Genomic DNA, 112,497 nt, shown 5'->3' on the forward strand with positions numbered 1-112,497 from the left:
TCCGGTACACACCATTTCCGACATCGGCATGGATGATACTAACAGCGTATGGCTGTTTCAGGTGCTGCCGAGCCGAGTTCGGATGATCGGCTATTTCGAGCACACCGGCACGGGCATGGATGGAATGCTCGACGAGCTGGAGCGTCGCGCCAAAGAGAACGGTTACGTCTACGGCGTCCACAACATGCCGCACGATATCCGCGTGAGGGAGTGGACGCGCGGCGGCATGACCCGCATCGAGATCATGCTGCAGGAGGTCAAGGCGCGAAACCTCGGTACCGTTCGAAAGGTCGAGCGAGCCTATGTGCATGACCGCATCAACGGCACCCGGCGCATCCTGGCAAAGGTCGAGTTCGACCAGGCCGGATGCAGCCAAGGGATCAAATGCCTGCGGAACTACCGCAAAGAATGGGATGAAGACCTCGGCGTATTCCGCGACGAGCCGCTGCACAACTGGGCATCGCACGGGGCCGACGCCTTCGGCGGATTGGCAATCATCTTCACCGGTCTCGCAGCCGAACCGCTGAAACCCGAACCGAAGCCGCTGTCGACGTTCCAGACAATGACGTTCAACGATTTCGTCAACGCCACACCGACTTATAGCGAGCACGTTTGATGGATGTAGAAGCCACGACATTGCCGGCCGGTGACCAGTATGACCTGGTGAAGGTCGGCGGGCACTGGCAGCAGGAGATCGAGCGGGCGCAGCGCTATTTCAAATCCTGGGTGGATCGCTGCGCCAAGATCGAGAAGATTTACCTGCAGCAGGCGGATCAGCAGAGCGCAAAGCGCCGGTTCCCGATGCTTTGGGCCAATGTCTCGGTCCTGCAGCCGGCCGTCTATGCCAGGGTTCCGCAGCCCGTCGTCGAGCGCCGCTTCAAGGACTCGCAACCGGTGGCCCGCATGGGCTCGGAACTGGTGGAGCGTAACCTTGCTTTCACGGCTGACGACGCCGATCTGGATTCAGTTATGCGGTCGGTGCGCGATGACTTCCTGTTGTGCGCCCGCGGCACGGTATGGCTGCGCTATGAGGCGGATTTCGAACCGCTGGATATGGGTGTAGAGCCGTCCGATGCACCGGGAATGCCGGATGATGTCTCTCCCATGGAGCAGATTACCGACGAGCGAGTGTGCATCGACTACGTGCACTGGTCGGACTTCCTGCATTCGCCAGCTCGGCGGTGGAAGGATGTGACATGGGTGGCTCGTCGTGTCTCGATGACCGATGAGGAGTTCGACAAGCGGTTTCCCGATGGACGAGATTCGCTTGCCAAGGACGGCGCCGGCTCCAACCACGGCACGAACCAGACGGAACGGGCCCAGAACGAGGGCAAGATTTATGTCTGGGAGATCTGGTGCAAGAGCGAGAACTACACGGTCTGGATCGCCGATGGTTGCCCCGCCGCGCTGGAGGTATCGGAACCACCACTGAGGCTGAAGGGCTTCTGGCCTTGCCCGCGGCCGGCATTCGGCACGCTCTCGACCGGCTCGCTCATACCGGTGCCTGATTACGTCTACTACCAGGGCCAGTGCGACGAGATCGACATCCTCACCAAGCGCATCAACAAGCTGACCGATCAGCTGCGCCTGAAGATTTTCTATCCCTCAGGGGATGGCTCAGTATCGCCGGCAATCGAAAAGGCGATGCGGCCGGAGAACGACACGGTCATGGTTCCCATCCCGGAGTGGGCGGCATTCACGGACAAGGGCGGCTCAAAGGCCATCGTCACATTGCCGATCGACGATGTGCAGAAGGTCATCGTTGCCTGCATCGAGGCGCGCAAGCAGCTCATTGAGGATGTCTACCAGATCACCGGCATATCGGACATCGTGCGCGGCGATACTCAAGCCTCTGAGACGGCGACGGCGCAGCGCATCAAAAGCCAATGGGGATCCATCCGCATCAGGGACCGCCAGGCTGAGCTTGCCCGCTTCGCCCGTGACGTTGTGGCAATTGCCGGCGAGATCATCTGCGATCAGTTCCAGCCGGAAACTCTTATGCTCGTCTCGGGTATCCAGTTGCTGACGACGGCGCAGAAGCAGCAGATCCAACTGCAGATGCAGCAGGCTCAGATGGCCGCCCAGCAGGCCGCGATGCGCGCGCAGCAGATGGGCCAGCCGGCGCCTCCTCAACCACCGCAACCGCCTATTCCGCCTGAGTTGGCGCAGATGATGCAGCAGCCTTCGATCGATGACGTTATTCAGCTTCTTCGCAATGACAGCGTGCGCGGCTTTCGGATCGACATCGAGACGGATTCGACAATTGAACCGGACGAGGATGCAGAGAAGCAGCGCCGCATGGAGTTCGTGCAGATGGTTGGCGGCTTCATGCAGCAGGCCGGCGCCATTGCGCAACAGACGCCGATGCTTGTTCCTGTGATGGTCGAGACGTTGTTGTTTGCAGCGCGTGGCTTCCGTGCCGGCCGTCAGCTCGAAAACACACTTGAGCAGGTAGGGGCACAGCTTGCTCAGGCAGCGACGGCACCAAAACAGCCACCGGAACCAACACCGGAGCAGATGATCGATCTGAAAACGGCGCAGGTAAAGGCCGGGGCCGAGGAGCGGAAAGCCCAGCTCGGGGTCGCCCAGGCCGAAATCGAGCATCGTACAACAGTCGAGCAGGCACGCGGCGATATGGCGATGCAAGCCATGCAGCATTTCCAGGCCGCTCAGCAGCCGCCATCCGCGCCGCAACAGCCTTCCTACCAGTTAGCGAGGTTAGACCATGAGTAACGAAGCCGCCGCGAGCCAGCCAGTCGAAAGCGTTTATGCGGAAGCCCTCGGGCATCTCGGCGAAGTCGTCAAGCTGGCGCGAAGCCTGACCGATGATCAATTCAGCCGGTTGGTTCAGCATGCGAAAGCGCACTTGGAAGCGTCCGAGACGATAGAGCAGTTGATGCTTCTGAGCTGGCTTCGTTGCGAGTTGTCTCATCCATCGAGGAAGGCAGCATGAGGGAGCGCTATTGCCGCGTCTGTGGTGGCTGGCACCAACTCGACGCGTGGCCGCATAACTGCATGCCGGTGAAGAACTTGGCGCAGTCGGATCTGCCGGCGCCGCATTTCGTCAGCGACAGCATCGAAATCCAGTCGATGCATGACGGCAAGCACTACACCTCGAAGCAAAGCTGCGTTCCGCTTATCGGGCCGCGGGCGTGGTCGAGATTGGCAATGAGAAGCCGCAGCCGATCGAGAAGCCGAAGACGGATCGGAAAGCGATTCGCAACGAACTGCGGCGGGTTTACGCCGAATACAACGCCTGAACGGGCATCAATCCCCGAAATAGGAACCCTTTGACATGGAAGACATGATCAACGATGCCGGCAACGGCAGCGAAGACCTCGGCACGACTACCGATAAGCCGTTGAGCATCCGCGATAGCCTTAAGGCCGCGATCGACAGCACGGAAACAGCGCCGGCCAACGGCGCCGATCGCCAGCGTGACGAGCACGGCCGTTTTGCTCCGAAGGATCAGGACAAAACCGGTCAGCAGGCCGCGGCGGCCCCGAAGGCAGCCCAGGCGGACGCGGCCGCAAGCGCCACTCCTGCCGCTCAGCAGCCAGCCGCAACACAGGAGCAGCAGCCGACGGGCTCGTCGCACCGTGTTCCGCCCGGCTGGTCAGCGGAAGCAAAGGCGCATTTCGGTGCGCTGCCCGCGGAGGTCCAGGCCGCCATTTCGAAGCGCGAGCAGGAAGTCGATAACGGATTTCGTGTGCTTCAGGACTATAAGGGTCTCGAGGAATTCACCCCGATCGTACGCCAGGCCGGAACCACCCACGCCGAGGTGATGCGCAAGGCGATCGACTGGGAACGGGCCCTGCAGCAGGATCCGATCAACACCGTCATTCACGTCGCCAAAGTGGCCGGCGTTAATCTTCAGGCCCTTGTCGCCGGTCAACAGGACCAAATCCTGCAGCGCCGGCCGCAACAGCCTCAGCCACAGCCTACGCCTCAGCCCGTCAACGTCGAGGCAACGGTTGAACAGGTACTCCGGAAAAGGGACACGCAAACTCAAGTCGAAGCGTTCCTTTCCGATCCGGCAAATGTGCACGCCGAAGCCGTGCTTGACGACATGGTCGCCCTCATCAGCGCGGGGCGCGCATCGTCACTCAAGGACGCCTACGACGCCGCATGCTGGATGCGCCCCGATATTCGTCAGCAGCTGATCAGCCAGGCTGCGCCGGCGAACCAAGTTCAAGACCAGAATACCCAGAAGGCCGCAGCGGCAGATCAAGCCCGCCGCGCTTCGCGATCCATCTCTGGCTCCTCCGCGCCTGGGCCAACCCAAGGAGCGGCGGCCGCTCAACCAACCTCCATCCGTGACTCGCTACGCAGCGCTCTTCATGCTGCGCGCGGTCAGGTTTGATCAAAGGACATGATCAATGGTTTCACCCAACCTTTCTGAAATCGTAACGACTACCCTGCGCAATCGCAGCGGTGTCGTTGCTGACGATGTCACGAAGAACAACGGTCTTCTGACTCGTCTCAACAGCCGCGGCCGCAAGAAGCCCGTTTCCGGCGGCCGCACCATCGTCCAGGAACTTCAGTATCAGGAAAACAGCACGTTCAAGCGCTATTCCGGCTACGAAATCCTGAACGTGCAGCCGTCCGACGTCATCACCGCTGCCGAATACGACTATAAGCAGGCTGCGGTCGCCGTCTCCATGTCCGGTCTGGAGCAGCTCCAGAATTCCGGCGAAGACGCGGTCCTCGACCTGCTCGAGCAGCGCATCGAGAACGCCGAGACGACGTTGAAGAACAACATCGCGCTCGACTGCTATTCCGACGGCACGGCCGATGGCGGCAAGCAGATCGGCGGCCTTCAGTTGCTGATTTCGACGTCGCCGACTTCGGGCACTGTCGGCGGCATTAACCGTGCGACCTGGGGCTTTTGGCGGAACGCGAAGTTTTCAGCCTCGGCGGACGGCGGCGCCGCAGCATCCACAACGAACATCCAGTCCTACATGAACCGGCTTTACATGAGCTGCGTTCGCGGCCCGGATGCTCCGGATCTAATCATCGGCGACAACAACTACTTCCGCCTCTACTGGGAATCGCTGCAGGCAATTCAGCGCATCACCTCGGCGGACAAGGGCATGGCGGGCTTCCAGTCGCTGCAGTACATGGGCGCCGACGTGATCTTCGACGGTGGTTTCGGCGGTGGCGCACCGCTGAACCAGATGTTCTTCCTGAACACCAAATACCTGTTCTACCGCCCGCACCGCGACCGCGACATGGCGCCGATCGGCGATGAGCGCATGAACACCAACCAGGATGCCTTCGTCCAGCTCATGGGCTTCGCGGGCAACCTCACCATGAACAACGCCTTCCTGCAGGGCGTCCTGTTCGCCTGATCGTCACGAGGAGAAGCAAACATGTCGATCGCAACGTCCCAGACCGATCGCCTTGGCGCGAACCCGTTCGTCGTCGAAGGCCCGATCGTTGCCGGCTCCGGTATTCCGGGTCCGAATTTCTCCCTCGGCGCCACCGCCCTGGGCGCGAAGGAAGCGGAATGGGTCTATTGCAAGCTCGTCCTTGCATCGACCACCACGCTTCAGCCTGGCCAGTGGTTCCAGTGGGACCGCGACTATACCGCAACGCTTCTGACCACCGCAGCGGCCGTCGTCGGATATCGCTGCGGCGTCTTCGCCGGGGCAAGCCAGTCCCCGGCACAGTCGGGCGGTCCGGCACAGGCGATCAGCCTTGCTGCCGGTACCTATTACATCTGGCTGCAGCGCAATGGTCAGGCGCCGGCAATGGTGTCGACGGCAACGGCGGCTCTCGTTGTCGCTGAAACCACCGCGACCGCCGGTCTCGCGAATGCCCCTGCATCCGCCACCGCCACGACGAAGGCAATCGCCAACGTCAGCTTCCAGGCAGCCAACCAGACCTTCACAGCCACGACCGTCAACGGTTCGCCGGTTCTGTCGGCTCTGGGAAGCGTCAGCCCGGAAGGCGGCCCGTTCATCGGCGCTGCCATCTCCGGTACCGGCATTCCCGGTTCCACTACCATCAGCGGGATCACCTATGGCCCCTCGGGCACGATCCAGAGCATCACCATGTCCGCCAACGCGACCGCCAATGGCACCGCCATCACGGTCACGGCAACGGGCGTGCTCGAAGCAACGCTGATGCGGCCCTTCCTGTCGAAGGTGAACTAACCCTGACCAACGGCGGGCGCTTCGGCGCCCGTTTCCCCTTTCCCGCCATCAACAGCGAGCAATCACCATGACCGATAATAAGGGCGTCTACGCCTCTTTCAGCATTGAGCCCGTCGAGCAGCCTTTCCTCACCGAACAGGAAGGACGCCCGATTTTCAAGGACACCGAGTTCGTCACAATCTTCATCGCCGGGGACAAGCACACCGAAGTCCACCGCGTCGCGACCGATCACGACAAGGAGCGTTTCTCGGAAGCCTATAGACGCTTCAAGGAAGGCGCTGCTGCGCGCGAACAACTCGTCGGCACACCGCTTGCTCAGTGGCCTTACCTCAAGGTCAGCCAGGTCAAGGAGCTTGAGGGCATCAACGTCTACAGCGTCGAGCAGCTTGCGGCGCTCTCTGATACTGCCAAGCAGAAGATCGGCATGGGCGCAAACGAACTCGTTGCTGCTGCTCAAGCGTTTCTCGCAACAGCCAAGGACGCCAGCGCTGCATCTGCATTCGCCGCGGAGAACGAACGGCTCAAGAACGACGTGCAGCGCCTCCAGGCGCAGATCGACGAAATGGGCAAACGTTTCGATGCCATGGCGAAAGAGCAGGGCGGCTCCGGCCGTCGCAGTGCAGCCGCTTAAACGGGAGATCCGCGCATGTCGCTCTTGACCATAATCCAGAACGTCTGTGCGGAAATCAGCATTGATCCGCCGACCGCTGTCATGTCGTCGGCGGACCCCCAGATTGCGCAGCTTCGTATCCTGTCGTTTCGCGCTGGTCGCGAGCTCATGAGGGGGCATGACTGGTCGGCGCTTGTCGTGGTCAGGAACTTCACTGCCACCGGCGCCATTCCGGAACCATCGGAACCTCCTTTGGACTGGGATCGGTTTGCCGAAAATTCGAAGATCTGGAACACGTCGCGCCTTTGGCAGCTGAACGGCCCGGTTGAGCCGCAGACCTGGGAGCGGAACACCATCATCAATTCGAATCCGGTGCCGCAGATCTGGCGCATGCTGGGCGGCAGACTCGCAATCTATCCCAACGATGTAGGCGAAACTCTCCGATACGAATACGTGTCGAACGCATGGGTCGCCGTCAACGGCGGCACGTCCTACGCCGCTACCTGGGCCAATGACACTGACACGGCGCGGTTTCCTGAAGAGCTGCTCGAGCTTTCGACCATCTGGCGATGGAAGCGCGCCAAGGGCCTGGACTACGGGGAAGAGATGGCAAATTTCGAGAGAGCGAAGGAGTCGGCGATCGGCTCTGACCGCGCCGCTGCTCCGATGGACATCTCGCTGCCGAATAGAGGGCAGGTTCCCGACAACTATTGGCCCGGCATCATCACGGTACCGAATCCATGACAAGGCAGCCCATTCCAGCCAGCGCCGGCAAAACCCGCGTCTCTCCTAGCAAGGATTGGATTGCACCGATCGGCGGCTGGCGTACCGACGTCGAGATGGCAGACATGCCCAAGGACGCCGCGTTCCTGCTCGATAACTTCTTTCCGGAGGCGAACCGGGTTCGCGCCCGCTATGGATATCTTGCATTTGCCACAGGGCTCGGCGCCGACGTCAAAACCGTCATTCCGTATTCGGGGGTGAGCAATCGGCTCTTCGCTGCGGCGGGGGATAAAATATTCGATATCACGGCCGGCGGCGCTGTCGGCGCTGCCGTGGTGTCTGGTCAGTCGAGTGCGCATTGGTCGGCGCAGCTGTACACGAACCCGGCAGGGCAGGAATATCTGCGGCTCGTCAACGGCCTGGACACGCCGCTGCTCTTCAACGGCACGTCCTGGACCAACAATTACATCGTCGGGAGCGCAGCGCCGGTAACGCAAAACGTCGCGGTAAAGAACGTGCCCTATACGCTGAGCTTCTTCGGTACCGGATCGATCACGCTCTCGGGCGCCTTCGCCGGCGTCCTGAACGGGACCGGCGTCGGCAACAGAGTTACGCTGACCTTCACGCCAGCCGCCGGCACTCTGACCCTTACCGTGGCGGGCACTGTGACGAATGCCCAGCTTGAGACCGGCTCTGTAGCCACCCCGTATGTTTCATCGACGATGATCACCGGCATTTCAGACCCGTCATTGCTGATCGCGGTGACGGCCTACCGCTCGCGTCTGTGGTTCATCGAGAAGAGCTCGACGAACGTCTGGTATCTGGCAACCGACGCCGTCAGCGGCGCGGCGACGGTGCTGCCGGTCGGCGGGAATATGAAATACGGCGGCACGCTGGTGTCGATCAACGTCTGGACCATTCCCGTTTCCACCGGTCTGCAGCAATGCCTTGTCCTGATGTCGTCCGAGGGCGAGGTGATCGTCTACCAGGGATCAGATCCGTCCAGCTCAACGAATTGGGGACTGCTCGGTACCTTCAAACTTGGCCGGCCGCTCGGCACGGATCGGTGCATGCTGCCCGTTGGTGCCGATCTTGCGATCATGACCACGGATGGCATCGTTCCGATCACCAAGGCCGTTCAACTCGACCGCGGCGCAACGAGCCTTGGCGCCATCACCGCGAAGATCGGGCCGACGTGGCGCGAGACAGTGGGCGCGATCGGCACGACGTCGGAGGAATGGCAGCTATCAAGCTTCCCAAAGCGCCAGATGGCAATCGTGAACCTGCCTTCGTCGTTCGGGCCTTATCAGTACGTCATGAACACCGAAACCGGCGCCTGGTGCCGCTTTGTGGGAATAGCCTCGTCATGTTGGGCAACATGGCAGGACCGGCTGTTTTTTGGCTCGAGCGATGGGACGGTATATGAGGCAGAAGCCGGCGCCAGCGACAACGGAACAGCGATCGACGCTCTCATGGTTGGCGCCTGGAACCGCTTCGGCGATGGCTTGGCGACGAAGTTTTCCAAGCTGATCGGCGTGACTGCGCAGATCGGGGTTTCAACACTGATGTACGCCGGGATTTCGGTCGACTATCAGACGAAGATCCCGACCGCGCTTCTCTCATCCGTCGAGAACAGTGCTGCGGCAAGATGGGGAACCGCGGTCTGGGGCGTGTCGAAGTTCCCGGGAACAATCCTTGCGCGGAAATTCGCCTCTGCCGGCGCCTTTGGTGCAGCGCTCGCGCCGACCGTGCGCGCTCTTATCTCCGGGTCCTCCGCCTCGATCTCTGAAGCGGCCGTCGTCGGTGGCGAGGTGCTTTATGAAAAGGGCGCGCCGCTTTGATCGTCTCGGAGCCGCGGGCCGACATCGCGGCCTGGGTCGGGGCCAAGATTGGGGTTTCGTTCCATCCGCCCTATACCGCCTTGGCGCATGTCGACCGCGGCCGGATCATCGCCGGGTATGTCTTCAATGTCTGGACAGAACATGACGTCGAGGTGTCGCTTGCCGCCGACCGGTTGTCCGTCACGCTGATGCGGGCGGCCTTCCGCTATGTCGTCGGGCAGCTTGGATGCCGCCGTGCAACCTTCAGGACACGCGTAGACAACGCGCAGGCTCAGAAGGCGCTCGACAGGCTCGGCGCACGTCTGGAAGGCTGCCAGCGTGGCTATTTCGGCGACTGCGACGCGCTGCTCTATGGAATCTTGAAAGAGGACTTCCCCTATGGTTTCCACGCCTAAGGCGCCCAAGGCTCCCGATCCGACACAGACCGCGGCGGCGCAGACTGCGACGAACGTCGACACCGCGATTGCGAACGCTGGTCTCAGCCATACCAACCAGTACACGCCCGACGGCTCGCTGGAGTACAAGGTCACCGGCCATACGACGATGACCGACCAGAACGGGAAGACCTATCAGCTCCCGACCTATTCGGCCTACCAGACCTATTCGCCGCAGAACCAGGCAATCTACGACCAGACGCAGCAGACGCAGCTCGGCCTGGCGAAGCTCGCGAACTCGCAGACTGGCAAAATCTCCGGCATCCTCGACACGAACGTCGATCTCAGCTCTGGCAACGTGGACAAATACGTCAACGACCATTGGCAATCCGGCTTCAACAATCAGTGGGATCGCGATCAGGCGAGCTTGGAACAGAGCCTTGCCGACAAGGGCGTGACGATGGGATCGGCCGCCTATGATAATGCCATGCGCGATTTCTCCACGCGCAAGCAGGCGGCGTCCGATCAGTATCTCGGCGACATGTATTCGAATGCGCAGAATTCCATCCTGACCGAGCGCAACCAGCCGCTGAACGAGATTTCGGCTCTGATGTCCGGCTCGCAGGTCAATCAGCCGAATTACGTCAATACGCCGACGACACAGCTTCCGACCGTCGACCAAGCCGGCCTGATCAACGAAAACTATAACCAGCAGATGGGTGCCTATAATCAGCAAGCCGCCCGCTCGAATGCTGCCATGGGCGGTTTGTTCGGTCTCGGCTCGGCGCTGCTCGGCGGCTGGGCGATGTCCGATCGCCGGCTGAAGCGTGACATTCATCGGATCGGCCAAACAGCGTCCGGACTGCCGGTTTACGAATACGAATATCTCTGGGGCGGCGGCCGGCAAGTCGGCTTCATGGCCGATGAGGTCGAAGCAGTCGCTCCCGGCGCCGTCGCCGTTGGTCCTGGCGGCTTTAAGATGGTCAATTACGCGGGGGTTCTGTGATGGGCTTCATCTTCGGCGGTGATACAGGCCAGACGCAGGCGGAGGTCACAGACGCTCGCAAGCGCCTCGCTGCGGCTATGCTGCAGCAAGGCACGGGTACGAGCCCGATCCAGTCGCCATGGGAAGGCGCAGCGCGCATGGCGCAGGCGCTCATGGGCGGCCTCGCCGTCCGCAACCAGGCGAACCAGCAGCAGGCGGCAGATGCCCAGGTGATCGCAGCCATCACCGGTCAGCCGTACACGCCTCCTGAGCAGCCCAAGAGCTTTCTTTCATCGCTGTTTGGTGGTGGCGACAAGCCAGCCAATCCCGGCGCCAGTGGCTCGTCCATGCCGAAAGTGGACGCGGCGGGTAACATCCCCGCGGCACCCTTCAAGGCTGGCGGCAACCCTGAAGTGGCGGAATACATTCGCCAAGCATCGATCGCCAGGGGCATTGATCCGAACTATTCTCTTCGGGTCGCCGGTCATGAGGGCTTGAACGTCTTCGATCCTTCGCAGCCTGATCGCGGCGGGGACGAGGGCTCTTCATTTGGTCCCTTCCAACTTCACTATGCCGGTATGTCGAAATCGATGCCGAACGCAGGCCTCGGCGACGAGTTCACAAAGGCAACCGGTCTCCATGCCAGGGACCCGTCGACGTGGAAGCACCAGGTGGACTTCGCGCTCGATTGGGCGCGAAAACACGGATGGGGCCCTTGGATGGGAGCTAAGGCAGAGGGCATCACCGGTATGATGGGTATAGGCGCTATGCCGCCGCAGCAGGCAGCAAGCGCCGCACCTCCTGCGGCTGGGCAAACCAGTTCATCGATGCAGTCGGCGCCGGTAAATCCGCCGCCCGCGGCTGCAGGCGAAGTGGCAAGTCTGGATCCCTCAATTGGCATTCCCATGCCTGGGGCCGCTGGACAGATGCGCGCCTCCGATCCCGCCCAGGTCATGCCGCCGCAGGCCGGTCCTCAAGCAGCGTTGCCACCTATGCCAATCCGAGATGTGGGACCAACTCCTCCCGTCGCTGGCGTTCCGCAATCGCAGCAGCCCGCGCCGGTCCGCCTTGCCCAGGCGCTGGACAACGCCCCGCAGCAGCAGCCGAACCCGATGGCAAACCCGCGCGCACAAGCTTTGGTGCAGGCGATCATGAACCCGAACGCATCGCCGCAGGTGAAGGCGCTGGCGGCGCAGTCTCTGCAAGCTTTGACAAAACCGACGGAATACGGGTTCCAGGTGTTGCCCGACGGTACGGTGCTGCGCTCCGATCCTCGCAGCGGCACGCTCACGCCCGTTTATCGCTCGGAAATGTCGCAGGCCGATCAGGCGAAGCTTGATTTCGAGCGCGAGAAATTCCGCCAGGAGCAGCAAAATCGCGGCACGCTAACAGCAGCAGAACAAGCGAACATCGATCTCGAGCGGCAGAAGTCCGATTTCGAAAGGAACAAGCCGGTTGTCGTCCAGCCCGGCGAAACTCTCTTCAGCCCCGGCCAGGATCGCGTCGTCTATCAGGGCACCGGCTATAAGCCGGAAGACGTGTCGAACCTCCGCAAGGAGATCCAGAACCTCCCGACCTATAAGAGCTATCAGCAGGCGCTTCCTTCCTACTCGTCGATGATCGACACCGCGAAGACGGACTCGAAGGCATCCGACCTGAACCTGATCTACGGCCTCGGTAAGATCATGGACCCGAACTCGGTCGTTCGCGAAGGCGAAATGACGATGGTGCAGAACACCTCATCGTGGCCGGACTGGCTTAAAGGTGCATATGACAGCGTCACCGGCGGTTCTCGGCTTGAGCCCGACACAAGGAAGGCGATCCTCGGCGAAGCGCGCAGCCGCATGATGGCTTATCGTGGAGCGCTCGATAACGACATCTCGCAATATCGGGGCATCATCGGCCGGCGCGGTATGAACGAGGCGGATATCCTGCCAACTTTGGGAGATATTGCGGCGGTCCCGGACCTGGTCCAGCCCCCAGGAGCCGCGCCCACGGCAGAGATCGGTCCGGCTCCGGAAGGTGTTCCCGAAGATGTATGGGGCGCAATGACGCCAGCGGAGCGCAAGCTATGGCAGAAATGACACCGGAACAGCAGCGGGCACTGGCAATCGCGGCGGCGCGTCTGAGGCTTCAGAAGCAGCCGCAGGAGTCGTCGGGCGGAGATGCCATGGGGACGCTATCGACGACTTCGGCTGCCGCGCCTCCTCAGACCGGGGAAGAGCTGCGAGCCCGCATCTATGCTGATCTTGCCGCTAAGCGCGATGCCACGAAGCCGGTGCTTGACCGGAATCGACTGCGGGCCGATGACGCCCTTTCACAAGCAAGAACAGGCGTCGGCGGACTCATCGAGGGTATTCCGATCGTCGGGCCGATCCTCCGCGGTGGTGCTGAGCGGGCTGCAGCGGCGACGCTCGCGGCAGTCTCGGACGAGACCTATGATCAGGTCATGAATCGCATTAGCGAGGCGAACAGAGCCGAAAAAGAAGCGAACCCATACATCGACAAGGGGGCTCAGATTACTGGGGCCGTTGCCGGGACAATACCGGCGATCATGGCTGCGCCAGCTGCGTTCGGAGCAGGCGGCGGGAGCTTGCTCCTGCGGTCAGGTATCTCTGGGGTCACCGGTGCTGCGATCGGGGGAGCTGATGCAGGCGTTCGAAGCGGTGGTGACACTGACGAAATGTGGCGGGGAGCCAAATTGGGCGGCCTGTTTGGATTAGGCGGCCCGGTTGCCGGCAAGGTCATCGGGGCGGGGGCCAGGTCTCTTGTTGATGCTCTCCGCACGCGCGCAGCGGCGAGAGTGGCCGGTATGGATCCGCAGGCGTTCGGTTATTTCCGGCGCGCTGTCACGGATGACGGTCTTGACGCGTCGGCGCTGCCGCGCAGGCTGACGGAGATGGGGCCGGAGGCTATTCCGGCGGATCTAGGCCCTAACCTTCAGAAGCAGGCTGGCGCGCTTGCCGCGACGCCCGGTGAGGCACAGGCGACAATCCGAACTGCACTCGCAGATCGGCAGGCCGGCGCAAACGCGCGCATTGGTCAAACGATTGATGAGACGATGGGGCCGAACATCGTTCCCTCGGAAGTAAGAGCCGGAATTGAAGGCAATCAGAACTCGTTCAGCCCTCTTTATCGTGAAGTCTTTAGGGGTGCCCGCCCTTACGACATGAGTCCGATAGCAGACGCCATGGACGTTGATATCGGCCGCCTTCGCGGCCCAGCTCAGGCCCGGTTGCGGCAGGTTCGCGACATGCTGAACGTTGCGAATTCAAACGTCCTTTCCACAGATCCGGGTGTCATGTTTCAGACGCGTCAGGCAATCGATGGACTTCTAAAGACGGAAATTGATCCGAAGGCTATTGCGACGCTGATGGAAGCCCGCCAAATGCTCGACGATGGCCTTACCCGCGCCGTGCCACGCATCAAGGAACTTGACGCTGGATTTTCTGAGCTGGCCCGTCAGGACGAAGCTCTGACGCGCGGTCAGCAAGTCCTCGACAGCGGTCGCACAGCGCCGCGCCCCTCCGAGTTAGCCGCAGAGGTAGAGCAGGGAGTTCAGCCGCAGGGGATGCAGATCGGTCCGTCCGCGGTCCCGCTGCGTCTATCGCAAGGCGCCCGGGCCGAGATCGACCGCATCGTTGGCACGAACTCCAACGATATCGCGGCTATGAACAGGCTGATCAAAGGGGAGGGTGATTGGAACCGCGCGCGTCTCTCCACCCTATTTGGACCCGAGAAGGCCGATCGGTTGTTTAAGGTGCTCGAGAACGAGCGCATTTATGCCGACACGGCGAACACGGTCACGCGCAATAGCGAAACCGCAGCGCGCATCGCAGCTCAGAACGAGCTAGGTGGCGGCGCCGGCAATTTCGGTGTGAAGGAAGCCTTCAAGGCTGGGGGCTTCCTCGGGGCAGCTCGATCGGCGGCAATCGACAAGGCTGACGACATCGTGAAGGCCTTGGTGTCGAGCAACACCGGGAATGTCACCCGCGACAGTCTTGCACGGGCCCTCACAGGCGAACAGCGGGAAAAGCTGGTCGAGGGGCTGGTGAGAGCGCAGGGAATGGGAACGACGCCCGCGCTAGTCGATCCGGTCGTTAAAGCCCTGCTTTTGAATGCCGGAACCGCGCGGACGCGATGAGGGGTCAACCCAGCAAATAGCGAGATAGAGTAGGGCGGCAAAACAGATGCCCATCACAAATCCCGCATCGAACGACCCTCCAAGGAAGTTTCCAATGCCGTCCACTGCCCAGTTGATCCCATAGAGAATCGCGGTGGTAAGGGCGATGCAGGTGATTTGCAGAACTCGGATCATGCCACAACCAATACTACAGCCTCTTCGGCCTCGCAATTCGCGGGGCTGTTTCTTTTGGAGATGGTGAATGCCCAGAAATCCATCAACCGGCGTCTATTCCAAGCCTGCGGGCACCACGCCATCGGTCGGTCAGATCATCGACCCGGCGCCGTGGAACCAGTTGACGTCCGACCTCGGCAACGAGATCACCAACTCTCTGCCACGCGATGGCTCGGCGCCGATGGTCGCGCCGCTGAAACTTGCCAGCGGCACAGTTTCGGCGCCCGGAATTGGCTTCGCCGCGAATCCTCAGACCGGACTCTATCTGAAGGGCGGCGGCCTGCTGGGCTTCACACAGAACGGCGTCGACATCGCGTTCGGCCGCGCATCAGTCTATGCGGCCAAGTCGGGCGATTACACGGCTCTTGCGGTTGATGACAATGCCGTTCTGCGCTTTACCGCAGCCGCCACCCTATCGCTCTCGGCGGCCGCTACGCTTGGGGCAAACTGGCATCTAACGGTCATCGCCGACGGCGCCTATGTGATGATCGACCCGAACGGTTCTGAGACGATCGATGGGGCGACAACCCTTATCGTCCCAAACGGCTATAGCGTCGAAATCTATTGCACTGGGTCTGCCTTCGTCACCGGTAAGTCCGCGGCGATGGTCTTGAACACACAAGCCGGCAGCTTTATCGATGGGCTTCTCCTGTCGAATAACGCTTCCAACCCTACCACGCATATCGATTTCGCGGCCGGCTCGGTTCGATCGGGATCGTCCTTCGTCTCCAGCGCCAGCAGCTTCACCAAGCGCATCAACGGAACGTGGGCAGTGGGTAGCGGCAGCGGGGGGCTCGATGCCGGATCGGTAGCAGCCAGCTCCACCTATTTCGCTTATGCGCTGCGGAAGGATGCCGACGGCACGTTCGATGTCGTCTTCTCGACTTCGGCGACGATCGGCGGCGTCACCACGACCTTGCTGACGGGCTATAGCATCGTCAAATGCATCGGGGTGGGACTGACGGATGCGAGTTCGAACATCCGGCAGTTCATCATGTACCCTCGCGACTTCTATCAGTTTGTCACGCCCATAAGAGAGGCAACCAACGTTGCCATCTCGACGACATCGGCTCTGATGGCAATCACGGTACCAAACGGGGTTAAGGCCGAGGCGAGGCTCCGTCTTATGTTCTCCTCGAGCGCGACAACCAACTCCGCTCTGGTCCACGACCCCGCGAAGGGAACACTGATCGCCGGTGGCAACGACTCGGGCGGCAGCGTGGGCACGATCCAAGTCTCGGGCGGCTTTGCGGTCGGAGGGGGCGACGTCTGGACGAACACGACCAGGCAAGTCCGATACGTCTCAGGCGCGTCCGGCAGCATCTGGGTCTGGAATGACGGTTTCTATTTCCCATGCGGGAGGACTGCATAATGCCCTTTGTTTCACGATCCAATGGCGTCATCACCGGGCTTTACGAACAGCGGCAGGATGGGTTGGCAGAAGAGTTCCTGTCGGATGGCGATCCCGCCGTCATCGCCCATCGGGAGGCCCGCCCGGCGGTGTCGGCAGTGTCGGCGCGACAATTCCGGCTGATGCTTCGGCGCTCAGGCCTGCTCGATGCGGTCAAGGCGTGGGTGGCTCAGCAGGATGGCGAAACGCAAGACGCCTTTGAGTACAGCGGCACCTTCGTCAAGGACAGCCCGATGATGTTGGCGGGATTCGCGGCGATGGGTTTCACGGCGCAGCAGATCGACGGATTCTTTGCCGCGGCGGCGCAACTGTGACCTGGCCTATCCTCCGCTACCTTGCATACCTGCCGGCGAACCTCGCGTTCGTGCTGCTGTCTTATCTGCTGTCGCCCATTCTCGCGGCCCTGTCGCTCCTGACCGGCCCGCGGCTGCCTAGCGTGTTGCAGTGGTTCTCGACGCTCGACGCTGACCTGGACGGCGGGGTAGCGCAAGGCGTCAAAGGCTATCGCGCCGATCTCACAGGCTGGCTTCTCTGGTGGCAGCGGACGTGCTGGATCTGCCGAAATCCGGCCCACGGGTGGCAATCGCGTCTCTTGGGCATGCCGGCGGCCGGCACCATCATCATCAAGCAGCAGATCACCGAAGCCCCTAAAAATCAGTGGTATATCATGGAGACGGCCAAGGGCGTCCGGTTCTTCTGCTTCAAGCGTGATCAGCCACTCATGGGCAGCTTCTACCTCAAAATCTGGATCGGCTGGGTAAACAAGTCCTACGACGGCCGGAACCATCATTATGCATTCCAGATCGGCCTTAAGCGCCGGTCCTAACGATCACCCTCACAATTTGGAGCATGCCCAATGGCGCGACAAGTCAACGCCACGACCGAAGCTGCGCTCAAGCAGTGGGAGTCCTTCATCCCGTTCGTCTATGACGATGCCGATCCCAAGCCAAACCTGAAGAAGACGCGACTGCGGCAAGGGATGAAGATCCGCGGCACGGCGACGCAAGGCTACGGCCATACCGGGCCGGACGTCTATCCGGGTGCACCTGACATCACCGAAGACCAGGCGCTCGCGTGGCTTCGCAGTGACCTCGATCCGTGCGAGCGCGCCGTTGCAAAATTCGTGAAAGTCGATCTGACCGATAACCAGTTCGGCGCCCTCGTCATGTTCGCCTTCAATGCCGGGATCGGAGCCTTCAAGTCGTCGACGCTGCTGAAGAAATTGAACGCGGGCGATTATGCCGCCGTGCCTGGCGAGCTGGCGAAGTGGAACAAGACGACGATCGACGGCAAGAAGGTCGTCAGCAACGGCCTGGTGAACCGCAGAGCGGCAGAGGCGGGGCTCTGGGCCAAGGGTGGCTATATCCAGTCCAGCGGCACGACAGCGCTCCCGCAGCGCGCTCCCCTGATCAACGGGAAGGTTGTGAGCACGATCACCGCGGTTTCCTCCACCGGAGCGCTGCAGTTCGTTCCGCATGATGGCCCGTTGGCTTATGCGCTTGCCGGCGTGATCGTCCTCGCATGCGTCGTCGGTATTGGCCTGTATGTCTGGGATCGGGTGAAGAACTGATGGACTTCATCACCAGACTTATCCCCGACAGCCTCAAGCTCCCGGCCGTTCTCGCTCTCGGGCTCTTCCTCGGCGCCGCGGCTACTTTCTACCCGGTCAAATGGATCGGCGCACGCGAGGAGCGGCAGTCCCAGCAGGTCAAGGCGGCCAAGGAATCGCTCGACCGCATCAATACTCTGGAGAAGAACAATGCGACTTTCAGGAATCTTCCTGCTTTCGAGCGTTGCCGCGTGTTCATGCGCGATAGCGGGCTGCCAGCAGACGAATGCGGTCAACGGTAGCGGCTATCAGTTTACGCGCTTCTCCGATCCCAAAGCGGCTTTCCTGGCCTCGCAAGATCCGACCGCCGGGCCGTCCATCGCTTCCAACAATCAGCAATGCCGCCAAGACGCGGCCTGCCGGAAGTAGCGCGGCAATCCCAAACCAGAAAATCGAGGCAAGACACTATGACGAGCGCACAGGGCGACCGGCAGGCTGCTGTTCGCAGTTTCACCGGCACATCACTCAGCTACGAAGGCGACTGGTCGGCGCTCTTTGATATGGTGGGAATCCCGAATGTCGGCGGCTTCAATGGGCGCCTTCTCGCATGGATCAACTATGCGCTGGGGACAAGCTACACCGAACTGAACGGCGCTATGGCCGCATATGCCGCATCAGCTGGTGCTGCCAACTGGTCGAGCATGAACACGCTTCCAAGTGGAGCCGGACATCCGACATGGGTTCCTGATCCCAATCGCTACATGCCGGCGGCGACTGGCACACGCTGGCCCACAGGTAGCACAACGACGCCTTGGACCTATCAGACGGGGCTCAACTACCAGTGCTCCAAGCTGTTCTTTGGTTCACCGGACTATCCGACGAACGATTTTCTTATCCCATTTGTCGGCTTTGCGCTGACCGAAGGTGGGAACGCGCCGCAAGAAACGCAGTCACCCAACGCCGATATGCTGATTGATGAAGTGTTCTTCATCCATCCAGATGGCACGGAATACCCGATCTTGTTCAGCGGTGTTGCTGCCGCGACCGTCACCGCGGCGACCGGCATTGTTTACGGTCAAGTCACGCTGCCCTCGGCTCTGCCCGCCTGGTCGATCTTCGGCGTTCGCACCGTCTATCACGGCACGGTCGGGAATACCTTTGCCGCCGCCTATCGCTGCCAGCGCCACCGGGGAGAGAAATATTGGGGCGCGGCCGACCTGACGTCTATTCGCGCCCTGGCGACGGCCAATGGGCCTTCTACGGCGGCGCTCGATAGTGACGCGCTTTACAACACGGTCGGCAATGCCACCAACTCTCAACAGATGGCCTACGGCCCCTGCATGGTTCTCGCCAAGGGATGGGACGGCCGGCCGGTTCCTCTGGTCCTGGCCGACAGTTTGATCGAGCGGCAGGAGATTGCCGCGTCTGCGGACGCTCGGCGCAATTTGGGTATCGGCCGGCGCTGGCTAGATCAACGCGACCCAGCGCAGGGTAGCATTATGCCGCTGGTAATGGGCGTGCCTGGCTCGAAGTCTGCGCAAGAGCTGGCAACCAATGCGCTCAAGCGTTGGGACATGATCGACGCTATCGCCACAACGTTCAACGGTGGCAAACCGATATGGACATTTGTCCTTGATTGGTCAGGTCGAAACGACACTAACGCCACCGTAGCGTCGACCTGGGCGGCCGCCAAGACAGCTCTTCCCGGAACGCGCGTGCGCGGACGATATGGCGCCGGAACGCATATCGTCGGCGTGACCATGTGGCCTACCGTTGGCTCGGGTGACTCCGGGAGAACCGTCGCGGCGTATACCGTGACAGCACAGTGGAGCACGGTGTTGGCAGCGGCAAATGCGCTTGTGCTGGCGAGCGCGGCTTACAACAAGACCATAGACGTGTTCCCGGCGTTTATGTCGGACGTTGATCCGACTAAACCGCCCGCCGCTGAGACGTTCCCTTTGGGCAACATAACGGGGCACCCAGGCAACCAGGACGGCGTCACCACCTGGGACACCATGCGTGTTCCCTCAAGCATACCGCAGGGCGCGCGCGTCATGTTTGAATATCAGCCCGGATTATTTACAAGCCGGACGCTGGTCGAGAAAAAGACCGACTATGGCGACGGCACGGCTGATTTCAGGGTCGCCGAAGTCCTCGCTACCAACGTGCAGGATAATGCGTTGTTGATGGGGCACGCCTACACAGCGGCGGACTTCATCCACCCCGCGCTCTATCATGTCCTCAGGACCGTGAGCCGGATCCCGCAATCCGAGAAGCTGAAATTCTACCCATAGGCGCCCGAATAGATGACATCCAACGACGACATCCTGCGTGCTCTCGGGCGTGTGGAGGGAAGACTTACCGGCATAGAGGAGAGCGTGGCCCTTCTTCGGAAAGACTTCGGCGATGAGAAGGAACATGCTCACGAGAGCCGCGCCGTGATCCACCAGAGACTTGACGAGCAGCAGCAGCGCATCAGCCGGGTCGACACTACAATCGCCGTCAGCGGCGAAGTAGAGGCAATGCTACGGGATCAGATCAAGGGCCTGAAGGAAACCGTGGACGAGAACCACAAGGCCGTAAAGCCCACGTTAGACGAGTGGAAGCGGATGAAGCAGATCGGCTATGGCATTTCAGGGCTGATCGCCTTTGCCGGCCTAACTGTTGGCGGAACCGTGGCGTATATGAGCGACAGCGCTGTAGCGTGGCTGCGGCACTGGCTCAAGATTAACTAAGCCCTTATCCAGGCCTGCCTCTTTGAAATCGAAAGCGTCGGGCCGTGCGGAGCGTCGCTTGGGAGCGGACCGGTAAATTGACTCCGCACGACCCAACAGTGGATCGTAAGAGGAAGGCATTACGCGAACTGGAACTAACTGGCTTTCTCCCGCGATCCGGTGAGTTAACCTCATTGTCCCAATCTGGTTCCGGTACGATTCCGGAAAAAAAAGCCCCGCCGAAGCGGGGCAGTTGACAACACTGGATCGCACAGGAGGAACACCCGTGCTTTCCTGTTACTTCAACGAAAGAGGGACTGACTAGGTTCCCCTGCGACGTTGGGCATAGTTTAACTCAGCTTGGCAAGTGTTATTTGCTTCGCCAGGAAGGTTCTGACTGGAAGCGCAGCAACTTTGCTAAAACCTCCCTGGCGTCCTCTCGACAAGGATGAAGAAAATCTAGCTTGAATATTACCGAGAAAACGACGGACTAAAGTCGGGGCTGTCGGGGGCCGTCGTTTGTGGTGCGGTTCGAGCAGATGCCAGACAAAAAATCCCCGCATTCTCGCGGGGTGAGCACCATGGGGTTATTTTGTAGGCATTGCGCACTTAGGCGCTGCACAACAATGTTGCTCGAAATTCTCTTTAAGGACAATAAGTAGTACTTTATCATTTAGACTTATCGAGTAGCTGTAAGGCCATCTCCGACTTACGATTTCGATTTCCGCCAGCCGGCGGCCCAAGCTTCAAATTCGGAGCAGAACCACCGTTCTCCATATTGGGGACTGATCTTCGTCTGTGCGTAGTATTTCTGCCCCGGCACGTGGAAGATGCGCTCGCCCGTGTCGATGGAGATGTTGCCCTTGATCCTGCATGATAGGCCGGAGCCGCCAGAAGCGCTCCATGAGGCCAGCATGTCGCTCGCGGTCCAGCCGCCGGCCGCACCAAATGCGACCGCGCCGATCACCAAACCTGGCGCCCTGAATAACACCGATCTCCTATGCTGATAGCGATAACCCTGACGCATGCCCCCATCTCCGTCATTTCGCGCGAAGATGGTAACCGTGCTGGAGCACGGCGAATATCTATCCAAAAGGCTTATGCGGCGGTGCTGAAGGTCAATAAGAAGCGCATCACCCAGCTTAATGGACCACTGTGACAAGCGTGGGTTTCTGTTTCACGTTGCCCGCTTTGAAGTTGAGTAACGCATATAATCAGGCATAGTCAGGGCATGCTTGATCTCTCGTTCCCTTGGGCCATCGGTCCCATCCCCATAGCCTTAGCTGCCTGGGCATCTTATGGTCTTTACCGTGCAGTTGTTACTCGCGACGGGGTTACGTGGGCGTCAGTAGTTTCAATGCTTGGGCTGGTGCCATTCATGGCTGCACTCACCGTCTATTTAGTGAAGCCAGTTATCGACCAAACACTTGTGCTGATAATAGCCCAAACTCTCGCTACGGGAGTGTGCTTCTCGCTCGGAAAGCTGCTTTGGTCCGTTCAAAAAACGAAACCTGAACTGTCTCTCAGGCGTCCCGACGGGAACGTGTTTTGCGGTATGTGCATCTGTCTGAGCTTCCTGATTTTCATCGACGGACTTTTCTTTTTATTCCCCAACGCCTGGAAGTGTGAACCTTTCAGAGGAGTCATTGCTAATAAGTGTGTCGGGCAGGAATTGTTTATCGGAGTTCGTGACCTTCCAATCGCAGTTTATTTTTGGGTTCTCATGGGCATTCCCCCACTGGCTGGACTGAGTCTCGGAATCTGGGCGCTGCTTACCGGCGACCGAGGTGCGAAAGACAGTGCCGGCTGAGGTCCGTTGGGTTGGCGGTCGGCTGGCTTAGTCGCACCAATCGTTCCTCAGTTTTGGACTCCAACTGCGAGCGAATCCTTCCGTGAGCAGCTTCTTTCCGATCTCTTCCCCGTTGGTTCGATAGATGTTGACGAGCGGGCGGTGCGACGGCGTCTTGTCCACGGCGCCACTGAAGACGACCCTCAATCCCCTCTCAGCCAAAAGCTCCTTTAGCCTGCCCTTGGCGATCAGCGCCAGTTTCCGTTCCTTGATGCACTTGGCATGACTCCCGATCTCCGGCGTGTCGATGCCCGAGACGAACGGAACACCTTCCCCCAGCAGTCGCATATTCTGCCCGTCGCATTTCACGGTGTCGCCGTCGACTGCTGTCAGCGAGGCGCAGAGGATGAAACCTGCAATCAATTCGGTGTACCTTTCTCCGAGGCCTTGAGCTTTCGTCTCAGCGCCTGTTCCTGTTCATAAGTCTTATGGGGAAAGTGCTCCCAGCACCACCATCGGGTCGGGATTGCGGGTGAGGGGCTGTTACCGAACCCTCCCCATTCCTTGCAGCCGGTCTCTTCGCAATAATGCTCTATGATCACATTAGCGCCAGGTGCCGATGAATGCCCTTCGATACTCAAATCGTCCACTCCCTACTAATCCGGCACAAAGCTGCCGAACCGCAGTTTTCCGGCCTTAGCGCCGCACACCGAGCATTTTAGGCGTCTCTCGACCTCCTTGATCTGCGCATAATGAAGGCTCGCCGGCACCCTATCCATAGAGAATTCACGCCTATCGCCGCATGCTGTACATTCGGCCAAAATTGCGATGTGTTGCGGCGTCGTGTTGACGTAGCCCGGGTCCCAATTCGGCACCTCCAAAAATCTTACCATTTCGGCCCCCGTGCCATGGTTTCAGCCCTCGGCGCGCTCTTGGGCAGGTAGGCAATTGCCACGCGGCGGCTGCCGCAAACCGGGCAGCGCATGCGTTGCGAGAGCATAGCGAGCGGGAAATCGCGCCCTCTTGTCGCCACCAGGGTGACGAGATCCAGCTTATGCTTCCATTGACATTCACGCACGCTCTTCAGCCCCTCACGCTTCCCCCATGCGCATCTGGCGCTGACATCCCATCCTGCGTCCATTGCCTCGCCGATTGTTTCGGCCATGCGTCATCATCCCCTTTCGAGGTCCTTTCTGCCGCATTGTTGTTGAATGCCCCGCCCGAGCGCGTTCCTAATATGTTCTCATGATCGGGCGAGTCAATAATGAATTTGAAGACAACGAAAATAGCCCCGCCGAAGCGGGGCAATTGATCGAAAAAGGGGAAACGAGACCGCGCGTATCTGGGGCGATGTGAGAAGTTGGCTGCGTTGGTTCTCCCGCGCGGTCCCGACGTATTAACGGAAGAGAATGTGTAAGGTTCCTGTACGCTATCGGACAGGAGGTCTGCGATCAGCTTAGCAGCCGCACTAAGGCATCCTCATCCATTACCCCATGCTGGTATGACCTAATGATCATGCTGGCTAGGTCCTCGCGCTCGGCATTTGAGACGAGCGGTCTGGCTGAGATGATGCGGTCATATACCCTCTGACAGAGGGCCAGTTCAGCGTTGTTCAGCGCGCATCGTGACACGGGCTGCAACGGGGTCATCGTCGTTTACCTTCTCAAAATAGACGCGCTCAACCCCGAGCGTATCGCTAGTTTCTGCTCGCCACGATCCAAGTCAATAATCAATCTGGGCCAATTGCTTTTTAAGGCGTTGCTGATGAACTGCCGGCATGACAAAGCCGCCTCGCAAGCCTTCCCAGCCGCTGCTCGGTGCCGCTGACGCACCGCTCCGCAGTCGGCCGCGTAAGAAGCGTGACCCGGCACAGCATCAGCTCACTCTCGACCCGATGCCGGCGCGCATCGACCCTTGCCTCGCGTTGTTGAAGCCGCGGCCGCCGAAAGGCCGGCAATGGGCGTTCGAGGTGAAATGGGATGGCTACCGCCTGGCCGTTCATATCGAACCGAAGGGCGTCAGGATCCTGACCCGCGGCGGCCATGACTGGACCGACCGCTTCCCCGCCATCGTGGCCGAGGCGAAACGTCTTTCTGTCTCTACGGCAATATTGGATGGCGAGGCTGTTGTATTTGACGAGGCGGGCCGGTCTGACTTTGGCAAGCTTCAGCAATCGCTCGGCGGCCGCGGCGGAAAGCGGACATCATGGGAATCAGTCTGCATGGTCTTCGACATCCTCTATCTCGATGGTCATGACCTCACGGAAACCGAGTTCACCGCGCGGCGTCATCTCCTCGAGGGGATAGTCCCGGCCGGCGGGGAGGAAGCGGTCCGTTTATCCGAGGAGATCGAGGCGGATGGCGAAACGCTCCTGCGCATCGCTTGCGAGCATGGGCTCGAGGGCATCATCGCGAAGGATCGGAACAGCACCTATCGCAGCGGCCGCGGCGGCGAATGGCAGAAGATCAAATGCATCCAGAGCGACGGCTTCGCCATTGTTGGCTATCAGAGGTCCAGCTCGGCGTTCGGGAATATCGGCGCGCTGCTGCTTGCCGCGCGGAGGGACGGCCAACTGGTCTATGTCGGATCGGTCGGGACTGGCTTTAATGCAAGCGAGGCGCTGAAGCTTCGCGCTGCGATGGATAAGATGAAGGTGTCGGCGCCGGCGGTGAGATATTCCGGCGGGCGCAAGAACCTGATCTGGATCAAACCTACACTCGTCGCTGAAATCGAATATCGAGCCTGGACGCATGACGGGAAGTTGCGGCACCCGTCATATAAGGGGCTGCGGGAAGCGGCTGACGGGGTGACCGTTTACGAGATACCGGCTGAAGCCTGAGTGGCCCATCAGGGCCAGCATAATTCGAAAAGCATTCAGCTTAGACATTGAGAGCGCAGGTTATATTTGGTATATTGGAACCTTTTCTTCAATATGAGGAGGGTTAGACATGACATTTATGATTAAATGGCCTGTGCATCTTAATCCAGATGAGGAAACGATAAAGAAAATGCTCGAAGAGTCACTTCCGAGGATCATTGATTATCCTATCGACAAATACATCGGACTTGATCCGCCAAGGCAAAAGGAAGTAATGGATTCGGTTGTTGACAGCTTGCAAGAGCTTCAGTCTCAGATTCCCCAGAGTGCCGATGTTTTACAAGCAGCAGTTCAGGGTATTACTGATGCGCACATAGAGGGCAAGGAGACCGGAACGTATAGCCATGAGGGAGCAGCAATCGGCTGCCTCGTCGGAGCGGCCATAGGAGGAGCTTTTGGTGGTTTTGCTGGTGCCAGCTTCGGTTGCACTGGGGGGGGCCTGATAGGGCGTGCCATCGGCGAGCGGCGGAAATTCGCATTGCAATAGCTCCGCCCTATGGTGTGTTCTCAACACGGTATAGCTAGCCACTAGAGGGCGACGATTCCATCAACGTTGCCCTCTCGTCCAGCTCGTGCACCGGCAGATAGGTGTTCTTCTCCATCCACTCCCGGACGATATACCTGATAGCGTCCTCGCGCGTCAGCACCAGCTCGCTCGAGACATTCCGCAGGGCTTCTTCAGTATCGTCATCGAGCACGATCAACCCTGAATTCCGCAACTGCAGCGCGGCGCGGCGCAGGATGATCAGCAAATCCCGGGCGGAAATTTCGACTATGCGGTTGGCGGCGTCCTCGAGGAGGGCCGCGAAGTCTGGCATCGTAGTGGGCTTCCGCATGAGTCCTTCGGCATCTTTATTCTTTATTCGGCTGATATTTGTAGATCGCCGCAGATGCTTGAGCCGGAACTTCACCGCATCGCGGGTCGATGATAATGTTCGACTTTAAGCCGCTGAACGGTACTCAGTCACACCGGCCTTCGCCGCAAACACTGCGTCCGCGGACGAAGACAGGATTCGGCGAAGAGCAGCGTCAGTCCGGTCGTAATCGGCCAGTACTATCGCTGTTCTGGGGCGCTCGAACATCGCCGAAATGTCACCCATCTTCATATGCGCTGAAGCAACAGAAGAATGCGCGGGCGTAACAAACTCGAACACCGCATTGACCCTTTGATCTTCGATGATCGCAGCGCCAACATCCCAGTTCTTCGAAGTCCCCCGAACTGTCGCGTCGAACACAGCGAGCTTTCCAAACGCCTCAGTAATCCGATTAACGAACAGTTCCCGAGAAACTTTGACCTTGTGGCGATCAAGCGCTGTCAGAGTGCGGTCAACTGATACTGAGGATGCATTCGCAATGAGTGCGACAGCCGCCGGAAGCTGATGGCTTTTGGCCTTAAGAATAAAGAAAGAGCGTTGATCGTATTCAACGGAGAACCGCTTTGCAACATCACTGGCCACCCGCGAAAAGACGTGGCCGGCGCCGAACATGTCGGCGTTCAAACACGCCTGGCCGTCGTCGGACACAAAAAAATTTCCCTTGTCCTCATCAAGTCTGACGACAACACCAGAGCCATTCGGATATGTGACGGCCGTGGTGATGTAAGCTGTTCGGCCATCCACCACTGCATGCGAAAGCGACCGCGCAACTTCGTCCGCGATGACCTGCAGGTTTTCGTTCGTTAAACCAATTGAGGCGACCATGGCGGCGGCGGTACGTCCTTCATGCTGGGGCATTTCCAAACTTGCCCGCAAAAGTAAAGATACTCTGCAAATGTGGTAACATTCTGAGGTAAAGGAAGTGCTATCCCGATCTTCTTTTGGAAGAAGATATCCACGTCCAACCCCCTGTTCATGGGGTAAGGATGCCACCTATCATAATAGGTGGCAAGGCTATGTTCTTCGTTGTCGATCCTCGGGTTATGATGCGGTTTCAATGGTTTCCATTCTACGGGATTGAGTCGGACGGTTCGGTTGCCGGTAGCCGCCGACCGTATTTCGATCTGCCCGTAGACGTTGCTCTCCCAAACTGATGCTGGTGTGGTCAATCGGACGGAGGCGCCGCCGCCGAGCCTTCCATTCAAACGGACTGATGTCGTCCATTGAAGCGTGCCGCTGGGTCGGTGCAATATTTTCTCCCAATCAACAACCGAATCCAGTTCTTTGTCGGCAGCGTCGACCATGTCCAAATGGTCAAAAAAGCGCGCTAGCTGTTCTGGCGTCAATGCTTGGTTCCCCTGCACCTGGCGACGTATTCCGCGTTAGCGACATGGCAAATCGCTGCACGAGAGCTCCCCCCTGTCGTTGCTTCTTCCTGCCGCACCTTCGATCGGGGATTTAAGTTTAAATCTCGCGTAAGAGTCGAGTCCCTGGTTAGGCGTTTTTTTGCGACGCTCGCAAACACCTGCCGTCGGCAGAATGCTCGCATCAAGCCATTTAAGAAGCCAGCCATAACTCCGCGTTATCGTTGACCTGGTAAACTCCATCAACAATATCGCAACACTGCCGTTTCAAGTTCAAATGGCCAGAGTGGGACAATAGGGTTTGGGTCTGTGAACCAGGTATTAAAATTCATTACGTCGCTGTTTATGGGAACGCTGCAGGAACGCTTCGCCAACGCTAAGATGATTTCTGACTATGTGGGCATGATAATCCGGTTAACTGCTATGGTCATTCTCACAAAATTCACTCAAGCTTCTCTTCCTTCGCTCGGGTTCGAAGCCAACGCCGCTGCGTCGCTATCGATCATGACGGTTCTCTATGGCATCTGTCTGCTGCTCCTCGTGTCGGTAATGACCGTTCCGTACGGAATTGCTGAGACGGCTATTTTTAAGAATTCGCGGAGGGGAATCGCGGGGTTTTTCTTTTTCTTGATGTCGGGCGTAATAGCCGTCGTTTTCTCCTACGGAATGATGGGCTTGGCTGGAATGTTAGCTATCGCAGTCATGCAAGGGATGAAATAAGGGGAGCCTATTACATTGCGGTGGAACCAGTGCGTCTGGACATCATCGTCAACAAAGGCAGCGTTCGTCCGGCAAGGTTCAGTCCCGTGGAGCTGCATTGTGGAAAACAGGGATAACCAAGAATGTGATTAGCTCTTCTGGCGACTTTGGCATGGGTTGTTCCCAGGAGGTAACGCCATGTCACTCGCCTATTTCGCCCGAAATGCCGCCAGCGCGGTGCGCGCGCGAAAGCGGATACGCCGGGAGGGATATAACATGCGGGGACACAAACTTTGGAGTGAGGCAGAGGATGCTGTCGTTCGTAAATTCGCGCCGGATTACGCCAAGATTCACAAGAAGCTCCCACATCGGACACTTGTAGCGATTGGCACAAGATGCCGCCGGCTTGGCCTGAAGCAAAGGTTCCAGCACATTTATAGTGCTTCTGAAATTTCCAAACTGCGCCGCCTCTACGCTCGAGCGTCGAAAGAGGAAATATGTGCCGCGTTCCCTCATTCTACATGGATAAATATCCAACAGGTTGCCCGCTATCATCACATTCGCAGAGACCGCTGCAAGAATTATTGCCTGACTGGCTTCCCCACGCTAGACGAAGTTAGACGACGCTGCCGCGAGATAAGATGGTCGATGCCAGACCTCGACAAGGCGGCAAAGACGGGTACCTATTTCAGTCGGGCGGGATGGATCGGGAAAAAGATCAATCATCGAGCTTTGGGGCGCGCCATAGAAGCTCTCGACGGAGTCGTGAAAGCCGATTGGAACGAATAATCCGCCTTGGCCAGCTATCGAAGCAGGCGGCCTAACTGACTTTTTGGGAGTGCCATGGCCTCATTCCTTGCCGCCCAAGCGGACGCCTGGACGGCCATGATTGAGAAATTCGACACCCTCGGTCTCCAAGACTTTCTGAACAATCTGAACATTTGCCGCTCGGCCGGCTATCGGTCCGTTTCCGGCGCTCTCCATATTGCGTATTGTGTTGACGTTTAGTCCTGCCTTTTCTGCGAGTTCCTTCTGCTCGATTTCAGCCAGAATTCGCGCGGCCTTTAACTGATTTCCGGTCGTTAGCATCCAAAATTATCCCTCGAAACGATAAATCTGGTTATAGCACCTATTTTCCATTTGACAAAACTAGTTTTCATAACTAGGTTAATGGTCATAGTTAATTCCCGACTTGTCTCACATAGGAGATCGAACGTGCAGAACTATACGGTTCTGGCAGCCGCCGAAGGCTTGCCTTGTGCTACTCGCCGCGCCCTTCTTTTCGGCCTTGCCGCCGCGTCGACTACCGCCGCGATCGCTGTTGCGCCTGACGCGCAAGGCGCCGACGTTGTCCAGACCCAATCGCTTGCCCATCAGGCTGAGAACCCGGAACTGGTGACAGCGTACCAAAAATTTAACGCTGCATGCACGGAACTGAAAAAGGCTCATGATGAGCTGGAGTGGTTGGCGGACGAGTGGCGGCATCAGTGGCCGTTAGCACCGGAGGAGTTGCTGCTTGGGGCGAACGCGCAGGATGGTCGGTACACAGTGCCCGCTGAGCGCGACATCATCGGTCGCTATCTCGTCCGGGATACGAGCGAGCTTACCAAAAGATTCCCGGCCAAATTCCGCCGGGAATTTCGGAAGACATGCTTCACGCTCCGGACCTCGCAGGATGAGCGTGAACGTCTGCGGACGTGGCTACAGCGTACTCCAACTGGAAGAACCGCAAAATCACTGGAAGAAAGCCGGGCGTTTCGCTTGAAGGCAATGAAAGAGTGCGAGCTGCGCATTCAGTTAGCCGAGCGGTACGAGGCCGAGACCACGCGGATCCGCAGGATCTCGGGGGCTGACGCTGCGCAACAGCGTGTAAAGGACGCTGACGCTCAAGTTTATGAAGCTGCAGATGAGGTTTCCCGCTGCCAAGCTCGCACTGTCGCCGGCTTCAAAATGAAAGCCGATGCTCTTGCCATCACCGCGAGCGGGCTCATCACACTCACCGGCTCCGACAGCCCTCTCGGTCAGATCGCGCGCTTTGTGAACGCTGTCGCTGAATTTGCCGGGAGGGCATCCGTATGAGCCCGATGATCCAGGAGCTGCGCCGCGAAATCGTTGAGGCATGCATCGAGGAGTTGATCGCGCTCCTGGATCTTCTCGACGGCGATCCAGATCTCGAGGACACTGGCGACCTGGAACCGTCCATCTGTAGCACCCCGCAATTCGTCGGCGACCAGTGCATCTACGACTTGGAACTCGATGACTGTGACTACGAAGAAGGCGGTGACGACGAAGACACGCTCGGCTGGGCAAACCCCATGGGCTTACGTGTCCACGTTGCGGACGAAGCCCGGCAGCTCATAGCAGCTACTAAGTAGACCTTGAGGGCGGATGACACCGAAAAGCGAACGGATCAGCTGAAGGCTGCATCTGCTCGCTTCCAAGAAAAGGAATGGTTCGCGTTAGTGAACGCTACCAGAACACATTGCTACCATTTTGCTACCCAACTCGGTAGCACGCCCAATCACAACAGCGGACATCACGGGACGCACTGACGAATGAACTCTGAAAACAAGGGGCTTTGACGGACATATCAGGACGGGGAGGGACAGCGGAAACCGAATTTCAAGACCGGTTCCTTAAACCACTCGGACACTCTTCCAAGTGTTTGGGAAGCCTGAAGAAAGCCAGTTTCGGTCTTTCCGGTGGATCGGTGGTTTCTGCCGATTTGCTGCCCATTCACTCACAGGCCGGCTTTTTAGCAGCTTTGATGGCAGCGTCAACTTGTTCTGCAGCGAAGCGGCTTTGACAGCCGCTTCTCTGCCGCCGTCAGACCAGGACGGTGAAGTTGTCAAATGCGAGTTGCGGAAAGCCCGTCGGCTCGACGTCGGGTTGAATATCGAATCGGACAAAATCGACCGCTCCCAAGGCTGCCAGAGAGATATGCTGGCCATCGGCGATGGTGTCACCATAGACCGTCAGCGACATCTCACTCACCTTGTTGCCACCGACATAACCCTCGAAGGTTACGAGGGCATCGACACCTTCATAGGCGGGGTCGAAATTGGTTGCGACATCGACGCCCTCTATCGTGAAGAGCTTGCCGTCAACGCGTTCGAAAAACGGATTGTAGGGATTGGTGACGACGTACTCGTTGCCGCCGGATTCGGCGACCGTCCAAAGGTTGCCATCGAGTTTGTCGCCAAATTTGAATCCTGCATAACCGGAGGCGACGTCAGGCAGCCCGGGATATTCCGTGGGAGCATTCTCGAAATCGATGGAATACTGTCCTTGCGGAGGAGTGTGGACTCCGATGTTGAGGCTGCCGACATCCGTGCCGCCTTTTCCATCGGAGATCTTGAATGAAAAATTCTCGCCGAAGATCCCGCCGGGCTCAAGCGCGCTCGGATCATTGACCGTGTAACTATAGCTGCCGTTGCTCCAGATCGTCAGCGTTCCGTGCTCACCCGCGATGGTAAGATATCCCGGCTCGCCCGCCTTGTTAGGAATTCTCATTCCGTTGACGAACTGAACCTGAAGCAGATCGCCGTCGGAATCCGAGGCGTTGTCGAGAAGGTTTCCTTCGATGGCCTCCGCTGGTGCGTAGTCGTGGACCGACACGTCAGGCACTATTGGTTTGTGATTTGCCATGGCTCGTCTCCTAAAGATGAGCGTGGAAAGGACGTCAGGCTGCGACCCGAACGCTGCAAATAAACTTTCTACTCCCCTTTGAGTCAAGCAACAAACTACACGCCCTAAGGGAGTGATGGCCGATGCCGTTGCTGTGAAGGACACGTAAACAAGAGAGCAAAAGCCAATCTACTGCCTTGGGATGAAGGCTGCAGTTGCAGCCGGCGTCCGGAGAACAGCTGCTGCTGTCGTCGGTGTCTCGATCCGGTACTTCCCGACCTCTAGAATCCCGCCAACATTTACCATGTGCCCCGCATCGGCACGCCGATTTCGGCTCTCATTGCAATAGCGAGAGGGCAGGGCAGCAGGCCTCGTGTTGGCAATTCATTAACCATAATCATTGGAATTGTCGCTATCGCTGCGAAATCGTTCGTATATTTGCCATGAACTCACCAAGATTAAAGTCTCGTTAGGTGGGCGGGGATAAGGCGTTGTTGACCCAGGATGGGGCAGAGTTCCTTAACCATAACGATCTTTGAGCGGCGTGGGGCACATGAAACTGGAATACGGGGCGTCTTTCGCAACGACAGCACGGTGGCTGGCGATATCGGCGATGTGTGCGACGGTTGCGGCGTGCGGCACGACACAGGCCGTGCCGAAGAAAAGAGCCCACGGCAAGGAATATTTCTCTGAATCCGAATATGGCGTGAAAGCCAGCCCCCGCGTCGCCACCGGCAACAATATCCCGAAGGGCGGCGGCCGCTACATGGTCGGCAACCCCTATGAGGTGAAGGGCAAGTGGTACTATCCGAAGGAAGACTTTGCCTATAACAAGGTCGGCGTCGCCTCCTGGTACGGCTCAGCCTTTCACGGACGCCTGACGGCGAATGGTGAAGTCTACGACCAGATGCATCTTTCTGCCGCGCATCCGACGTTCCCGCTGCCGAGCTACGCCCGCGTCACCAATCTCGAGAACGGCTCCTCCATCGTCGTCCGCGTCAACGATCGCGGCCCCTATCACGAGGGCCGCATCATCGACCTTTCCAACAAGACGGCCGACATGCTGGATCTGCAGCACAGCGGCACCGGCAAGGTGCGCGTGCAATATGTCGGCCGCGCCCGCATGGACGGCCATGACATGCCCTATCTGATGGCCTCCTACGTGCCGAAGGGCAGCCGCATCCCCGGCGTCAATCCGGAAGGGCAGATCGCATCCGGCGTGATGGTCGCCTCCAACAGCCGCAAGATCACCCGCGATCAGCTGCAGAACGCGGAAGACTACGAGACGCCGGCGAATGTGCCGGTGCCGTTGTCGGCGACCTCCTATGCGGGTTCGACGCCGAGCGCACGCTACAATGCGGCGCCCGGCCTTGCGCCGGCAGCCCATGTTCTGGTGGCGCCTTCAGCTGCTTCCTCCAATGCCACGCCAGGCGTCGATCGGATGGTCGTGCTGCCGGAGATCGGTCCGATGCCCTATGAGCGGCCCTATGGCGGTTCGCAAGACTCCCTAGCGCTCGGCTACCAGAACGAGGCGGTAAAGACGGTGACGGTCGATCTCGCCTTCGACGCGGTGATGGTGCGCAATGACGGGCTGACGCAGGCCTCGATCCTTGCCTCGGCCAAGCGCCAGCAGGCAAAATCGGCAGCGCATTGAGCATGGCGATTGCGTCGAATTTCGCCGCGCTCTAACCTTCTCAAAACGCCGTTGACCGATGGGAGTTGCGATGCTGAGGCCCGTGCTTCGCCTGCTTGCATGCCTGATGCCGCTCGCCGCCGGCGCACACGCCGCCGACGGGGGCGCTGCCGGTTTCGCCACCAAGGCAGCGCAGGCCTATATGATCGAGGCCTCCACCGGCACGGTGCTTCTCGCCAAGAATGAGGATCAGAGCTTTTCGCCGGCTTCGCTCGCCAAGCTGATGACGATGGATCTGGTCTTCGATGCCGTGACCAAGGGCCAGATCACGCTCGATACCGAATATCCCGTTTCCGAATATGCCTGGCGCACCGGCGGCGCGCCGTCGCGGACAGCAACGATGTTTGCCGCTCTCAAATCACGCGTGCGCGTCGAGGATCTGATCAAGGGTGTCGCGATCCAGGGCGCCAATGACAGCTGCATCATCCTCGCCGAGGGGATGGCCGGAAGCGAGCAGCAATTCGCGCAGTCGATGATCCGCCGCGCCCGCGAGCTCGGCATGGAGAAAGCGGTGTTCGGCAATTCCACCGGCCTTCCGGACGGCAAGAGCAAAGTGACGGCGCGTGAGATGGTGACGCTTGCCGCCGCTCTCCAGCAGTCCTATCCCAATCTCTATCCTTACTTTGCGCAGCTGGATTTCGAATGGAACAAGATCTTCCAGCGCAACCGCAATCCGCTGCTCGGGCTCGATCTCGGCGCCGACGGGCTTGCGACCGGCTTTGCCGAGGGAGAAGGTTATTCGATCGTCGCATCGGTCCAGCGCGACGGCCGGCGGCTATTTCTGGCGCTTGCCGGCATCGCTTCCGACAAGGAACGGACGGAGGAGGCCAAACGCGTGCTCGAATGGGGGCTGACGGCCTTCGAGAGCCGTCAGATCTTCACCGAGCATGAAGTGATTGGCGCGGCCAGCGTCTATGGCGGCTCGGCGCCCACCGTCGATCTCGTCGCCAAAGTGCCGGTCAGTGTCTATATTCCGATCAGCAACCCCGACCGGCTTTCGGCGCGCGTCGTCTATCGCTGGCCGCTGACGGCGCCCGTAAAGCCGGATTATCAGGCCGGCACGCTCAGGATTTTCGCCGGTAGCCGGCTGCTCAGGGAGGTGCCGCTCTATACCGCGCAGGCGGTCGGGGAGGGCTCGCTCAGCAGCCGGGCGGTCGACGCCATGCTGGAACTCGGCGAATCGCTGTTCTTCTCCTGGCTCTGGGACAAGTCCGCTGGCGGCTGAACGTGTTATGCCCATCGCGAGCCCAAGATCAGGCTCTTGCGGATAGCGCTTCCTTTCCCGCATACCGTTGCCGCACAGTCATGTTCCAGACTTGAATGCCTGACCTTCTGATACAATTTGCCGGGGAAGGTGATTGTGTCGCCGCCGCGAAAGGTTTTCCTTCCCGATGTCTTCGGATAGATAGAAGAGGCGGGGCGCCCGTGCGTGCGGCGTCCGGAATGCGGGAAGTTGTCATTGTCATCCGGTACGGGACTGTTCGTTACGTTTGAGGGCGGGGAAGGCGCGGGGAAATCGACGCAGATCCGCCGCCTCGCCGAGGCGTTGAAAGGCGAAGGGCATGAAGTGCTGGTGACACGGGAACCGGGCGGATCGCCGGGCGCGGAGGCCGTCCGCCACGTGCTTCTGTCGGGCGCTGCCGAGGCCTTCGGCACCCGGATGGAGGCCATCCTCTTTGCGGCAGCCCGCAACGATCATGTCGAAGAGGTGATCCGGCCGGCCCTGACGTCAGGCAAGATCGTGCTCTGCGACCGCTTCATGGATTCCTCGCGTGTCTACCAGGGCATCACCGGCAATCTCGAGCCCGATTTCATCGAGACGCTGCAGCGGATCGCCATCAACGGCGTCATGCCGGATTGCACCTTGATACTGGATATTCCCGCGAAGATCGGCCTCGAGCGGGCGCAGAAACGCAGCGCTTCGGAAGGTCCCGATCGCTTCGAAAAGGAGCGGCTCGAAACGCACGAAAAACGACGCGAAGCCTTTCTCGATATCGCCGCCCACGAGCCGGAGCGCTGCCACGTGGTCGACGCCATGCAGACGGAAGAGGCGATCGCCGCCGAAATCCTGGCGATCGTCAAGCGGCTGATGTCGCCCCCAGACCGCGCTCGGATGCCGGAAGCAGCCCATTATGAGTGAAGATCGGCCGGGACTGCTGGACGGCGCCATCTGGCCCGCCGAAAATACCAGGCTGTTTGGCCATGAGGAGGCGGAATCCTTCCTTGCCCAGTCCTACCGATCCGGCAAGGGCCATCACGCCATCCTGATCGAAGGGCCGGAGGGCATCGGTAAGGCGACGCTCGCCTTCCGCTTCGCCAACCACGTGCTCTCGCATCCCGATCCCGACGCGGCGCCGGAGAAGATCGCCGATCCGGATCCCGCCTCGGCGGTCAGCCGGCAGATCGCCTCCGGCGCCTCGCACAACCTCCTGCATCTCGCCCGGCCGGTGGACGAAAAGACGGGCAGGGTGAAATCGGCGATCACCGTCGACGAGGTGCGCCGCGCCGGCAAGTTCTTTTCGCAGACCTCAGGCACCGGCAACTGGCGAATCGTCATCATCGACCCGGCTGACGACATGAACCGCAATGCGGCCAATGCCATTCTGAAGATCCTCGAGGAGCCGCCGAAGCGGGCGCTGTTTCTGGTGCTTTCGCACGCACCCGGGCGGTTGTTGCCGACGATCCGCTCGCGCTGCCTGCCGCTGAAACTAGCGCCGCTTGCCGACGAAGGACTCGTTGCCGCCCTTGCCCATCTCGGCATAGCAGGCGAGGGCAGTGTGCTTTCGGCGGCCAAGGGCAGCGTCGGCGAAGCCTTGAAGCTCTTGAACTATGGCGGCAGCGAAATCATCGCCGGTTATGACGAGGTGCTTTCCGCCGAGGGGCCAGCCGCCCGCAGGGCGATGCACCGGCTGGCCGAGGCGCTCTCGGGCAAGGAAAGCGATACGATTTTCGATTTCTTCGTCAGCCACGTCGGCGACGACATCATGAGCCGCGCTCGCGCGGCGGCAGGCGAGGGACAGATCGCCACGGCCGAACGGCTGGCACGGCTCTACTCGGAGGTTACCGAGCGACTTACCGTCTCCGATGCCTATAATCTCGACCGCAAGCAGACGATCATCAGTATCCTCGCCGATATCAAGCAGCCAAGATTCTAGCGGATCAGCCGGCCAGCAGCTTCCACGCGACGAGCGCAAGGGTGACGGCTAGGACAATGCGAATGATGCGTTCGTGCAGCCTCGGCGCCAGAAGGCTTCCCAGAATGATGCCGGGAATCGAGCCGACGAGCAGGGCAAGGAGCATCGCCCAGTCGATCTCACCAATCAGCCAATAGCCGGTGCCGCCGATCAGGGTCAGGGGTACGGCGTGGACGATATCGGAGCCAACGATCTCGCGCACATCAAGCCTCGGATAGAGCACGAGCAGGATCGTCACACCGAGCGCACCGGCGCCAACCGAAGTCAAGGTGACAAGCACGCCGAGACAGAATCCGAGAATGACGGTGAGGGCAAGAATGGTCGTCGGCCGCGGCGGGTTGCGTCCGCCGATGGCGCGGCGCGCCAATTGAAGGATCGGGCCACGAAAGATCAGCATGATCGCAGTCATGACGAGAAGCCAACCGAGGGCTGATGTAATGGTGTTGGTCACGCCGATGCTCTTGCGATCGACACCTGCCAGCAGCCAGAGCATCAGCAAGGCGGCCGGAACGCTGCCGGCGGCGAGACTGCCGACGATCTTCCAGTTGACGCGCCCATGCATGCCGTGAACGGCGGTGCCCGCCGTCTTGGTGATCGCCGCATAGAGAAGATCGGTGCCGACGGCCGTTGCCGGATGGACGCCGAAGAGCAGCACCAGCAGGGGTGTCATCAGCGAGCCGCCGCCAACGCCGGTAATGCCGACGAGGGCGCCTACAAACAGTCCCGAAATTGAATAGAGAGGCTCGAATGTCAAGCAAGCGCCTCCGACGGCGCCTGGCCACGGGGATTGTGGTAGGTGAAAACTGGCACTTCGTTCGGTCCCGCCTCTCTTTGTGACGACCGGTAAATTGCGTGCGGGGTGGAGTCAAGCTCACGACCACGTGTCCCGGAAATCATGGACGGCAGCGAAACTTGATGTTTCGCTTGACGGTGACATGCGCTAAGAGCGGCTGACCATTGATAGAATAAGCCGGACCTTGGCCGCCATGACAGACAAAAAACCCTTCTACATCACCACCGCGATTTCCTATCCGAACGGCAAGCCGCATATCGGCCACGCCTATGAACTGATCGCGACCGATGCAATGGCGCGCTACCAGCGCCTGGACGGCAGGGATGTCTTCTTTCTGACGGGCACCGACGAACACGGCCAGAAGATGCAGCAGACGGCGCGCGCCGAGGGGATCTCCGCGCAGGCGCTCGCCGACCGCAACTCCGGCGAATTCGAGGCAATGGCGAAGCTGCTCAACGCCTCCAACGATGACTTCATCCGCACCACGCAGGAGCGTCATCACGAGACGTCGCGGAATATCTGGAAGCTGATGGCCGACAATGGCGACATCTACAAGGACAGCTATGCCGGCTGGTATTCGGTGCGCGACGAGGCCTATTACCAGGAAAGCGAGACGGATCTGCGCGCCGACGGCGTGCGTTACGGCCCGCAAGGCACGCCCGTCGAGTGGGTGGAAGAGGCAAGCTATTTCTTCAAGCTCTCCGAATACCAAGACAGGCTGCTTGCCCACTACGAGGCCAATCCCGATTTCATCGGTCCGGCCGAACGCCGCAACGAGGTGATCTCCTTCGTCAAGTCGGGCCTCAAGGACCTGTCGGTCTCGCGCACGACCTTCGATTGGGGCATCAAGGTGCCGAACGACCCTGCGCATGTCATGTATGTCTGGGTGGACGCGCTGACCAACTACATCACGGCGACGGGCTATATCGAGGACAAGAATGGTCCGAGGGCGAAGTACTGGCCGGCCGATGTGCACATCATCGGCAAGGACATCATCCGCTTCCACGCGGTCTATTGGCCGGCCTTCCTGATGTCGGCGAAGCTGCCGCTGCCGAAACGCGTTTTCGCCCACGGCTTTCTGCTCAACAAGGGCGAGAAGATGTCGAAGTCGCTCGGCAACGTCGTCGATCCGGTCAATCTGGTGAACCATTTCGGCCTCGATCAGGTGCGCTACTTCTTCCTGCGCGAAGTCTCCTTTGGTCAGGACGGCAGCTATAGCGAAGAGGCGATCGGCACGCGCATCAATTCCGATCTCGCCAACGGCATCGGCAACCTCGCCAGCCGGTCGCTGTCGATGATCGTCAAGAATTGCGACGGCAAGATCCCGGAATGCGGGGCGCTGACCGACGAGGACAAGGCGATGCTGGCCCAGGCCGACGCGCTGCATGCATCGACGCGCGAGGACATGAGCAAGCAGCTCATCCATCGCGCGCTCGCCTCGATCATTGCAGTCGTTTCGGAGGCCGACCGCTATTTTGCCGGCCAGGCGCCCTGGGCGCTGAAGAAGACGGATCCGGCGCGGATGGGCACGGTGCTGTACGTCACGGCCGAGGTGGTGCGCCAGATCGCCATCCTGCTGCAGCCCTTCATGCCGGAATCGTCGGGCAAGCTGCTCAATCTCGTCGCCGCGCCTGGCGACAAGCGCGATTTCGCCGCGCTTGGCGAGGCTGGCCGTCTTGTTGCCGGGACGGCGCTCGAAGCGCCGACGCCGGTCTTCCCGCGCTATGTGGCTCCGGAGGCCTGAGGCCGTGCTGATCGATACCCATTGCCATCTCGATTTTGCCGACTTCGAAGCGGAGCGGGACGAAATTGTCACGCGCGCCCACCAAGCCGGCGTCAAGCAGATGGTGACTATTTCGACGCGCGTGCGCAAGCTCGACGGGCTGCTCGCCATCACCGAGAAATATCCGTCGGTATTCTGCTCCGTCGGCACGCATCCGAACAATGCCGGCGACGAGCTGGACATCCAGACCGAAGACCTGGTGCGCCTGGCGAAGGCGCATGAGAAAGTGGTGGCGATCGGCGAGGCGGGCCTCGATTATTTCTACGACACGCAGACACCTGAAGACCAGCAGACCGGCTTTCGCCGCCATATTGCCGCCGCTCGGGAAACCCAGCTTCCGCTGGTCATCCACAGCCGCAGCGCCGATGCCGACATGGCTGACATCCTGACCGAGGAAACGGGGAAGGGGGGCTTTCCCTTCATCCTGCATTGCTTCTCGGCAGGACCGGATCTGGCGCGCACTGGTGTCGAACTCGGCGGCTACATCTCTTTCTCCGGCATTCTGACCTTCCCGAAGTCGGAAGAGCTGCGTGAGATCGCCAAGACGATCCCGCATGAGCGGCTGCTGGTGGAAACGGACGCGCCCTATCTCGCGCCGAAGCGCTGGCGCGGCAAGCGCAATGAGCCGTCCTATGTCGTCAACACGGCCGAAGTGCTCGCCGAGACGATCGGCCTTTCCTATGCGGACACCGCACGGATCACGACGGAGAACGCTTTGCGCCTGTTCTCGAAAATGCCAAGGATTTAGCAGGTGCTCTATCGGCGGCGCTTCACCATTCTCGGCTGTTCGTCGTCACCGGGCGTGCCGCGTATCACTGGCGACTGGGGCGCCTGCAATCCCGACAACCCTAGGAATCGGCGCACACGCGCCTCGTTCATGGTGCAGCAATTCGCTCCTGATGGCGGTGTGACGACCGTCGTCATCGACACCGGGCCGGATTTTCGCGAGCAGATGATCAGGGCGGGAGCCGACCATGTCGATGCCGTGCTCTACAGCCATCCCCATGCCGATCATATCCATGGCATAGATGATCTGCGCGGCTATTTTCACAATACGCGCCGGCGAGTGCCGATCTACGCCGACCAATTTACGATGGACAGGCTGCGTGAAGCCTTCGGTTATTGCCTGGAGACGCCGCCGGGCAGCAACTATCCGCCGATCGTGCTGCCTGTCGTCATCGAAAATCTCAACGAACCCGTCGAAATCCGCGGCCCCGGCGGCAAGATCGATTTTTTTCCGCATATCCAGCAGCATGGCGATATCAATTCGCTCGGCTTCCGCATCGGCGATGTAGCCTATTGCAGCGATATCAGCGATTTCCCGCCCCAGACCGTCGAGAAACTGCAAAATCTCGATGTGCTGATCATCGACGCCCTGCAGTACACCTATCATCCAAGCCATCTGTCGCTGGAACAGTCGCTCGACTGGATCGGCCGGCTGAAGCCGAAACGGGCGATTCTCACCCATATGCATACGCCGCTGGATTATGACGCGGTGATGGCGCAGACGCCGGACCACGTGGTGCCGGCGTTTGATCAGATGAGCTTCGAGACGGAGTTTTTCGCTTAACCCAGCGCTGCAGCGTGCTTACACGCGCGCGGCAGGATCGGGGACTGAGCCCCGACCCTGGCACAGGTCACTGCATATAGGGAAGGACCTCGACGGCGCCGCGGTAGATCATGTCGAGCGAGACGTAGAGGATGATCAGCAGACCAATATAAGCGATCCAGCGATGGCGGCCGAGCAGCCGGGCGATCAGGTTTGCGGCAATACCCATCAGTGCGATTGACAGGGCGAGGCCGATGACCAGGACGCTCGGATGTTCGCGCGCAGCACCGGCAACGGCGAGCACGTTGTCGAGCGACATCGAAACGTCGGCAATGACGATCTGGGTTGCCGCCTGGAAGAAGGTCTTTTTCGGCGCGCCTTCGCCGCTTTCCGCTACGCGATCCTCGTTATGGCCGTCGCGAAGCTCGCGCCACATCTTCCAGCAGACCCAAAGCAGCAGCAGACCGCCGGCCAGCAGCAGGCCGACGATCGCCAGCAGATAGACGGCGACACTGGCAAAGAGAATACGCAGGACCGTTGCGGCAAGAATGCCGACGATGATCGCCTTGCGCCGTTGCGTGGCCTCGAGGCCGGCAGCGGCAAGACCGATGACCACAGCGTTGTCGCCGGCGAGAACAAGGTCGATAGCAATGACCTGCAGCAAAGCCGTCAGACCGGCTGCCGTGAAGATGTCCATATGAAATGTCCCCAATGCGTCGAAAGCCGTGCTAGCGTCTCGATGGTTTGACGTCAACCGCCGAAGGCTGCAACAGACGGTGCGATTCACCGCCTGGTGTATCTGAAAAAGGACAGGCGGCAACGTTATGGAACTGCCATGGAATGCCGCCGATCCGTCCCACTGCCGTGGAACATTCATCTCGGCTGCCGGTTCTTCAAGTCAGAAACCAGGCGTCGGGTCCGACGGCTGGAACAAGACATCGAGAGGAGCGTTCCGTGAGCAACATTCACCACGATACGAACCCGGGTTCTTCAGGCCCGATGGGCGGCGGCAGTCTTACCGCATTTTTCGACAGTCGGAACGAAGCCGAATCTGCGATCTCCCGTCTCGAGGACGCAGGTGTGCCGGTCGCGAGGATCAGATTGATGCCGGGCTATGAAGCGGATGGAAGGAATGCCGGCGCCATAAGCGACGACCGCAGCGGCTTCTTCGACGCGCTGGCCGACTTCTTCTTCCCGGATGAAGATCGCGCGATGTATGCAGAAGGGCTGCGGCGAGGCGGCTTCCTGGTTCAAGTCAACGATATCGACGACGCGCTCTATGAGACCGTTCACGATATTCTCGACGATGAGGGCAGCATCGACATTGATGAGCGGGCAGATCTCTGGTTATCGGAAAGCGGCCGCGAAGGCGGATCCAATACCGGTTTTGCCGGCACAGCCCGAGGCGGCAGAGCCGCGGACGACCTGGCCGTGTCCGAAAGCGCGTTCGAAGATGAAACGCGACCGGTCGCGATGCGCGACACCACGCATGGAAGCGCCAAGGTCCGCGCCTATACCTCTCCCGGGGTCGGCTCGCCATCAACCGATGCCGATCGGCAAACGCAGACGCAAGGCGGATCGAACCAGAGTCAGGGATTCCGACGCGATCACTGATGTCCAGTTCCAGGCATGAGAGCCGGCGACGTTCGCTCTAGCTCATATTCGAAGGAGACGTCCATGCAATCCTCCATCAATCGTGACGGTTTCTTTCCGCCGGATCCCGATGAGTTGGTCGCGGAAGGCGAGCCGCCCTTTGCCGATGCCGCCAGCGCAACCGCGCGTGAGAAGGCCGAGCACGATCTCGACCTCCTGCAGCACGAAGTGAGGCTGTTGCGCGCCCGGCTCGGCATTTTGCGCGAAGATGCGGAATCGGCGCTGAAAGCCCAGGCAAACCTGATAGACGCAAGCGCCCATGTCCAGCTCGGCAGCTATCCCTGGGCAAAGCTCGCCTTGGCCACGGGCGCGGCGTTCATTGCCGCCAGAATCGTTCGCAGCCTTCCGTTCGGCGTTTTGCTGGCCGGATTTGCCGGCCACCTCTCCGAGACGAGACGGTGGTGAATGGCTGACCTACGCTCGGTCATCCGACAACTCGGAGAGAGCGATTTGCGGCCCGCGATCCGACTGCGGGCCGCACTTCGCAGCTGTTGCCCCAATTCATTTCTGACATTACCAACCGTCGCCGGCACTGTGCCGCAGGGAGTCTGCAGGCCGGGGAGGGCGCCCCGATGATACGTCACCGAGACAAGGATCGGCAATGATCGTAGCTGGGCAACGATCAGCCTGCCTCGGCCAGACTGGTTCGTCGATTGACGTTGATGGCGTGACACTTCACAAAGTGCCAAGCCTCTACAGCACAAGCGGCACCGTCCCGGGGAACACGATCACATGCGCAGCAACGACGACCGCCACCGCTTGCGGAAGATATTCACAGTCCTGACGGTCGGGTTTTCCACGCTGCTGCCAATCGGTATTAATCCTGCTTCCTCGGCCGAGTCATCCGGATCCTCAGCGCCGATCCGCGTTATCATCGAATTGCCAAATGACGATTCCGGTCGCGCTCTGGTCGATCGGATCGTTCCCGGCAATCAGGAGCCCACGCGGCCAGTCGCCGTCTCACCGGCGCCAGCACCGCCGTCGATCGCGACCTCACTGCAGGATTTGCGCCAGCGCTTGCTCTCGCTCGTCAACGCAGTTCCAACCCTTCCGGGACAGATCCAGGCGGCGATCCGGCTCTTCCAGACAGACAATCGTATCGACCCTGTCGGTCTGATGCTGGCGGTCACACTCTTCGTTGCTGGCGGATTTCTCGCGCAGCGCATCGCCTGGTGGTCGGGGCGAGGGCTTCTTCATTTTATACTGACCGCACCTGCCGACACGGTCCGGCAGCGGATCAAACTGCACGCCGGGCGGCTGTCAATGGGGCTTCTCGCATTGATCGGCTACCTCATCGGAAGCCTCGGCGCCTTTATCCTTTTTCCATGGCCCGCTGTGTTTCGCGATGTTGCGCTTATTCTGCTGTCAGCTGCGCTCATGGTGCGCCTCGGCGTGCTGGCGGGCCGCATTGTGATCGCGCCGGGCGCCCGCCTGCCGCATATGCGGCTTGTGACCCTTGTGACGTCGCTTGCGTGGTTCTGGTACTACTGGCTCCTTGCAACGGCCGCGCTGTTAGCAACCGGCTGGGCCACCATCGAAGTGATTCGGACGATCGGGGCTTCAGCCATATTGGTCGATCTTTTTACCGCGGCATGGCTCGCGGTCGTCTCGATCGCGCTGATCGCGATGATCTGGCTGCGGCAGTTTCGTTCCGACGGGCCGCCGGTGAACCGGCTGATCAGCGTCGGCTTCAGCGCAGGCATCATTCTCTCGTGGCTGTTATGGGTGTCGGGACTGCGTGCTGCATTCTGGACGGTGATCGTCATTGCGCTTCTGCCGCTGACGGTATCGGTAACGCGCGATATCACTCGGCGCATCATTATGAATTCGCAGGATGAGCGTGCGGTGGAGGATCCGGCCATCTTGGGATGGTCGGTCGTTATCATGCAGACGTTGCGCAACGGCCTTATCGTGGTTGCCGCGCTGCTCATCGCCCGCTCGTGGGATGTCAATCTCGGTGATCTTGCCGCAGCCGAAACGATGACCACACGTCTGATCCGCGCGGGAATCCGAATCGTGATCGTCTTGCTGGTGACCGACGTCATCTGGAAGCTCGTCAGCACTCTGATCGACACGCAGATGGAAGTGGCGTCGAGAAGCGTGAATGCAGGCCACCAGGAGGGGCCAGAGGCGCGCCGTCGTCAGCGGTTGAATACGCTTCTTCCCATTCTTCGCAACGTGCTGTTCCTCGCGATCGGCGCTGTCGGCTTTCTGATGATCCTGGATGCTGTCGGCATTCAGATCGGGCCGCTGCTTGCGGGCGCCGGTGTCGTCGGCATAGCCGTCGGCTTCGGTGCGCAAACGCTCGTCAAGGACATTATCTCCGGTGTCTTTTATCTGTTCGACGATGCCTTTCGGATTGGAGAATATATCCAGGCGGCAAAATACAAAGGTACTGTCGAAGGATTTTCGTTGCGATCGATCCGCTTGCGACACCACCGCGGTCCTGTCACCATCGTTCCATTCGGCGAACTCGGCGCGGTGCAAAATCTGAGCCGCGACTGGGTGATCGACATCATCACGCTTACACTGAACTACGACAGCGACCTCGAGGAGGTTCGCAAGACCATCAAGCGCATCGGCGTCGAGCTTCTGGACGATGCTGAGCTCGGGCCCCACATCATCGAGCCCTTGAAAATGCAGGGCATCGAGCAGATGGCGGACTATGGCGTGCAGATAAGGCTGAAATTCATGGCAAAACCGGGCGAGCAGTTTGGCGTCCGCCGAAAGGCGCTTGCCATGCTGAAGAAGACCTTCGCCGAAAAGGGCATCCAGTTTGCAACACCGACGGTACATGTCTCCGGCGGAACGGCCGATGCAGCGTCATCCGCTGCCGCGTCGGAGCTGCAGAGACCACCAAAACCCGTCTTGCCGATTGAGGAGTGACAACCCGCAATTGGGCTCCATCCCCTTGACCGACGGCGCTATATTGCTGATTGAATATGTCGAGAAGGTCTGCCCCTGGCGATCCCAATTGGCACCGGAGCAACTTGGACGCTGACAATCGGATGCTGACAGTCACGTCTACATTCAGCTACGTCCTCAAGCGGCAATTGTGTCGAGCGTTTCGGCGCGGCAGGCGATAGCATCTGAGGCAGCGTTTTTGGGCAAGGATGTCCAAAAGTGCCTCCTGAAGGCGAAAGCGGGTTGGCGAAACGGCTGTCTTGGCCGTCCACTCGCTCGTTTTCGCTGATTTGCGCGCTGAAATCAATCACTTCCGATAAGCAGTACTTATCGGAAAGCCAGGAGCAACCTGGAGCATCATAGGTAGTGACGAACTGCCATCCAGAACCTTCTGCGACCCATCTCGGACGCCGGCATCGCGCTGGCCCGTCTCGACGAGCGGGTTGCACGGCGCCACCAAAGATACTCGCACCCCGACCCACGAGCTGACCATCGCCCGCGACGTTCTGAAAACCCGCCGACGCATTGCAGCGCAGCCGTCCGGCTGGGCGCTGTCGGCGGCATCTCCTGGGGATGTACGGTGTCGAGTAACGCGAAATTACATCGCCACATCTTCGCCAGATGTCGGCTCCCGACCTTGGCCCGAGGCGCCTTCTCAAGATCATGTTCGACGCCGCCGTCGCGGCGGCGGACCTGATCGAGGGAATCCGTCGGCATCTCCCAGCGACGAAGCGATTCCGGTGGAGGCACGGTGGTGTTAGTCCGAGGAGCCGTAACGGGGTGAGGGGTGCGGCAGCTGGATAGGTGGCTTCAGTTGAGCGTCTGCAGGGTGGTCTCCCTGCACGTCACTCGCAAGTGCCCGAGATCTCGCATATCGAGCTTGTCCCATGGAACCGCTTTTTTGCTGCCGGATTTTTCCGCCCCTATCGCGGTCAGTAGCGCGCGACCGATGGCAAGCGCCGACAGCCGCTCAAAGAAACTGTAGGCGCCGAGGTGATATTCGACGACATAGAGGTCCGCGCCGCGCACTTCAGCCTTGACCTCTTCCACACGGCCAACGGCCTTGCCGTCAACGTCGTAGACCTGTTTTCCCAGCAGCAGTTCGAGTCGAACCTCGTTCATGATTGCCCTCCCGGGATCCACATAATAATGTGGCGCTTCAGCCAATCCTGACACTGCTCCAATGGCGTCTCGCGACGATCCACATTCACTTCGATGTCGATCCCAACGTCTCTCACTTTTGCCCAGGGCACGCGGAAAGCCGTGATGTTATCATCTTTGCCAGCCGCTCGGTAAAGCCAAAGTAGGAAGCGATGCGGCCGGCGGCCCATCCGTCGCGACAGCGTCACACCGCCCATTTCGATGAACGCGACTTTGGGAGCGTCGCCGTCAGAAAGGCTGAGGACGACGCCGTCTGCCTTACCGATACGATTTTGTTCCTTGTCGACCATTTGCTTGTCAAGGACGTCGCGGATCAAAAGCATATTATCCTCCTAAGATCTGCAGGGGAAGGGTTATCAGGGCGACGATGAACGACAAGCCGATAATGACCAACACGGCGGTATTGCTGATCCATCCATTACGGTGCTTTCCAACAAAATTGCGATCGTTCATCAAAAACAGAAACGGAATCACGCCGAAGGGCAATGCCAACGCAGTGATCGCCATTGAAAAAATCGTCAGTTGCAGGGGATCGACGCCAACCGCGATCGGCAGGACTGCGATGCCGATGAAGCCTGTATAGACAAGCGCGAATGCCGGATCGGTGCGGGGCTTGGCATCTTCCGACCAATTCCAACCAAAACCCTGGGCAACCAGGTACGCCTGGCCAAGGCTTGCTTCGAGCGCGGCGCCAAAGCAGCTGATTCCGAGCGATGCGGCGAAAAGGTAAAAACCCCATTTTCCCAACGCTGGGGTCAATATCGGCGCAATCTGGTCATATCCTTGGATGTCGGTGATGCCGCGCGGCGGAAAGACGAGTGCCGCCACGATCAGGATTGACGCTGCAATGACGGCGCCAAAGCTCATCCCAACCGTCGCGATCACCCGATTAACGCCAAGGAAGCTCTTATCCCACTTTTCCTCGATCGCGCCTGACGAGTAAAACAAGAACAGAAACGGGGCTATCACGGCTCCGAGAATGCTGACAGCAATGAAACCATAGTGCAGCGGCTCTTTTTCGGGCAGCGTCGGCACCAGCCCTTTTGCCACCTCCAGCCAGGGCGGATCCATGACAAACACACCCACCACGAAGCATACTGCCACCAAGCCCATGACGGCCACACCATCTTCGATCATGCCGAATGTGCCCTTCCAGAGCAGAAGCCATACGGTCAGGGCGACCGGCAATGCCCACCACTGAAAGCCGGCACCGCTAACAAACTGCAGTGCCAGCGCAATCCCACCAAGTTCTGAGGCGAGGACGAGCAGATTGACGATCGAGATTATCAACAAAGTGACCAGGAAGTAATTCGCTCCAAAACGTTCCCTCATACCATCGGCAACGGTGTGATGGCTTGCAATGGCAAATCGACCCGACATTTCAATCAGGAAAATCAGACAGACAGTGCCGACGACAATGGGCCAAAGCAGGCTGAACCCATAGGCCGCTCCCGCCTGGCTCGATGTTGCGATCTGGCCTGTTTCGATAAATCCCCCGACGCTGGTGACTATCCCCAGCGAAATCTGAAGCAGCTTTTTCATCCGCCGGCACCAGGGAGTTTACGCTGGTCGACCTCGTAGCGATGAAGCTCAACAAGATTTTGATGGGCCTGCTCGAAACGCCCATGTCCGATCTCGTCGTGCGCCGCGGCGATCAATCCATTGAGCCTGACGACAGCCGCTCTCGCTTGGTCATATCTCGGGGTTTGCGGCAGTTGCGATGAAAGATGCGATATTTCCCTGTGGCATCGTTGCACGGCAAGATCGGTGAAGCCTTCTGGAACACGTCCGCCAAGGCGGGCATCGAGGATCATCTCGGCGCTGGCGCTCCACATGAGGATTTCCTGCACTTGCCTGCGAGACTGCTCATCCTCGTTCGAACAGGAGACGAGTGACAGCAATAGAACCGTAGACAACGCTCTATTCGACCACCGCGAACTTCGTTTCAATGTTCTTCCTGGAGCGATGCGAACGTGACCTTGGCCTGCATGTGCCGTATCGCCGGGCAGTGCGACGTCGCGAGATTTCGGTGCTCGTCTGTCGCGAGGAGAGGAGGTGCGCGCCGGGAAAATCTGGGCCAAGATGCGCTCCGTGCGAAGAATGCGCCGAAATGACGGTTTGAGTTACCAATCAACCGTTTAAGATCATTTTAGTTCCGCCTCATGCGAGGGAGCGGTTCTGTTCGCATACATCATTCGGTTCCATAATCTACCTTATGCAATTTTGGTGTGTAGCGGCTATTTAGTAATGCGACAGTTGGGCCAGTTAGAGATGCGACAGTCTCGCCTCTCGACGTTCTGGTCAACGCCAACGTTGGGAGCAAGGATGACGACCTTCAGCCTGGTCGAGACCATGAGCGGTCGGAGTCGTGATGTCCTGTTTGATCACCATGTCGCAGAAAGAGTTGCATCGCCTCGAAATCATTCAGAAGATCCGCGACCGGCGCCTGAGCATTATCCAGGCCGCCGAGTTGCTTGATCTCAGTCGAAGTCAGGTTCATCGGCTGCTGCGGGACTATGACCGTTTCGGTGAAGCCGGCCTGGTTTCGAAGAAGCGATCCCGACCGAGCAATCGGCGCCACAGCGAGGATTTTCGCAATGCGGCGCTGGATCTGATCCGCGAACGCTATCTGGATTTCGGTCCGACGCTGGCGCGCGAGAAGCTGATCGAACTGCATCAGATTTCGGTCGCCAAGGAGACGCTGCGCCAATGGATGACCGAGGCTGGCATCTGGATCTCGCGGCGCGAACGTAAGAAGCGGGTTTTCCAGCCGCGCGGCCGGCGGGATTGTCTCGGCGAGCTCGTCCAGATCGATGGCTCGCATCACTGGTGGTTCGAGAACCGCGGCCCCAAGTGCGCCCTGCTCGTCTACATCGACGATGCTACCGGCAAGCTCTTACATCTGCGGTTTGCCGGATCGGAGAACACGTTCGATTACTTGCATGCGACGAAGTCCTATCTGCAGCAATGGGGCAAGCCTCTGGCGTTCTACAGCGACAAGCATGGTGTCTTTCGTTCGATCCATGCGTCGGAGAAAGACCGGACGAGCGGCCTGACGCAGTTCGGGCGAGCGCTTTATGAGCTCAACATCGACATCATCTGCGCCAACACCCCGCAGGCCAAGGGACGCGTCGAACGAGCCAATCAGACGCTGCAGGATCGGCTGGTGAAGGAACTGCGGCTTCGCGGCATCGACACGATCGAGGCCGCAAACCTCTATGCACCGGCGTTTATCGAGGATTTCAATGTCCGTTTTGGCAAACCGCCGCGCAATCCGAAGGACATGCATCGTCCTGTGGCCGATCATGAGAACCTCGATGGTGCCATGTGCCGGAAGGAGGTCCGCACGCTGTCGCAGTCCCTGACGCTCCGCTACGACAAGGTCTTGTTCATTCTCGATCCGACGGAGCTTTCCAGGCCCCTGGCGGGTAAGAAGGTCGTCGTTTGCGACTACCCGGACGGCCGCCTCGAGATCATGCACGAGAGTTTTACCCTGCCCTACAGAACCTTCGACACATTGCGGTCGATCCACCGGCCGGAGGTCGTCGAGAACAAGCGTTTGGACGACATGCTTTCGATCGTCGCTGAGCTGCAGGCTGGACGGGAACTGCAGCGCAGTAAAAGCGGCCCTCGCCGCACCGGTCAGACGGATCATATGTTTGGGATACCGGATGGCAGCCAGGGAAATGGTTATCAGAAGTGTGGCCGCAAGCCCGGCCGGCGGACGGACTTCATGAACGATCCGGAGGTGATTGCCAAACGACAGAAGGCGCTGGCGCGGATGGAGGCTGCGGAATGAATGGTGAGGGACATAGTCTCAAAGCTAAAGCCGAAGGGGTGCGTCCTACCCGCCCCCGCTCCTCCCTGCAATCCGGCCCAGCCGGTCGGATCGGGGGCTGACCGGCAGGGCCGGGACAGCCAGAGCGTCGCATTTCTAACTGGCCAGCGGCGCCGCATCTCTAATCAGCTTTGACAATCACCTGTAGCCGCAAAGTTAAAGTGTCCTGTATCTGCAAAGTAAGAATGTCACTCTCCCCGGGTTTGATGACCTGGGAGATAGGCGGATGGGACTGATAGCGCCGCGCGGTGTGTCCCCGGCCCTGCAAAAATCTAGCCATTCGTGCATGCCGGACTGACGACATTCGAACCGTATTGGTCGGTTTAGCGTTGCCTTAAAGAAGCTGTGCAAGGATACGCTCTTACCACCACACCGGCGAGCTGATGACGTTTCGAAAAGACCCAGAGATAGCGCGCAGCCGCGCGGGCTGCCTAACCGGCCACGTGAGCGCGTTCGCGCCAGCGGTATTTGCGGCCATTATTGCAGTCATCGTCGTCTGGGTGGCAACGAATTGGCGGCTGGAGCGCTCTTTGGCCGATGAACGCTCGGTCGTTGCCGGCGAGCTTGCCACGATATCATCTCGGCTGCAGACGAACCTGAACAGCAATGTGAAACTGTTGCAAGGGCTGGCGGCGGGTATCTCCGTCGATCCCGCAATGGGTCAGAACGGGTTCTCCAAACTTGCAGCACGGATCCTGCAGCCCGATTCACAATTGCGAAGCTTCGCCGCGGCGCCGGACATGGTCGTCAGATGGGTTTATCCGGAAATGGAAAATGAAAGAGCCATCGGGCTCGACTACCGGAAGAATGAGAAGCAACGGGCTGCCGCGATGCTGGCGCGCAACACCCACAATATCGTCTTGACCGGCCCGGTGGAGCTTGTCCAAGGCGGAATGGCCTTCGTGGTCAGGTGCCCTGTCTATGTCACCGATGGAAATAGCCAGATCTTTTGGGGCCTTCTTTCCGGAATCATCGATATTCCAAGGCTTTACGGCGATAGCGGTCTTCGTTCGACCGACCTTGAGGTTGCCATCAGCACCGAACCGGAGCCGGAATCGCCCAAACAGGTTTTTCTCGGCAGCCTGGAGACCTTTCAAAGGCAACCGGTCGTGGCAAATGTGGATATGACCTACGGCCGATGGACCCTCGCCGCGCGTCCGAAGCATGGATGGGGTAGAAATAACGGGATCGGCGCCTTCGAGTTCTATGCAAGTTTATTGGCCTTCTGTGTCGTTGCCCCCATCGTCTGGGTCGGCTTTCTGACCAGGTCGCGCCAAAGGACCATCGAAAAACTTCGCCTGCACAAGAAGAAGCTCGTTCGCGCCCGTCAGCGCCTGGAATACCTCTCACTGCACGACGCACTGACGGGACTTCCCAATCGGCGGTTCGTCGACCAGATGATCTCGCAGCCGCCGCGGCCCGCTCCGGAAGATTGCCTGATCCTCATTCATATCGATCTTGACCGGTTTAAGGAGATCAACGACACGAAAGGCCATGCTGGCGGTGACATCGTCCTCCAGACCACGGCTTTGCGGCTCGCCGATTTGGCCGGCCCGAACGACGTCGCGGCCCGCATCGGTGGAGACGAGTTCATTTTCGCCAGCTGGAGCGCCAATCCGGAGCCTAAAGCAGCCGAATTGGCCAGGCACATTGTCGACGCGCTTCAGCGCAACATCTTTATCGATGGAGCAGCATATGTGGTCGGAGCAAGCGTCGGTGTCGCCTGGGAGGCTGAACCTTCTCGTCGGGACCTCAGCCAATTGCTTCTGAATGCCGATCTGGCTCTCTACGAGGCGAAGAAGGCGGGTCGCGGTCGCGCGGCCATTTTCACGGAAGAGCTTCGCAGCGCCGCAATTCATTCGAAAGAACTGGCGGATGAATTCAATCAAGCGCTCGAACGCGACGAGTTTGTAGCGTTCTTCCAGCCGCAGTTCGACGCATCCACATTGGCAGTCGCAGGCGTCGAAGCCCTCGCCCGCTGGGACCATCCGCGAAGAGGTCTGCTCGGCCCGACCGAGTTTCTTGATGCTGCGGAAAGGCTCGGCCGTAGTGGCGACATGGATAAGCTGATCCTGCAAAAGGCACTCTTCGAGCTGACGAGATGGGACGGTTTGGGACTCCAAATCCCACGGGTCTCAGTGAATATCTCGGCGCGCCGACTGGCGCAGGCGAATCTCCTTGCCGAGCTTTCGGCGCTTCCCGCAGCGAGGGGGCGCCTGTGTTTCGAGCTGCTTGAAACAATCTCCTTCGACGAGCTTCAGCCCGCTCTCAATGAGGTGATTCCAGCAATCAAGGCGCTCGGCATAGAAATTGAAATTGACGATTTCGGCACGGAACATGCCAGTATCGTCAGCTTGCTTCGATTTGAACCCCGAAGGCTCAAGATCGATCGAGAGATTGTCAAGCCGATCATCGCCTCGCCTTCTCAACGCCGTCTGGTCTCCTCGATTATCGAAATCGGCCGGTCACAGAACATCGACATCGTTGCCGAAGGAGTGGAGACAATGGAGCACGCGAAGATCCTGAAAGATCTCGGCTGCCATCTGCTGCAAGGTTACGCTCTGGCAAGGCCAATGACCTCGGAGCAACTGATCGAATTTTGCCGTCGGACGGATAAGGGAACCGCAGCAGGCCGATAAGGTTGGCCGGCGGCTGTTTGTGCTTGCGGGTCTTCGTCAGCAGGTTCATTCTTATCGCCGTTGAGAAGCCCGCCGGCAGCGGCCGATATCGCTGTCGCATATCGGGTTTTTGTGAGATGCCTGCGATGGAATGCGCCGGCTGCGGTTTCGATATTCAGAGCGGTTTTGCTTTCTGTCCGCGATGCGGCTCAAAGCAACCTCTCTCTTGCGCGGCCTGCGGCTATCCATGTCAGCCGGATTTTGCCTTCTGCCCGAGATGCGGCGCATCGATCTCAAGCAAGACCCAGCCCGCCGCGAAACCGGCCATCGAGACAGCACCGGGTGAAGCCGATAGCGATGCCGACCGGCGGCCGGTGACGGTGCTCTTTGCCGATCTCTGCGGGTTCACTTCGCTAAGCGAGCAGATCGATCCTGAAGTCATGCGGGCGCTGCAGAACGAATTGTTCGAAGAGATGACCCGGGCGGTGGAAGCCTATGGCGGCTTCGTCGACAAATTTGTCGGCGATGCGCTTCTGGCGCTGTTCGGTGCGCCAGCCGCCCATGAGGACGACCCGGTGCGGGCGCTTGGCGCCGCACTTGATATGATCGACCGTGCCGCTACAGTCGGCAAACGCTGGCAATCGCGCGCCGGCGTGCCGCTGCGTCTGCATATCGGCATCAACAGCGGCCCTGTCGTCACCGGCGGTTTCGGCGCCGCCAGTGCGAAATCCTATTCCGTGACCGGCGACACGGTGAACACCGCGCAACGGCTGCAATCCATGGCCGGCGAAAACGATATTCTCGTCGGTCCGCTGACCTATCGCCTCACCCGCCACGCCTTTGCCTTCGACAGCCTCGGCGCGCAGGCCTTGCGCGGCAAGAGTGGAAACGTGCTCGTGCATCGGCTGACCGGGCTGCTGGAAGCGCCGCATAGGGCGCGCGGGCTCGAAAGTTTCGGCCTTCAGGCGCCGATGGTAGGACGGGACGCGGAATTGTCGCGCCTGCTGACCGGCCTCGACCTTGCCTGTGGCGGCGCCGCGCAGCTTGTCCGCCTGATCGGCGAAGCAGGAATCGGCAAATCGCGTCTGGCCAGCGAATTCGTCGGGGCCGCCGCCGATGCGGATCGTTTCCCCGGCCTTGCCATCCGCAGAGCCAGCTGTTCTCCCCTCGGCGAACAATCCTACGGCACGCTCGCCGCGGTCGTGCGGAGCGCCTACGGAATCGGCGAGCGCGACGATCCCGACAAGACACGGCAACTGCTGACAACAGGGTTCCGCGCCCTCGATCTCAGGCCTGACGACATCGAGGCGCTTTTGCCGCTCTTTCTGCATGTTCTCGGCTTCGGCGATCCCGATGGCGCGCTCCGGCACATCGAGCCGGAACAATTGCGGCGGCAGATCTTCTATGCGGTCCGCACCGTTTTCGAGCGGCGGCTGGCGCAAGGCCCTCTCCTTCTTGTCATCGAGGATCTCCACTGGGCGGATGCGGCCTCGCTGGAGGTGCTGCGCTTCATGATGGACCGGCTGGAGCGCAGCCGGCTGATGCTGCTCGCGATCTATCGGCCGACATCGCAGACGGACCCGCTGGACTCCAATCGCGTCAGCGTCACCGTCCAGCGTCTCGGCCCCCTCCTCGCTGCCGATGGGCAGACGCTGCTTGCCGCCTTTTTTGGCGAGGGTCACGGCAAGCTGCCGGCGCCGATGCGCAAGCGCATCCTCGATCGCGCCGGCGGCAATCCGCTGTTCATCGAAGAAATCCTGCGCGGGCTGATCGACATGGGCACGCTGCACAATGACGGCCAGCGCTGGCATGTCGCGGCCGAAGACGCGGATGTCGATATACCGGTCAATCTGCAGGCCCTGTTGCTTGCCCGCGTCGACCGGCTGCCGCAGGAGATCAGGCGTCTGGCGCAAGAGGCGGCGGTCGTCGGCCCGAAGTTCGATACCGCCCTGCTCCGCACCGTCGCGACCGACCCGGGCGGCATCGATGCGGCGCTGGATTATCTCTGCGATGCCAATATCATCGAGGAATTGCGCGGGCCGGACGCCGAGATAGCGCCGGGCTATCGCTTCAGCCAGACGCTGATGCACGATGTCATCTACCACAATCTGCTGCTGCAACGGCGCATGGAGCTTCACCGACGGATCGGCCGGGCGCTGGAACGCCAATATGGCGTGGCGCCGGATCGGGCGGAGCATCTGGCGCAGCTCGGCCATCATTTTAGCCTGACCACCGAAAAGGCCAAGGGCGCCAGCTATCTCATGGCGGCGGGCGATATGGCCCGCAAGATTTACGCCAATGACGATGCCATGCGTCTCTACCGTCAGGCTCTTGCTGCCTTTGCCGACGAGCCGGAGGTGACGCCGGAGCAATCGGCGCTGCTGGAGCGCCTTGGCGATCTCTGCGGTCCTGCCGGCCGGCGTGAGGCCGCCCTGAACCATTATCAGCGAGCACTTGCGACCCACCGCGTGAAAGATGATCGGATCTCCGTGGCGAGAATCTTGCGCAAGATCAGCCGCCTGCATCTCGATGCGGGACGTCGCGATCAGGCGGAGGCCCATTGCGCCGAAGCCGAAGCGATGATCGCGCCGATCGATGCGCCGGTCGAACATGCGCATCTCCTGCAGGAACGCGGCCACCTCGCCTTCCGCACCGGCGACCAGGCTGCTGCCGCCGAATGGGCGACACAGGCGCTGCAATGCCTGCAAACGCTGCCGATCGATGGAACGACGGAGGCCGGACGGGAGGCGGCGCGGGCGATGGCAGAGGCGCTGAACACCAAGGGTGCAGCGCTGGCGCGGCTCGGACGCCGCCGTGATGCCGTGCAGGAAGTGGAGCGCAGCCTTTCGGTCGCCGAAAAGGCCGATCTGCAAAGTGCCGCCTGCCGCGCCTATTCCAACCTCGGCGTTCTCTACACAATCGTCGATCCGGCCAACGCCATCAGAATCTGCCGGCGCGGGTTGGAGGTCGCCACTCGTATCGGCGATCTCGGCTTCCAGGCGCGTCTTCTCGCCAATCTCGCGGTCTCCTGCTGCACCTTCACAGATCGCTGCGGAGCGGAGGGCGTGCCGGCGGCGGAAAAGGCGGTGGAGATCGACCGGGCGCTCGATCAGCGCGACCATCTCTCCGTACCGCTGATCGTGCTCGGTCAGATACACCAATGTCATGGGCAGCCGAAGCTAGCTCGTAAGTATTACGAGGAAGCCCTTGAGGTTGCGAAGGAAATTGACGAGCCGCAACTGCTCTTTCCGTGTTATGATGGCTTGGCGACACTGAGCCTTGAACACGACGACATGGATGAAGCGGAACGGTATTTCGCGCTGGCGCAGGATGTGTGCATCCGCCACAAGCTCGACCCCGGCACATTCGTCGTCTTGCCGTTTCTCGACTGAGGGCTTCGTATCTAGCTCTGCATCAATTAGACCAGATAATTCAGAAACATACAGGGAGGAACTAACAATGCAGGAGAACCACGCCGATAAACCATTACAGCCTGGAGATCGCGCGCCCAACGTGGTGCTGGATGCGATCACCCGCCATGGCAAGATCGCCATCGATGATTTCCGCGGTCAGAAGCCGGTGCTCGTCGGCTTGTTTCGTGGCCTACACTGCCCCTTCTGCCGCCGGCAGATCGCCGCCATGGCCGAACTCACCGGTGCGTTGCAGGAGAAAGGCATCGACAGCCTGACAGTCGTCAATACGCCAATCGAGCGAGCGCGCCTCTATTTCCGCTACCACCCGCTTCCCAATTTACTGGCCGCCTCCGACCCCGAACGGGTATCGCACAGAGCCTTCGGCCTGCCGAATATCGAGTTCACCGAATCCGAGAACGAATGGCCGCACAAGGTCAGCATGAGCACGATGTCCTCAATGCGGATCGACATGCCGGGCGAGCTGCCGGAGCCCATGGATGTGATGGCGGCGATCGACTATCTCGACAAGGCCGACGGCTACGAATTCACGGAGGACGATACGCGGATGATCGCCACCGGCCATGGCCAGCTTGTCGGCGAATTCCTGCTCGACCGCGATGGCGTCGTGCGCTGGTGTTTCACGGAAGTCGAGGAAGGTGGGCGCAACTTGTTCGGCGGTCCCGCGCCTCGGGATGTGATGTCGGCGGCTTCGAATATGGCTGCTTGACACCAGTTGTGCTTATTGCGCCCTGAAGCGGGCGTGGCACGTCGTGCAGGTCTGCAGCATGAGGTGAAAGGCGTGCTCCGCCGGCATTGCCGACAGCTCCTGCTCGCTTCGGACGTGAGTGCCGAGCGGGCCGCTGCCCATGGCCTCTCCAGGCTTCATGCGCATGTCGGCAGGCATCGGTCCCGGATTATTCTGCGCAGCGGCGTCGAGCGCGATGGCGTAGTCGCGCAGGTCGTTTGCGATGCGGTCGAACCGCTCGCGCTCCTCAAGAATGTTCGGCCTGGCCTTTGATTGCGGGCTGGTCGCCTCGGATACGAAGTGTTCGGAAAGAACGACGCCGGATCTGTCGCGGATGGTGTCTGCTGCCCATCGGAACTCGGCTGCCTTGTAGCTCGCCGGATCCTTAAACATGCCGGAAATTGTCTTTGCCGCGGCGGCCATGGCCTTCATGTCCGCCTGCCGAAGCGCCACGACATCCTCGGCGGCCGGCGACGGGACTGTCGTCAAGAGAGCGGCTCCCATGGCAAGGAGCAGTCCAAAAGTCGTCACGAAAAAGGTCCGTCTCATAGAGTTATTTCCCAAGCCGACGTGATCCCGCTTCCACGCATATCCCTTCTCATCTGGGCAGCAAGAGGGCGGATACCCTCCCCGATGTTCTCGGCAATGGGCCGATGACGAAGCGTTAACCGCCGCCGAATAATCTGCGGCTCTGGCTCGGAGTGGATTAATGAGAGGCGGCTATTCGCTCGTTCAGATAGGGCTTCACTGGCTGGTCGCCTTCATGGTGCCGGTGCAGTATCTGACTGGCGGCAGCATCGAGAGAATCCATCATGCAGTCCACATGGGGATGACGCCGTCTGCGTGGGACGTCGTCCAGCATCAGCTCCACAACTACGCGGGGATCGGCATTGGCCTGCTGATGGGCGTGCGGCTCGTTCTCCGCATATTTCAGCCGCCCGAGCCTGCCGCGCCCGGCACATGGACCGGACGGATCGCCACGGCGCTTCATCACGTCTTCTACGCCGCAATCATCGGACAGGCCTGCATGGGGGGCGTCGCCAGCTATTTCTGGTTCGGAATCGCACACTACCATGTCGTGGGCTCGAAGATCATCCTGGCGATGGTGGCATTGCATCTTGCCGCAGCGGCCTGGCACACGCTGGTCGCCCGTGACGAGACAGTGGACCGGATGCTGCTGCCGCGGCCAGCAAAAAACGTCTAAGTGGCCAGCCTCAACCCCGCGGGATGCGTCATATTAAGGACTCATGTCGGCAATAGCTAGGTCCGCGATTGAAAACGGGCTGCATTACCTGTAGCTCTTCGGGAATGGCAAAGATGTACCGAATCACAGTGAGCATGTTGCTCGTTATGATGCGGCTGGTGATCGTTGTATCACTGGCCGGGTACTCGTTGGCGAACGCCAGTGCGGCGATGCATGGCTCAGCATTCCCGGAACTGCGCGTCGCCGCCGCAGAGATGATGCCGTCCCATGAAGGCCACGACTTGGCGGAAGCGGGCCACCACGACCATTCGCGCATCGATATGCCCGATGACGATGGAGGTCCATCGAAGCTCGTCAAGCAGGAATGCTGCAAGGATTTCTGCGGCGGCCTCGGCATCATTTGTGAAAGCCCCTACGTCGGTGGGCCAGTTGTAACCTCGATCCGGCAGTTCCTGGACGACCGCACGACCTTCGGCGAACAGCCGCCGCTCCACCGCCCTCCGAATATCTGAATAGAGACGCGCCCGCTCGATCGGGTCCATTCGGTCGCCGCCTGGCTTCGGGCGAGCGCCCGTAGGTTATCTCTTATTCGGAAATTTCATAATGAAACGCTCGTTTTTCGTGGTGGGGCTGCCGCTTGTCATCGGCGGCTGCGCATCCACGCTTCCTCCCGACGTGGTGGCATCTTCCGCCGCGATCGAACAGCCCTCGCCGCGCCCTATCGCATATCGGTCGCCGGTTTCGGGCTATGTTGGCAGGCAGCCCGTCGATCCCAAGCCGTGGCGTAGACAGAACGATCTGCAGTCTCCCGCGAAAGGAGACGCCTCATGATCGGCCTCAGAAAATTAACGTCCGTGCTGGCGGTCCCGCTGGTGCTGAGCGGTTGCGTCACGGGCGCCGAATATTCCAGCAAGCAAGCAGGGTTCGCTTCCGTTGCCGACAAGACCGCAATAGCGACGGCAAAGCAAACGGTTTGGATCCAGAACCAGGTTCAGGCGCGCTCTGTCGCCGCAGAGGTCAAAAATCTGCTCGCGCGACGGAAAATCCTCGACGTCGAGACGGCGGTTCAGATCGCCCTGCTCAACAATAAGGGCCTTCAGGCTGCCTACGCCGATCTCGGCGACAGTGCGGCCGATGCCTGGCAGTCGACCATGCTCATCAACCCGACAGTCTCCATCGGCACGACAGGCTTCGGCACACCTGGATTGGAGGCCTTCAAGACCATCGAGGGGATGATCACGACGAACATCCTGGCGCTTGCGACGAGGAACCGTGACGTGGCGATCGCCGACACCCGCTTCCGCCAGGCGCAACTGACCGCTGCCGTAAGAACGCTACAGGTCGCCGCCGAGACGCGGGGCGCCTGGATCGGGGCGGTGGCCGCCTGGGAGAATGTCGGGCAGCTGCAACGCGCCCAGGCGACGGCGGACGCTGCTTCCGAACTTGCGGAGAAACTTGGCGAGACTGGCGCGATGACCAAGGGCGCCCAGGCGCGCGAACATGTGTTCGTCGCCGAGCTCGCCGGCGAGACCGCGAAGGCGCGCCTCGCAGCTCGTCTCGCCAAGGAGGAACTGACACGGCTGATGGGTCTCTGGGGGGCCGACCTGGACTACCAGATTCCGAACAGCCTGCCGCCGCTGCCCAAGGCCGTCGCCCGACGCGATACGATCGAGGCCGAGGCTCTGAGGAACCGCATCGATCTTCAGGTGGCGAAGCTTGAGCTGGAGGCAACCGCAAGGTCGTACGGGCTCACCAAAGCGACGCGTTATGTCACCGATCTCGAGATCCTGACTGGCTTCGAAACGGAACGGGAAATCGAGGACGAGGAGAAGATCACCAGAACCACCGGCCAGGTCGAGCTGGAGTTCGCGATCCCGATCTTCGACACCGGCAAGGCGCGGATGCGCAAGGCCGAGCTGGCCTATATGCGGGCGGCAAACCAGCTCGCGGAGAAGGCCGTCAACGTCCGCTCGGAAGCACGCTCGGCATACGAGGCCTATCGCTCGAACTACGACATCGCGCGGCACTACAGCAACAATGTCGTGCCGCTGCGCACCAAGGTCGAGGAGGAATCCCTCCTGACCTACAACGGCATGATCTCCAACACCTTCGAGCTGCTCACCGACACGCGCGACAAGATCAACTCCATCCTGCTCTCCGTCAACGCCAAGCGCGATTTCTGGCTCGCCGAAGCCAACCTTGCGCCTGCGATTTACGGCGGCGGCGCGACCAGCGCGCCGGCAGAGACCGAAGTCGCCGCTGCTTCCGGCAGCAGCGGCGGCGGCCATTGAGAAAGGAACCCACCATGTTCAACAGACGACAACTGTTCGGTGCGAGCGCATCCCTGTTGGCGGCCGGCGCCTGGACGAAAACCTCGGCGATGGGTCTGCCCGACGCCGCGACAATGGAGTCGGCGGACATGCAGCCGCCGCTCCATCCGACTTCCGGCCCGGATTACCAGCCGGTCGTCACCCTCAACGGCTGGACCCTGCCCCACCGGACGAACAACGGCGTCAAGGAGTTCCACCTCGTCGCAGAGCCGGTCGAACGCGAGATGGCCGACGGCATGACCGCATATCTCTGGGGCTATAACGGCCAGTCTCCGGGTCCGACCATCGAGGCGGTCGAAGGCGACCGGGTGCGCATCTTCGTCACCAACAAGCTGCCGGAACACACGACGATTCACTGGCACGGCATGATTCTGCCGTCAGGCATGGATGGCGTCGGCGGGTTGACGCAGCCGCACATTCCGGTCGGCAAGACCTATGTCTACGAGTTCGATCTCGTGAAGTCGGGCACCTTCATGTACCACCCGCATTCCGACGAGATGGTGCAGATGGCCATGGGCATGATGGGCTTCTTCGTTGTCCATCCCAAGGACCCCGCGTTCATGCGCGTCGACCGCGACTTCGTCTTCCTGCTCAACGCCTATGACATCGATCCCGGCTCGTATGTGCCGAGGGTCATGGAGATGACCGACTTCAACATGTGGTGCTGGAACAGCCGCGTGTTTCCGGACATCAGCCCGCTGGTCGTTTCCAGGAACGACCGCGTGCGAGTGCGGGTCGGCAACCTTACGATGACGAACCACCCGGTTCACATGCATGGTTATGACTTCGAGGTGACATGCACGGATGGCGGATGGGTGCGGCCCGAGGCTCGATGGCCGGAGGTGAGCATCGATATCCCCGTCGGCGCCATGCGCGCCTATGAGTTCGACGCCAAATACCTCGGCGACTGGGCGATCCACTGCCACAAGTCGCATCACACGATGAACGCGATGGGCCACGACATCCCGACCTTCATCGGCGCGGATAAGTCGAAGCTCGCCGAGAAGATCAGGAAGCTGCAACCGGATTACATGCCAATGGGCACCAAGGGCATGGCCGATATGGGCGAAATGGAAATGCCCATTCCCGAGAACACTGTTCCGATGATGACCGGCTGGGGGCCGCATGGCCCGATCGAGATGGGCGGCATGTTCTCGGTCGTGAAGGTCCGCGAGGGCATCTCGGCGGACGATTACTCCGATCCGGGCTGGTACGAGAACCCGCCCGGAACGCAGGCCTGGGAGTGGACTGGCGAGCTGCCGGACGCCGCCAGGGCCAAAGACGCGAAGACGCAAATCACGCCGAAGCCGACGAACGGCTGAGATTCAGTATCCCACATCAAAAAGGATCTACGCATGAAGAATTATGTAATGGCACTGGCACTCGCCGCGCTTGCAACCCCTGCCCTCGCCTCCGGCAATCACGCCGGCGGTCACGGCGAGAAAATGGCTGTCGGAGAGCCTGGCGACAAGGCCAAGGCGACACAGACGATCCGCGTCACGATGAAGGAAACCCACGACGGCAGGATGTTGTTCACGCCCGCGGTCTTCAACGTTCGCAAGGGACAGACCATCAAGATCGCGATCAAGAACGCCGGCACCGTCGACCACGAATTCGTGCTCGATCAGGAGGAAAAGATCCTGGAGCACAAGAAGGTGATGGAAAAGTTCCCGGAAATGGAACATGCCGACGCCAACTCCATCCGCCTTCCGGCCGGTCAATCCGGCGAGATCGTCTGGAAGTTCACCACCGACGGCGAGTTCAAGTTCGCCTGCCTGATTCCCGGCCACTACGAAGCCGGCATGCACGGCGACGTCACCGTCGCCGGGAAGTAACGCGCAAAAGGAGCCATGAAATGAAAACTGCAATGATCAAAATCAGCCTAGCCGCCCTGCTCTCTTTCAGTGCAGCCTTCGGTGCGTTTGCTGCGGAGTTCACCAAGGGCGTGGTCAACAAGGTCGACGCCAAGGCGAAGAAGGTCACCATCAAGCACGAGGACCTGAAGAACCTCGACATGCCGGCGATGACGATGGTCTTCCGCGTCGAGGACCCGGCTCTGCTCGAAAAGCTGAAGGAAGGATCGAGCATCGAGTTCGTTGCCGAACGCGTGAATGGCAAGCTGACCGTCACCGAAGTAAAATAACGCACTCCCTGTCGCTCGGATACATCCGGGCGACAGGGCATCGAGGAGTGGAGACGATGCACAGGAGAAGCTTCATCGCAATGGCGGCGTCCGCCCTTGCGCTTCGTGGCGGAGGGGCCTTCGCCGCCACAACGGCGAGAATGACGGTCTACAAGGATCCGAACTGCGGTTGCTGTCACGAATGGTTGAAGGCTATGGCTGCGGCGGGATATTCCGTCGATGCCCACAACACCGACGACCTCGCCGCGGTAAAGGCTCGGCTGGGCGTTCCCGCCGACTTGGTGGGATGCCACACCGCCGTCGTCGAGGAATACTACCTCGAGGGACACGTGCCACTCGAGGCCGTCCAGCGACTGCTGCGGGAGCGGCCGCCGCTCCGGGGACTGGCCGTGCCGGGCATGCCGTCCGGTTCGTTGGGAATGGGCGACGACCCGCAGGCGTCCTACGACGTTTATGCGATCCCGTCGGGGATCGGTGCCTCATACGTGTTCATGGAAATCCGCCCGCCGAAGGGTTAACGCGTCGATTGAACAAAGCATGCCGCAATGCCGATCAGGAGAGCGGGGCGTTGCAGAGCGCTGACCAGAGATCGTGTTTCCAGTCGGTTCCCGGCCGCGCCGAAACGTCAACCGCATAGTCGGCGGAATTGATCCGGACCATGGCGGGCGAAACGCATCGCACCCTCGCCTTGTGTCTTCCTCCGTCTTGATAGAGCACAGCCCCGCCACCGTCGAATTCCGACAGCGTGATGACGACGTCGAAGTCGAAGGCGTGATCGCGGGACGCAGTTCCCTCCGCTAGACTGAGGCTGACCGACCGGCTGCCGCCGAACGAAGCGGTGTGGAATACGGCAAGCTCGGCCGCCGCCGACATCGATGCGGACTGCGCGCAAAGGAGCAAAGTCAGAAGGACACGGCGCATTTACCCCTCCCGTGGTGAATGCATTTCGATCCTATCATATCCTTGGAGGCTTCGCGACAGGGCCTTCGGGGTCGCCTCCGCTATGGCCTCCACAACGTCTGCATCTCTTCGGGTGTGACCTTGCCGTCCTTGTTGGCGTCTACGCTACCGAAGATCCGCTTGTGGATCGCCGTCACCTCCTCGAAGGACAGCGCGCCATCCCCGTCGGTGTCGGCGATCGCGAACATGATCTTCATCATGGGTCCGCGCATAGCCATCGTTGGCATCGCCCCCATCATGCCGGGCTGCATCGGCATGCCCCCGGCCGCGCCAGGCTGCATCATCATGCACTGCATTGGCATCGTATTGCCTTTGCCTTGTCCCATCATGCCGGACTGCATCATGCCTGATCCGCCCGGCATCGCGCCCTGGCCTTGCACGGTCGTGTCCTCCATTCCCGACGGCTGAGTCGCCTGCGCCGGGTCCGCAGGATGATGGGGATCCGCCCCGCTCGTCTGCGCAAGGGCGAGCTCTGCACTGCCGACGGCAATCGCCGCGGCCAGCAGGATAACATTTGGCATTGTCATTCCCATGTCGTTTCTCCTTTGGCTGGTTCTATCCGCGCCCGCTTGCCGGGAACAGGATGGATGCGAATGCCGTGTCCAGCGGGCGAGCCGCAGGTCACCTAGTCGATGGCCGAACGGCGCAGCCTGAGCGAGTTGCCGATGACGCTGACCGATGACAGCGCCATGGCCGCGGCCGCGATGATCGGCGAGAGCAGCAGCCCGAAGGCGGGATAGAGTACGCCTGCAGCGATGGGCACGCCCGCCGCGTTGTAGATGAAGGCGAAGAACAGGTTCTGGCGAATGTTGCTCATGGTCGCATGGCTGAGCTTGCGGGCCTTTGCGATCCCCTGCAAGTCGCCCTTCAGCAGCGTGACGCCCGCGCTCTCGATCGCCACGTCGGTCCCCGTTCCCATGGCGATGCCCACGTCGGCGGCGGCAAGTGCAGGGGCGTCATTGACCCCGTCTCCTGCCATGGCGACGACGCGTCCTTCGCTTCGGAGCCGCGCGACCACCTTGCCCTTGTCCTCCGGCAGGATCTCGGCCTCGACCTCGTCGATGCCGAGCTTTCTCGCCACGGCCTGCGCCGTCGTCCTGTTGTCTCCGGTCAGCATGACGACGCGGATGTTCTCCTCCTTCAGCGAACGCAGCGCGGCGGGCGTGGTCGTCTTGACTGGATCGGCAATGGCGATGAGACCGCCCACCTTGCCGTCAATGGCTACGTAGATCACCGTCGCACCCTCGCCGCGCAGCGTCTCGGCCTCGGCCGCGAGCGACGACAAGTCGACGCCGGCCTCGGCCATGATCCGATGGCTGCCGATGACGAGATTCCGCCCGTCGACCGTACCGGTGACGCCCTTGCCGACGGGACTGTCGAACTCGCGGGCCTCGCCCAGGGCAAGGCTCCTCTCCTGCGCCGCGGCGACGATGGCCGCGGCGAGTGGGTGTTCGCTGGCACGTTCGAGCGTTGCGGCCAGCCGCAGGAGTTCGGATTCGTCGAATCCTTGGACGGCCTTCAATGCAGTCGCCTTAGGCCTGCCTTCCGTCAGCGTGCCGGTCTTGTCGACGACGAGCGTATCGATCTTCTCGAAGCGTTCCAGCGCCTCGGCGTTCTTGATCAGCACACCCATCCTCGCGCCACGTCCGACCCCGACCATGATCGACATCGGCGTCGCCAGCCCCAGCGCGCACGGACAGGCGATGATCAGCACGGCGACGGCGGCGACGAGGCCGTGGGCGAAGCGCGGCTCCGGCCCCCAGACGCCCCAGGCCACGAAGGCAGCGACTGCGACCAAAATCACCGCTGGGACGAACCAGCCCGACACCTGGTCGGCGAGCCGCTGGATCGGCGCGCGGGAGCGCTGGGCCTCGGCTACCATGCGGACGATCTGCGAGAGCATCGTGTCGCGTCCAACTTTGCCCGCCTTCATGACAAAACCACCGCTCTGGTTCATCGTGCCGCCGATCAGCCTGGCGCCTACCTCCTTCGTGACCGGCATGGATTCGCCGGTGATCATGGATTCGTCTACGGAGCTACGCCCCTCTAGCAGCTCCCCGTCGACCGGGACCTTCTCGCCCGGACGGACGCGCAGGCGGTCGCCAACTGCGACAACATCGAGCACGACGTCCTCGTCCGTACCATCGTCCCGAATGCGGCGGGCGGTCTTCGGGGCAAGATCAAGCAGCGCCCGGATCGCGCCGCCGGTCTGCTCCCGCGCCCTGAGCTCAAGCACCTGGCCCAGCAACACCAGCACGGTGATGACTGCGGCCGCCTCGAAATAGATCGCAACCGAACCGTCGGCGGCGCGGAACGTGGCAGGAAAGATGTCCGGTGCCGCCGTTGCGACGACGCTGTAGACCCACGCGACGCCCGTTCCCATCGCGATCAGCGTGAACATGTTGAGGCTGCGGTTGACGAGCGAGGCCCAGGCCCGCTTGAAGAACGGCGATCCCGCCCAGAGCACGACCGGCGTTGCCAGCACGAGCTGGATCCAGTTGGAAAGCTGCGCGCCGAGCAGCATGTGCAGGTTGGTGAGATGACCTCCCATCTCCAGGGCTAGGACCGGTAAGGTCAGCACGAGACCGATCCAGAACCGCCAGGTCATGTCGACGAGCTCGGCGCTCGGTCCTGCCGCTTCGGTCGCGACCTCGGGCTCCAGCGTCATGCCGCAGATCGGGCAGGTGCCGGGTCCGACCTGCCGGATCTGCGGATGCATCGGGCAGGTATAGATAACGCCTTCCAGAGGCCTCGGAGCAGTGCCCACCTGCACGACAGGCTTCTTGTCTTCCTGATGACGATAATGATCGTTATGGGCGTGCGCGTGGGCTTCATGCGAGTGATGATCAGTCATGGACCGCTCCTCCTCGACTGCTTCCGGCTGCATCCGCGCCATGACCAAGCCTCGGAATAAATGGCGGAACGGTTCTGGCATACGCGTCCCACGCAGCTCCAAACTCCGCTCTGGAGGCCTCCTCCTCCCGCCTCGCAAGTCGCACGTACACCCACACCAGCACCGGGAACATCGCGAGCGTCACGAGCGTCGGCCACTGCAGCAGGAATCCAATCATGATCACAACGAAAGCGTCGTATTGCGGATGCCGGACGCGAGCGTACGGACCTGTGGTCGCCAGGCGATTCTCGCGCTGAGCGGCATAGAGCACGTGCCAGCTCGAGGCGAGCAGCCAGAAGCCGGCGATGATCAGCACATTGCTGGCGAGGTGAAACGGCCCGAAATGCGGATTGACCCGCCAGCCGAACATCATCTCGAGAAGGTGGCCGGCGTCGTGCGACCAGAAGTCGACGCCCGGGAACTGGCGCCCGAGCCAGCCGGACAGCAGGTAGATCGTCAGGGGGAAGCCGTACATCTCCGTGAAGAGCGCGACGACGAAGGCGGAGAAAGGACCGAGCGACCGCCAGTCCCGATTCGTCCCGAGCTTCGTGAAGCTCGCGGCAAAGACGATGAACACCACGGAATTGATGATCACCAGGCTCCAGAGCCCGTAGGCAGGGGTGTCAGACATCGTCGGCCTCCTTCCGGTCCTGCTTGCTCATGCCAGCCCGATAGTTGGCATGGTCCTGGCCGGAATGGCCGCCATGACCGCCGTGGCCGTGATGCATGAAGAGATGCATCAGCGGGCAGGCCAGGATGAGGAGCCATGGCAGGATGCCGAGGACATGCACACGGTGTTCGTATGCGATGAGGGCCAGCGCGATCGCGGCGAAGGCGATGAAGACGGTTCGGCTGTAGCTGCTCCAGGCCGACGGAGGATGATTGTCGTTCATGAGGATGCCTCGTTCTAATGAATTCGCAGGAGGCTTCGCGGTTCTCGGAGCCGCGTCAACCGATGCCGTCGTAGGTGACGAAGGCCATCATGCCCGACGCCATGTGGTAGAGGTGATGGCAGTGCAGCGGCCAGCGGCCGGGATTGTCGGCGTCGAACGCCAGGACGACGCTCGCCATCGGCGGCAGCAGAACCGTGTCCCTGACCGCGCCGGCGACGGGGGTTCCGTTGATGCCGACCACCTGGAAATGATGCCCGTGCAGGTGCATCGGATGCGCCATCATCGAGGAATTGGTGATGGCGATCTCGATCCGCTCGCCGCGTTTGACCACCAGACCGTCCGCGCCGTCGATGCCCCAGGCGTAGGAGGCCATGTCGCCGCCCAGCGACAGCTTGAAGAGGCGGTCTGTGGCGCGAGCAGCCAGCGGTCTCAGGGAAAGTAGTCGCTGTTCCAGACCGAGCCCGAGGACTGGCCCCTTGGCGTCACCCGCGTCCGCGACCCTACGAACGTCCGCGCCAGCCGTGGCAAGGATCACGCCTGTGCGTTCCAATGCTCCTTCGCGCAGAGCAAGGACGGGAAACGCGCCGCCATCCTTCGGAATGCTGAGGCGAATGTCGAGGCGCTGTCCCATCGACACCGGGAAGGACGTCCCGGCGACCGGCTGCACGCCCTGCCCGTCGACGGCAAACAGTTCCCCGGAGAGGCTCCCCGTGTCGATGGTGAATGCGGTGGCGGTGGCGCCGTTGATGATGCGCAGGCGGATTCGGCCGCCTTTCTCGACCTTTACGATCTCGGGATCGTCGAGCGTTTGGTCGTTGGCGAGATAGGCGTCATAGTCGATGTCGTTGACATCCATGGCCATTGCCGGCGTCGCCATGCCCGCCATGTTGTCGCCGGACATCATATGCTGCATGCCGGCCATACCTTGCATCGAGCCGAGGTGAGCCGGCATGCCGCCGGAGGCGCCGTTCCCTTTCAGCTTTGCCAGCAATTCCTCCGCCGACAGAAACGAGAAATCGTGGAGCAGCACGATCACCTCCTGTTCGTCGCGCAGCTTGTCATCTGCCGCCTGCACGATCAGCGGAGCCGCGAGCAGGTTCTGCTCCTGTAGCGTATGGGCGTGCATCCAGTGCGTACCGCCCGCGCCAACCGGGAAGGTGTAGTGGCGACTTTCCGATGGCTTCAGCAGTGCGGCCGGATTGTCTGGGACGCCATCTGCAGCCCAGGGCGGGGTCAGACCGTGCCAGTGGATCAGCGTCGGCTGGTCGATGGCGCTCGACAGCACGACGTCGAATTCCGTTCCGGCGTCCAACGCGAGTCCCGGCGTTCCGTCCGGTCGGACGAGGCCGAAGACGCGGGCGGACTTGCCCTTCACCTCAATGGTTCGATAGCCGATCGAGAGTGCATGAGGTGTCATCTGTGGTGCGGATGAGGGTCCGGCCTGCTGCGCGAAGGCGCAGAGGGGTCGAAGGCCGGTCGATGTGCCGAGCGCTGCAGCGCCGGCCATCAGACCATTCAAGAAATTACGGCGATTCATTGCAGTTGGTCCTTTATCCGGATCGGCGGTGCCGACCATTGGTCTGGGTGTCCGCAAGGAGGCCCGCGGAACGACTGGATAGCGCCGAGGCGCAATCCGGCATCCTCAGACTGGGAAACGAGGAGGGCCTAGCGTGGGAGGAGACGCCAGGCCGCTGCCGGTCTGATTGCGCCACGCAAAAGGAAGAAAAGAACTTTGGGCTGCCGGAGCTTCGAGACGGTCGATCAAGACCGCGGCAATGCAAAAACCGCATGGCGCGGAGCAGCAGGCTTTATGGTCGGGTGCTTGAGAGCCGGTATGACGCCAGGTATGGGCATCGCTGTGGAGGGGGGAGCGTTCGAACTGCTCTTGGACCGAAGGGTCATGAACCGAACCGTCATGGCATTGCATCGCTTGCAAGCCGGACGCCGGAACGAAAAGAAGCGCCAGCGCGATCAGGACGGCCTGCAATGCGCTCATCCAATCGAAACAGCAGCGGTCGGCGGCCATCTGTCCGGCTCCGTTCCCCCTCAGCCGAAACGTCGGCTGATGAAATTGAAGATAGTGGCAATCAGCGCACCCGCATAGCCGCCGAAGATAAGGCTTTGAACGATGCCGAGCGCCAAGCTTCGAACATCGAAACCGGTCAGCCCCAGGTAGAACTGCAGCCATGGCCTATGCAGACCCCATTCCGGGGCGATGAAACCGAGCAGCATGCACAGCAGGAATGAGATGGTGGCGAAGGCGGCGAGCGTCGCGCCGAGCACCGGCACGGAGACATGCGCCGACATCGCCGGGGAACTTGCAGGTTGAGCATGAAGAACAGTGTTTGCCATCGAGCGATCCTCCGACCGGCCGCGGTTGCAGCCGTGACGACAGCGCAATCATCTGCCCGCTCGTCGCAAACTTCCTTGATTCAAATCAAATACGGAAGCCGCCCGACGCTAAGGCTCGCCCGGCGCCTTCGAATGCCGCTTGTACGCGAGATGCGGTCAGGGGAGCCCAGCTTTGCGGTAACCATCGACGAAATGCTCAAGCGTAGCCGCCTCGCGGAAAGGCTCCATCGTCGCCCAGTGACTGGTTGAAAAATGGGGGTTGGCGACGAGGAACAGTTCGGCTTCGGCACGCGCCTCGTCGAGCCGGCCGAGCTGGGCCAGGCTGGCCGCCAGGAACCGGCGTGAGCTTGTGCGATAGGTCTCATCCCGCCGCAGCGTCTCGATAGCGGCCTCGTATTTCCCCGCCGCATACTGCGCTTGGCCGAGCGCCAGATAATACCAGCTTGCCGGAAAGGGGTTCAGCCGGAATGCCTTGCCGATATGCTCCAGCCCCTCGTCGATCCGTCCGGCGAGGACCGAGATATCGGATAATGCGGCAAAGGTGTCCGCCTCATTCGGATCGAGTTCGATTGCCTTGGCGAATTGAGCATCCGCCTCGACGAAATCGCGTGCATAAGCAAGCAGATAGGCGAGAACCCAACGGCAGCCGGCATCGTTCGGATCGATCGCAATAGCCTTACGCGCCAGTTCCAGAGCAGCGTCGCGGTTCGATTCCGTCGGCCCGCCGCTATGGACCCATCCCATCCAGTGGTTCATGGCAAGCCAGCGATAGGCCTCGGCATAGTCCGGGTCGAGGCTGACAGCGCGCGTCAGCATCAGATGCGCTTCCTCGGCTGCCTGCGGGGAATCGTCCATCAGCTTGCGCGCCCGCACGCAAAGGTCGTAGGCATCGAGGTTCTTCGGCCGATTTCGCGGCGGCGGCGCGCGCAGCCGACCGAGCAGCGCTTCGACGATCCTGGCCGTCACCTCGTCCTGAACCGCGAAGATATCGTCCAGGCTGCGATCGATGCGATCCGCCCAGAGATGATCGCCGCTCGCCGCGTCGATCAGCTTGGCGTTGATGCGCACGCGCCCGGCGGCACGCCTTGCGCTGCCCTCGAGCAGGTAGCGCACACCGAGCTCCTCGGCGATTTCTCGCACGTGCGTGGCTCGGCCCTTGTAGGCGAAGACCGAGTTGCGGGCGATGACGAACAGCCCGGGCATCCTGGAGAGGTCGGTGATAAGGTCTTCCGTCAGCCCGTCCGCGAAGGATTCCTGTTCGGGATCGTTGCCGATATTCAGGAAGGGCAGCACGGCGATCGACGGTTTATCAGGCAGCGGCAAGGTTTTTCGCCTCATGCCGCTCAGCCGATGCACGGCTCCCGTGAAGCGGTAACCGACGCGCGGAACCGTTGCAATCCATTCACCGCCGCCGGCGGACGAGCCGAGCAGCTTGCGCAGCCGCGCGATCTGGACGGTGAGGTTGCCTTCCTCGACCGCCATGCCTTGCCAGGCCGCGTCCATCAGATCGGTCTTCGCGAGGATTTCTCCCGTTCGCCCGACGAGCGCCGCAAGCAGCTTCAGCCCGCGGTGGCTGATGGCAACGGGATCATCGTTCCGAAGCAGCGTTCCCGCATCCGGATCAAGCACGAACGGACCAAAGGCAAAGCGCGATCCCTGCATAAAGCGGATCTATAGTCCGTTTGGAAGTTTTTGAGAACGTTTTGGCGAGGCTTAATTACGCCGCTCCCCCTATCCTGCAGAATTCCATCCTCTTTCAACTCATGGGCTCGACCCACCATTGATCAAGGAGGAGATCTGCATGACCACCGCAAGCACGACATCACAGAGCGAGGATCGGATTCCATGGACTGCGATGGCCGGCATTATCGCGACGGTGACGGTGTTTGCCGCGGCGCAGGGACTGACCTACCCGCTGCTGAGTTTCATCCTGGAGCGACAGGGAATAACATCAGGCCTGATCGGCCTCTCGGCAGCGATGACGCCACTGGGTTTCATCATATCGGCGCCCCTCATTCCGGCGCTTTCGCGAGGCGTAGGCGGGGCGCGGCTGGCCATCCTCTGTTCGATCCTGGCTGCCCTTACCCTGGTCGCGATTGCCGGGACCCAGCAGGTCTGGGCCTGGATGCCGCTGCGTTTCCTGCTCGGCTTCTTTGCCAATCCGCTCTACGTGATCAGCGAAACCTGGCTGATCACGATCACGCCGGCACCGCGCCGCGGCCGAATCCTCGGCCTCTATTCATCGATCGTTTCGGCTGGTTTCGGCATCGGCCCACTATCCCTGGGCCTCGCCGGCACGGAAGGCTGGCCCCCCTTCACGATCGGCATCACGGCCTTCCTTGCCTGCGGCCTGATCGTGCTTGCCGTTGCCCCACACCTGCCTGACATGCCCGACGAAGGCAAGGCAACGTCGGTCGGCGGCTTCTTCGCGCTGGCGCCGCTGCTGCTGTTTGCGGTTTTCACCGCCGCCGCCTTCGAGCAGATCCTGCTTTCCCTGTTCACCGTTTATGGAACGGTACTCGGCAGCGCCGAGGAGCGTATCGCTTCGCTCATCACTTGTTTCGTCGCCGGCAATGCCATACTGCAGATCCTGCTCGGGCGGGCGGCCGAGCGGTTCGGCGCGCCGCGGACCATGTTGTTCTGTGTGCTGGCTTGCCTCACCGGCTGCCTGCTGCTGGCGTTCATCTTCAACACCTGGCTCGTCTGGCCGCTGGTTTTTATCTGGGGCGGTGTCTCCTTCGGGCTCTACACCACATCGCTGATCGAGCTCGGCGAGCGTTTCAACGGCCGGACCCTGCTCGCCGGCAATGCAGCCTTCGCCTTCGCATGGGGCATCGGCGGCATGGCGGGCTCGCCGGCGGCCGGACTGGCGATGCAGCTGATCGGGCCTCAGGGTCTGCCACTATCTCTCGGTCTGCTCAGCGGTGTCCTGGCATTGCTTCTTTGGGGTGAGAAACGGCGCGGCGCCGCCTCTGACCGGCGCCCTCCCCGATCGCCGCAGTGAAGTGTCAGATCAATGTCATCGAAACCCTTTAAAGCGCCCCCCAATGAATTGGATTGATGCGAGGTGCTTTTGATGGCGACATTGCAGCAGGTCGCGTTCCGGGCAGGATGTTCGCTGGCGACCGCAAGCAGAGTTCTCAGCCGCAACGGACCAGCCAGCGATCTGATGGTGCGCAGGGTGCGCCGCGCCGCCGCAGAACTCGGCTATCATGCGGCCGGACGGCTCGGCCGCAGGCCGGTGGTCGGCGTCTTAATTCCAAGCATCACCAATCCGGTCTTTGCCTCGTCGCTATCAAGCATCCAGAACCGCATGCTGGTCGCCGGCCATGGCGTGTTGATCGCCCAGTCGAATTACGATCCGGCACGCGAGGCCGATGCCGTCGCGGCGCTGCTGAACGACCGACCGACAGGGCTGATCCTGACTGTTTGCGATCCGTCGACCAGCGAGGCGCTGCTTGCCAGGCTGCCGCCGACCGTGCTGCTCCACAACCGGCCGACGGCACAGTTTCCGGCGGCGGTCACCGCCGACAATCGCGGCGCCGGCCGGGAGATCGCCACCTTCCTGATCGGCAGGGGCCATCGCCGCATTCTCTTCCTCTCCGGCAATTTCGCCGCCTCCGACCGGGCGCGGCTTCGCTACCAGGGTTATCTCGACGCGCTGGCCGATGCCGGGCTGGCACCACTCGATGCCGTGCAGATCCCCTTCGTCGGCAGTTACGACCAGCTCGATCTCAGCACCATCATGACCGCGCTTGCGCCGACGGCGATCATCGCCTCCAACGATCTTCTGGCGCTCGGCGTCATTGGCGCGCTGAAGCGTGAGGGGCTTTCGGTGCCTGGGGATATTTCGGTCGCCGGCTTCGACGGCATCGCCATCGGCCGGCTGATCGATCCGCCGCTGACGACCATTGAAATGCCGGATGCCAGCATGGGGGCGACGGCGGCCTCGCTGCTTCTCGACATGGCGGAGAATGCCGCCCCTGCCCGCCATCTCGATGTCGCCTTTACGCTGCGCCGCGGCGGCACGGTGCGGCCCATCTGAGACGCTTGAAAACAAGAAGGGCCGCCCTGCGCTCGGCGTAGCGGCCCAACTCTTTCCTTATCGGAAAAGCGATCAGCTGCGCGGCAGCATGCCCCCGACATCAGCGGCCGCGTCGTCGAGCGCTTCCTTCGGCTCGGCCGACTGGTCGACGATGCGCGAGAGGTTGTCGACGATCGTCTGGGTGACCTTGACGCCGTTCGAGCCGGGGAAGGCATACCAGGGGATCATCACCGGCATCTGGCTGAGGCCAGCCTGGAACAGCGGGTTCTGCTTGTAGAAATCGCCGAGATATTCGGGCGACTTGGCGGCGAGCTCGTTGTTCGGGACATAACCGGTGCCGGGCACGACGACCGAGGCGCCGTAAGGGCCGGCAGCGAATTTGGCGAACTTCCAGGCGGCGTCCTGCTTGGCGGCGTCATGCGTTACGATGACGACGGCGTTACCGCCCGTCGGCAAGCGGCCGCTTAGCGGATCGATCAGCGGGATCTTGGCGGTGCGCAGATCGAACTTGTTACCAACGTTCTTGATCGTATTGCGCAAGGCGCCCGTCGTCTGGAATTCGAAACCGACCTTGCCGGCCGCGAAAGCCTGTTCGCCGGCGGGCTTGGTGAAAACCGGCATGCCGCCTTCGGTGACGAGGCGATGCAGGACTTCGACGGCCTTCTTGCCCTCCGGACCGTTGAAGGCGACCTTGCTTTCGTCGTCGCTCAGCATCTTGCCGCCGGCGCCGAAGAGGAGCGCGGAAAACATCCAGTCATCGCCCTGCCAGCGGAAATCGATGCCGTCGACGCCGTTGCCGAGCGCTTTGATCTTACCACCGAGCGCGATGACCTCGTCCCAGGTCTTCGGCGGATTATCGGGATTGCCGCCGGCCGCCTTCACGAGATCGGCGTTGTAATACATGATCGGGTTGGAAGTGGCGAAAGCGAGACCGACCTGCTTGCCCTTGACCTGGGCGAGCTTGAGGATCGTGTCAGAGAAGCCCTGCTCGGCCATGTTGCCGTCCTTCTGGACGAGCGGGCCGAGATCGATGGCGACGTCGCGCTCGTCGAGCATGCGCAGGCGGTTCAGGCCGATAAAGGTGATGTCGGGCATTTCGCTGGTGCCGGCCTGACGAAGGATCGTCTGGATGCCTTCCTCATAGGTCGCGGACGGGCTGGCGAACTGAATCTTGATGTCGGGGTTCTCAGCCATGAATTTCTTCGAGATCGTGTCCATCACGTCCTTGAAGAAGCCCGGCATCGGGTAATGAACCGTCAGCGTCGTCTCGGCATGCGCCGGAAGCGCGATTGCCAGGGATACGGCCGCTGCGGCGAGAAGCTGGGTGATATGTTTCATCGCTCGTTCTCCTGAGTTGAACCGATCAGCCTTTGAGACCGGTCATGGTGATGCCCTCGACGAAACGCTTCTGCGCAAGCAGGAAGGCGATGACGAGGGGAAGGGTAATCATGAGGGTGGCGGCCATTAGCGCGCCGTAGTCGTCGCCGGCTTCGGCGGCGCGAAAATACATCAGCCCGAGCGGCGGCGTGGCGTAGTCCTGCCTGCTGATGACGACCAGCGGCCAGTAGAGGTCATTCCAGTGCGCGACGACCGAGAAGATGGCGAAGGCGGTGACTGCAGGCCAGGCATTCGGCACGATGACGCGAGCGACGATGCCGAGCTCGGACATGCCGTCGAGACGCGCAGCATGGATGAGATCATCCGGCATGGCGCGAAAGAACTGCAGAAACATGAAGATCGCGAAGACCGAAATGGTGAAGGGCGCAACGAGGGCGGCGTAGCCGTTGAGCAGCGAGGCGTGGTCGAAGGCGACATAGAGCGGCAAGGCGGTCGCATGGATCGGCACCAGCAGGCCGAGCATGACCAGCACTATCATGGCACGGGCGGCCCCAAAGCGCAGCTTCGCCATCGCATAGGCGCAAGGGATCGCCACCAGCACCTGGAAGAAGAAGATCAGCCCACAGACGACGACGCCGTTCCACAGGAGCCGCGCCATCGGCACCCGGCTCAGGGCCCTGGCAAAATTCTCCGCATAGGTGAGGTGCGCCGGGATCAACGACAGCGACGAGGTAAAAATATCGCTCTGCGCCTTGCCTGCCGCCGAAATCATGAAGACGTAGGGCGAAAGGAAGATGATCGCGCCCAGGGAAAGCAGCGTCAGGCGGATGATCCGGCCGAGGGAAAAAACGCGCGTCATGTGTAATGCACCCGCCGATCGAGGATGCGGAACTGCAGGAACATCAGCACCACGAGGATCAGGAGAAAGACAACGGTCATCGCCGAGGCGTAGCCGACGCGCAGGTAGACGAAACCTTCCTGGTAGATGGTAAAGAGCAGCACCTCCGACGCCTTGTTCGGCCCGCCTTCCGTCAGCGTCTTGACCGTCTCGAAGACCTTCACCGCGTTGGTGATGCTGATCGTGATGACGAAGAGCGTCGTCGGCCCGAGCATTGGCCAGGTGACGAGCAGGAAGCGATCGAGGGCGGATTTGGCGCCGTCCACTTCGGCTGCCGCGTAAAGTTCGCGCGGGATCGCCGTCAGCCCGGCCAGGAACAACACCATGTTGAAGCCGGCCGACTGCCAGACGCCGATGATCGAGAGGCTGTAGAGCACCGTGCCGGAACTGCCCAGCCAGTTCGGCCCTGGCAATCCCGCCAATGCCAGAAGCGCGTTGATGGGTCCGATGGTCGGATGAAACATATATTGCCAGACGGTCGCCATAGCGACGATCAGTGAGGCGACCGGCAGGAAATAAGCGGTGCGGAAGAAGCTGCGCGCCGCCGTCTCGCTCTCGATCAGCATGGCGATACCGAGGCCGAGAAGGATCGAGACGGGCGCGACGATCGCCGTATAGACCGTCGTATTCCAGAGCGACTTGCGGAACGTGCGGTCGGTGATCAGATGCGCGTAATTCTCGAAGCCGACGAAGCGGAACTTGCCGTAGCCGAGTTCGAAATCGGTAAAGCCGAGGAAGATGACAGCCGCGACCGGCAAAAGCACGAAGAGGAACAGCAGCACGATCGCCGGCAGCACCAGCATCCAGGCGATGCGGGCCTCGCTGCTCCGATGTGCAACGGCGGGATTGCCAACTACGCCCATGGAAACGACGTTAGCCATGCGCCCTCTCCCGCGCGATATCGCCTGCGGCGAGCTCATTGCCGGCCTCCGCGCGAGCGGCCAGCCGGCTGCCATCCTTGGCGAAAGCCATCGTCCGGCCTGTGGCAAGCCGCAGCCCGACCGGATCGCCGGCGGCGAGGCCTGCAGCCTCCGGCGGCTGAACCTTGGCGATCACGGTCTCGCCGATCGCATCGAGACGGCAATGGAGGATGACCTCCGATCCCAGGAACTCGACGCGCTCGATCCGGGCGGCAAGCCCGTCCTGGCGGTTCCGGTCGAGAGAGACGAACTCGGGGCGAATGGCGAGCGTGACCGGCATCTTGCCGGCGGGCGAGTTTTCCAGCGTCAGGCGCAGGTCGCCAAAGGCAACCACACCGTCTTCGGCTTCCGCCGGCAGTTGATTGATGCGCGGCTGGCCGATGAAACGGGCGACCTCGACATGGGCGGGATCGTCATAGATGACCTCGGGGCTTGCGATCTGCAGCAACCGGCCGCCCATCATCACGGCGACGCGATCCGCCATCGACAGCGCTTCCGCCTGATCATGGGTGACGTAGAGCGTCGGCACGCCGGCGCGGCGATGCAGGTCGACGATCTCGCCCCGGGCGTGGACGCGCAGGTTGGCGTCGAGGTTGGACAGCGGCTCGTCCATCAGGAAGATGCTCGGCCGGCGCACCATGGCGCGGGCGAGCGCCACGCGCTGGCGCTGACCGCCGGACATCTGGCCGGGCTTGCGGTCGAGCAGGTGTTCGATCTTGAGTGATGTCGCCATTTCCCTGACGTCGCGGGCGATCGCCGCGCGGATGGCGCGCTGGCTCGGCATCAACGAACCGATGAAGGGCAGCCGCTGCATGTTCGACAGCCGGCGCATCGCCAACGGCACGGCGATATTCTGCGACGCCGTCAGATGCGGATAGAGGGCGTAGGACTGAAAGACCATGGCGATGTTGCGGTCGGCGGCTGCCACGCCCGACATATCTTTCCCGCCGATCAGGATCTCGCCCCCGTTGGCGTGGTCGAGGCCGGCAAGCACGCGCAGGAGCGTGCTCTTGCCGCAGCCGGAGGGACCCACCAGCGCGATGAATTCGCCGCCGCCGACATCGAGGCTGACGCCATTCAGGATCTGGTTACCGGCGAAGGACTTGGTGATGCCGCGAAGCGAGAGCGCGCTCATTCCACCGGTTCCCGCTGCTTGACCGCCTGGGGATAGACCTCGTGAACGACGTCATCGAGCACATGCGCGGTCATGCCGGGCACGGCGACGATCGCGCTTGCGACCGACGTATCGAACTCGTGGACGACGGCGCCGATCAGGCGCTCGCCCGGCATTTCCCGCTCCATCTTATCGATGATGAAGGCCGCCGACGGCCCCCATGTCAGCTGGGTGTTGCCGAAGCCGCCCTGCCAGGCCCAATGGAGGTGGCCGCTGGCGAAAAGAGCCACGTCATGGGCGGCGATCAGCTCGTAGAGCTGCTGGCGCTGAGCCGGCCGGACGCTCCAATAGCCGGTATCGCCTTCGTCGGGTGCATCCACGAACAGCGGCTTATGCGCGAACAGGGCCACGCGCCGCCCGGCCCTGTCGGCAAGCGCCCGCTCGAGCCATTCGAACTGCGCCTGCTCCTCATCGTCCTCATGACCGAGAAGCAGCGCGTTCAAGCCGATGAAGCGCCAGCCGGCTCCATCTTCCAGCCAGCGATCGGGGCCGGCGACGCTGCGCCAGCGGGCCAGCCGCTCGGCATTGACGGGCTGGTCCGAACCCTTGAGGTGGCCGACATCGTGATTGCCGGGAACGATTAGCATCGGGATCGATACCTGGCGCATGAGATCCATCGAGAAGACGATGTCCTCGTCCTTGTCGGCGCCGTCGACGGTGAGATCACCGGTATGGACGATCAGATCGGCGCCGGTCTCTTCGATCCAGCATAAAAGTGGTGCCCAGTTGCCGTTGAAATGCGGCTTGCCGGGGCTGAAATGCGTGTCGGTGATCTGAATGATTTTCATGGGGCGCGCGCGTCTCCGAGAACCTCGGAAGCGTCTCCTGGACGCTCCCTTCTCGGCCCCTCTCTAGAGGGCTCCCATGTCAATCAGACAGCTGCGGTTTTCAGCTGTTTTTCAGTTTTGACGTCAATCCGTCACACAGGCGCAGGCCGCTCCCGCATCGGGAGCCGGCTAACCTGCGGGATCGGATGGAGATCAATGCCGCGGCGCGTTGGCGGGAATGGACGATACCGTCGCCGAAACGGGGTCGCTTGCCGGAAAGGTGTCCTCGAGACCTTCGTTAAGCTCCTCTTCCAGCGTTTCGCTATCGTGGGTGGAACGCGCGCTCGGCTGGCCGACGAGGCCCTTGCTGCCTTCGTCAAAATTGCCGTTGCTCAGGGCGTCGTACCGGTTGATGCTGCCGTCCGCGTTGCGGCCCGGAAAGGCGGTCAGCTGAACCATCATCACCTTGGCGTGGTCGAGCGCCGTCGAACTGTCGAGCTCGCCATGGGAATTGTTGATTTTGACGGCAATCGACTCTCCTCCCTCGCCCAGGAATTCCACAATGAAGAAGTTGCCGGACTGTGTCACGCGCGTATCGATCAACTGCATGGGAGCCTCCTGTGTTCATGCCAAACCAACGGCGATCAGCAGCAGGAGTTCCACAACGACGCCATTTCCATGCTGTGCATGCTGCGCCGAGGGTCAGATCCGCTGAAACTCGGCTGGCTTTTATGGTTAATTTATTAATAATTCGGAGTTTATATTGGAACCAGGCGGCCTTTCCGCATGTTGTTGCTGCGCCGTGGAGGAACCTCGATGATCCTGAAAATCCTTGCTCCCAAGATCGACGCCGATTGCGATGATACCGGCACCTATTCCGACGGGATCTTCGCCGAAAACCGCATCGACCTTTCGTCGCGCGGTGACGGCCGCCGTCGTTCCCCACATGAACGCGATTACGGCGCCGACAGAAAACTGGAAAAACTGCCGCTCGGCTTCGTCTAAGCAGCCTGCGGAAGGCCATAACCTCCTCTTGCCGGCCGGATGATCCCGGCCACATTCTCCTGTGACGCCACTCGCGCAGGTCAGGAGAACCCTTTGCCCTGGATCGCCTACATCGCCCATTTCATCGCCGCGGCCTTTCTGGTCAACGGCATCCCGCATTTCGTCAACGGCGCCAGCGGCCGGCGCTTCCGCACCCCGTTCGCCAATCCAAGTTCGCCGACGGTGAATGTCATATGGGGCTGGGCGAACTTCCTCATCGCCTTCCTGCTCTTTGCCAATATCGGGCCGCTCTATATCGGCACTCCGGGCGATACGATCTTCGCCGCGGCTGGCATGCTCGTCACCGGCATCCTGCTCGCCCGCTTCTTCGGAGGTGACGGCATCTAGAGCTTTCCTACGCATATGTTACTTGCATGATGATAGTCACTCCTGTACTGACATCTGCCATGCAGCGGACAAGTTTCAGCCAATTCAAATGCCCGGCGGCGCGCGCGCTGGACAGCGTCGGCGACTGGTGGAGCATCCTGATCCTGCGCGACGCCTTCCAGGGGCTGTCGCGCTTTGACGACTTCCAAAAAAGCCTCGGCGTGGCCCCGAACATCCTGACGCGACGGCTGAAACACCTGACGGATGAAGGGCTGTTCGAACGACGGCTCTACCAGCAGCGCCCTGCCCGCTACGAATATCTGCTGACAGAAAAGGGGCGCGATTTCTTTCCGGTGCTGATGGCGCTGTTTTCCTGGGGAAGTCGGCACATTCCGGAAGAGGATCTCGCCTTTCTACTCAGCGACGCCGCCTCCGGCAAAGCGCGCGAGACGGTCCTTGTGGACGCACGAACCGGCGAAGAAGTAACGCCCCAAAACACCAGCCTGCTCGCTGGACCAGCCGCCGACGACGAGGTGCGTGCGCGGATCGCCCGCATGCGCGCCTGGTATCTCGGCATCGACGCATAGAGAGGAAAATACCATGGATCGCATCGTTGTCACCGGCATGGGACTTGTCTCGCCCCTCGGCACCGGCGTCGAGCCTGCCTGGAAACGTCTCGTCGACGGCGCCTCCGGTCTGAGGGTGCTGCCGGCCGATGTCGTCGGCGAGCTTTCGGCCAAGGTTGGCGGTGTCGTCCCCGGCCTCATCGAGGATGTCGAGGCTGGTTTCGACCCCGACCGCTCCATCACGCCGAAGGACCAGAAAAAAATGGATCGCTTCATCCAGTTCGCCATGGCGGCGACGGAGGAGGCGGTGAAGCAGGCAGGCTGGATGCCGACCGATGAAGGCAGCCGTGAACGCACCGCAACGATCATCGCTTCGGGCGTCGGCGGCTTTCCTGCGATCGCCGAAGCAGTGCGGATCGGCGAGACGCGAGGCGTGCGGCGGCTATCGCCCTTCACCGTGCCCTCCTTCCTCGTCAACCTCGCGGCCGGCCAGGTCAGCATCCGCTATGGGTTCAAGGGTCCGCTCGGCGCGCCGGTGACGGCCTGTGCCGCCAGCGTCCAGGCTATTGGTGATGCGGCGCGGTTGATCCGCTCCGGCGAAGCCGATGTGGCGATCTGCGGCGGTGCCGAGGCCTGCATCGACAAGGTAAGCCTCGGCGGCTTTGCCGCCGCGCGTGCGCTTTCCACCGGCTTCAACGAGACGCCGGAACTGGCCTCGCGGCCCTTCGACACAGCGCGCGACGGTTTCGTCATGGGCGAAGGCGCCGGCATCCTGGTGATCGAAACGCTGAACCATGCGCTGGCCCGCGGGGCCACACCGCTTGCAGAACTCGTCGGCTACGGCACGGCGGCGGATGCCTACCACATGACCGCAGGCCCAGAAGATGGCAATGGCGCGCGCCGGGCGATGGAGGCAGCACTCAGGCAGGCGAAGATTCCGGCCTCGGAGGTCCGGCACCTCAATGCGCACGCGACGTCGACACCGGTCGGAGACAAAGGCGAAATCGCTGCGATCGGCACGGTCTTCGGCCGCAACGGCGCCATTGCCGTCAGCGCGACGAAGTCGGCGACCGGCCATCTGCTCGGCGCGGCCGGCGGGTTGGAAGCAATCTTCACCATTCTTGCGCTGCGCGATCAACTCGCGCCGCCGACCCGCAACCTCAATGAAGTCGATCCGGCCGCCGACGGCATCGATATCGTCGGCAAGACGGCGCGGCCGCTGGCGATGGACTATGCCATCACCAACGGCTTCGGTTTCGGCGGCGTCAATGCCAGCGCCCTGTTCCGGCGCTGGTCGTAACACGGCTGCGCAGTTTTGCTGGAATTGCGCCGGAAATCGCCTACACTTCCGCACTGTCGGGGATCTTTCTCCGACAGAGCCGGAGATCATCCATGCGCGCCTTCTTCGCAGTTCTCATCCTGTGTGCCGCGTCCCTCGTCTCCACCGTCTCAACCCGCGCCGAAGACCCGATCGACACGACACGGACGATGATCGAGGAGCAGATCAAAGCCTTCCTCAACGAGGATGCCGAGACCGCCTATTCCTTCGCCGCTCCCGCCATTAAGGCGATGTATCCCGACAAGAACCTGTTCTTCGCCATGGTGAAGAAGAGCTACGAGCCGGTCTATCATCCCGGCAATTACGCCTTTGGCCGCAGCCGCTCGATCGATAACGGCGCTCTGATCTACCACGAGGTGCTGATATCGGGCCGCGACGGCAGGGATTGGACGGCCATCTATCAGATGACCCGACAGCCGGACGGCAGCTACCGGATCAACGGCGTGCAGATGATGCCGGATGCCGACAGCAAAGGCATTTGAAGCGCTGTTCTTGGCTGGATGAAACACTGCCCGGCACTTGGATTCGTTGCACTAACCATTTTGAAATCGTGCTGGAGTAAAAATCCGTCAGCGGGGGATTGGCGGGTTGAATACAGGCAAGCAGTTTTTCACGGCACTTGAAGCGTTGCGAGGAATCGCGGCCATCGTGGTCATGTTCCTACACACTGGCGGCACGCTTGGTCCGATACCTGTCAACATCAGCTACCTTGCCGTTGACCTTTTCTTTCTTTTGAGCGGCGTCGTGCTTGCGAATTCATACGAATGGCAACTGGCAACGGGACAGATTTCGCCTGCAGGATTTCTGCTGCAGCGTATCATTCGGCTTTATCCTGTATATCTGCTTTCTCTGCCTGTTGGCCTTGTCAGCTATGGAATTCAATTCGGCTTCGATTGCCTCACCCTGGCCGGACTTCTTCTGAAGGCGGTTCTGTTCATTCCAAACGCAGGCACGGGCGGCGCCTTTCCTCTGAACGGGCCCAGTTGGTCGCTCTTCTTCGAATTCTGGGCCGGAGTGCTGTTTTCCGTTCTTCTGGTGCGACTATCGTCCAGAATCTTGCTCGCCATCGCCCTCGCAACAGCGGCTATCACCTTGTACGGTGCCCTTGGGGGCAATTTCGACATTGGCCATCAGGCGGGCTATTTCGGATTTGGCTTCTCGAGAATTTTGTTCTCGTTCTCGCTCGGGATCTGCCTTCGCAGGTTGCACGAACTTCGGAGGCCGAATGCGGTCAATAGAGGCAATACCATCGGCATTTTCCTCTGTGGTTTGCTGATTGTGATCACGAATATACCCGCGAGCACATTCTACGGTTTTCCCTATTTTGATCTTTTCGTATGCTTCGTGATTTTCCCGGCCATTGTCTGGGTCGCAATGCGCACGAGGCAGACCGGCCTAATCGGGCTGGCATTCCGTTGGCTGGGGATCGTTTCCTATCCGATTTATATACTGCACGCCCCCATCTTCGAGTTGCTGCATTTACTGCGGCAAAAGGGCTTTGACCTCCCGGCCTCTCCGGCAGCTGGGATGGTCGTCGTGATAGCGATTATCATCATGGCGGGCATCGTCGCCATTCACTTCGACGAGCCAGTGCGTAAAAAGCTCAAGACAATGACTGCGCCAAGACCAGCATCTGAGCTTCCCGCGGGGGCGAGCTAGCCTCAGACCGGGTCGAGATCGCCCCTTGCCCATTCCTCCATGGTCTCCGCCATGAAGTCGGCGAAGCGGCCTTCGGCGATCGCCTTGCGGATGCCCTGCATCAGTTCCTGGTAATAGGCGAGATTGTGCCAGGAGAGCAGCATGCCGCCGAGCGCCTCATTGGCGCGGACGAGATGGTGCAGATAGGCGCGGGAATAATCGCGCGTGGCCGGGCAGTTCGACTGTTCGTCGAGCGGACGCATGTCCTCGGCATGACGGGCGTTGCGGATATTGACCTTGCCGCGGCGGGTGAAGGCCAGGCCATGGCGGCCGGAGCGGGTCGGCATGACGCAGTCGAACATGTCGATGCCACGGGCGACAGATTTGAGGATATCGTCAGGCGTGCCGACGCCCATGAGGTAACGGGGCTTCTCACCCGGAAGCACGGGCAACGTCGTTTCCAGCATCCGCAGCATGACATCCTGCGGCTCGCCGACGGCAAGACCGCCGACAGCGTATCCCTTGAGGTCGAGCTTGGTCAGCTCCTCGGCCGAACGGACGCGCAGCGCCGGGATGTCGCCGCCCTGGACGATGCCGAACATGGCCTTGCCGGGCTGCTCGCCGAAGGCCACCTTGCAGCGCTCGGCCCAGCGCAGCGACATTTCCATGGCGCGCTCGATCTCCTTCGGCTCGGCCGGCAGCGCCACGCATTCGTCGAGCTGCATCTGGATGTCGGAGCCGAGCAGGCCCTGGATTTCGATCGAGCGCTCCGGCGACATGTGGTGCAGGCTGCCGTCGACATGCGACTTGAAGGTGACACCCTGCTCGTCGAGCTTGCGCAGGCCGGACAGCGACATGACCTGGAAGCCGCCCGAATCCGTCAGGATAGGATGTTCCCAGCGGATCAGCTTGTGCAGGCCGCCGAGGCGGGCGACGCGCTCCGCTGTCGGGCGCAGCATCAGGTGATAGGTATTGCCGAGAATGATGTCAGCGCCGGTCTCGCGCACCTGGTCGAGATACATGGCCTTGACGGTTCCGACCGTCCCGACCGGCATGAAGGCCGGTGTGCGGATTTCGCCGCGCGGCATGGAAATCTCACCGAGACGGGCGCCGGCATCGGTCTTCTCGAGCGTGAATTGGAAGTTCTCTGTCATCTAGTCTTTCCGGAAAAGAAGGCTCGCGTCGCCGTAGGAGTAGAAGCGGTAGCCCATGGAAATAGCGTGTTCATAGGCCGCATGCATGGTTTCGAAGCCGGCGAAGGCCGAGACCAGCATGAACAGGGTCGAGCGCGGCAGGTGGAAATTGGTCATCAGCATGTCGACCGCCTTGAAACGGTAGCCGGGCGTGATGAAGATCCCCGTGGCGCCGGCCCAGGGCTTGATCTCTCCACTTTCCTCGGCGGCGCTCTCGATCAGCCGCAGCGAGGTGGTGCCGACACAGACGATACGCCCGCCTCTTTGCTTTACCGCGTTCAGCCGGGCAGCAGTTTCTGCGCTGACGTAACCGCTTTCGAGATGCATCTTGTGATCGGCGGTATCGTCAGCCTTCACAGGCAGGAAAGTTCCGGCGCCGACATGCAGAGTGACGAAATGGCGTTCGATACCGGCCTTGTCGAGGGTCTCAAACAGGCCAGGCGTGAAGTGCAGGCCGGCGGTGGGGGCTGCAACGGCGCCCTCCTCGCGGGCATAGATCGTCTGGTAGTCGATGCGGTCGCGCTCGTCCTCGGGGCGTTTGGCGGCGATATAGGGCGGCAGCGGAATATGGCCGACGGCGCCAATCGCCTCGTCGAGCGCCGGACCGGAAAGATCGAAGGCGAGGGTCACTTCGCCGGCTTCGCCCTTTTCCTCCACCGTCGCATCGAGCGAGCCGATCATGCAGCTTTCGCCACTGTGGCCAAAGGCGATGCGATCGCCCTCCCTGATGCGCTTGCCCGGCTTGGCGAAGGCCTTCCAGCGGCTGGGACCGACGCGCATGTGCAGCGTCGCTGAGACCTGCTGCCCGCCAGCGCCGTCGCGATGACGGATGCCCTCGAGCTGGGCGGGAATGACCTTCGTGTCGTTGAAGACAAGCGCGTCCCCGGCGCGCAGAAATGACGGCAGATCGGAAACACGATGATCCGATAGTGCGCTTGCCGCATTTGCATTCACGACGAGCAGCCGTGCGCTGTCACGCGGCTCGGCGGGCCGCAGGGCGATGCGCTCCTCGGGCAGATCGAAATCGAAAAGGTCAACGCGCATAAGTGTACTTTCAGGCAAAGCGAAACCCGCCCCGCGCTCTCGCGCAAGGGCGGGTTTCAGCAAACATCACAATCAGACGTCGGCGGCAACCCGCATCGAGACGATCGAGTCCGGATCGGAGACCGGTTCGCCGCGCTTGATCTTGTCGACATTGTCCATGCCTTCGATCACTTGGCCCCAGACGGAATACTGCTTGTTCAGCCACGGCGCGTCGGTGAAGCAGATGAAGAACTGCGAGTTGGCCGAGTTCGGGTTCTGCGAACGGGCCATCGAGCAGGTGCCGCGAACATGCGAGGTCGCGGAGAATTCAGCCTTCAGGTCCGGCTTGGAGGAGCCGCCCATGCCGGCCCGGCCGGGATTGAAGGTTTCAGAGCCCTTCTTGCCATATTCGACGTCGCCAGTCTGGGCCATGAAATCCTGAATGACGCGGTGGAAAACGACGCCGTCATAGGCCTTCTCGCGGGCGAGTTCCTTGATGCGGGCAACGTGCTCCGGAGCGACCTGCGGCAGCAGCTGAATGACAACCTTGCCCTTGGTGGTTTCCAGAATGATGGTGTTTTCGGGATCCTTGATCTCGGCCATTGTCTTCTCCTCTTGTTTCTCTTGTAACTTACTTCTTGCCCAGGGTGACCTTGATCATCCGGTCGGGATTTTTGACTTCGCCGTTCTGGCCTTCGCCACGCTTGATCTTGTCGACATTTTCCATGCCGGAAACGACCTTGCCGACGACGGTATACTGGCCGTTCAGGAAAGAACCGTCGGCAAACATGATGAAGAACTGCGAATTGGCGGAATTCGGATCCTGCGAACGAGCCATGCCGACAGTGCCGCGCACGAACGGGGTCTTAGAGAATTCAGCCGGGATGTCGGGCATGTCGGAGGAGCCGGTGCCGGCAAGGCTGGCATCGAAGCCCTTTTCCATGTTGCCGTATTTGACGTCGCCGGTCTGGGCCATGAAGCCGTCGATGACGCGGTGGAAGGCGACGTTGTCATATTCGCCCTTCTTGGCGAGCGCCTCGATCTGGTCGACATGCTTCGGCGCCACATCCGGCATCAGCTGGATCACCACCGGGCCGTTCTTCAGCTGAATGGTGAGATAATGATCGGCCGACTGGGCCAAGGCATCCCCCGCGAAGGAGGCAAGATATAGCACGCCGGCAAATGCGAGATAAAAGAGTTTCATGTGAGCTCCGTTGCGGCGTTATCCGCCTAGGCTTTGCGCTTGCTAGTTTGGGCGCTTGGATGTGAGGGCTTGCAAGACCGCGGCCGGGACGAAAGCGCTGACATCGCCGCCCATGGCGGCGATCTGGCGGACCAATGTGGCGGTAATGGGCCGCGACGCCGTGCCGGCCGGCAAAAAGATGGTCTGGATATCTGGCGCCATCGTTCTGTTCATGCCGGCCATCTGCATTTCGTAGTCGAGATCCGTGCCATCGCGAAGGCCGCGGATCAGAAGTGTGGCGCCATGGGCGCGGGCGGCATGGACGACCAGATTGTCGAAGGCGACGACGGTGATGTCGCCGGTCTTGCCGGGCAAGGCTTCGGCCAGCGACAGGCGGATCAGCTCGGCTCGCTCTTCGAAAGAAAAGAGCGGCGCCTTGCCGGGATGGATGCCGATCGCGACGATGACTTTTTCGGCGACGTTCAGCGCCTGGACCAGAACATCCACATGTCCGTTGGTGATCGGGTCGAAGGACCCAGGATAAAAAGCTGTCGTCATCTGGCCCGGCCATTGGTTTGACGCCTTTTGTCACGGATGCGGACTTGTCGCAAGTGATTTACCCGGCCGCGCCGCTCGGCTGAACAACGGATGAACATGCCATTCAAGGCCGTTTCAGGCGGGATCTGTTTAACTCGGATCATCAACAAAGCCGATGCCATTCCGGCAGCCGGCGCTCCCAAAAGATCGAAATCCATGCTGATCGTGCTCGTTGCGCTTGCCATTGTTTTCTCCCTCGCCGCCGAGATGGCGTATGGCTACTTCGCCGATCGCTACGAGGTGAACTGGGTGCGGCCGGAGCTTGCCGAACATGCGGCGATTGTACGCGCCCAAGGCCGCCTGCGCGGAAATGAGGGTCGGCTGCGAGAAAAAATCGGATTTCGAATCTGAACGCCAGATGAACGAGACATTCAAGGATGCTTCAGATCGCCATTGGTAAACACCCGCTCAACATCCGGCGGAACCATTTTTAAACGGATGCGTTCACTCAACCGACACAGAAATGCGTCAAAGCGCGGCAGGAAGGACTAATAATGCCCGGCAAGATTACGATGATTAACGTGCTCTGGATGGTCATGGTCACGGGCATGCTCACCGCAACTGTCGCTCTTTATGACCAGAAGGTCGATGCCTCCAAAGTTTATGGCCCTTATGCTTCGGCTCGCACGGCCGTACTGGGCCAGTACTGAGGAGCGAGTACGCAACTCCCCAGGAAAGGAATGCCTATGTTCACGATCTTGACAGTGCTCACCGCCCTCATCAGCGTCATGTTCATCGTGTCTGTGGCCTCGACGATATCAGCGCTGCGGCGTGAAGGCGAAGAGGTGAAGGCGCTGAACGAAAAGCATAGCGCGTTCTGACATTCCTCTCTTTCCCTCCCATGAGCGGCACCGTTCCGCTGCCTGGGGCTTTCAAGCCGGATGCACCCAGCGTCCGGCTTTTTTTCTTGGCCAGCGAGTGAGCCAACTGAATGCTTCAGCCTGAAAGCAGGGCTCTAACAGAAAAGGGCGGCTCGAAGCCGCCCCGTTCATTCGATTATTCTTCGGCAGCACCGCCCGGATCACCATCGGCGACCGGCGTCTCATCGGCGCCTTCGACGGCCCCTTCCGTCTCATCCTCCTCCGGCTCACTGATGCGCTCGACCGAGACGACCTTCTCGTCCTTGGCCGTCGAGAAGATGGTGACGCCCTTGGTGGCGCGGCTGGCGATGCGGATGCCGCCGACCGGCACACGGATGAGCTGACCGCCATCAGAGACGAGCATGATCTGATCGCCGTCATCGACCGGGAAGGCTGCAACCAGTTCGCCGATCTCGCCGGTTTTCGACGTATCGGTAGCGCGGATGCCCTTACCGCCGCGGCCGGAGATACGGAAATCGTAAGAGGACGAACGCTTGCCGAAGCCCTTTTCGGAGACGGTGAGCACGAACTGTTCGCGTGCCTTCAGCGCCTCGTAGCGTTCGTCGGAGAGCTGTCCCTCCTCGGTGACCTCCTCTCCGACGAGAGCGATATCCTCTTCATCAACGCCTATCGCCCGGCGTTCGGCGGCAGAGCGCTTGAGGTAGGCGGCCCGTTCCCATGGCTCGGCATCGACATGGCCGACGATCGTCATCGAGATGATGCGGTCGCCCTCGCCGAGATTGATGCCGCGCACCCCGATCGAGTTGCGGCCGGCAAAGACGCGGACGTCGTCGACCGAGAAGCGGATGCACTGGCCGAGCGCCGTGGTCAAAAGAACGTCGTCCCGCTCGGTGCAAGTCTCGACGGAGAGGATTTCATCGCCCTCCTCTTCCAGCTTCATGGCGATCTTGCCGTTGCGGTTGACCTGAACGAAGTCCGACAGCTTGTTGCGGCGAACCGTACCGCGCGTCGTCGAGAACATGACGTCGAGATTATCCCAGCTCGCCTCGTCCTCGGGCAAGGGCAGGATGGTGGTGATGCGCTCGCCGGGTTCGAGCGGCAGCATGTTGATCAGCGCCTTGCCGCGCGAGGTCGGCGTGCCGATCGGCAGTCGCCAGACCTTCTCCTTATAGACGATGCCGCGGGAGGAGAAGAACAGGACTGGCGTATGGGTGTTGACCACGAATAGCCGGCTAACGAAATCTTCGTCGCGGGTGGTCATGCCGGAGCGGCCCTTGCCGCCGCGGCGCTGGGCACGGTAGGTGGTCAGCGGCACGCGCTTGATGTAACCAAGATGCGAGACGGTGACGACCATATCCTCGCGGGCGATCAGATCCTCGTCGTCCATTTCGAGGCCGCCATCGACGATCTCGGTGCGGCGTGGCGTGCCGAACTCGTCGCGGACGGCTGACAGTTCGTCCTTGACGATGGTCTGGATGCGCACACGCGAGGAAAGAATATCGAGGTAATCCCGGATTTCCTCGCCTATCTTATTGAGTTCATCACCGATTTCGTCACGGCCGAGTGCAGTCAGGCGGGCAAGGCGCAGCTCGAGAATGGCGCGCGCCTGCTCCTCGGAGAGGTTGTAGGTGAGGTCGTCGTTGATGCGGTGGCGCGGATCGTCGATCAAACGGATCAGGCTTTCGACATCTTCGGCCGGCCAGCGGCGCGTCATCAGCTCTTCGCGGGCCGACTGCGGATCGGGCGCCTGGCGAATGACGCGGATGACTTCGTCGATATTGGCGACGGCGATCGCGAGGCCAACCAAGACGTGCGCGCGCTCGCGCGCCTTGCGCAGCAGGAACTTCGTTCTCCGGCTAACGACTTCCTCGCGGAAGGAGACGAAGGCGCGCAGCATGTCGAGCAGGGTCAGCTGCTCCGGCTTGCCGCCGTTCAGCGCCACCATGTTGCAGCCGAAGGAGGTCTGCAGCGGCGTGTAGCGATAAAGCTGATTGAGGATGACCTCGGCATTGGCGTCGCGCTTCAATTCGATGACGACGCGATAGCCTTGGCGGTCGGATTCGTCGCGCAGGTCGGAGATGCCCTCGATGCGCTTTTCACGCACCAACTCGGCCATCTTCTCGATCATCGTCGCCTTGTTCACCTGGTAGGGAATTTCGGTGATGATGATCTGCTCGCGGTCGCCGCGCATCGGCTCGATGGTGGCGACGCCACGCATGATGACGGAGCCACGGCCGGTCTCGTAGGCCGAGCGGATACCGGCACGGCCGAGGATCTTGGCGCCCGTGGGGAAGTCAGGGCCGGGAATGATCTGCATCAGTTCCGGCAGCTCGATCGCCGGATCGTTGATCAGCGCGATGCAGCCGTCGATCACTTCGGAGAGGTTGTGCGGCGGAATATTGGTGGCCATGCCGACGGCGATGCCGCCGGCGCCGTTGACGAGCAGGTTCGGGAACTTGGCGGGAACCACGACCGGCTCAGAGAGCGTGCCGTCATAGTTGTCGCGGAAATCGACGGTTTCCTTGTCGAGATCGTCGAGCAGCGAATGAGCAGCCTTTTCCAGGCGGCACTCGGTGTATCGTTCGGCCGCCGGCGGATCGCCGTCGATGGAGCCGAAATTGCCCTGACCGTCGATCAGCGGCAGCCTGAGCGACCAGGGCTGCGCCATGCGGGCGAGCGCATCATAGATCGCAGCGTTGCCGTGCGGATGGTATTTACCCATCACGTCGCCGGTAACGCGGGCGCATTTGACGTATTTCTTGTTCCAGTCGATGCCGAGCTCGGACATGCCGTAGAGGATGCGCCGGTGCACGGGCTTCAGGCCGTCGCGCACGTCGGGCAACGCGCGGCTGACGATGACGCTCATGGCGTAATCGAGATACGACCGCTGCATTTCCTCCATGATGGAGATGGGCTCGATGCCTGGCGGGAGCTTCCCGCCGCCGGGGGGTGTTTGCTCAGTCAAAACAGATCACGATCTCTTCTAGAATCACTTGAAGATTTATAGCGGAAAGCCTGTTCCCGCGCCAATTTCTGAGCGCGTTTTGAACAGGCTTTTGCGGCCGAAAAAGGGTAAAGCACCGGAGTTGTGCGGCCGGACCGGACAAATCCGCCGCAGGCCGCCGCGGCACATTTGCCAAATCCAAATCCCCGCTTCACAATCGCAGTAAATCACACACCCATATGGGCTTTGGGAGAGACGATGGCAAGCGCCGACCAATTGATCAACGCCTTCACGACGCTTCTCGTCACCATCGATCCCCCAGGGCTGGCGCCGCTGTTCCTGGGGTTGACAACCGGCATGAGCAGAGCCCAGCGCACGCAGGTGGCGCTGCGCGGTTCGACGATCGCCTTCATCATCCTCGCGGTCTTTGCGCTGTTCGGCGCCGGCGTGCTCGGCGTGCTCGGCATCTCGATCGGGGCCTTCCGCATCGCCGGCGGGCTGCTGCTCTTCTGGATTGCCTTCGAAATGGTCTTCGAGAAGCGGCAGGACCGCAAGGAGAAGGCGACCGAGGTGGCGATCACCAAGGATCATATCGAAAATGTCGCCGTCTTTCCCCTCGCCTTGCCGCTGATCGCCGGCCCCGGCGCGATTTCGGCGACGATCCTGCTTGCCGGGACGCTCGCGACCTCGATCGGAAAGTTGCAACTGATCGGCGTCCTTGCCGCCAATCTGCTGCTGACCTTCGTCATGCTGCTCGTCGCCGAACGGCTCGACCGTTTCCTTGGCGTCACCGGCCGGGCAATCCTGACACGGCTGCTCGGCGTCATCCTCGCCGCGCTTGCGGCGCAATTCGTCGTCGACGGGGCAAAATCGGCGCTCAATCTGATCAGCGCGACGCCGCACTGACAAGGCGCCGACTGAAGCAATTGCAGTCGGAAAGCAGAGAGAGCATGGTGCCGCTCAGGACACCATGCTCTCAGCTGCTTATAAAGTCAGGAACCGCGATCGATCAGAACGGGATGTCGTCGTCGAGATCGCGCGAGAAGTTGCCTCCGCCACCGCCGCGGTTCGACGATGAGGACGACGCCGGGGCGCCGTAATCGTCGCCGTAATCATTGTTGCTGCTGCCGCCGCGGCCGCCGCCGAAGCCGGAGCTCGCACCGCCGCCCTCGCCGCGTCCATCCAGCATGGTCAGCGTCGAATTGAAGCCCTGCAGCACCACTTCCGTCGAATAACGGTCCTGGCCCTGCTGGTCCTGCCATTTGCGGGTCTGCAGCTGGCCTTCGATATAGAGCTTGGCGCCCTTCTTCACATATTGCTCGACGACCTTGCAGAGGCCTTCGTTGAAGACGACGACAGTGTGCCATTCGGTCTTTTCGCGGCGTTCGCCGGAATTGCGGTCGCGCCAGGTCTCCGAGGTCGCGATACGGAGATTGGCGATCGGCCGGCCATCCTGAGTGCGGCGGATTTCGGGATCTGCACCCACGTTTCCAACCAGAATTACCTTGTTCACGCTACCAGCCATGCTTCTCACCCTGCCTGCCGCCCTGCCCGGCGGCGTTAATCGATCAGCGCACCTTAAACCATCGCGGACCGTCAATGCGCGTAAACGGTCGTTCATCCACATGTTTATCCATCAGAAAGCCGCATGCATTCATCAGGAATTTTGTTCTTTATTTGTTCTAGTTTATCCGTATGATCCTGTCAACAGAATCGAAAACCTTGAAGCTTCCCGGATATTCAGCCTCGACTCGCCCGCCGGCATCACTAAATAAGGGCTGTTATCCAGAAAACCAAAGCAGAGACGATGAGCGAACTGAAGACGATCTCCATCCGCGGCGCGCGCGAGCATAATCTGAAGAGCATCGATCTCGATCTGCCGCGCAACAAGCTGATCGTCATGACCGGTCTGTCGGGCTCGGGCAAATCCTCGCTCGCCTTCGACACTATCTATGCCGAGGGCCAGCGGCGCTATGTCGAAAGCCTGTCGGCCTATGCCCGGCAGTTCCTCGAAATGATGCAGAAGCCCGATGTCGACCAGATCGACGGGCTGTCGCCTGCCATCTCGATCGAGCAGAAGACCACGTCGCGTAACCCGCGCTCGACGGTCGGCACCGTCACCGAGATCTATGACTATATGCGCCTGCTCTTTGCCCGCGTCGGCGTTCCCTATTCGCCGGCGACCGGCCTGCCGATCGAGAGCCAGACCGTCAGCCAGATGGTCGACCGCATCCTCGCTTTTGGCGAAGGCACCCGTCTTTATATTCTCGCGCCGCTCGTGCGCGGCCGCAAGGGCGAATACAAGAAGGAACTGGCGGAGCTGATGAAGAAGGGCTTCCAGCGCGTCAAGATCGACGGCCAGTTCTACGAAATCGCCGAGGCGCCTGTTCTCGACAAGAAATACAAGCACGACATCGACGTGGTCGTCGACCGCATCGTCGTGCGCCCCGATGTGTCGGCGCGCCTGGCCGACAGCCTGGAGACCTGCCTGAAGCTCGCCGACGGGCTGGCAGTCGCCGAATTCGCCGACAAGCCGCTGCCGCCGGAGGAAACGTCGGCCGGCGGCTCGGCCAACAAGTCGCTGAACGAAACGCATGAGCGCGTGTTGTTTTCGGAGAAGTTCGCCTGCCCGGTCTCGGGCTTTACCATTCCGGAAATCGAGCCCCGCCTCTTCTCGTTCAACAACCCCTTCGGCGCCTGCCCGACCTGCGATGGTCTCGGCGCCCAGCAGAAGATCGACCCGGATCTGATCGTGCCCGAACCGGAGCGCACCTTGCGCGACGGGGCGATCGCCCCCTGGGCCAAGTCGACCTCGCCCTATTATAATCAGACGCTGGAGGCGCTCGGCAAACATTACGGCTTCAAGCTCGGCACCCGCTGGAACGATCTTTCCGACGAGGCCAAGGATGTGATCCTCAACGGCACCGACGACAAGATCGAATTCCATTACGCCGACGGCGCCCGTTCCTATACGACGCACAAGAACTTCGAGGGCATCATCACCAATCTCGAGCGCCGCTGGAAGGAGACGGATTCCGCCTGGGCGCGCGAGGATATCGAGCGCTTCATGTCGGCCGCCCCCTGCCCGGCCTGCAACGGCTATCGCCTGAAGCCGGAAGCGCTGGCGGTGAAGATCAACAGGCTGCATATCGGCGAAGTGACCGAGATGTCGATCCGCGTCGCCCGCGACTGGTTCGAAACGCTGCCGGCGACCTTCAACGCCAAGCAGAACGAGATTGCCGTGCGGATCCTCAAGGAGATCCGCGACCGGCTGCGATTCCTCAACGATGTCGGCCTGGAATATCTCAGCCTGTCGCGCAATTCAGGCACGCTGTCGGGCGGCGAAAGCCAGCGCATCCGCCTCGCCTCGCAGATCGGCTCGGGCTTGACGGGCGTACTTTACGTGCTCGACGAGCCGTCGATTGGCCTGCATCAGCGCGACAATGCCCGATTGCTCGACACGCTGAAGCACCTGCGCGATATCGGCAATACCGTGATCGTCGTCGAGCATGACGAGGATGCCATCCTGACGGCCGATGACGTCGTCGACATCGGCCCCGCGGCTGGTATCCATGGGGGGCAGGTCATCGCCCATGGCACGCCGCGGGATATCATGGACAATCCGAAGTCGCTGACCGGCAAATATCTCTCGGGCGAACTCGGCGTTCCGGTTCCGGACGAGCGCCGCAAGCCGAAGAAGGGTCGCGAGATCAAGGTCGTCGGCGCGCGCGGCAACAATCTGAAGAACGTCACCGCCTCGATCCCGCTCGGCGTCTTTACGGCGGTGACCGGCGTTTCCGGCGGCGGCAAGTCCACCTTCCTGATCGAGACGCTGTATAAATCAGCGGCGCGCCGCGTCATGGGCGCGCGCGAAATTCCGGCCGACCACGACCGCATCGACGGTTTCGAGCATATCGACAAGGTGATCGATATCGACCAGTCGCCGATCGGCCGCACACCGCGCTCGAATCCGGCGACCTATACCGGCGCCTTCACGCCGATCCGCGACTGGTTCGCCGGCCTGCCGGAAGCCAAGGCGCGCGGCTACCAGCCGGGCCGCTTCTCCTTCAACGTCAAGGGCGGCCGCTGCGAGGCCTGTCAGGGCGACGGCGTCATCAAGATCGAAATGCACTTCCTGCCCGATGTCTATGTCACCTGCGACGTCTGCCACGGCAAGCGCTATAACAGAGAGACGCTCGACGTCACCTTCAAGCAGAAGTCGATCGCCGACGTGCTCGACATGACGGTAGAGGAAGGCGTCGATTTCTTTGCGGCGGTACCTGCCGTGCGCGACAAGCTGCAATCGCTGAAGGATGTCGGCCTCGGTTACATCAAGGTCGGCCAACAGGCCAATACGCTCTCTGGCGGCGAAGCGCAGCGCGTCAAGCTCGCCAAGGAGCTGTCGAAACGCTCGACCGGACGCACGCTCTATATTCTCGACGAGCCAACGACCGGCCTGCATTTCCATGACGTCGCCAAGCTCCTGGAAATGCTGCACGAGCTCGTCAACCAGGGCAACTCCGTCGTGGTGATCGAGCACAATCTCGAAGTCATCAAGACAGCAGACTGGGTGCTCGATTTCGGCCCGGAGGGCGGCGATGGCGGCGGCGAGATCGTCGCGACCGGCACACCGGAAGCGATCGTCAGGGAAAAGCGCTCCTATACCGGCCAGTTCCTGAAGGAATTGCTGGAGCGGCGGCCGGCGAAGAAGGCGGTCGCGGCGGAATGACGATGAGGTTGGCGTCGCCCGACGATCTCCAAACGGACTATCGCGCTTTATAGTGTCTTCGGGTTCCGGAAAACGGGTCGCCGACCGAACCCTTATCGGCCAGGATGGACGCTGATCGACATGACGAAAGAGATTCATGCGGCCTGACCGCTGCGAACTGGGAGGACGACATGACGAAATCCGGCACTATCCGCACCGGCATCGGCGGCTGGACCTTCGAGCCCTGGCGCGGACATTTCTTTCCCGCCGACCTGAAACAGAAGGACGAGCTGCATTATGCCAGCCGTCAGTTGAAGGTCATCGAGGTCAACGGCACCTATTACAGCACACAGAAACCGGCGGTCTTTGCCAAATGGGCGGCTGACGTGCCAGAGGGTTTCATCTTTTCGCTGAAGGCCACTCGCTTCGTCACCAATCGGCGGGTGCTCGCGGAAGCCGGTGAATCGATGGAGCGGTTCCTCACATCCGGAATCAGCGAGCTCGGCGATCACCTCGGGCCGCTGCTCTGGCAATTCGCGCCGACGAAGAAATTCGATCCGGACGATTTCGAGGCTTTCCTGAAGCTGCTGCCGGCGAAACAGGATGGGCTAGCGCTCCGTCACGTGGTCGAAGTGCGGCATGATTCCTTCAAGGTGACGGAGTTCGTTGCTCTTCTTGCCAAATACGGCGTGGCGCCGGTTTGTGCCGAACATTTCGAATATCCGATGATCGCCGATGTGACGGCCGATTTCGTCTATGCCAGGCTGCAGAAGGGATCGGACGATATCCCGACCTGCTACCCCGATAAGGATCTGAAGGCCTGGGCAAAGCGGCTCGAGACCTGGGCCGAGGGCAAGGTCCCGGACGATCTGCCGCTGATCGACGGGAAGCGCCAGGTGAAGGCGGAGCCGCGCGACGTCTTTGCCTTCATGATCCACGAGGGCAAGGTCAATGCGCCGCACGGGGCGATCGCCCTGCAGCAGTTGCTGGCGAAATAGGCGGTTGGGACTTAGCCCGAGCTAAAGCGGCAAGACCTCGACCGCGAGCTCTTCCGCCGTCAGCCCCTTGCCGGCGCGCTGGCCAGCCTCTCCGTGCAGCCACACGCCGGCTGCCGCAGCCTCGAAAGTCGGCAGGCCCTGGGCAAGCAGTCCGCCGATGATGCCGGCAAGCACATCGCCGGAACCTGCGGTGGCAAGCCAGACAGGCGCATTGGTGTTGATGAGCGCGCGCCCGTCCGGCGAGGCGATGACGGTATCGGCGCCCTTATAGACGATCGCGGCATTGGCGCGGCGGGCAGCCGCCACCGCCTTGTCCACCTTCCCCAGTGTTTCGTCGCCGCAGATATCCGGAAAAAGCCGCGAAAATTCGCCCTCGTGCGGCGTCAGCACCAGACGCGGCTCGCCGCGGAACAGGTCGAAAAGCTGTTGCGGATCGTCCTTGAAGGAAGAGATGCCGTCGGCATCGAGCACCAGCCGGCGATCGGCAAGCGCGGTGACGAAGCCGCGGGCTTTCGCGCCGACACCGAAGCCGGGGCCGAGGACGAAGGTCTGCAGCCGCTTGTCGGACAGCCACTCTGCCAGATCTGCCTCGTCGTCGACTGCATGCAGCATGACGGCTGTGAGATGCGCGGCATTGGCGGCTATCGCTGCACCGGGTGCGGCGATCGTTACCAGGCCGGCGCCGGCCTTCAGGCCGGAGACCGCCGACATGCGCGCAGCCCCGGTCTTGTCGGCCTCGCCCGAAAAAACGACCATATGACCGCGCTTGTATTTGTGGGTTTGCAGCTGCTCGGCCGGCAGCACGCCCTTCCAGGCGTCAGGTGTGTTCTCGGCGATAGCGCCGCCCGCCTCAGCCCGGATGATCCGGGCGGGAATGCCGATGTCGAAGACCTCCAACTCGCCGCAAAGCTCCCTGCCCGGCATCAGAAGATGGCCGGGCTTGCGGGTCATGAAGGTGATGGTGTTGCGAGCCTGGAAGGCAGCACCCAGCACCTTGCCGGTGCGGCCATCCACGCCGGAGGGCAGATCGATGGCGAGCACCGCGATACCGGCCTCGGCGACGCGCTTGATCAAGTCAACCACATCGGCCGGCACCGCGCGCCCGAGCCCTGCTCCGAACAGACCGTCGATGACGACATCGCCGGCTTCCGGCCGGTATAGGCCGAGCTCCTGCCCCTTCAACTCGCAGCCGGCCCGAGCGCGGGCAGCGTCAGCCTTCAGCTTTGTGGGATCGCCGAGATGGAAAAGCGCCACGGTCGCTCCGCTCTCTCGCAGATGCCTTGCCGCAACATAGGCATCACCCCCATTGTTGCCGGGACCGCAGAGCACTACGAAACGCAACGCCCCGGGATGAAGCCTGAGCGCGGCGGCCGCGGCGGCAGCCCCTGCTCTTTCCATCAGGCCGAAGGAATCGATTCCCGAAGCAGCCGCGGCCACATCGATGGCGCTCATTTCGGCAGGCGTTACCAGAAGGTGGGGGAGATGGTTGCTCATCCGCCTATTCAATTCAAAAAACGCACAAAAAACAACCGTCTGCATTGGCGCGAAGAAGATCGAAATTTATGCATTCGCCTATCATTTAATCGCCTCGCAACCTGCTTTCGCAACTGAAGGAAAAGCCGGGTTTTTCGATATTGCGACGAATTTTCTTCGATGGCTGATGTTTTTCCACCTTTCCGTTCACCAAATCGACATCAAATTCCCCGCAGACGCGCCGGTTTCGGCAAAATCGACGTCTTTTTTCGATAAGACGGATTTCAAACTGGCACGATATCTGCATCATATCCGCGAGCGGGAACATCCCTGCCATAACAGGAGAAGCGGAGAGACATTTTCTCATGAAAAAGATCGAAGCGATCATTAAGCCCTTCAAGCTGGACGAAGTGAAGGAAGCCCTTCAGGAAGTCGGCCTGCAGGGTATCACAGTCACGGAAGCCAAGGGCTTCGGTCGTCAGAAGGGCCACACGGAACTCTACCGCGGCGCCGAATACGTCGTCGACTTCCTGCCGAAGGTGAAAGTTGAGGTGGTGCTGGCCGACGAGAACGCCGAGGCGGTCATCGACGCGATCCGCAAGGCGGCTCAAACCGGTCGCATCGGCGACGGCAAAATCTTCGTATCCAATGTCGAAGAGGTTATCCGCATCCGTACCGGCGAGACCGGCATCGATGCCATCTGACCACTTTGCCAAGCGCGCAAAGTCCGATAGCGTCATCGCGCCCACCTATTGTTATCACAAATTGGAGGAAGGTATTTAATGGCGACCGCAAGCGAAATTCTGAAGCAGATCCAGGAAAACGACGTCAAGTTCGTCGATCTGCGCTTCACCGACCCGAAGGGCAAGCTGCAGCATGTCACAATGGACGTTGCCAGCGTCGACGAGGACATGTTCGCTGACGGCGTGATGTTCGACGGCTCTTCGATCGGTGGCTGGAAGGCCATCAACGAGTCCGACATGGTGCTGATGCCCGACACCGAAACGGTGCATATGGACCCGTTCTTCGCTCAGTCGACCATGGTCATCGTCTGCGACATTCTCGATCCTGTCTCCGGCGAAGCCTATAACCGCGATCCGCGCGGCACTGCCAAGAAGGCCGAAGCCTATCTCAAGGCATCAGGCATCGGCGACACGATCTTTGTCGGCCCGGAAGCCGAGTTCTTCGTCTTCGACGACGTCAAGTACAAGGCCGATCCCTATAATACCGGCTTCAAGCTCGATTCGACCGAACTGCCGTCGAACGACGACACCGATTACGAAACCGGCAACCTCGGTCACCGCCCGCGCGTCAAGGGCGGCTATTTCCCGGTTCCGCCTGTTGACAGCGCCCAGGACATGCGTTCGGAAATGCTGACGGTGCTCTCCGAGATGGGCGTTGTCGTCGAAAAGCACCACCATGAAGTCGCCGCCGCCCAGCACGAACTCGGCATCAAGTTCGATACGCTGGTGCGCAACGCAGACAAGATGCAGATCTACAAATATGTCGTGCATCAGGTGGCCAACGCTTACGGCAAGACCGCGACCTTCATGCCGAAGCCGATCTTCGGCGACAACGGCTCGGGCATGCACGTGCACCAGTCGATCTGGAAGGGCGGCAAGCCGACTTTCGCCGGCGACGAATATGCCGGCCTCTCCGAGACCTGCCTGTTCTACATCGGCGGCATCATCAAGCACGCCAAGGCGATCAATGCCTTCACCAATCCGTCGACGAACTCCTACAAGCGTCTCGTCCCGGGTTATGAAGCGCCTGTCCTGCTCGCCTATTCTGCGCGCAACCGTTCGGCCTCCTGCCGCATTCCGTTCGGCTCCAACCCGAAGGCCAAGCGCGTCGAAGTCCGCTTCCCGGATCCGACCGCCAACCCCTATCTCGCCTTCGCCGCCATGCTGATGGCCGGCCTCGACGGCATCAAGAACAAGATCCATCCCGGCAAGGCCATGGACAAGGATCTCTACGACCTGCCGCCGAAGGAACTGAAGAAAATCCCGACCGTCTGCGGCAGCCTGCGCGAAGCGCTCGAAAGCCTCGACAAGGACCGCAAGTTCCTGACAGCAGGCGGCGTCTTCGACGATGACCAGATCGATGCCTTCATCGAGCTGAAAATGGCAGAAGTAATGCGTTTTGAAATGACGCCGCATCCGGTCGAATACGACATGTATTATTCGGCCTGATCGGCCGTAACACGGAAAGTCCCGGTCCGCCGGGACTTTCACCTCCCCGGTCATGAACGGCAGAAGGAGGATATGACGTTCATGTGACGCGCTGGTGCAAAAATCTTGATTTGCACCGCACCAATCACCAAATTTGGTGATGAAAGGAAGTCGTACCATGAAAGAAAGAATAGCAAAGTTCAGTATCGGCGAAGTGGTCCGGCACAAGGTTTTTCCGTTTCGCGGCGTCATCTTCGACGTTGATCCGGAATTCGCGAATACGGAGGAATGGTGGAATTCCATTCCGGCCGAGGTGCGGCCGAGCAAGGACCAGCCCTTCTACCACCTGCTCGCCGAAAACGAGGAAAGCGAATATGTCGCTTATGTCTCCGAGCAGAACCTGGTGAACGACGAAAGCGGCACGCCGCTTCGCAACCCGCAGATTTACCAGATCTTCGATCAGGCGCCGTCGGGGCAGTTCAAGCCCAAGATGAGCTTCGCTCACTAGATCAGACGTGCGGATCGGTCAATCAAGGCCTCGCCTCTCCCAGCGAGGCCTTTTCTTTTGACGCGAAATCCAGTTGCCAGGTTAAACTGCTGACAATTCCCGCCAATTTCTTCTTTTGCTTTGGCTGGCAAGGCCCCCCATCCGGCTGCCGCCACCTCCCGATCGCGGGTAGACGGGACATGCCGCAAGCTCTCGGTCCCCCTCAACGCCTCGCAGGGCACGTCCCCTCTCGCCGTCAGAACGGGGAGGTTAGGTGAGGGGCAAATCGCCGGTGCGAACCAGACAGCCATGGCTCAAGGCCGAGGAGATAGAGGCTTACCAATAAAAAAACCCGGCCTGAAGCCGGGTTTCTATTCAAAATGGCGGCAGGATCACTGCGCCTTGGCTGCCTTCTGGGCGTCTTCCAGTTTCTTGCGAGTTTCCTCGGCCTTCTTCTGCATGCTTTCCTGCAGGCTACGCTGGGTGTCGGCGAGCTTGGATTCGGAAACCGGTTCGCCGTCATAAGCGCCGGTGAAGCCTTCGAGCGAGATCTTGATCGGGTTCGGAGCGCGGCGGAAGTTGATCGAGGTGAAGACCACGTCGCTGCCCTTCTTGAGGCTGGCGATCATCGCGTCGGTCAACGGAACTTCAGCCGTGCACTTGTCCGGCAGGCAGATGACATAATCGAGCTTCTGCCCCTTGCCGCCGTCGATCTGCATGCTGATGCCAGGCGGGATGAGACGCGCGCTCTGGACCGAAACCTGCAGGAGCTTGCGGTTGATCTTGCCGGTAACCGAGATAAGGCCGACGGCCGTGACGAGCTGGCCGCCATTGGCGAGGATCAGGTTCTGGACGACGCAAACGTCGTTATCTTCCTGCTTGCTGCAGGTCTTGTACCAGCCGAGCTTGGGCGAGCCGACGCCCTGGGCTGGGCCCTGTGCCGCCGCATCCTGGGCGAAGGAGGAGACCGGAGCCGAAGCGGCGCCGAACATCACTGCCAGAACGGACAGTGCTGCCCGCATTTTCTTTTCAGACTTGAACATCATAACGAATTCCGTCTCCTGATATCCGTTCGGAGCAGCGACGTGCCACCCCAACCATCGGGTCGTTCGGCACTCCACCTCATGGAAAAATAAGGCAAATGCATGACCCCGAAACTTCGGGTTCACCTGTTACATCGCAGCGTTCAAGATATCCAGCTTTTCTTTGGCAATTTCATCGACAGGCCAAAGAAATCGCGCCTGCGTGTTGGAATCGGTCGACCCCATGCTAATCTCGCGATGAATCATGCACTTATTTTTCGCGGATCAAGGATTGCCGAATGCTCCGGATCATCGTCACCGTCGTCCTCTCCTTGCTATGCAGCGCCGTCGCCGCAGAGCCGCTGCACGGCATCGCGATGCATGGCGAGCCGGCCTTGCCGCCTGACTATAAGCACTTTCCCTACGTCAATCCCGACGTGAAAAAAGGCGGCAAGATCACCTATGGCGTCGTCGGTACCTTCGACAACCTCAATCCGTTCATCCTGAAGAGCATGCGCACGACGGCGCGCGGCATGTGGGATCCGGAATATGGAAACCTCGTCTACGAATCGCTGATGCAGCGCTCCCGTGACGAGCCATTCACACTTTACGGCCTGCTTGCCGAAACGGTCGAATGGGACGACGACAGGAGCTTCATCCAGTTCAACCTCAATCCGAAGGCGAAATGGTCCGACGGTCAGCCGGTGACGCCGGAGGACGTCATATTCACCTTCGAGCTGATGCGTGACAAGGGACGCGTGCCCTATTCCGAACGCTTAAAAGTCGTCGCTAAGATGGAGAAGGTTGGCGAACGCAGCGTGCGCTTCACTTTCAATGAGAAGGCTGACCGCGAGACGCCGCTGATTTTTGGTCTTTTTCCGGTGCTGCCGAAACATTTGGTCGATCCGGAAACCTTCGACCGCACCTCGCTGACGCCGCCGGTCGGTTCCGGTCCCTACAAGGTGAAGACGGTGAAACCCGGCGAGAGCATCACCTATGAGCGAGATCCAAATTACTGGGGTAAGGACATTCCCGCGAAGGTCGGCACTGACAATTACGATCAGATCACGGTTCAGTATTTCCTGCAGGACACAACGCTGTTCGAAGCCTTCAAGAAGGGCGATATCGACCTCTATCCTGACGGTAATCCCGGCCATTGGGCCAATGCCTACAATTTCCCCGCCGCCACCTCCGGGACCGTCATCAAGGATGTGTTCACGCCGAAACTGCCAAGCGGCATGCTCGGCTTCGTCTTCAATACTCGCCGGCCGATCTTTACCGATCCGAGGGTGCGCGAAGGCTTGTCGCTGGTGTTCGATTTCGAATGGGCGAACAGGAATCTCTATTCCGGCGCCTATAAGCGCACGCAGAGCTTCTGGCAGAACTCGGAACTCTCGAGCTTCGGCGTCCCCGCCAATGCGGCCGAGCTTGCGCTGCTCGGGCCGATCAAGGACAAAATCGCACCCGAAATTCTCGACGGCACCTATAAGCTGCCGGTTACCGACGGCTCCGGCCGTGACCGCAACGTGCTGAAGCAGGCGGTCGGATTATTGAAACAGGGCGGCTATACGATCCAGGGCGGCAAGATGGTCGACGCCTCCGGCCGCCAGCTCGCCTTCGAGATAATGACGCAGAATGCCGACCAGGAGAAGCTTGCCGTCGCCTATCAGCGTTCGCTGCAGACGATCGGCATTGCTGCTTCGATTCGCACAGTCGATGATTCGCAGTATCAGAGCCGGACGAACAGCTTCGATTATGACATGATCATCAAGTCCTATACTTCGTCGCTGTCGCCCGGAACCGAACAACTCGGCCGCTGGTCTTCGGCAGCGCGCACTCAGGAGGGCAAGGATAGCTTTGCCGGCGCCAATGATCCCGATCTCGACACGCTGATCGATCACGTATTGCGAGCACGCTCGAACGAGGATTTCACTGCCGCGGTGCGCTCTTACGACCGGTTGCTACTATCCAGTCATTACGTGCTGCCGCTCTATCATATGGACCAGCAATGGGTTGCCCGCAGCAAGCGCATCGGCCATCCCGACACGGTACCGCTTTACGGTTACCAGCTGCCGGTCTGGTGGGATACAAGCGCCCAATAGAAGCGGCGGCAACACTTTGGCCCTATGTCTCGTCCGGAGACACACAGAAGGAACATCATCATGGAGCGCATCACCATCGACGTCGTCTCGGATGTCGTCTGCCCCTGGTGCTATCTCGGCAAGGCGCGGCTGGAGCTCGCCATCGCCGAAGTGCAGGACGAGATCGGCGTCGACATCAACTGGCGGCCGTACCGGCTCAATCCCGACTATCCCAAGGAAGGCGTCGACCAGAAGAAGGCGCTCGCTCAGAAGCTCGGCGGCGAGGAGCGCGTGGCGCAGGCGCACAAGATGCTCACCGACTACGGCCGCGAGGTCGGCATCGCCTTCGATTTCGAGGCGATCAACATCGGCCCGAACACGCTCGACGCCCACCGGCTGATCCACTGGGCGATGATCGAGGGCCGCGAGAAGCAGGACAAGGTGGTTACGGCGCTGTTCAAGGCGAATTTCGAGGAAGGCCGCAATGTCGGCGACCACGCGGTGCTGCTCGATATCGCCGAGAAAGCCGGCCTCGACCGCTCGGTCATCGCCTCGCTGCTCGCCTCCGATGCCGACAGCAACCTTATCGTCGCCGAAATCACCGCGGCACAGGAAATGGGCGTCAACGGCGTGCCCTTCTTCATCTTCGACCAGCAATATGCCGTCAGCGGCGCCCAGACACCCGATGTGCTGGCAAATGCGCTGCGCGATATTGCCAAGGCGAAGGCGGAGGCGCGATCGGGCCTCAACTGAGGCCGGCTGTGCGGATCGAGATCGAAGAGCCGCGCCAGGGTAAAACTCCGGGGCTTCCGGTTTGGCGCCGTTCAGCCCAGAACCGGAATGCAACGCACCTCAGTCTTCACCGAATTGGCGATGAAACATTCGTCATGGGCGCGATGATGCAGGGCTTCCAACTCGCTGAGCGAAGGCTGCTTTTCGCCGCTGAAGACGACACGTGGCCTCAGCGTCACGACAGTCATGGCGAGACGGCCTTCGGCATTCTTCTCCATCACACCCTCGGCGGTATCGGTGTAGCTGTCGACGCAAAAGCCCTGTTTGGCGGCAATCGACAAGAACCAGAGCATGTGACAGCTCGAAAGCGAGGCGACGAAAGCCTCCTCCGGATCGACGGCATTCTCGGCCGAATATGGCAGTGGCACGACATGCGAGGATGAGGAGGCCCTCACCTCGATGCCGCCGTCGAAGGTCCAGCGATGGACGCGGCTGTAGCGGTTGTCGGTGAAGATCTCGTCGTTGCGCTGCCAGGCGATTCTCGCGCCGTATGTCGCCATAGCCGTCTCCCTCTATTACTTGGCCATCTCGGCCAGTTGCGTCATGATGACTGCCGCGCCCTGCAAGCGCTTCTCAGGCGTCGGCAGGTCGCGGGTCAAGAACAGGCTGTGATCGGGACGAATCTTCGCCATCGTACCCTGCTTGCCGATATAGCCGACGAGATTTGCCGGATTTGGAAATTCCTTGTTGCGGAACTGCACGACCACGCCCTTCGGGCCGGCATCGAGCTTTTCGACATTGGCGGTGCGGCAGAGCGACTTGATGTAGACGATCTTCAGGAGATGCTGGACTTCGATCGGCATCGGCCCGAAGCGGTCGATCATCTCGGCGCCGAAGCCATCGATCTCCTTGAGGTCGGTGATTTCGCCGAGTCGGCGGTAGAGCGCCATGCGCAGATGCAGGTCCGGCACGTAGTTCTCGGGGATCATCACCGTGGTGCCGACCGAAATTTGCGGCGACCAGCCGGTATCGTGGATTTCGTCGACACCCTTGACCTCGGCGACCGCCTCTTCCAGCATCTGCTGATAGAGTTCGAAGCCGACCTCCTTGATGTGGCCTGACTGCTCCTCGCCGAGCAGGTTGCCTGCGCCGCGAATATCGAGGTCGTGGCTTGCGAGTTGAAAGCCGGCACCGAGCGTATCGAGCGACTGCAGCACCTTCAGCCGGCGCTCGGCCGTCGCCGTCAGCACCTTGTTGACCGGCAGGGTGAAGAGCGCGAAAGCGCGCACCTTCGAACGGCCGACACGGCCGCGCAGCTGATAGAGTTGCGCGAGGCCGAACATATCGGCGCGGTGGACGATCAGCGTATTGGCCGTGGGGACGTCGAGGCCGGATTCGACGATGGTGGTCGACAACAGCACGTCATAGCGGCCTTCATAGAAGGCGTTCATGATGTCTTCGAGTTCGCCGGCCGGCATCTGGCCATGGGCGACGGCGACCTTCAGCTCCGGCACGTCGGACTGCAGGAAGGCGTGCACATCCGCGAGATCGGCAAGCCTCGGGCAGACATAGAAGCTCTGGCCGCCGCGATAGTGCTCGCGCATCAATGTCTCGCGAATGACCAGGCTGTCGAACGGCGAGATGAAGGTGCGCACCGCCATGCGGTCGACAGGCGGCGTGGTGATGAGCGACAGTTCGCGCACCCCGGTCATGGCAAGCTGCAGTGTGCGCGGGATCGGCGTTGCCGACAACGTCAGCACATGCACGTCGCTCTTCAGCTCCTTCAGCCGCTCCTTGTGCTTGACGCCGAAATGCTGTTCCTCGTCGATGACGAGCAGGCCGAGATTGGCGAATTTGATGCCGGCGCCAAGCAGCGCATGGGTGCCGACGACGATATCGGTCTTGCCTTCCGCGACTTCCTTCTTGGTCAGCGCCAGTTCTTTCGAGCCAACGAGGCGCGATGCCTGCTGAACGCGTACCGGCAGGCCGCGAAAACGCTCGGAAAAGGTTTTGAAATGCTGGCGGGCGAGCAACGTCGTCGGTACGACGACGGCGACCTGGACGCCGTTCATCGCCGCGACGAAGGCAGCGCGCAGGGCCACTTCGGTCTTGCCGAAACCGACATCGCCGCAGACGAGGCGGTCCATCGGCCGGCCGGCGCCGAGATCAGAGCGCACGGCGTCGATGGCGTTGTCCTGGTCTTCGGTCTCGTCATAGGGGAAGCGGGCGGCAAACTCGTCATACAGGCCATCCGGCGCCGTCAGAACAGGCGCATGACGCGTCAGGCGCTCGGCGGCGATGCGGATCAGCGCATCGGCCATGTCGAGCAGGCGCCGTTTGAGCTTGGCCTTGCGCATCTGCCAGGCGCCGCCGCCGAGCTTGTCGAGCTGGGCATCAGTGCCCTCGCCGCCGTAGCGCGAGAGAAGATCGATGTTTTCAACCGGCAGGAAGAGCTTGGCCTCGTCGGCATATTGCAGTTCGAGGCAGGCATGCGGGGCGCCCGCCGCTTCGATCGTCCGGAGGCCGATGAATCGGCCGATGCCATGTTCGGCGTGGACGACGATCGAACCTTCGTCGAGGCCGGCAACCTCGGCGATGAAATCGGCGGCGCGCTTGCGGCGCTTGGAGCGGCGAACCATGCGGTCGCCGAGAATATCCTGCTCGCCAATGACGACGAGCTCGCCCGCCTCGAAGCCGGATTCGAGATTGAGCACCGCAGCAGCGGCCTCGCCTTTCGCCAGCGAGCCGAGATCCTTCAGCGCCTCGACCGGCTTGACCTTTTCCAGCCCGTGTTCGTTCAGCACCTGCAGCAGGCGTTCCAGCGAGCCCTCGGTCCAGGCGGTGACGAGCACCTTCGCGCCGGCGGCGCGGCGGTCGGCTATATGCTTGACGACGACGTCGAAGATGTTGATGCGTTCCGCATCACCGCCGCCTTCGGCATTGGCGCGAGCCCAGCGCTGACCTTGGCGGGCTTCGACATTGATTACCCGCCTCGCCTCGCCCTCATGCTCGTTGAACGGGGTGATGCGGATCGCGCCGAGCGCGTCGAGCGTTTTGGCAAAAAGCTTGCTGTCGAGATAGAGCTGGCCCGGCGTCACCGGCTTGTAAGGCGTGCCCTGGGCCATCTGGCCCTTGGCCGGTTGGCCGGAATTCAGGCGGGCGTCGAAATAATCGAGGACGAGCTTGGAACGTTCCTCCGCCGCCTCGCGCACCGTATGGTCGGTAACGATGCGGAAGCCGCTGAGGTAATCGAAGACGGTATCGAGCTTCTCGTAGAAGAGCGGCAGCCAATGCTCCATGCCGGGATAGCGGCGGCCTTCGGAGACGGCGAGATAAAGCGCATCGTCACGCGTTGTCGCGCCGAAAGCGGAGAGATAGTTCTTGCGGAAGCGGCTGATCGTATCCGGGGTCAGCGTCACCTCGCTCATCGGGTTCAGATCGAGGGAACGCACCTGGCCCGTCGTGCGCTGGCTCGCCGGATCGAAGCTGCGGATACTCTCCAGCGTATCGCCGAAGAAATCGAGGCGCACCGGCTCTTCCGAACCCGGCACGAAGACGTCGAGAATGCCGCCGCGTACTGCGTATTCGCCCACTTCACGAACCGTTGCGACGCGATCGAAGCCATTGCGCTCCAGGCGCCCGGCAAGATCGTCCATGCGCAGCTGATTGCCGGGACGGGCCGAAAAACTCAGACTTTCGATGACATCCTGCGGCGCCACCTTCTGCAGCATGGCGTTGGCGGTGACGAGCACGATCGCGGCATGCGGCTTCTTGCGATGCGCGATGAGGCCGCCCAATGCGGCGAGCCGGCGGGCCGAGGTATCGGCGCTCGGCGAAACGCGGTCATAGGGCAGACAGTCCCAGGCCGGTAGGGTGAGAACCGGGATGTCGGGGGCGACGAAGCCGAGCATCTGTTCCAGATCGGCCATACGATGGCCGTCCGACATGACATAGGCGACGGGTTCTCCCGCTCGGGCAAGCTCGGCGAGCAGCAGCGGTTCGAGACCAGTAGGCACATTGCCGATCGTCAGCGGCTCGGCAATGGCCGCGAGCTTCTTCGCATCGAAACCAGGGATCATTCCGGCGTCCTGAGGGGCTTGTCGAAATCGGGCGTATAGGCGGCGAGGCGGGCAAACATCGGTGTCTGGAAACGCTCAGGCACCGGCCATGTTCCCATGATCCAGCGGACGAGATCATTGTCCTCTTCGGCCATGATCGTCTCGAGCTCGTCGAGTTCGGCTTCCGAAAGCGTCGCGATCTCGGCTTCGGCGAACTGGCCGAAGACCAGATCCATTTCGCGGATGCCGCGGTGCCAGCAGCGGAAGAGGATTCGGCGGCGGCGCGGGTCGAGACCGGCACTCGTGAGCGTGACACCTGTCATGGCATTACCTTCCTGTTGATGCGCCTCTATAGACCCTCGAAAGCGGCTTGTCAGCCTTGCCAAGGCCGCATTGTTCATCGCATTTTGGCCGCATGCGCCCCGCCATTCTCGATCCTCTGTTTTCTCCCGTTTCGGGCCTTCCGGGCGTCGGCCCGAAGATCGCCGAACTGCTGGTTAAGCTGCTCGGGCGCGAGACGGTGGAGGATTGCCGGGTCATCGATCTTCTGTTCCATGCGCCGTTCTCGCTGATCGACCGGCGCAACCAGCCGGGGATCGCCCGCGCGCCACAGGGTGCGATCGTCACGATCACCGCGCGCGTCGACCGACACCAGGTGCCACCGCGGGGCAAAAGCAATGTTCCCTACCGCGTCTTCCTGCATGACGAGACCGGCGAGTTGACGCTGGTCTTCTTCCGCGGCCAGGCGGCATGGCTGGAAAAGCAGCTACCCATCGATGCGGAGGTGACGGTCAGCGGCAAGATTGACTGGTTCAACGGCCGCGCCTCGATGGTGCATCCCGACTATATCGTCAAAGCGGAGGAGACGGAGAGCCTGCCGCTCGTCGAGCCGATCTATCCGCTGACGGCCGGGCTTTCGCCGAAAACGCTACGAAAGATCATCGACACCGCCCTGCCGCGCTTTCCGGAGATGCCGGAATGGATCGACCTGACGCTGACGCAGAAGCAGGGCCTGCCGACGATCCGTGACAGTTTCCATATGCTGCACGAACCGCGCGATCCATTGGATGTCGATCCGCAGGCCCCTGCCCGAAGGCGGCTCGCCTATGATGAATTTCTGGCCGGCCAGCTGTCGCTCAGCCTGGTGCGCCAGAGGCTGCGCAAAGTGGCGGGCCAGCCGGTGCATGCGACCGGTGCGGTCAGCAGCAAGATCGTGAAGGCGTTGCCCTTCTCGCTCACGTCAAGCCAGAACGATGCGATCGCCGAGATTCTGAACGACATGGCCGGTCACGAGCGCATGCTGCGGCTGTTGCAGGGCGATGTCGGCTCCGGCAAGACGCTGGTGGGGCTGATGGCGATGGCGGCGGTGATCGAGAGCGGCGGCCAGGCGGTGCTGATGGCGCCGACGGAAATCCTGGCGCGGCAGCACCACGCGACCATCTCGAAATTCGCCGCCTCTGCCGGACTCGACATTGAGGTGCTGACCGGGCGCACCAAGGGACGCGAACGGGAGGAAATCCTGGAGCGCATCGCCTCCGGCGCGGCGCAGATCATCATCGGCACACATGCGCTGTTTCAGGAGAGCGTCAGTTACGCAAACCTGATGCTCGCCGTCGTCGACGAGCAGCACCGTTTCGGCGTTCACCAGCGCCTGCGGCTGACGGCAAAGGGCATCTCGCCGCATATGCTTGTGATGACGGCGACGCCGATCCCGCGCACTCTGGTTCTCGCCGCCTTCGGCGACATGGATGTTTCCAAACTCACCGAGAAGCCCGCCGGCCGCAAGCCGATCCAGACGATCACCGTGCCGATGGAGCGGACCGGCGAAATCGTCGGACGGCTGCGGAGCGCGATCGCTGAAGGTAAGAAGGCCTATTGGATTTGCCCGCTGGTCGAAGAATCCGAAGAGCTCGACCTGATGTCGGCAGAGGAGCGGCATGCGACGCTCGTCTCCTCGCTCGGCCCCGATATCGGCCTCATCCATGGCCGTATGAGCGGCGCGGAGAAGGATGCGGCGATGATGGCCTTCAAGAATGGCGAGACCCGTCTTCTCGTCGCCACCACCGTCGTCGAGGTCGGCGTCGACGTGCCGGATGCGACGATCATGGTGATCGAACATGCAGAGCGTTTCGGCCTGGCGCAGCTGCATCAGCTGCGCGGCCGTGTCGGGCGCGGCGACGAGGCCTCGACCTGCATCCTGCTCTATAAGGGACCGCTCGGCGAAACCGGCCATGCCAGGCTGTCGATCATGCGCGAGACGGAGGATGGTTTCCGTATTGCCGAGGAAGACTTGAAACTGCGCGGCGAAGGCGAATTGCTCGGCACCCGCCAATCCGGCACGCCGGGCTTCCGCATTGCCAGCCTCGAGGCGCATGCCGACCTGCTCGAGATCGCCCGCAAGGATGCGGCCTATCTGATCGAGCGCGATCCGGAACTAACCAGCGAAAGAGGACAGGCGATCCGCACCCTGCTCTATCTGTTCCGGCGCGACGAGGCGATCCGATTCCTGAGGGCCGGTTAATCGGCTTTCGAAACCGCCACCGGCTTCGGCCGCGGCAAATGCTTCTGCTTCGGCTCGGACGGTCTATGCTCGGGAGCCACGAGGCCGCCTGATATCAGGTACTTGGCGGCGTCTTCCGGGCTCATATCGAGCATGACGATCTTTTCGCGCGGCACGAAAATGAGGAAACCGGCCGTCGGCACCGGCGTCGGCGGCAGGAAGACGGCCACCATATCCTGACCCATGGCGTTAAACTTCGAGGCAATCTCGCCCTTGGCGTCGGTGGCGACGAAGACCAGCGCCCAAAGGCCGGGACCCGGATACTCGATGAGGCCGACCTTCTTGAAGGAGTTCGACTGTTCTTTCAGCACCGTTTC

115 protein-coding genes and 2 pseudogenes (2 of these 117 cut by a window edge) are annotated in these 112,497 nt (G+C 60.9%); 72 read left to right on the top strand and 45 right to left on the bottom strand.

All coding sequences use genetic code 11. The features are described from left to right. The 21 genes and pseudogenes from J7U39_RS08155 to J7U39_RS08260 all read left to right on the top strand — a co-directional run. Positions 1 to 616, top strand: partial view of a terminase gene (locus J7U39_RS08155; RefSeq protein ID WP_210631283.1) — the 3' end only. It extends 956 nt beyond the left edge of the window; 616 of the gene's 1,572 nt are visible here — the last part of the coding sequence; its start codon lies beyond the left edge, outside the window; it ends in the stop codon at positions 614 to 616. Further along, a complete protein-coding gene (locus J7U39_RS08160) occupies positions 616 to 2,733 on the top strand; it encodes a hypothetical protein (protein WP_210631284.1) in 2,118 nt (705 codons plus the stop codon). Before J7U39_RS08155 ends, J7U39_RS08160 begins: the two co-directional genes overlap by 1 nt. Continuing rightward, entirely contained in the window at positions 2,726 to 2,953 is a 228-nt protein-coding gene (locus J7U39_RS08165) for a hypothetical protein (protein ID WP_210631285.1), read from the top strand. Before J7U39_RS08160 ends, J7U39_RS08165 begins: the two co-directional genes overlap by 8 nt. Further along, positions 2,950 to 3,260, top strand: a pseudogene (locus J7U39_RS08170) (hypothetical protein). Before J7U39_RS08165 ends, J7U39_RS08170 begins: the two are co-directional and overlap by 4 nt. 35 nt (positions 3,261 to 3,295) lie before the next feature. Beyond that, on the top strand, positions 3,296 to 4,363 hold the full coding sequence (locus J7U39_RS08175) for a hypothetical protein (protein WP_210631286.1): 1,068 nt from the start codon (positions 3,296 to 3,298) through the stop codon (positions 4,361 to 4,363). Positions 4,364 to 4,379: 16 nt separating this feature from the next. Then, positions 4,380 to 5,351 (top strand): phage major capsid protein, encoded by a 972-nt coding sequence (locus J7U39_RS08180; protein ID WP_210631287.1) that lies wholly within the window; start codon positions 4,380 to 4,382, stop codon positions 5,349 to 5,351. Positions 5,352 to 5,372: 21 nt separating this feature from the next. Next, positions 5,373 to 6,158, top strand: a complete 786-nt coding sequence (locus J7U39_RS08185) for a hypothetical protein (protein WP_210631288.1) — start codon at positions 5,373 to 5,375, stop codon at positions 6,156 to 6,158. A 67-nt stretch (positions 6,159 to 6,225) separates the two neighbouring features. Continuing rightward, complete coding sequence (locus J7U39_RS08190; protein WP_210631289.1) at positions 6,226 to 6,789, top strand: hypothetical protein; 564 nt, start codon at positions 6,226 to 6,228, stop codon at positions 6,787 to 6,789. A gap of 15 nt (positions 6,790 to 6,804) precedes the next feature. Beyond that, the gene (locus J7U39_RS08195) at positions 6,805 to 7,512 is read left to right on the top strand and encodes a hypothetical protein (protein WP_210631290.1); all 708 of its coding nucleotides are present in this window, start codon (positions 6,805 to 6,807) and stop codon (positions 7,510 to 7,512) included. Beyond that, positions 7,509 to 9,332, top strand: coding sequence for a hypothetical protein (locus tag J7U39_RS08200; protein ID WP_210631291.1), 1,824 nt, complete (start codon positions 7,509 to 7,511; stop codon positions 9,330 to 9,332). The genes J7U39_RS08195 and J7U39_RS08200 overlap by 4 nt, the downstream gene beginning before the upstream one ends. After that, complete coding sequence (locus tag J7U39_RS08205; RefSeq protein WP_210631292.1) at positions 9,329 to 9,727, top strand: GNAT family protein; 399 nt, start codon at positions 9,329 to 9,331, stop codon at positions 9,725 to 9,727. The genes J7U39_RS08200 and J7U39_RS08205 overlap by 4 nt, the downstream gene beginning before the upstream one ends. Beyond that, on the top strand, positions 9,711 to 10,712 hold the full coding sequence (locus J7U39_RS08210) for a tail fiber domain-containing protein (protein ID WP_210631293.1): 1,002 nt from the start codon (positions 9,711 to 9,713) through the stop codon (positions 10,710 to 10,712). Before J7U39_RS08205 ends, J7U39_RS08210 begins: the two co-directional genes overlap by 17 nt. Continuing rightward, the gene (locus J7U39_RS31750; protein WP_247241729.1) at positions 10,712 to 12,775 is read left to right on the top strand and encodes a hypothetical protein; all 2,064 of its coding nucleotides are present in this window, start codon (positions 10,712 to 10,714) and stop codon (positions 12,773 to 12,775) included. Before J7U39_RS08210 ends, J7U39_RS31750 begins: the two co-directional genes overlap by 1 nt. Then, complete coding sequence (locus tag J7U39_RS08225) at positions 12,763 to 14,835, top strand: hypothetical protein (RefSeq protein ID WP_210631294.1); 2,073 nt, start codon at positions 12,763 to 12,765, stop codon at positions 14,833 to 14,835. The genes J7U39_RS31750 and J7U39_RS08225 overlap by 13 nt, the downstream gene beginning before the upstream one ends. 241 nt (positions 14,836 to 15,076) lie before the next feature. Further along, complete coding sequence (locus J7U39_RS08230; RefSeq protein WP_210631295.1) at positions 15,077 to 16,420, top strand: hypothetical protein; 1,344 nt, start codon at positions 15,077 to 15,079, stop codon at positions 16,418 to 16,420. After that, on the top strand, positions 16,420 to 16,773 hold the full coding sequence (locus J7U39_RS08235; RefSeq protein ID WP_210631296.1) for a hypothetical protein: 354 nt from the start codon (positions 16,420 to 16,422) through the stop codon (positions 16,771 to 16,773). The genes J7U39_RS08230 and J7U39_RS08235 overlap by 1 nt, the downstream gene beginning before the upstream one ends. Then, positions 16,770 to 17,285, top strand: coding sequence for a hypothetical protein (locus J7U39_RS08240; protein ID WP_247241730.1), 516 nt, complete (start codon positions 16,770 to 16,772; stop codon positions 17,283 to 17,285). The genes J7U39_RS08235 and J7U39_RS08240 overlap by 4 nt, the downstream gene beginning before the upstream one ends. Before the next feature lie 30 nt (positions 17,286 to 17,315). Beyond that, positions 17,316 to 18,029 (top strand): lysozyme, encoded by a 714-nt coding sequence (locus J7U39_RS08245; protein WP_210631297.1) that lies wholly within the window; start codon positions 17,316 to 17,318, stop codon positions 18,027 to 18,029. Then, a complete protein-coding gene (locus J7U39_RS08250; RefSeq protein WP_247241731.1) occupies positions 18,029 to 18,310 on the top strand; it encodes a hypothetical protein in 282 nt (93 codons plus the stop codon). Before J7U39_RS08245 ends, J7U39_RS08250 begins: the two co-directional genes overlap by 1 nt. 399 nt (positions 18,311 to 18,709) lie before the next feature. After that, the gene (locus J7U39_RS08255) at positions 18,710 to 20,302 is read left to right on the top strand and encodes a hypothetical protein (RefSeq protein ID WP_210631627.1); all 1,593 of its coding nucleotides are present in this window, start codon (positions 18,710 to 18,712) and stop codon (positions 20,300 to 20,302) included. 12 nt (positions 20,303 to 20,314) lie between these two features. After that, entirely contained in the window at positions 20,315 to 20,743 is a 429-nt protein-coding gene (locus J7U39_RS08260; RefSeq protein ID WP_210631298.1) for a DUF1515 domain-containing protein, read from the top strand. A 688-nt stretch (positions 20,744 to 21,431) separates the two neighbouring features. Here J7U39_RS08260 and J7U39_RS08265 read toward each other — a convergent pair. Next, a complete protein-coding gene (locus tag J7U39_RS08265) occupies positions 21,432 to 21,749 on the bottom strand; it encodes a succinoglycan biosynthesis protein exoi (protein WP_210631299.1) in 318 nt (105 codons plus the stop codon). A 351-nt stretch (positions 21,750 to 22,100) separates the two neighbouring features. On the opposite strand from J7U39_RS08265, the gene J7U39_RS08270 reads away from it, so the two are divergent. Then, on the top strand, positions 22,101 to 22,532 hold the full coding sequence (locus J7U39_RS08270) for a hypothetical protein (RefSeq protein ID WP_247241733.1): 432 nt from the start codon (positions 22,101 to 22,103) through the stop codon (positions 22,530 to 22,532). Between the two features lie 27 nt (positions 22,533 to 22,559). Here the strand turns inward: J7U39_RS08270 and J7U39_RS08275 are convergent, their stop codons facing one another. The 4 genes from J7U39_RS08275 to J7U39_RS31760 form a co-directional block, all read right to left on the bottom strand. Continuing rightward, positions 22,560 to 22,934, bottom strand: a complete 375-nt coding sequence (locus J7U39_RS08275; RefSeq protein WP_210631301.1) for a thermonuclease family protein — start codon at positions 22,932 to 22,934, stop codon at positions 22,560 to 22,562. Beyond that, entirely contained in the window at positions 22,931 to 23,152 is a 222-nt protein-coding gene (locus J7U39_RS31755; RefSeq protein WP_247241756.1) for a hypothetical protein, read from the bottom strand. The genes J7U39_RS08275 and J7U39_RS31755 overlap by 4 nt, the downstream gene beginning before the upstream one ends. A 245-nt stretch (positions 23,153 to 23,397) precedes the next feature. Further along, positions 23,398 to 23,676, bottom strand: a complete 279-nt coding sequence (locus tag J7U39_RS08280) for a hypothetical protein (RefSeq protein WP_210631302.1) — start codon at positions 23,674 to 23,676, stop codon at positions 23,398 to 23,400. Positions 23,677 to 23,962: 286 nt separating this feature from the next. Next, complete coding sequence (locus tag J7U39_RS31760; protein WP_247241734.1) at positions 23,963 to 24,160, bottom strand: hypothetical protein; 198 nt, start codon at positions 24,158 to 24,160, stop codon at positions 23,963 to 23,965. Positions 24,161 to 24,288: 128 nt separating this feature from the next. Between J7U39_RS31760 and ligD the strand changes: the two genes are divergently transcribed. Further along, positions 24,289 to 25,350 carry a non-homologous end-joining DNA ligase gene (gene ligD / locus J7U39_RS08285; protein WP_210631303.1) on the top strand — a complete coding sequence of 354 codons (1,062 nt, stop codon included), beginning with the start codon at positions 24,289 to 24,291 and terminating at the stop codon, positions 25,348 to 25,350. A 109-nt stretch (positions 25,351 to 25,459) separates the two neighbouring features. Then, the gene (locus J7U39_RS08290; protein WP_210631304.1) at positions 25,460 to 25,876 is read left to right on the top strand and encodes a hypothetical protein; all 417 of its coding nucleotides are present in this window, start codon (positions 25,460 to 25,462) and stop codon (positions 25,874 to 25,876) included. Positions 25,877 to 25,910: 34 nt separating this feature from the next. Here the strand turns inward: J7U39_RS08290 and J7U39_RS08295 are convergent, their stop codons facing one another. From J7U39_RS08295 to J7U39_RS08305, 3 genes are all read right to left on the bottom strand, one after another. Continuing rightward, complete coding sequence (locus J7U39_RS08295) at positions 25,911 to 26,207, bottom strand: CopG family transcriptional regulator (RefSeq protein ID WP_247241735.1); 297 nt, start codon at positions 26,205 to 26,207, stop codon at positions 25,911 to 25,913. 123 nt (positions 26,208 to 26,330) lie between these two features. Continuing rightward, a complete protein-coding gene (locus tag J7U39_RS08300; protein ID WP_210631306.1) occupies positions 26,331 to 27,122 on the bottom strand; it encodes a hypothetical protein in 792 nt (263 codons plus the stop codon). Next, the gene (locus J7U39_RS08305; protein ID WP_210631307.1) at positions 27,068 to 27,610 is read right to left on the bottom strand and encodes a hypothetical protein; all 543 of its coding nucleotides are present in this window, start codon (positions 27,608 to 27,610) and stop codon (positions 27,068 to 27,070) included. The genes J7U39_RS08300 and J7U39_RS08305 overlap by 55 nt, the downstream gene beginning before the upstream one ends. 327 nt (positions 27,611 to 27,937) lie before the next feature. On the opposite strand from J7U39_RS08305, the gene J7U39_RS08310 reads away from it, so the two are divergent. Together J7U39_RS08310 and J7U39_RS08315 are read left to right on the top strand one after the other, a co-directional pair. Further along, positions 27,938 to 28,348: a hypothetical protein gene (locus J7U39_RS08310; protein WP_210631308.1), complete on the top strand. Its 411-nt coding sequence runs from the start codon at positions 27,938 to 27,940 to the stop codon at positions 28,346 to 28,348. 177 nt (positions 28,349 to 28,525) lie between these two features. Further along, positions 28,526 to 29,116: a hypothetical protein gene (locus J7U39_RS08315; protein WP_210631309.1), complete on the top strand. Its 591-nt coding sequence runs from the start codon at positions 28,526 to 28,528 to the stop codon at positions 29,114 to 29,116. A 60-nt stretch (positions 29,117 to 29,176) separates the two neighbouring features. Here the strand turns inward: J7U39_RS08315 and J7U39_RS08320 are convergent, their stop codons facing one another. Further along, on the bottom strand, positions 29,177 to 29,416 hold the full coding sequence (locus J7U39_RS08320; protein WP_210631310.1) for a helix-turn-helix transcriptional regulator: 240 nt from the start codon (positions 29,414 to 29,416) through the stop codon (positions 29,177 to 29,179). Positions 29,417 to 29,542: 126 nt separating this feature from the next. Between J7U39_RS08320 and J7U39_RS08325 the strand changes: the two genes are divergently transcribed. Next, positions 29,543 to 30,406: a hypothetical protein gene (locus J7U39_RS08325; protein ID WP_210631311.1), complete on the top strand. Its 864-nt coding sequence runs from the start codon at positions 29,543 to 29,545 to the stop codon at positions 30,404 to 30,406. After that, positions 30,403 to 30,702 (top strand): hypothetical protein, encoded by a 300-nt coding sequence (locus J7U39_RS08330; RefSeq protein WP_210631312.1) that lies wholly within the window; start codon positions 30,403 to 30,405, stop codon positions 30,700 to 30,702. Before J7U39_RS08325 ends, J7U39_RS08330 begins: the two co-directional genes overlap by 4 nt. A gap of 451 nt (positions 30,703 to 31,153) precedes the next feature. On the opposite strand, the gene J7U39_RS08335 is transcribed toward J7U39_RS08330, so the two are convergent. Continuing rightward, a complete protein-coding gene (locus tag J7U39_RS08335; RefSeq protein ID WP_210631313.1) occupies positions 31,154 to 31,975 on the bottom strand; it encodes an Ig-like domain-containing protein in 822 nt (273 codons plus the stop codon). Positions 31,976 to 32,507: 532 nt separating this feature from the next. Here J7U39_RS08335 and J7U39_RS08340 point away from each other — a divergent pair. The 4 genes from J7U39_RS08340 to J7U39_RS08355 all read left to right on the top strand — a co-directional run bounded on the left by J7U39_RS08340 (position 32,508) and on the right by J7U39_RS08355 (position 36,802). Further along, positions 32,508 to 33,608: a septal ring lytic transglycosylase RlpA family protein gene (locus tag J7U39_RS08340; RefSeq protein ID WP_210631314.1), complete on the top strand. Its 1,101-nt coding sequence runs from the start codon at positions 32,508 to 32,510 to the stop codon at positions 33,606 to 33,608. A 70-nt stretch (positions 33,609 to 33,678) separates the two neighbouring features. Beyond that, on the top strand, positions 33,679 to 34,872 hold the full coding sequence (locus J7U39_RS08345) for a D-alanyl-D-alanine carboxypeptidase family protein (protein WP_210631315.1): 1,194 nt from the start codon (positions 33,679 to 33,681) through the stop codon (positions 34,870 to 34,872). Between the two features lie 234 nt (positions 34,873 to 35,106). Beyond that, positions 35,107 to 35,787, top strand: a complete 681-nt coding sequence (tmk, locus tag J7U39_RS08350; protein WP_210631316.1) for a dTMP kinase — start codon at positions 35,107 to 35,109, stop codon at positions 35,785 to 35,787. After that, positions 35,780 to 36,802: a DNA polymerase III subunit delta' gene (locus J7U39_RS08355; RefSeq protein WP_210631317.1), complete on the top strand. Its 1,023-nt coding sequence runs from the start codon at positions 35,780 to 35,782 to the stop codon at positions 36,800 to 36,802. The genes tmk and J7U39_RS08355 overlap by 8 nt, the downstream gene beginning before the upstream one ends. Before the next feature lie 4 nt (positions 36,803 to 36,806). Here the strand turns inward: J7U39_RS08355 and J7U39_RS08360 are convergent, their stop codons facing one another. Beyond that, positions 36,807 to 37,595, bottom strand: coding sequence for a sulfite exporter TauE/SafE family protein (locus tag J7U39_RS08360; RefSeq protein WP_210631318.1), 789 nt, complete (start codon positions 37,593 to 37,595; stop codon positions 36,807 to 36,809). A 232-nt stretch (positions 37,596 to 37,827) separates the two neighbouring features. On the opposite strand from J7U39_RS08360, the gene metG reads away from it, so the two are divergent. Genes metG through J7U39_RS08375 form a run of 3 tightly spaced genes read left to right on the top strand, consistent with a single transcriptional unit; the run spans position 37,828 to position 40,987 of the window. Beyond that, positions 37,828 to 39,378, top strand: coding sequence for a methionine--tRNA ligase (gene metG / locus J7U39_RS08365; protein ID WP_210631319.1), 1,551 nt, complete (start codon positions 37,828 to 37,830; stop codon positions 39,376 to 39,378). A gap of 4 nt (positions 39,379 to 39,382) precedes the next feature. After that, positions 39,383 to 40,165 (top strand): TatD family hydrolase, encoded by a 783-nt coding sequence (locus J7U39_RS08370; RefSeq protein WP_210631320.1) that lies wholly within the window; start codon positions 39,383 to 39,385, stop codon positions 40,163 to 40,165. A gap of 3 nt (positions 40,166 to 40,168) precedes the next feature. Beyond that, positions 40,169 to 40,987 carry an MBL fold metallo-hydrolase gene (locus tag J7U39_RS08375; protein ID WP_210631321.1) on the top strand — a complete coding sequence of 273 codons (819 nt, stop codon included), beginning with the start codon at positions 40,169 to 40,171 and terminating at the stop codon, positions 40,985 to 40,987. Between the two features lie 67 nt (positions 40,988 to 41,054). On the opposite strand, the gene J7U39_RS08380 is transcribed toward J7U39_RS08375, so the two are convergent. Beyond that, complete coding sequence (locus tag J7U39_RS08380) at positions 41,055 to 41,663, bottom strand: TerC family protein (protein WP_064802665.1); 609 nt, start codon at positions 41,661 to 41,663, stop codon at positions 41,055 to 41,057. Between the two features lie 257 nt (positions 41,664 to 41,920). Between J7U39_RS08380 and J7U39_RS08385 the strand changes: the two genes are divergently transcribed. The 3 genes from J7U39_RS08385 to J7U39_RS08395 all read left to right on the top strand — a co-directional run bounded on the left by J7U39_RS08385 (position 41,921) and on the right by J7U39_RS08395 (position 45,505). Further along, entirely contained in the window at positions 41,921 to 42,580 is a 660-nt protein-coding gene (locus tag J7U39_RS08385) for a hypothetical protein (protein ID WP_210631322.1), read from the top strand. Positions 42,581 to 42,643: 63 nt separating this feature from the next. Then, complete coding sequence (locus J7U39_RS08390) at positions 42,644 to 43,024, top strand: hypothetical protein (protein WP_210631323.1); 381 nt, start codon at positions 42,644 to 42,646, stop codon at positions 43,022 to 43,024. Positions 43,025 to 43,351: 327 nt separating this feature from the next. Then, positions 43,352 to 45,505: a mechanosensitive ion channel family protein gene (locus tag J7U39_RS08395; RefSeq protein WP_210631324.1), complete on the top strand. Its 2,154-nt coding sequence runs from the start codon at positions 43,352 to 43,354 to the stop codon at positions 45,503 to 45,505. A gap of 828 nt (positions 45,506 to 46,333) precedes the next feature. Here J7U39_RS08395 and J7U39_RS08400 read toward each other — a convergent pair. Genes J7U39_RS08400 through J7U39_RS08415 form a run of 4 tightly spaced genes read right to left on the bottom strand, consistent with a single transcriptional unit; the run spans position 46,334 to position 48,765 of the window. Continuing rightward, positions 46,334 to 46,645, bottom strand: a complete 312-nt coding sequence (locus J7U39_RS08400) for a PRC-barrel domain-containing protein (RefSeq protein WP_210631325.1) — start codon at positions 46,643 to 46,645, stop codon at positions 46,334 to 46,336. Next, positions 46,642 to 47,007, bottom strand: coding sequence for a hypothetical protein (locus tag J7U39_RS08405; protein ID WP_210631326.1), 366 nt, complete (start codon positions 47,005 to 47,007; stop codon positions 46,642 to 46,644). Before J7U39_RS08405 ends, J7U39_RS08400 begins: the two co-directional genes overlap by 4 nt. A gap of 1 nt (position 47,008) precedes the next feature. After that, positions 47,009 to 48,226: an Nramp family divalent metal transporter gene (locus J7U39_RS08410; RefSeq protein ID WP_210631327.1), complete on the bottom strand. Its 1,218-nt coding sequence runs from the start codon at positions 48,224 to 48,226 to the stop codon at positions 47,009 to 47,011. Continuing rightward, the gene (locus J7U39_RS08415) at positions 48,223 to 48,765 is read right to left on the bottom strand and encodes a hypothetical protein (RefSeq protein WP_210631328.1); all 543 of its coding nucleotides are present in this window, start codon (positions 48,763 to 48,765) and stop codon (positions 48,223 to 48,225) included. Before J7U39_RS08415 ends, J7U39_RS08410 begins: the two co-directional genes overlap by 4 nt. A gap of 290 nt (positions 48,766 to 49,055) precedes the next feature. Here J7U39_RS08415 and J7U39_RS08420 point away from each other — a divergent pair, with 290 nt between their 5' ends. The 4 genes from J7U39_RS08420 (at position 49,056) to J7U39_RS08435 (ending at position 57,280) form a co-directional block, all read left to right on the top strand. After that, a complete protein-coding gene (locus J7U39_RS08420; protein WP_210631329.1) occupies positions 49,056 to 50,483 on the top strand; it encodes an ISNCY family transposase in 1,428 nt (475 codons plus the stop codon). A gap of 422 nt (positions 50,484 to 50,905) precedes the next feature. Beyond that, complete coding sequence (locus tag J7U39_RS08425) at positions 50,906 to 53,161, top strand: bifunctional diguanylate cyclase/phosphodiesterase (protein WP_210631330.1); 2,256 nt, start codon at positions 50,906 to 50,908, stop codon at positions 53,159 to 53,161. Between the two features lie 125 nt (positions 53,162 to 53,286). After that, on the top strand, positions 53,287 to 56,532 hold the full coding sequence (locus J7U39_RS08430; RefSeq protein WP_210631628.1) for an adenylate/guanylate cyclase domain-containing protein: 3,246 nt from the start codon (positions 53,287 to 53,289) through the stop codon (positions 56,530 to 56,532). A gap of 67 nt (positions 56,533 to 56,599) precedes the next feature. Next, the gene (locus J7U39_RS08435; RefSeq protein WP_210631331.1) at positions 56,600 to 57,280 is read left to right on the top strand and encodes a peroxiredoxin-like family protein; all 681 of its coding nucleotides are present in this window, start codon (positions 56,600 to 56,602) and stop codon (positions 57,278 to 57,280) included. Positions 57,281 to 57,292: 12 nt separating this feature from the next. On the opposite strand, the gene J7U39_RS08440 is transcribed toward J7U39_RS08435, so the two are convergent. Then, positions 57,293 to 57,847, bottom strand: coding sequence for a cytochrome c (locus J7U39_RS08440; RefSeq protein ID WP_210631332.1), 555 nt, complete (start codon positions 57,845 to 57,847; stop codon positions 57,293 to 57,295). A gap of 160 nt (positions 57,848 to 58,007) precedes the next feature. On the opposite strand from J7U39_RS08440, the gene J7U39_RS08445 reads away from it, so the two are divergent. The 8 genes from J7U39_RS08445 (at position 58,008) to J7U39_RS08480 (ending at position 63,493) form a co-directional block, all read left to right on the top strand. Beyond that, entirely contained in the window at positions 58,008 to 58,502 is a 495-nt protein-coding gene (locus J7U39_RS08445; protein ID WP_210631333.1) for a cytochrome b/b6 domain-containing protein, read from the top strand. A gap of 113 nt (positions 58,503 to 58,615) precedes the next feature. Further along, positions 58,616 to 59,014 carry a hypothetical protein gene (locus tag J7U39_RS08450; RefSeq protein WP_247241736.1) on the top strand — a complete coding sequence of 133 codons (399 nt, stop codon included), beginning with the start codon at positions 58,616 to 58,618 and terminating at the stop codon, positions 59,012 to 59,014. A 91-nt stretch (positions 59,015 to 59,105) separates the two neighbouring features. Beyond that, positions 59,106 to 59,333, top strand: a complete 228-nt coding sequence (locus J7U39_RS08455; RefSeq protein ID WP_210631335.1) for a hypothetical protein — start codon at positions 59,106 to 59,108, stop codon at positions 59,331 to 59,333. Continuing rightward, on the top strand, positions 59,330 to 60,793 hold the full coding sequence (locus tag J7U39_RS08460) for a TolC family protein (RefSeq protein WP_210631336.1): 1,464 nt from the start codon (positions 59,330 to 59,332) through the stop codon (positions 60,791 to 60,793). The genes J7U39_RS08455 and J7U39_RS08460 overlap by 4 nt, the downstream gene beginning before the upstream one ends. Before the next feature lie 14 nt (positions 60,794 to 60,807). Continuing rightward, a complete protein-coding gene (locus J7U39_RS08465) occupies positions 60,808 to 62,154 on the top strand; it encodes a copper oxidase (RefSeq protein ID WP_210631337.1) in 1,347 nt (448 codons plus the stop codon). Between the two features lie 33 nt (positions 62,155 to 62,187). After that, positions 62,188 to 62,667: a plastocyanin/azurin family copper-binding protein gene (locus J7U39_RS08470; RefSeq protein WP_210631338.1), complete on the top strand. Its 480-nt coding sequence runs from the start codon at positions 62,188 to 62,190 to the stop codon at positions 62,665 to 62,667. A 20-nt stretch (positions 62,668 to 62,687) separates the two neighbouring features. Continuing rightward, the gene (locus tag J7U39_RS08475) at positions 62,688 to 62,975 is read left to right on the top strand and encodes a copper-binding protein (RefSeq protein ID WP_210631339.1); all 288 of its coding nucleotides are present in this window, start codon (positions 62,688 to 62,690) and stop codon (positions 62,973 to 62,975) included. A gap of 56 nt (positions 62,976 to 63,031) precedes the next feature. Continuing rightward, on the top strand, positions 63,032 to 63,493 hold the full coding sequence (locus J7U39_RS08480; RefSeq protein ID WP_210631340.1) for a DUF411 domain-containing protein: 462 nt from the start codon (positions 63,032 to 63,034) through the stop codon (positions 63,491 to 63,493). Positions 63,494 to 63,527: 34 nt separating this feature from the next. Here J7U39_RS08480 and J7U39_RS08485 read toward each other — a convergent pair whose 3' ends face one another. From J7U39_RS08485 to J7U39_RS08525, 9 genes are all read right to left on the bottom strand, one after another. Further along, positions 63,528 to 63,896 (bottom strand): hypothetical protein, encoded by a 369-nt coding sequence (locus tag J7U39_RS08485; protein WP_210631341.1) that lies wholly within the window; start codon positions 63,894 to 63,896, stop codon positions 63,528 to 63,530. 80 nt (positions 63,897 to 63,976) lie between these two features. Continuing rightward, the gene (locus J7U39_RS08490; RefSeq protein WP_247241737.1) at positions 63,977 to 64,468 is read right to left on the bottom strand and encodes an EF-hand domain-containing protein; all 492 of its coding nucleotides are present in this window, start codon (positions 64,466 to 64,468) and stop codon (positions 63,977 to 63,979) included. Between the two features lie 92 nt (positions 64,469 to 64,560). Continuing rightward, positions 64,561 to 66,654 (bottom strand): copper-translocating P-type ATPase, encoded by a 2,094-nt coding sequence (locus J7U39_RS08495; RefSeq protein WP_247241757.1) that lies wholly within the window; start codon positions 66,652 to 66,654, stop codon positions 64,561 to 64,563. Between the two features lie 127 nt (positions 66,655 to 66,781). Continuing rightward, on the bottom strand, positions 66,782 to 67,459 hold the full coding sequence (locus J7U39_RS08500; RefSeq protein WP_210631343.1) for an isoprenylcysteine carboxylmethyltransferase family protein: 678 nt from the start codon (positions 67,457 to 67,459) through the stop codon (positions 66,782 to 66,784). Beyond that, complete coding sequence (locus J7U39_RS08505) at positions 67,452 to 67,721, bottom strand: DUF2933 domain-containing protein (protein WP_210631344.1); 270 nt, start codon at positions 67,719 to 67,721, stop codon at positions 67,452 to 67,454. Before J7U39_RS08505 ends, J7U39_RS08500 begins: the two co-directional genes overlap by 8 nt. A 55-nt stretch (positions 67,722 to 67,776) precedes the next feature. Further along, positions 67,777 to 69,258: a multicopper oxidase domain-containing protein gene (locus J7U39_RS08510; RefSeq protein WP_210631345.1), complete on the bottom strand. Its 1,482-nt coding sequence runs from the start codon at positions 69,256 to 69,258 to the stop codon at positions 67,777 to 67,779. Between the two features lie 105 nt (positions 69,259 to 69,363). Beyond that, entirely contained in the window at positions 69,364 to 69,747 is a 384-nt protein-coding gene (locus J7U39_RS08515; RefSeq protein WP_210631346.1) for a hypothetical protein, read from the bottom strand. A 20-nt stretch (positions 69,748 to 69,767) separates the two neighbouring features. Beyond that, positions 69,768 to 70,073: a hypothetical protein gene (locus tag J7U39_RS08520; protein ID WP_210631347.1), complete on the bottom strand. Its 306-nt coding sequence runs from the start codon at positions 70,071 to 70,073 to the stop codon at positions 69,768 to 69,770. Between the two features lie 156 nt (positions 70,074 to 70,229). Next, the gene (locus tag J7U39_RS08525) at positions 70,230 to 71,735 is read right to left on the bottom strand and encodes a winged helix-turn-helix domain-containing tetratricopeptide repeat protein (protein WP_210631348.1); all 1,506 of its coding nucleotides are present in this window, start codon (positions 71,733 to 71,735) and stop codon (positions 70,230 to 70,232) included. Positions 71,736 to 71,874: 139 nt separating this feature from the next. Here J7U39_RS08525 and J7U39_RS08530 point away from each other — a divergent pair, with 139 nt between their 5' ends. Further along, positions 71,875 to 73,077 carry an MFS transporter gene (locus J7U39_RS08530; protein WP_247241738.1) on the top strand — a complete coding sequence of 401 codons (1,203 nt, stop codon included), beginning with the start codon at positions 71,875 to 71,877 and terminating at the stop codon, positions 73,075 to 73,077. A gap of 72 nt (positions 73,078 to 73,149) precedes the next feature. Further along, positions 73,150 to 74,118, top strand: coding sequence for a substrate-binding domain-containing protein (locus J7U39_RS08535; RefSeq protein WP_210631349.1), 969 nt, complete (start codon positions 73,150 to 73,152; stop codon positions 74,116 to 74,118). Positions 74,119 to 74,190: 72 nt separating this feature from the next. Here J7U39_RS08535 and J7U39_RS08540 read toward each other — a convergent pair whose 3' ends face one another. From J7U39_RS08540 to J7U39_RS08565, 6 genes are all read right to left on the bottom strand, one after another. Then, positions 74,191 to 75,456: an ABC transporter substrate-binding protein gene (locus J7U39_RS08540; protein WP_210631350.1), complete on the bottom strand. Its 1,266-nt coding sequence runs from the start codon at positions 75,454 to 75,456 to the stop codon at positions 74,191 to 74,193. A 25-nt stretch (positions 75,457 to 75,481) separates the two neighbouring features. Next, a complete protein-coding gene (locus J7U39_RS08545) occupies positions 75,482 to 76,315 on the bottom strand; it encodes a carbohydrate ABC transporter permease (RefSeq protein ID WP_210631351.1) in 834 nt (277 codons plus the stop codon). Further along, the gene (locus J7U39_RS08550; protein ID WP_210631352.1) at positions 76,312 to 77,235 is read right to left on the bottom strand and encodes a sugar ABC transporter permease; all 924 of its coding nucleotides are present in this window, start codon (positions 77,233 to 77,235) and stop codon (positions 76,312 to 76,314) included. Before J7U39_RS08550 ends, J7U39_RS08545 begins: the two co-directional genes overlap by 4 nt. Continuing rightward, complete coding sequence (locus tag J7U39_RS08555) at positions 77,228 to 78,409, bottom strand: ABC transporter ATP-binding protein (RefSeq protein ID WP_210631353.1); 1,182 nt, start codon at positions 78,407 to 78,409, stop codon at positions 77,228 to 77,230. The genes J7U39_RS08550 and J7U39_RS08555 overlap by 8 nt, the downstream gene beginning before the upstream one ends. Then, positions 78,406 to 79,236: a metallophosphoesterase gene (locus J7U39_RS08560; RefSeq protein WP_210631354.1), complete on the bottom strand. Its 831-nt coding sequence runs from the start codon at positions 79,234 to 79,236 to the stop codon at positions 78,406 to 78,408. The genes J7U39_RS08555 and J7U39_RS08560 overlap by 4 nt, the downstream gene beginning before the upstream one ends. Positions 79,237 to 79,428: 192 nt before the next feature. Continuing rightward, positions 79,429 to 79,824 carry a hypothetical protein gene (locus J7U39_RS08565; RefSeq protein WP_210631355.1) on the bottom strand — a complete coding sequence of 132 codons (396 nt, stop codon included), beginning with the start codon at positions 79,822 to 79,824 and terminating at the stop codon, positions 79,429 to 79,431. A 207-nt stretch (positions 79,825 to 80,031) separates the two neighbouring features. Here J7U39_RS08565 and J7U39_RS08570 point away from each other — a divergent pair, with 207 nt between their 5' ends. From J7U39_RS08570 to J7U39_RS08595, 6 genes are all read left to right on the top strand, one after another. Further along, positions 80,032 to 80,220, top strand: coding sequence for a hypothetical protein (locus tag J7U39_RS08570; protein WP_210631356.1), 189 nt, complete (start codon positions 80,032 to 80,034; stop codon positions 80,218 to 80,220). Between the two features lie 93 nt (positions 80,221 to 80,313). After that, positions 80,314 to 80,607, top strand: coding sequence for a hypothetical protein (locus J7U39_RS08575; protein WP_210631357.1), 294 nt, complete (start codon positions 80,314 to 80,316; stop codon positions 80,605 to 80,607). Between the two features lie 59 nt (positions 80,608 to 80,666). After that, positions 80,667 to 81,173, top strand: a complete 507-nt coding sequence (locus J7U39_RS08580; RefSeq protein WP_210631358.1) for a helix-turn-helix domain-containing protein — start codon at positions 80,667 to 80,669, stop codon at positions 81,171 to 81,173. A 13-nt stretch (positions 81,174 to 81,186) separates the two neighbouring features. Next, entirely contained in the window at positions 81,187 to 82,452 is a 1,266-nt protein-coding gene (gene fabF, locus J7U39_RS08585; protein WP_210631359.1) for a beta-ketoacyl-ACP synthase II, read from the top strand. 92 nt (positions 82,453 to 82,544) lie between these two features. Beyond that, a complete protein-coding gene (locus tag J7U39_RS08590; RefSeq protein ID WP_210631360.1) occupies positions 82,545 to 82,973 on the top strand; it encodes a DUF4864 domain-containing protein in 429 nt (142 codons plus the stop codon). A 106-nt stretch (positions 82,974 to 83,079) separates the two neighbouring features. Further along, positions 83,080 to 84,150 carry an acyltransferase gene (locus tag J7U39_RS08595; RefSeq protein ID WP_210631361.1) on the top strand — a complete coding sequence of 357 codons (1,071 nt, stop codon included), beginning with the start codon at positions 83,080 to 83,082 and terminating at the stop codon, positions 84,148 to 84,150. A gap of 2 nt (positions 84,151 to 84,152) precedes the next feature. Here the strand turns inward: J7U39_RS08595 and tgt are convergent, their stop codons facing one another. The 5 genes from tgt to coaD all read right to left on the bottom strand — a co-directional run bounded on the left by tgt (position 84,153) and on the right by coaD (position 88,086). Then, positions 84,153 to 85,283: a tRNA guanosine(34) transglycosylase Tgt gene (gene tgt, locus J7U39_RS08600; protein WP_210631362.1), complete on the bottom strand. Its 1,131-nt coding sequence runs from the start codon at positions 85,281 to 85,283 to the stop codon at positions 84,153 to 84,155. Further along, a complete protein-coding gene (gene queA / locus J7U39_RS08605; protein ID WP_210631363.1) occupies positions 85,284 to 86,366 on the bottom strand; it encodes a tRNA preQ1(34) S-adenosylmethionine ribosyltransferase-isomerase QueA in 1,083 nt (360 codons plus the stop codon). It abuts the gene before it with no gap. Positions 86,367 to 86,438: 72 nt separating this feature from the next. Further along, complete coding sequence (locus J7U39_RS08610; protein ID WP_010029525.1) at positions 86,439 to 86,948, bottom strand: peptidylprolyl isomerase; 510 nt, start codon at positions 86,946 to 86,948, stop codon at positions 86,439 to 86,441. Between the two features lie 28 nt (positions 86,949 to 86,976). Next, positions 86,977 to 87,549, bottom strand: coding sequence for a peptidylprolyl isomerase (locus J7U39_RS08615; protein ID WP_210631364.1), 573 nt, complete (start codon positions 87,547 to 87,549; stop codon positions 86,977 to 86,979). 42 nt (positions 87,550 to 87,591) lie between these two features. Then, positions 87,592 to 88,086 carry a pantetheine-phosphate adenylyltransferase gene (coaD, locus tag J7U39_RS08620; protein WP_210631365.1) on the bottom strand — a complete coding sequence of 165 codons (495 nt, stop codon included), beginning with the start codon at positions 88,084 to 88,086 and terminating at the stop codon, positions 87,592 to 87,594. A gap of 90 nt (positions 88,087 to 88,176) precedes the next feature. On the opposite strand from coaD, the gene J7U39_RS08625 reads away from it, so the two are divergent. From J7U39_RS08625 to J7U39_RS32175, 3 genes are all read left to right on the top strand, one after another. Next, positions 88,177 to 88,476, top strand: a complete 300-nt coding sequence (locus tag J7U39_RS08625; protein WP_210631366.1) for a hypothetical protein — start codon at positions 88,177 to 88,179, stop codon at positions 88,474 to 88,476. Positions 88,477 to 88,619: 143 nt separating this feature from the next. Further along, positions 88,620 to 88,775 (top strand): hypothetical protein, encoded by a 156-nt coding sequence (locus J7U39_RS08630; RefSeq protein ID WP_210631367.1) that lies wholly within the window; start codon positions 88,620 to 88,622, stop codon positions 88,773 to 88,775. A gap of 36 nt (positions 88,776 to 88,811) precedes the next feature. Continuing rightward, positions 88,812 to 88,946 (top strand): hypothetical protein, encoded by a 135-nt coding sequence (locus tag J7U39_RS32175; RefSeq protein ID WP_010056528.1) that lies wholly within the window; start codon positions 88,812 to 88,814, stop codon positions 88,944 to 88,946. 175 nt (positions 88,947 to 89,121) lie between these two features. On the opposite strand, the gene gyrA is transcribed toward J7U39_RS32175, so the two are convergent. After that, the gene (gyrA, locus tag J7U39_RS08635; RefSeq protein WP_210631368.1) at positions 89,122 to 91,911 is read right to left on the bottom strand and encodes a DNA gyrase subunit A; all 2,790 of its coding nucleotides are present in this window, start codon (positions 91,909 to 91,911) and stop codon (positions 89,122 to 89,124) included. Between the two features lie 237 nt (positions 91,912 to 92,148). Here gyrA and J7U39_RS08640 point away from each other — a divergent pair, with 237 nt between their 5' ends. Then, positions 92,149 to 92,796 (top strand): MarC family protein, encoded by a 648-nt coding sequence (locus J7U39_RS08640; protein WP_210631369.1) that lies wholly within the window; start codon positions 92,149 to 92,151, stop codon positions 92,794 to 92,796. A gap of 103 nt (positions 92,797 to 92,899) precedes the next feature. Here J7U39_RS08640 and J7U39_RS08645 read toward each other — a convergent pair whose 3' ends face one another. Next, a complete protein-coding gene (locus tag J7U39_RS08645) occupies positions 92,900 to 93,415 on the bottom strand; it encodes a single-stranded DNA-binding protein (RefSeq protein ID WP_210631370.1) in 516 nt (171 codons plus the stop codon). A 282-nt stretch (positions 93,416 to 93,697) separates the two neighbouring features. Here J7U39_RS08645 and uvrA point away from each other — a divergent pair, with 282 nt between their 5' ends. From uvrA to J7U39_RS08655, 3 genes and pseudogenes are all read left to right on the top strand, one after another. Next, positions 93,698 to 96,619, top strand: a complete 2,922-nt coding sequence (uvrA, locus tag J7U39_RS08650; protein WP_210631371.1) for an excinuclease ABC subunit UvrA — start codon at positions 93,698 to 93,700, stop codon at positions 96,617 to 96,619. A gap of 30 nt (positions 96,620 to 96,649) precedes the next feature. Further along, positions 96,650 to 96,766 (top strand): annotated as a pseudogene (locus J7U39_RS31765) (GNAT family N-acetyltransferase); the annotation flags it as partial. A gap of 23 nt (positions 96,767 to 96,789) precedes the next feature. Then, complete coding sequence (locus tag J7U39_RS08655) at positions 96,790 to 97,596, top strand: DUF72 domain-containing protein (protein WP_210631372.1); 807 nt, start codon at positions 96,790 to 96,792, stop codon at positions 97,594 to 97,596. 21 nt (positions 97,597 to 97,617) lie between these two features. On the opposite strand, the gene J7U39_RS08660 is transcribed toward J7U39_RS08655, so the two are convergent. Then, entirely contained in the window at positions 97,618 to 99,090 is a 1,473-nt protein-coding gene (locus J7U39_RS08660) for an NAD(P)H-hydrate dehydratase (protein ID WP_210631373.1), read from the bottom strand. Here J7U39_RS08660 and J7U39_RS08665 point away from each other — a divergent pair. The 4 genes from J7U39_RS08665 to hspQ all read left to right on the top strand — a co-directional run bounded on the left by J7U39_RS08665 (position 99,083) and on the right by hspQ (position 101,748). After that, positions 99,083 to 99,460, top strand: coding sequence for a hypothetical protein (locus J7U39_RS08665; RefSeq protein WP_210631723.1), 378 nt, complete (start codon positions 99,083 to 99,085; stop codon positions 99,458 to 99,460). The genes J7U39_RS08660 and J7U39_RS08665 overlap by 8 nt on opposite strands. After that, complete coding sequence (locus tag J7U39_RS08670) at positions 99,435 to 99,773, top strand: P-II family nitrogen regulator (protein ID WP_003539626.1); 339 nt, start codon at positions 99,435 to 99,437, stop codon at positions 99,771 to 99,773. Before J7U39_RS08665 ends, J7U39_RS08670 begins: the two co-directional genes overlap by 26 nt. A 78-nt stretch (positions 99,774 to 99,851) precedes the next feature. Continuing rightward, positions 99,852 to 101,261, top strand: a complete 1,410-nt coding sequence (gene glnA / locus J7U39_RS08675; protein WP_210631374.1) for a type I glutamate--ammonia ligase — start codon at positions 99,852 to 99,854, stop codon at positions 101,259 to 101,261. A gap of 157 nt (positions 101,262 to 101,418) precedes the next feature. Then, the gene (hspQ, locus tag J7U39_RS08680) at positions 101,419 to 101,748 is read left to right on the top strand and encodes a heat shock protein HspQ (RefSeq protein ID WP_210631375.1); all 330 of its coding nucleotides are present in this window, start codon (positions 101,419 to 101,421) and stop codon (positions 101,746 to 101,748) included. Between the two features lie 371 nt (positions 101,749 to 102,119). Here the strand turns inward: hspQ and J7U39_RS08685 are convergent, their stop codons facing one another. Next, positions 102,120 to 102,773 (bottom strand): invasion associated locus B family protein, encoded by a 654-nt coding sequence (locus J7U39_RS08685; protein WP_210631376.1) that lies wholly within the window; start codon positions 102,771 to 102,773, stop codon positions 102,120 to 102,122. Between the two features lie 275 nt (positions 102,774 to 103,048). Here J7U39_RS08685 and J7U39_RS08690 point away from each other — a divergent pair, with 275 nt between their 5' ends. Continuing rightward, positions 103,049 to 104,851: an extracellular solute-binding protein gene (locus tag J7U39_RS08690; RefSeq protein WP_210631377.1), complete on the top strand. Its 1,803-nt coding sequence runs from the start codon at positions 103,049 to 103,051 to the stop codon at positions 104,849 to 104,851. A 60-nt stretch (positions 104,852 to 104,911) separates the two neighbouring features. Then, on the top strand, positions 104,912 to 105,583 hold the full coding sequence (locus tag J7U39_RS08695; protein ID WP_210631378.1) for a DsbA family oxidoreductase: 672 nt from the start codon (positions 104,912 to 104,914) through the stop codon (positions 105,581 to 105,583). Positions 105,584 to 105,654: 71 nt separating this feature from the next. Here the strand turns inward: J7U39_RS08695 and J7U39_RS08700 are convergent, their stop codons facing one another. From J7U39_RS08700 to J7U39_RS08710, 3 genes are read right to left on the bottom strand one after another with little or no spacing between them, the layout of a single operon-like run. Beyond that, positions 105,655 to 106,122, bottom strand: a complete 468-nt coding sequence (locus J7U39_RS08700) for an OsmC family protein (protein ID WP_210631379.1) — start codon at positions 106,120 to 106,122, stop codon at positions 105,655 to 105,657. A 15-nt stretch (positions 106,123 to 106,137) separates the two neighbouring features. After that, positions 106,138 to 109,641 (bottom strand): transcription-repair coupling factor, encoded by a 3,504-nt coding sequence (gene mfd / locus J7U39_RS08705; RefSeq protein WP_210631380.1) that lies wholly within the window; start codon positions 109,639 to 109,641, stop codon positions 106,138 to 106,140. After that, positions 109,638 to 109,943: a succinate dehydrogenase assembly factor 2 gene (locus tag J7U39_RS08710; RefSeq protein ID WP_210631381.1), complete on the bottom strand. Its 306-nt coding sequence runs from the start codon at positions 109,941 to 109,943 to the stop codon at positions 109,638 to 109,640. The genes mfd and J7U39_RS08710 overlap by 4 nt, the downstream gene beginning before the upstream one ends. A 92-nt stretch (positions 109,944 to 110,035) precedes the next feature. Between J7U39_RS08710 and recG the strand changes: the two genes are divergently transcribed. Continuing rightward, on the top strand, positions 110,036 to 112,141 hold the full coding sequence (gene recG, locus J7U39_RS08715) for an ATP-dependent DNA helicase RecG (RefSeq protein WP_210631382.1): 2,106 nt from the start codon (positions 110,036 to 110,038) through the stop codon (positions 112,139 to 112,141). Here the strand turns inward: recG and J7U39_RS08720 are convergent. Next, on the bottom strand, positions 112,138 to 112,497 hold the 3' portion of the coding sequence (locus J7U39_RS08720) for a DUF502 domain-containing protein (protein ID WP_210631383.1). 348 nt of this gene lie beyond the right edge of the window; the window shows 360 of its 708 coding nt (coding positions 349–708); the start codon falls outside the window, past its right edge; it ends in the stop codon at positions 112,138 to 112,140. The genes recG and J7U39_RS08720 overlap by 4 nt on opposite strands.

The organism is Rhizobium sp. NLR16a (assembly GCF_017948245.1).
Classification (GTDB): Bacteria; Pseudomonadota; Alphaproteobacteria; order Rhizobiales; family Rhizobiaceae; genus Rhizobium.

Bases quoted from the DNA above. Each gene is read 5' to 3' on its own strand.
- J7U39_RS08160 (WP_210631284.1), top strand. From the start codon at position 616: ATGGATGTAGAAGCCACGACATTGCCGGCCGGTGACCAGTATGACCTG.
- J7U39_RS08165 (WP_210631285.1), top strand. From the start codon at position 2,726: ATGAGTAACGAAGCCGCCGCGAGCCAGCCAGTCGAAAGCGTTTATGCG.
- J7U39_RS08175 (WP_210631286.1), top strand. From the start codon at position 3,296: ATGGAAGACATGATCAACGATGCCGGCAACGGCAGCGAAGACCTCGGC.
- J7U39_RS08180 (WP_210631287.1), top strand. From the start codon at position 4,380: ATGGTTTCACCCAACCTTTCTGAAATCGTAACGACTACCCTGCGCAAT.
- J7U39_RS08185 (WP_210631288.1), top strand. From the start codon at position 5,373: ATGTCGATCGCAACGTCCCAGACCGATCGCCTTGGCGCGAACCCGTTC.
- J7U39_RS08190 (WP_210631289.1), top strand. From the start codon at position 6,226: ATGACCGATAATAAGGGCGTCTACGCCTCTTTCAGCATTGAGCCCGTC.
- J7U39_RS08195 (WP_210631290.1), top strand. From the start codon at position 6,805: ATGTCGCTCTTGACCATAATCCAGAACGTCTGTGCGGAAATCAGCATT.
- J7U39_RS08200 (WP_210631291.1), top strand. From the start codon at position 7,509: ATGACAAGGCAGCCCATTCCAGCCAGCGCCGGCAAAACCCGCGTCTCT.
- J7U39_RS08210 (WP_210631293.1), top strand. From the start codon at position 9,711: ATGGTTTCCACGCCTAAGGCGCCCAAGGCTCCCGATCCGACACAGACC.
- J7U39_RS31750 (WP_247241729.1), top strand. From the start codon at position 10,712: ATGGGCTTCATCTTCGGCGGTGATACAGGCCAGACGCAGGCGGAGGTC.
- J7U39_RS08225 (WP_210631294.1), top strand. From the start codon at position 12,763: ATGGCAGAAATGACACCGGAACAGCAGCGGGCACTGGCAATCGCGGCG.
- J7U39_RS08230 (WP_210631295.1), top strand. From the start codon at position 15,077: ATGCCCAGAAATCCATCAACCGGCGTCTATTCCAAGCCTGCGGGCACC.
- J7U39_RS08235 (WP_210631296.1), top strand. From the start codon at position 16,420: ATGCCCTTTGTTTCACGATCCAATGGCGTCATCACCGGGCTTTACGAA.
- J7U39_RS08245 (WP_210631297.1), top strand. From the start codon at position 17,316: ATGGCGCGACAAGTCAACGCCACGACCGAAGCTGCGCTCAAGCAGTGG.
- J7U39_RS08250 (WP_247241731.1), top strand. From the start codon at position 18,029: ATGGACTTCATCACCAGACTTATCCCCGACAGCCTCAAGCTCCCGGCC.
- J7U39_RS08255 (WP_210631627.1), top strand. From the start codon at position 18,710: ATGAACACGCTTCCAAGTGGAGCCGGACATCCGACATGGGTTCCTGAT.
- J7U39_RS08260 (WP_210631298.1), top strand. From the start codon at position 20,315: ATGACATCCAACGACGACATCCTGCGTGCTCTCGGGCGTGTGGAGGGA.
- J7U39_RS08265 (WP_210631299.1), bottom strand. From the start codon at position 21,749: ATGCGTCAGGGTTATCGCTATCAGCATAGGAGATCGGTGTTATTCAGG.
- J7U39_RS08270 (WP_247241733.1), top strand. From the start codon at position 22,101: ATGGCTGCACTCACCGTCTATTTAGTGAAGCCAGTTATCGACCAAACA.
- J7U39_RS08280 (WP_210631302.1), bottom strand. From the start codon at position 23,676: ATGGCCGAAACAATCGGCGAGGCAATGGACGCAGGATGGGATGTCAGC.
- J7U39_RS31760 (WP_247241734.1), bottom strand. From the start codon at position 24,160: ATGACCCCGTTGCAGCCCGTGTCACGATGCGCGCTGAACAACGCTGAA.
- ligD (WP_210631303.1), top strand. From the start codon at position 24,289: ATGACAAAGCCGCCTCGCAAGCCTTCCCAGCCGCTGCTCGGTGCCGCT.
- J7U39_RS08290 (WP_210631304.1), top strand. From the start codon at position 25,460: ATGACATTTATGATTAAATGGCCTGTGCATCTTAATCCAGATGAGGAA.
- J7U39_RS08295 (WP_247241735.1), bottom strand. From the start codon at position 26,207: ATGCCAGACTTCGCGGCCCTCCTCGAGGACGCCGCCAACCGCATAGTC.
- J7U39_RS08300 (WP_210631306.1), bottom strand. From the start codon at position 27,122: ATGCCCCAGCATGAAGGACGTACCGCCGCCGCCATGGTCGCCTCAATT.
- J7U39_RS08315 (WP_210631309.1), top strand. From the start codon at position 28,526: ATGTCACTCGCCTATTTCGCCCGAAATGCCGCCAGCGCGGTGCGCGCG.
- J7U39_RS08320 (WP_210631310.1), bottom strand. From the start codon at position 29,416: ATGCTAACGACCGGAAATCAGTTAAAGGCCGCGCGAATTCTGGCTGAA.
- J7U39_RS08330 (WP_210631312.1), top strand. From the start codon at position 30,403: ATGAGCCCGATGATCCAGGAGCTGCGCCGCGAAATCGTTGAGGCATGC.
- J7U39_RS08335 (WP_210631313.1), bottom strand. From the start codon at position 31,975: ATGGCAAATCACAAACCAATAGTGCCTGACGTGTCGGTCCACGACTAC.
- J7U39_RS08340 (WP_210631314.1), top strand. From the start codon at position 32,508: ATGAAACTGGAATACGGGGCGTCTTTCGCAACGACAGCACGGTGGCTG.
- J7U39_RS08345 (WP_210631315.1), top strand. From the start codon at position 33,679: ATGCTGAGGCCCGTGCTTCGCCTGCTTGCATGCCTGATGCCGCTCGCC.
- J7U39_RS08355 (WP_210631317.1), top strand. From the start codon at position 35,780: ATGAGTGAAGATCGGCCGGGACTGCTGGACGGCGCCATCTGGCCCGCC.
- metG (WP_210631319.1), top strand. From the start codon at position 37,828: ATGACAGACAAAAAACCCTTCTACATCACCACCGCGATTTCCTATCCG.
- J7U39_RS08380 (WP_064802665.1), bottom strand. From the start codon at position 41,663: ATGGACATCTTCACGGCAGCCGGTCTGACGGCTTTGCTGCAGGTCATT.
- J7U39_RS08390 (WP_210631323.1), top strand. From the start codon at position 42,644: ATGCAATCCTCCATCAATCGTGACGGTTTCTTTCCGCCGGATCCCGAT.
- J7U39_RS08395 (WP_210631324.1), top strand. From the start codon at position 43,352: ATGCGCAGCAACGACGACCGCCACCGCTTGCGGAAGATATTCACAGTC.
- J7U39_RS08400 (WP_210631325.1), bottom strand. From the start codon at position 46,645: ATGAACGAGGTTCGACTCGAACTGCTGCTGGGAAAACAGGTCTACGAC.
- J7U39_RS08405 (WP_210631326.1), bottom strand. From the start codon at position 47,007: ATGCTTTTGATCCGCGACGTCCTTGACAAGCAAATGGTCGACAAGGAA.
- J7U39_RS08410 (WP_210631327.1), bottom strand. From the start codon at position 48,226: ATGAAAAAGCTGCTTCAGATTTCGCTGGGGATAGTCACCAGCGTCGGG.
- J7U39_RS08420 (WP_210631329.1), top strand. From the start codon at position 49,056: ATGTCCTGTTTGATCACCATGTCGCAGAAAGAGTTGCATCGCCTCGAA.
- J7U39_RS08425 (WP_210631330.1), top strand. From the start codon at position 50,906: ATGACGTTTCGAAAAGACCCAGAGATAGCGCGCAGCCGCGCGGGCTGC.
- J7U39_RS08430 (WP_210631628.1), top strand. From the start codon at position 53,287: ATGGAATGCGCCGGCTGCGGTTTCGATATTCAGAGCGGTTTTGCTTTC.
- J7U39_RS08435 (WP_210631331.1), top strand. From the start codon at position 56,600: ATGCAGGAGAACCACGCCGATAAACCATTACAGCCTGGAGATCGCGCG.
- J7U39_RS08440 (WP_210631332.1), bottom strand. From the start codon at position 57,847: ATGAGACGGACCTTTTTCGTGACGACTTTTGGACTGCTCCTTGCCATG.
- J7U39_RS08445 (WP_210631333.1), top strand. From the start codon at position 58,008: ATGAGAGGCGGCTATTCGCTCGTTCAGATAGGGCTTCACTGGCTGGTC.
- J7U39_RS08450 (WP_247241736.1), top strand. From the start codon at position 58,616: ATGTACCGAATCACAGTGAGCATGTTGCTCGTTATGATGCGGCTGGTG.
- J7U39_RS08455 (WP_210631335.1), top strand. From the start codon at position 59,106: ATGAAACGCTCGTTTTTCGTGGTGGGGCTGCCGCTTGTCATCGGCGGC.
- J7U39_RS08460 (WP_210631336.1), top strand. From the start codon at position 59,330: ATGATCGGCCTCAGAAAATTAACGTCCGTGCTGGCGGTCCCGCTGGTG.
- J7U39_RS08465 (WP_210631337.1), top strand. From the start codon at position 60,808: ATGTTCAACAGACGACAACTGTTCGGTGCGAGCGCATCCCTGTTGGCG.
- J7U39_RS08470 (WP_210631338.1), top strand. From the start codon at position 62,188: ATGAAGAATTATGTAATGGCACTGGCACTCGCCGCGCTTGCAACCCCT.
- J7U39_RS08475 (WP_210631339.1), top strand. From the start codon at position 62,688: ATGAAAACTGCAATGATCAAAATCAGCCTAGCCGCCCTGCTCTCTTTC.
- J7U39_RS08480 (WP_210631340.1), top strand. From the start codon at position 63,032: ATGCACAGGAGAAGCTTCATCGCAATGGCGGCGTCCGCCCTTGCGCTT.
- J7U39_RS08485 (WP_210631341.1), bottom strand. From the start codon at position 63,896: ATGCGCCGTGTCCTTCTGACTTTGCTCCTTTGCGCGCAGTCCGCATCG.
- J7U39_RS08490 (WP_247241737.1), bottom strand. From the start codon at position 64,468: ATGGGAATGACAATGCCAAATGTTATCCTGCTGGCCGCGGCGATTGCC.
- J7U39_RS08495 (WP_247241757.1), bottom strand. From the start codon at position 66,654: ATGCATCCGCAGATCCGGCAGGTCGGACCCGGCACCTGCCCGATCTGC.
- J7U39_RS08500 (WP_210631343.1), bottom strand. From the start codon at position 67,459: ATGTCTGACACCCCTGCCTACGGGCTCTGGAGCCTGGTGATCATCAAT.
- J7U39_RS08505 (WP_210631344.1), bottom strand. From the start codon at position 67,721: ATGAACGACAATCATCCTCCGTCGGCCTGGAGCAGCTACAGCCGAACC.
- J7U39_RS08510 (WP_210631345.1), bottom strand. From the start codon at position 69,258: ATGAATCGCCGTAATTTCTTGAATGGTCTGATGGCCGGCGCTGCAGCG.
- J7U39_RS08515 (WP_210631346.1), bottom strand. From the start codon at position 69,747: ATGGCCGCCGACCGCTGCTGTTTCGATTGGATGAGCGCATTGCAGGCC.
- J7U39_RS08520 (WP_210631347.1), bottom strand. From the start codon at position 70,073: ATGGCAAACACTGTTCTTCATGCTCAACCTGCAAGTTCCCCGGCGATG.
- J7U39_RS08525 (WP_210631348.1), bottom strand. From the start codon at position 71,735: ATGCAGGGATCGCGCTTTGCCTTTGGTCCGTTCGTGCTTGATCCGGAT.
- J7U39_RS08530 (WP_247241738.1), top strand. From the start codon at position 71,875: ATGACCACCGCAAGCACGACATCACAGAGCGAGGATCGGATTCCATGG.
- J7U39_RS08535 (WP_210631349.1), top strand. From the start codon at position 73,150: ATGGCGACATTGCAGCAGGTCGCGTTCCGGGCAGGATGTTCGCTGGCG.
- J7U39_RS08540 (WP_210631350.1), bottom strand. From the start codon at position 75,456: ATGAAACATATCACCCAGCTTCTCGCCGCAGCGGCCGTATCCCTGGCA.
- J7U39_RS08545 (WP_210631351.1), bottom strand. From the start codon at position 76,315: ATGACGCGCGTTTTTTCCCTCGGCCGGATCATCCGCCTGACGCTGCTT.
- J7U39_RS08550 (WP_210631352.1), bottom strand. From the start codon at position 77,235: ATGGCTAACGTCGTTTCCATGGGCGTAGTTGGCAATCCCGCCGTTGCA.
- J7U39_RS08555 (WP_210631353.1), bottom strand. From the start codon at position 78,409: ATGAGCGCGCTCTCGCTTCGCGGCATCACCAAGTCCTTCGCCGGTAAC.
- J7U39_RS08560 (WP_210631354.1), bottom strand. From the start codon at position 79,236: ATGAAAATCATTCAGATCACCGACACGCATTTCAGCCCCGGCAAGCCG.
- J7U39_RS08565 (WP_210631355.1), bottom strand. From the start codon at position 79,824: ATGCAGTTGATCGATACGCGCGTGACACAGTCCGGCAACTTCTTCATT.
- J7U39_RS08570 (WP_210631356.1), top strand. From the start codon at position 80,032: ATGATCCTGAAAATCCTTGCTCCCAAGATCGACGCCGATTGCGATGAT.
- J7U39_RS08580 (WP_210631358.1), top strand. From the start codon at position 80,667: ATGCAGCGGACAAGTTTCAGCCAATTCAAATGCCCGGCGGCGCGCGCG.
- fabF (WP_210631359.1), top strand. From the start codon at position 81,187: ATGGATCGCATCGTTGTCACCGGCATGGGACTTGTCTCGCCCCTCGGC.
- J7U39_RS08590 (WP_210631360.1), top strand. From the start codon at position 82,545: ATGCGCGCCTTCTTCGCAGTTCTCATCCTGTGTGCCGCGTCCCTCGTC.
- tgt (WP_210631362.1), bottom strand. From the start codon at position 85,283: ATGACAGAGAACTTCCAATTCACGCTCGAGAAGACCGATGCCGGCGCC.
- queA (WP_210631363.1), bottom strand. From the start codon at position 86,366: ATGCGCGTTGACCTTTTCGATTTCGATCTGCCCGAGGAGCGCATCGCC.
- J7U39_RS08610 (WP_010029525.1), bottom strand. From the start codon at position 86,948: ATGGCCGAGATCAAGGATCCCGAAAACACCATCATTCTGGAAACCACC.
- J7U39_RS08615 (WP_210631364.1), bottom strand. From the start codon at position 87,549: ATGAAACTCTTTTATCTCGCATTTGCCGGCGTGCTATATCTTGCCTCC.
- coaD (WP_210631365.1), bottom strand. From the start codon at position 88,086: ATGACGACAGCTTTTTATCCTGGGTCCTTCGACCCGATCACCAACGGA.
- J7U39_RS08625 (WP_210631366.1), top strand. From the start codon at position 88,177: ATGAACATGCCATTCAAGGCCGTTTCAGGCGGGATCTGTTTAACTCGG.
- J7U39_RS08630 (WP_210631367.1), top strand. From the start codon at position 88,620: ATGCCCGGCAAGATTACGATGATTAACGTGCTCTGGATGGTCATGGTC.
- J7U39_RS32175 (WP_010056528.1), top strand. From the start codon at position 88,812: ATGTTCACGATCTTGACAGTGCTCACCGCCCTCATCAGCGTCATGTTC.
- J7U39_RS08640 (WP_210631369.1), top strand. From the start codon at position 92,149: ATGGCAAGCGCCGACCAATTGATCAACGCCTTCACGACGCTTCTCGTC.
- J7U39_RS08645 (WP_210631370.1), bottom strand. From the start codon at position 93,415: ATGGCTGGTAGCGTGAACAAGGTAATTCTGGTTGGAAACGTGGGTGCA.
- uvrA (WP_210631371.1), top strand. From the start codon at position 93,698: ATGAGCGAACTGAAGACGATCTCCATCCGCGGCGCGCGCGAGCATAAT.
- J7U39_RS08655 (WP_210631372.1), top strand. From the start codon at position 96,790: ATGACGAAATCCGGCACTATCCGCACCGGCATCGGCGGCTGGACCTTC.
- J7U39_RS08660 (WP_210631373.1), bottom strand. From the start codon at position 99,090: ATGAGCAACCATCTCCCCCACCTTCTGGTAACGCCTGCCGAAATGAGC.
- J7U39_RS08670 (WP_003539626.1), top strand. From the start codon at position 99,435: ATGAAAAAGATCGAAGCGATCATTAAGCCCTTCAAGCTGGACGAAGTG.
- glnA (WP_210631374.1), top strand. From the start codon at position 99,852: ATGGCGACCGCAAGCGAAATTCTGAAGCAGATCCAGGAAAACGACGTC.
- hspQ (WP_210631375.1), top strand. From the start codon at position 101,419: ATGAAAGAAAGAATAGCAAAGTTCAGTATCGGCGAAGTGGTCCGGCAC.
- J7U39_RS08685 (WP_210631376.1), bottom strand. From the start codon at position 102,773: ATGATGTTCAAGTCTGAAAAGAAAATGCGGGCAGCACTGTCCGTTCTG.
- J7U39_RS08690 (WP_210631377.1), top strand. From the start codon at position 103,049: ATGCTCCGGATCATCGTCACCGTCGTCCTCTCCTTGCTATGCAGCGCC.
- J7U39_RS08695 (WP_210631378.1), top strand. From the start codon at position 104,912: ATGGAGCGCATCACCATCGACGTCGTCTCGGATGTCGTCTGCCCCTGG.
- J7U39_RS08700 (WP_210631379.1), bottom strand. From the start codon at position 106,122: ATGGCGACATACGGCGCGAGAATCGCCTGGCAGCGCAACGACGAGATC.
- mfd (WP_210631380.1), bottom strand. From the start codon at position 109,641: ATGATCCCTGGTTTCGATGCGAAGAAGCTCGCGGCCATTGCCGAGCCG.
- J7U39_RS08710 (WP_210631381.1), bottom strand. From the start codon at position 109,943: ATGACAGGTGTCACGCTCACGAGTGCCGGTCTCGACCCGCGCCGCCGC.
- recG (WP_210631382.1), top strand. From the start codon at position 110,036: ATGCGCCCCGCCATTCTCGATCCTCTGTTTTCTCCCGTTTCGGGCCTT.